The organism is Caulobacter sp. DMC95 (genome assembly GCF_056313785.1).
Genome location: NZ_JBQUZP010000001.1, coordinates 1 through 113,407, shown reverse-complemented (window position 1 = coordinate 113,407; position 113,407 = coordinate 1). Strand labels below are relative to the sequence as shown.

At 66.2% G+C, this 113,407-nt stretch carries 106 protein-coding genes and 2 pseudogenes (1 of these 108 cut by a window edge); 47 read left to right on the top strand and 61 right to left on the bottom strand.

The window, feature by feature from the left end; genetic code table 11:
* Positions 1-1,269, bottom strand: partial view of a serine hydrolase domain-containing protein gene (locus ACT53N_RS00540; RefSeq protein WP_476062072.1) — the 5' portion only. It extends 27 nt beyond the left edge of the window; the window shows 1,269 of its 1,296 coding nt (coding positions 1-1,269); the start codon lies at positions 1,267-1,269; its stop codon lies off the left edge, out of view.
* 116 nt (positions 1,270-1,385) lie between these two features.
* A complete protein-coding gene (gene rnd, locus ACT53N_RS00535) occupies positions 1,386-2,555 on the bottom strand; it encodes a ribonuclease D (protein ID WP_476062071.1) in 1,170 nt (389 codons plus the stop codon).
* Between the two features lie 125 nt (positions 2,556-2,680).
* Between rnd and purM the strand changes: the two genes are divergently transcribed.
* The 3 genes from purM (at position 2,681) to ACT53N_RS00520 (ending at position 5,122) form a co-directional block, all read left to right on the top strand.
* The gene (purM, locus tag ACT53N_RS00530; RefSeq protein WP_476062070.1) at positions 2,681-3,706 is read left to right on the top strand and encodes a phosphoribosylformylglycinamidine cyclo-ligase; all 1,026 of its coding nucleotides are present in this window, start codon (positions 2,681-2,683) and stop codon (positions 3,704-3,706) included.
* Positions 3,707-3,844: 138 nt separating this feature from the next.
* The gene (gene purN, locus ACT53N_RS00525; RefSeq protein ID WP_476062069.1) at positions 3,845-4,447 is read left to right on the top strand and encodes a phosphoribosylglycinamide formyltransferase; all 603 of its coding nucleotides are present in this window, start codon (positions 3,845-3,847) and stop codon (positions 4,445-4,447) included.
* Between the two features lie 57 nt (positions 4,448-4,504).
* The gene (locus ACT53N_RS00520) at positions 4,505-5,122 is read left to right on the top strand and encodes a DedA family protein (RefSeq protein ID WP_476062068.1); all 618 of its coding nucleotides are present in this window, start codon (positions 4,505-4,507) and stop codon (positions 5,120-5,122) included.
* Here the strand turns inward: ACT53N_RS00520 and ACT53N_RS00515 are convergent.
* Positions 5,119-5,718, bottom strand: a complete 600-nt coding sequence (locus ACT53N_RS00515) for a YoaK family protein (RefSeq protein ID WP_476062648.1) — start codon at positions 5,716-5,718, stop codon at positions 5,119-5,121. The genes ACT53N_RS00520 and ACT53N_RS00515 overlap by 4 nt on opposite strands.
* Here ACT53N_RS00515 and ACT53N_RS00510 point away from each other — a divergent pair.
* Positions 5,602-5,845 (top strand): annotated as a pseudogene (locus tag ACT53N_RS00510) (hypothetical protein). The gene ACT53N_RS00515 and the pseudogene ACT53N_RS00510 sit on opposite strands and share 117 nt — an antisense overlap.
* On the opposite strand, the gene ndk reads toward ACT53N_RS00510, so the two are convergent.
* Entirely contained in the window at positions 5,842-6,261 is a 420-nt protein-coding gene (ndk, locus tag ACT53N_RS00505; RefSeq protein ID WP_476062067.1) for a nucleoside-diphosphate kinase, read from the bottom strand. The pseudogene ACT53N_RS00510 and the gene ndk sit on opposite strands and share 4 nt — an antisense overlap.
* Positions 6,262-6,357: 96 nt before the next feature.
* Between ndk and ACT53N_RS00500 the strand changes: the two genes are divergently transcribed.
* Both ACT53N_RS00500 and ACT53N_RS00495 read left to right on the top strand, forming a co-directional pair.
* Positions 6,358-8,223, top strand: a complete 1,866-nt coding sequence (locus ACT53N_RS00500) for an ABC-F family ATP-binding cassette domain-containing protein (protein WP_476062066.1) — start codon at positions 6,358-6,360, stop codon at positions 8,221-8,223.
* Positions 8,224-8,313: 90 nt separating this feature from the next.
* Entirely contained in the window at positions 8,314-8,712 is a 399-nt protein-coding gene (locus ACT53N_RS00495; RefSeq protein ID WP_476062065.1) for a hypothetical protein, read from the top strand.
* 9 nt (positions 8,713-8,721) lie between these two features.
* Here the strand turns inward: ACT53N_RS00495 and ACT53N_RS00490 are convergent, their stop codons facing one another.
* The 5 genes from ACT53N_RS00490 to ACT53N_RS00470 all read right to left on the bottom strand — a co-directional run bounded on the left by ACT53N_RS00490 (position 8,722) and on the right by ACT53N_RS00470 (position 14,175).
* The gene (locus tag ACT53N_RS00490; RefSeq protein ID WP_476062064.1) at positions 8,722-9,108 is read right to left on the bottom strand and encodes a c-type cytochrome; all 387 of its coding nucleotides are present in this window, start codon (positions 9,106-9,108) and stop codon (positions 8,722-8,724) included.
* A 97-nt stretch (positions 9,109-9,205) separates the two neighbouring features.
* Positions 9,206-11,689 carry an MASE1 domain-containing protein gene (locus ACT53N_RS00485; RefSeq protein ID WP_476062063.1) on the bottom strand — a complete coding sequence of 828 codons (2,484 nt, stop codon included), beginning with the start codon at positions 11,687-11,689 and terminating at the stop codon, positions 9,206-9,208.
* Between the two features lie 84 nt (positions 11,690-11,773).
* Complete coding sequence (locus tag ACT53N_RS00480) at positions 11,774-12,115, bottom strand: peptidase inhibitor I78 (protein ID WP_476062062.1); 342 nt, start codon at positions 12,113-12,115, stop codon at positions 11,774-11,776.
* Complete coding sequence (locus ACT53N_RS00475) at positions 12,112-12,573, bottom strand: DNA polymerase III subunit chi (RefSeq protein ID WP_476062061.1); 462 nt, start codon at positions 12,571-12,573, stop codon at positions 12,112-12,114. Before ACT53N_RS00475 ends, ACT53N_RS00480 begins: the two co-directional genes overlap by 4 nt.
* Before the next feature lie 120 nt (positions 12,574-12,693).
* Positions 12,694-14,175 carry a leucyl aminopeptidase gene (locus tag ACT53N_RS00470; protein ID WP_476062060.1) on the bottom strand — a complete coding sequence of 494 codons (1,482 nt, stop codon included), beginning with the start codon at positions 14,173-14,175 and terminating at the stop codon, positions 12,694-12,696.
* Positions 14,176-14,401: 226 nt separating this feature from the next.
* Between ACT53N_RS00470 and lptF the strand changes: the two genes are divergently transcribed.
* From lptF to ACT53N_RS00425, 9 genes are all read left to right on the top strand, one after another.
* Positions 14,402-15,541: an LPS export ABC transporter permease LptF gene (lptF, locus tag ACT53N_RS00465; RefSeq protein ID WP_476062059.1), complete on the top strand. Its 1,140-nt coding sequence runs from the start codon at positions 14,402-14,404 to the stop codon at positions 15,539-15,541.
* Entirely contained in the window at positions 15,538-16,644 is a 1,107-nt protein-coding gene (lptG, locus tag ACT53N_RS00460) for an LPS export ABC transporter permease LptG (protein ID WP_476062058.1), read from the top strand. The genes lptF and lptG overlap by 4 nt, the downstream gene beginning before the upstream one ends.
* Entirely contained in the window at positions 16,637-19,069 is a 2,433-nt protein-coding gene (locus tag ACT53N_RS00455) for an LPS-assembly protein LptD (RefSeq protein WP_476062057.1), read from the top strand. Before lptG ends, ACT53N_RS00455 begins: the two co-directional genes overlap by 8 nt.
* 165 nt (positions 19,070-19,234) lie before the next feature.
* Positions 19,235-20,584 (top strand): peptidylprolyl isomerase, encoded by a 1,350-nt coding sequence (locus tag ACT53N_RS00450; protein WP_476062056.1) that lies wholly within the window; start codon positions 19,235-19,237, stop codon positions 20,582-20,584.
* On the top strand, positions 20,581-21,582 hold the full coding sequence (gene pdxA / locus ACT53N_RS00445) for a 4-hydroxythreonine-4-phosphate dehydrogenase PdxA (protein ID WP_476062055.1): 1,002 nt from the start codon (positions 20,581-20,583) through the stop codon (positions 21,580-21,582). Before ACT53N_RS00450 ends, pdxA begins: the two co-directional genes overlap by 4 nt.
* Positions 21,583-21,626: 44 nt before the next feature.
* A complete protein-coding gene (gene rsmA / locus ACT53N_RS00440; protein ID WP_476062054.1) occupies positions 21,627-22,457 on the top strand; it encodes a 16S rRNA (adenine(1518)-N(6)/adenine(1519)-N(6))-dimethyltransferase RsmA in 831 nt (276 codons plus the stop codon).
* A 62-nt stretch (positions 22,458-22,519) separates the two neighbouring features.
* On the top strand, positions 22,520-22,639 hold the full coding sequence (locus tag ACT53N_RS00435; protein WP_476062053.1) for a hypothetical protein: 120 nt from the start codon (positions 22,520-22,522) through the stop codon (positions 22,637-22,639).
* A 97-nt stretch (positions 22,640-22,736) separates the two neighbouring features.
* Positions 22,737-24,389, top strand: a complete 1,653-nt coding sequence (locus tag ACT53N_RS00430) for a sensor histidine kinase (protein WP_476062052.1) — start codon at positions 22,737-22,739, stop codon at positions 24,387-24,389.
* Between the two features lie 281 nt (positions 24,390-24,670).
* A complete protein-coding gene (locus ACT53N_RS00425; RefSeq protein WP_476062051.1) occupies positions 24,671-24,928 on the top strand; it encodes a GlsB/YeaQ/YmgE family stress response membrane protein in 258 nt (85 codons plus the stop codon).
* Positions 24,929-24,967: 39 nt separating this feature from the next.
* Here ACT53N_RS00425 and gmk read toward each other — a convergent pair whose 3' ends face one another.
* The 8 genes from gmk to fabD form a co-directional block, all read right to left on the bottom strand.
* Positions 24,968-25,609: a guanylate kinase gene (gmk, locus tag ACT53N_RS00420; RefSeq protein ID WP_476062050.1), complete on the bottom strand. Its 642-nt coding sequence runs from the start codon at positions 25,607-25,609 to the stop codon at positions 24,968-24,970.
* Positions 25,602-26,483: a YicC/YloC family endoribonuclease gene (locus ACT53N_RS00415; RefSeq protein WP_476062049.1), complete on the bottom strand. Its 882-nt coding sequence runs from the start codon at positions 26,481-26,483 to the stop codon at positions 25,602-25,604. Before ACT53N_RS00415 ends, gmk begins: the two co-directional genes overlap by 8 nt.
* Positions 26,484-26,486: 3 nt before the next feature.
* The gene (gene mltG / locus ACT53N_RS00410; RefSeq protein WP_476062048.1) at positions 26,487-27,587 is read right to left on the bottom strand and encodes an endolytic transglycosylase MltG; all 1,101 of its coding nucleotides are present in this window, start codon (positions 27,585-27,587) and stop codon (positions 26,487-26,489) included.
* A complete protein-coding gene (gene fabF, locus ACT53N_RS00405) occupies positions 27,584-28,864 on the bottom strand; it encodes a beta-ketoacyl-ACP synthase II (protein WP_476062047.1) in 1,281 nt (426 codons plus the stop codon). The genes mltG and fabF overlap by 4 nt, the downstream gene beginning before the upstream one ends.
* A 166-nt stretch (positions 28,865-29,030) precedes the next feature.
* Positions 29,031-29,267 (bottom strand): acyl carrier protein, encoded by a 237-nt coding sequence (locus ACT53N_RS00400; protein ID WP_004615098.1) that lies wholly within the window; start codon positions 29,265-29,267, stop codon positions 29,031-29,033.
* Between the two features lie 163 nt (positions 29,268-29,430).
* Positions 29,431-30,360: a class I SAM-dependent methyltransferase gene (locus ACT53N_RS00395; RefSeq protein ID WP_476062647.1), complete on the bottom strand. Its 930-nt coding sequence runs from the start codon at positions 30,358-30,360 to the stop codon at positions 29,431-29,433.
* 21 nt (positions 30,361-30,381) lie between these two features.
* Entirely contained in the window at positions 30,382-31,122 is a 741-nt protein-coding gene (gene fabG, locus ACT53N_RS00390; protein ID WP_476062046.1) for a 3-oxoacyl-[acyl-carrier-protein] reductase, read from the bottom strand.
* 18 nt (positions 31,123-31,140) lie between these two features.
* Positions 31,141-32,085, bottom strand: coding sequence for an ACP S-malonyltransferase (gene fabD, locus ACT53N_RS00385; RefSeq protein WP_476062045.1), 945 nt, complete (start codon positions 32,083-32,085; stop codon positions 31,141-31,143).
* 169 nt (positions 32,086-32,254) lie between these two features.
* On the opposite strand from fabD, the gene ACT53N_RS00380 reads away from it, so the two are divergent.
* The 3 genes from ACT53N_RS00380 (at position 32,255) to ACT53N_RS00370 (ending at position 34,860) form a co-directional block, all read left to right on the top strand.
* A complete protein-coding gene (locus ACT53N_RS00380) occupies positions 32,255-32,794 on the top strand; it encodes a peroxiredoxin (RefSeq protein WP_476062044.1) in 540 nt (179 codons plus the stop codon).
* A 70-nt stretch (positions 32,795-32,864) separates the two neighbouring features.
* A complete protein-coding gene (locus tag ACT53N_RS00375) occupies positions 32,865-33,977 on the top strand; it encodes a helix-turn-helix domain-containing protein (protein WP_476062043.1) in 1,113 nt (370 codons plus the stop codon).
* Between the two features lie 73 nt (positions 33,978-34,050).
* Positions 34,051-34,860, top strand: coding sequence for a sterol desaturase family protein (locus tag ACT53N_RS00370; RefSeq protein WP_476062042.1), 810 nt, complete (start codon positions 34,051-34,053; stop codon positions 34,858-34,860).
* Here the strand turns inward: ACT53N_RS00370 and ACT53N_RS00365 are convergent.
* Positions 34,835-35,494: a hypothetical protein gene (locus tag ACT53N_RS00365; protein WP_476062041.1), complete on the bottom strand. Its 660-nt coding sequence runs from the start codon at positions 35,492-35,494 to the stop codon at positions 34,835-34,837. The two genes, ACT53N_RS00370 and ACT53N_RS00365, sit on opposite strands and share 26 nt — an antisense overlap.
* 268 nt (positions 35,495-35,762) lie before the next feature.
* Here ACT53N_RS00365 and rpsF point away from each other — a divergent pair, with 268 nt between their 5' ends.
* From rpsF to ACT53N_RS00300, 13 genes are all read left to right on the top strand, one after another.
* Positions 35,763-36,137 carry a 30S ribosomal protein S6 gene (gene rpsF / locus ACT53N_RS00360; RefSeq protein WP_476062040.1) on the top strand — a complete coding sequence of 125 codons (375 nt, stop codon included), beginning with the start codon at positions 35,763-35,765 and terminating at the stop codon, positions 36,135-36,137.
* 14 nt (positions 36,138-36,151) lie between these two features.
* Positions 36,152-36,430, top strand: coding sequence for a 30S ribosomal protein S18 (gene rpsR / locus ACT53N_RS00355; RefSeq protein ID WP_004615089.1), 279 nt, complete (start codon positions 36,152-36,154; stop codon positions 36,428-36,430).
* A 13-nt stretch (positions 36,431-36,443) separates the two neighbouring features.
* Positions 36,444-37,028: a 50S ribosomal protein L9 gene (gene rplI / locus ACT53N_RS00350; RefSeq protein ID WP_476062039.1), complete on the top strand. Its 585-nt coding sequence runs from the start codon at positions 36,444-36,446 to the stop codon at positions 37,026-37,028.
* 204 nt (positions 37,029-37,232) lie between these two features.
* Positions 37,233-39,662 (top strand): TonB-dependent receptor plug domain-containing protein, encoded by a 2,430-nt coding sequence (locus ACT53N_RS00345; RefSeq protein ID WP_476062038.1) that lies wholly within the window; start codon positions 37,233-37,235, stop codon positions 39,660-39,662.
* A gap of 205 nt (positions 39,663-39,867) precedes the next feature.
* Positions 39,868-41,391: a replicative DNA helicase gene (locus tag ACT53N_RS00340; RefSeq protein WP_310210953.1), complete on the top strand. Its 1,524-nt coding sequence runs from the start codon at positions 39,868-39,870 to the stop codon at positions 41,389-41,391.
* 291 nt (positions 41,392-41,682) lie between these two features.
* Positions 41,683-42,369, top strand: coding sequence for a MarC family protein (locus ACT53N_RS00335; RefSeq protein ID WP_476062037.1), 687 nt, complete (start codon positions 41,683-41,685; stop codon positions 42,367-42,369).
* 39 nt (positions 42,370-42,408) lie between these two features.
* On the top strand, positions 42,409-43,503 hold the full coding sequence (gene alr, locus ACT53N_RS00330) for an alanine racemase (protein ID WP_476062036.1): 1,095 nt from the start codon (positions 42,409-42,411) through the stop codon (positions 43,501-43,503).
* 69 nt (positions 43,504-43,572) lie between these two features.
* Positions 43,573-44,955, top strand: coding sequence for a DNA repair protein RadA (gene radA / locus ACT53N_RS00325; RefSeq protein ID WP_476062035.1), 1,383 nt, complete (start codon positions 43,573-43,575; stop codon positions 44,953-44,955).
* Positions 44,952-45,569, top strand: a complete 618-nt coding sequence (locus ACT53N_RS00320) for a CvpA family protein (RefSeq protein WP_476062034.1) — start codon at positions 44,952-44,954, stop codon at positions 45,567-45,569. The genes radA and ACT53N_RS00320 overlap by 4 nt, the downstream gene beginning before the upstream one ends.
* Positions 45,566-47,068 (top strand): amidophosphoribosyltransferase, encoded by a 1,503-nt coding sequence (purF, locus tag ACT53N_RS00315; RefSeq protein WP_476062033.1) that lies wholly within the window; start codon positions 45,566-45,568, stop codon positions 47,066-47,068. The genes ACT53N_RS00320 and purF overlap by 4 nt, the downstream gene beginning before the upstream one ends.
* Positions 47,069-47,114: 46 nt before the next feature.
* Complete coding sequence (locus tag ACT53N_RS00310; RefSeq protein WP_476062032.1) at positions 47,115-48,101, top strand: bile acid:sodium symporter family protein; 987 nt, start codon at positions 47,115-47,117, stop codon at positions 48,099-48,101.
* Positions 48,102-48,149: 48 nt separating this feature from the next.
* Positions 48,150-48,905, top strand: a complete 756-nt coding sequence (locus ACT53N_RS00305) for an SDR family NAD(P)-dependent oxidoreductase (protein WP_476062031.1) — start codon at positions 48,150-48,152, stop codon at positions 48,903-48,905.
* A 183-nt stretch (positions 48,906-49,088) separates the two neighbouring features.
* Entirely contained in the window at positions 49,089-50,594 is a 1,506-nt protein-coding gene (locus tag ACT53N_RS00300) for a methyl-accepting chemotaxis protein (protein WP_476062030.1), read from the top strand.
* A gap of 80 nt (positions 50,595-50,674) precedes the next feature.
* Here the strand turns inward: ACT53N_RS00300 and der are convergent, their stop codons facing one another.
* The 14 genes from der to ACT53N_RS00230 form a co-directional block, all read right to left on the bottom strand.
* The gene (gene der, locus ACT53N_RS00295) at positions 50,675-52,444 is read right to left on the bottom strand and encodes a ribosome biogenesis GTPase Der (RefSeq protein ID WP_476062029.1); all 1,770 of its coding nucleotides are present in this window, start codon (positions 52,442-52,444) and stop codon (positions 50,675-50,677) included.
* Between the two features lie 126 nt (positions 52,445-52,570).
* The gene (locus ACT53N_RS00290) at positions 52,571-54,001 is read right to left on the bottom strand and encodes a PQQ-like beta-propeller repeat protein (protein WP_476062028.1); all 1,431 of its coding nucleotides are present in this window, start codon (positions 53,999-54,001) and stop codon (positions 52,571-52,573) included.
* Positions 53,998-54,750 (bottom strand): tetratricopeptide repeat protein, encoded by a 753-nt coding sequence (locus ACT53N_RS00285; RefSeq protein WP_476062646.1) that lies wholly within the window; start codon positions 54,748-54,750, stop codon positions 53,998-54,000. Before ACT53N_RS00285 ends, ACT53N_RS00290 begins: the two co-directional genes overlap by 4 nt.
* Before the next feature lie 152 nt (positions 54,751-54,902).
* Positions 54,903-55,730: a 3-methyl-2-oxobutanoate hydroxymethyltransferase gene (gene panB / locus ACT53N_RS00280; protein WP_476062645.1), complete on the bottom strand. Its 828-nt coding sequence runs from the start codon at positions 55,728-55,730 to the stop codon at positions 54,903-54,905.
* A 93-nt stretch (positions 55,731-55,823) separates the two neighbouring features.
* Entirely contained in the window at positions 55,824-56,204 is a 381-nt protein-coding gene (locus ACT53N_RS00275; protein WP_476062027.1) for a hypothetical protein, read from the bottom strand.
* Positions 56,197-56,781: an RNA polymerase sigma factor gene (locus ACT53N_RS00270; RefSeq protein WP_476062026.1), complete on the bottom strand. Its 585-nt coding sequence runs from the start codon at positions 56,779-56,781 to the stop codon at positions 56,197-56,199. Before ACT53N_RS00270 ends, ACT53N_RS00275 begins: the two co-directional genes overlap by 8 nt.
* Positions 56,782-56,803: 22 nt before the next feature.
* Positions 56,804-57,196, bottom strand: coding sequence for a DUF6249 domain-containing protein (locus ACT53N_RS00265; protein ID WP_476062025.1), 393 nt, complete (start codon positions 57,194-57,196; stop codon positions 56,804-56,806).
* A 103-nt stretch (positions 57,197-57,299) separates the two neighbouring features.
* The gene (locus ACT53N_RS00260; protein ID WP_476062024.1) at positions 57,300-57,608 is read right to left on the bottom strand and encodes a hypothetical protein; all 309 of its coding nucleotides are present in this window, start codon (positions 57,606-57,608) and stop codon (positions 57,300-57,302) included.
* Positions 57,605-58,120: an RNA polymerase sigma factor gene (locus ACT53N_RS00255; RefSeq protein WP_476062023.1), complete on the bottom strand. Its 516-nt coding sequence runs from the start codon at positions 58,118-58,120 to the stop codon at positions 57,605-57,607. The genes ACT53N_RS00260 and ACT53N_RS00255 overlap by 4 nt, the downstream gene beginning before the upstream one ends.
* A complete protein-coding gene (locus ACT53N_RS00250; RefSeq protein WP_476062022.1) occupies positions 58,120-58,530 on the bottom strand; it encodes a hypothetical protein in 411 nt (136 codons plus the stop codon). The genes ACT53N_RS00255 and ACT53N_RS00250 overlap by 1 nt, the downstream gene beginning before the upstream one ends.
* A gap of 12 nt (positions 58,531-58,542) precedes the next feature.
* Positions 58,543-58,731: a hypothetical protein gene (locus ACT53N_RS00245; protein WP_476062021.1), complete on the bottom strand. Its 189-nt coding sequence runs from the start codon at positions 58,729-58,731 to the stop codon at positions 58,543-58,545.
* Positions 58,732-58,766: 35 nt separating this feature from the next.
* Positions 58,767-59,453: an HAD family hydrolase gene (locus ACT53N_RS00240; protein WP_476062020.1), complete on the bottom strand. Its 687-nt coding sequence runs from the start codon at positions 59,451-59,453 to the stop codon at positions 58,767-58,769.
* A 106-nt stretch (positions 59,454-59,559) separates the two neighbouring features.
* Complete coding sequence (locus ACT53N_RS00235) at positions 59,560-59,907, bottom strand: ArsC family reductase (RefSeq protein WP_476062019.1); 348 nt, start codon at positions 59,905-59,907, stop codon at positions 59,560-59,562.
* 78 nt (positions 59,908-59,985) lie between these two features.
* Positions 59,986-60,564 carry a 2'-5' RNA ligase family protein gene (locus ACT53N_RS00230; RefSeq protein WP_476062018.1) on the bottom strand — a complete coding sequence of 193 codons (579 nt, stop codon included), beginning with the start codon at positions 60,562-60,564 and terminating at the stop codon, positions 59,986-59,988.
* Between the two features lie 125 nt (positions 60,565-60,689).
* Between ACT53N_RS00230 and ACT53N_RS00225 the strand changes: the two genes are divergently transcribed.
* The 4 genes from ACT53N_RS00225 (at position 60,690) to ACT53N_RS00210 (ending at position 64,467) form a co-directional block, all read left to right on the top strand.
* Positions 60,690-61,073, top strand: coding sequence for a BlaI/MecI/CopY family transcriptional regulator (locus ACT53N_RS00225; RefSeq protein ID WP_476062017.1), 384 nt, complete (start codon positions 60,690-60,692; stop codon positions 61,071-61,073).
* On the top strand, positions 61,063-62,538 hold the full coding sequence (locus ACT53N_RS00220) for a M56 family metallopeptidase (RefSeq protein ID WP_476062016.1): 1,476 nt from the start codon (positions 61,063-61,065) through the stop codon (positions 62,536-62,538). Before ACT53N_RS00225 ends, ACT53N_RS00220 begins: the two co-directional genes overlap by 11 nt.
* A 67-nt stretch (positions 62,539-62,605) precedes the next feature.
* On the top strand, positions 62,606-64,135 hold the full coding sequence (locus ACT53N_RS00215; RefSeq protein ID WP_476062015.1) for an FAD-dependent oxidoreductase: 1,530 nt from the start codon (positions 62,606-62,608) through the stop codon (positions 64,133-64,135).
* Between the two features lie 2 nt (positions 64,136-64,137).
* Complete coding sequence (locus ACT53N_RS00210; RefSeq protein ID WP_476062014.1) at positions 64,138-64,467, top strand: hypothetical protein; 330 nt, start codon at positions 64,138-64,140, stop codon at positions 64,465-64,467.
* 41 nt (positions 64,468-64,508) lie between these two features.
* On the opposite strand, the gene ACT53N_RS00205 is transcribed toward ACT53N_RS00210, so the two are convergent.
* Entirely contained in the window at positions 64,509-64,961 is a 453-nt protein-coding gene (locus tag ACT53N_RS00205; RefSeq protein WP_476062013.1) for a DUF2147 domain-containing protein, read from the bottom strand.
* A gap of 314 nt (positions 64,962-65,275) precedes the next feature.
* Here ACT53N_RS00205 and ACT53N_RS00200 point away from each other — a divergent pair, with 314 nt between their 5' ends.
* The 4 genes from ACT53N_RS00200 to ACT53N_RS00185 are packed head-to-tail and all read left to right on the top strand — an operon-like array spanning position 65,276 to position 71,244.
* Positions 65,276-68,704, top strand: a complete 3,429-nt coding sequence (locus tag ACT53N_RS00200) for a response regulator (protein WP_476062012.1) — start codon at positions 65,276-65,278, stop codon at positions 68,702-68,704.
* Between the two features lie 4 nt (positions 68,705-68,708).
* Positions 68,709-69,533, top strand: a complete 825-nt coding sequence (locus tag ACT53N_RS00195; protein WP_476062011.1) for a CheR family methyltransferase — start codon at positions 68,709-68,711, stop codon at positions 69,531-69,533.
* Complete coding sequence (locus ACT53N_RS00190; protein ID WP_476062010.1) at positions 69,530-70,105, top strand: chemotaxis protein CheB; 576 nt, start codon at positions 69,530-69,532, stop codon at positions 70,103-70,105. Before ACT53N_RS00195 ends, ACT53N_RS00190 begins: the two co-directional genes overlap by 4 nt.
* Complete coding sequence (locus ACT53N_RS00185) at positions 70,102-71,244, top strand: hybrid sensor histidine kinase/response regulator (protein WP_476062009.1); 1,143 nt, start codon at positions 70,102-70,104, stop codon at positions 71,242-71,244. The genes ACT53N_RS00190 and ACT53N_RS00185 overlap by 4 nt, the downstream gene beginning before the upstream one ends.
* Positions 71,245-71,329: 85 nt before the next feature.
* Here ACT53N_RS00185 and lacC read toward each other — a convergent pair whose 3' ends face one another.
* Both lacC and ACT53N_RS00175 read right to left on the bottom strand, forming a co-directional pair.
* On the bottom strand, positions 71,330-71,878 hold the full coding sequence (lacC, locus tag ACT53N_RS00180) for a lactose 3-dehydrogenase subunit gamma LacC (RefSeq protein ID WP_476062008.1): 549 nt from the start codon (positions 71,876-71,878) through the stop codon (positions 71,330-71,332).
* The gene (locus ACT53N_RS00175) at positions 71,878-73,617 is read right to left on the bottom strand and encodes a GMC oxidoreductase (protein ID WP_476062007.1); all 1,740 of its coding nucleotides are present in this window, start codon (positions 73,615-73,617) and stop codon (positions 71,878-71,880) included. The genes lacC and ACT53N_RS00175 overlap by 1 nt, the downstream gene beginning before the upstream one ends.
* A gap of 167 nt (positions 73,618-73,784) precedes the next feature.
* Between ACT53N_RS00175 and ACT53N_RS00170 the strand changes: the two genes are divergently transcribed.
* On the top strand, positions 73,785-74,612 hold the full coding sequence (locus ACT53N_RS00170) for a 3-keto-disaccharide hydrolase (protein WP_476062006.1): 828 nt from the start codon (positions 73,785-73,787) through the stop codon (positions 74,610-74,612).
* 3 nt (positions 74,613-74,615) lie between these two features.
* Here ACT53N_RS00170 and ACT53N_RS00165 read toward each other — a convergent pair whose 3' ends face one another.
* Genes ACT53N_RS00165 through ACT53N_RS00145 form a run of 5 tightly spaced genes read right to left on the bottom strand, consistent with a single transcriptional unit; the run spans position 74,616 to position 79,419 of the window.
* Positions 74,616-74,978, bottom strand: coding sequence for a c-type cytochrome (locus ACT53N_RS00165; RefSeq protein WP_476062005.1), 363 nt, complete (start codon positions 74,976-74,978; stop codon positions 74,616-74,618).
* 27 nt (positions 74,979-75,005) lie between these two features.
* Entirely contained in the window at positions 75,006-76,061 is a 1,056-nt protein-coding gene (locus ACT53N_RS00160) for a sugar phosphate isomerase/epimerase family protein (protein WP_476062004.1), read from the bottom strand.
* On the bottom strand, positions 76,061-77,191 hold the full coding sequence (locus tag ACT53N_RS00155) for a Gfo/Idh/MocA family protein (protein WP_476062003.1): 1,131 nt from the start codon (positions 77,189-77,191) through the stop codon (positions 76,061-76,063). Before ACT53N_RS00155 ends, ACT53N_RS00160 begins: the two co-directional genes overlap by 1 nt.
* Positions 77,191-78,177 carry a sugar phosphate isomerase/epimerase family protein gene (locus ACT53N_RS00150; RefSeq protein ID WP_476062002.1) on the bottom strand — a complete coding sequence of 329 codons (987 nt, stop codon included), beginning with the start codon at positions 78,175-78,177 and terminating at the stop codon, positions 77,191-77,193. Before ACT53N_RS00150 ends, ACT53N_RS00155 begins: the two co-directional genes overlap by 1 nt.
* Positions 78,178-79,419 carry an MFS transporter gene (locus tag ACT53N_RS00145; RefSeq protein ID WP_476062001.1) on the bottom strand — a complete coding sequence of 414 codons (1,242 nt, stop codon included), beginning with the start codon at positions 79,417-79,419 and terminating at the stop codon, positions 78,178-78,180. It lies immediately after the preceding gene.
* 232 nt (positions 79,420-79,651) lie between these two features.
* On the opposite strand from ACT53N_RS00145, the gene ACT53N_RS00140 reads away from it, so the two are divergent.
* Entirely contained in the window at positions 79,652-80,659 is a 1,008-nt protein-coding gene (locus tag ACT53N_RS00140) for a LacI family DNA-binding transcriptional regulator (protein ID WP_476062000.1), read from the top strand.
* 97 nt (positions 80,660-80,756) lie between these two features.
* Here ACT53N_RS00140 and ACT53N_RS00135 read toward each other — a convergent pair whose 3' ends face one another.
* The 8 genes from ACT53N_RS00135 to ACT53N_RS00100 all read right to left on the bottom strand — a co-directional run bounded on the left by ACT53N_RS00135 (position 80,757) and on the right by ACT53N_RS00100 (position 89,343).
* Positions 80,757-81,542: a 3-keto-disaccharide hydrolase gene (locus ACT53N_RS00135; RefSeq protein ID WP_476061999.1), complete on the bottom strand. Its 786-nt coding sequence runs from the start codon at positions 81,540-81,542 to the stop codon at positions 80,757-80,759.
* Between the two features lie 125 nt (positions 81,543-81,667).
* Entirely contained in the window at positions 81,668-83,227 is a 1,560-nt protein-coding gene (gene guaA, locus ACT53N_RS00130) for a glutamine-hydrolyzing GMP synthase (RefSeq protein ID WP_476061998.1), read from the bottom strand.
* A gap of 30 nt (positions 83,228-83,257) precedes the next feature.
* Entirely contained in the window at positions 83,258-84,535 is a 1,278-nt protein-coding gene (locus tag ACT53N_RS00125) for an RsmB/NOP family class I SAM-dependent RNA methyltransferase (protein WP_476061997.1), read from the bottom strand.
* Positions 84,535-84,930 carry an MAPEG family protein gene (locus ACT53N_RS00120; protein ID WP_476061996.1) on the bottom strand — a complete coding sequence of 132 codons (396 nt, stop codon included), beginning with the start codon at positions 84,928-84,930 and terminating at the stop codon, positions 84,535-84,537. The genes ACT53N_RS00125 and ACT53N_RS00120 overlap by 1 nt, the downstream gene beginning before the upstream one ends.
* Before the next feature lie 3 nt (positions 84,931-84,933).
* A complete protein-coding gene (gene guaB / locus ACT53N_RS00115) occupies positions 84,934-86,397 on the bottom strand; it encodes an IMP dehydrogenase (protein ID WP_476061995.1) in 1,464 nt (487 codons plus the stop codon).
* A gap of 92 nt (positions 86,398-86,489) precedes the next feature.
* Complete coding sequence (locus tag ACT53N_RS00110) at positions 86,490-87,533, bottom strand: potassium channel family protein (RefSeq protein WP_476061994.1); 1,044 nt, start codon at positions 87,531-87,533, stop codon at positions 86,490-86,492.
* On the bottom strand, positions 87,530-88,240 hold the full coding sequence (locus tag ACT53N_RS00105; protein WP_476061993.1) for an RlmE family RNA methyltransferase: 711 nt from the start codon (positions 88,238-88,240) through the stop codon (positions 87,530-87,532). The genes ACT53N_RS00110 and ACT53N_RS00105 overlap by 4 nt, the downstream gene beginning before the upstream one ends.
* Positions 88,237-89,343 (bottom strand): Ppx/GppA phosphatase family protein, encoded by a 1,107-nt coding sequence (locus ACT53N_RS00100; protein ID WP_476061992.1) that lies wholly within the window; start codon positions 89,341-89,343, stop codon positions 88,237-88,239. The genes ACT53N_RS00105 and ACT53N_RS00100 overlap by 4 nt, the downstream gene beginning before the upstream one ends.
* Positions 89,344-89,504: 161 nt before the next feature.
* Between ACT53N_RS00100 and hspQ the strand changes: the two genes are divergently transcribed.
* Both hspQ and phhA read left to right on the top strand, forming a co-directional pair.
* Positions 89,505-89,834, top strand: coding sequence for a heat shock protein HspQ (gene hspQ / locus ACT53N_RS00095; RefSeq protein ID WP_010919487.1), 330 nt, complete (start codon positions 89,505-89,507; stop codon positions 89,832-89,834).
* Positions 89,835-89,970: 136 nt separating this feature from the next.
* On the top strand, positions 89,971-90,855 hold the full coding sequence (gene phhA / locus ACT53N_RS00090; RefSeq protein WP_476061991.1) for a phenylalanine 4-monooxygenase: 885 nt from the start codon (positions 89,971-89,973) through the stop codon (positions 90,853-90,855).
* Here phhA and ACT53N_RS00085 read toward each other — a convergent pair.
* On the bottom strand, positions 90,810-92,030 hold the full coding sequence (locus tag ACT53N_RS00085; RefSeq protein ID WP_476061990.1) for an acyltransferase family protein: 1,221 nt from the start codon (positions 92,028-92,030) through the stop codon (positions 90,810-90,812). The genes phhA and ACT53N_RS00085 overlap by 46 nt on opposite strands.
* A gap of 15 nt (positions 92,031-92,045) precedes the next feature.
* On the opposite strand from ACT53N_RS00085, the gene ACT53N_RS00080 reads away from it, so the two are divergent.
* Positions 92,046-92,969, top strand: a complete 924-nt coding sequence (locus tag ACT53N_RS00080) for a LytTR family DNA-binding domain-containing protein (RefSeq protein ID WP_476061989.1) — start codon at positions 92,046-92,048, stop codon at positions 92,967-92,969.
* Here ACT53N_RS00080 and ACT53N_RS00075 read toward each other — a convergent pair.
* The 7 genes from ACT53N_RS00075 to ACT53N_RS00045 form a co-directional block, all read right to left on the bottom strand.
* Positions 92,960-93,472 carry an N-acetyltransferase family protein gene (locus ACT53N_RS00075; protein ID WP_476061988.1) on the bottom strand — a complete coding sequence of 171 codons (513 nt, stop codon included), beginning with the start codon at positions 93,470-93,472 and terminating at the stop codon, positions 92,960-92,962. The genes ACT53N_RS00080 and ACT53N_RS00075 overlap by 10 nt on opposite strands.
* Positions 93,469-94,809 (bottom strand): N-succinylarginine dihydrolase, encoded by a 1,341-nt coding sequence (astB, locus tag ACT53N_RS00070; RefSeq protein WP_476061987.1) that lies wholly within the window; start codon positions 94,807-94,809, stop codon positions 93,469-93,471. The genes ACT53N_RS00075 and astB overlap by 4 nt, the downstream gene beginning before the upstream one ends.
* On the bottom strand, positions 94,806-96,263 hold the full coding sequence (gene astD, locus ACT53N_RS00065; RefSeq protein ID WP_476061986.1) for a succinylglutamate-semialdehyde dehydrogenase: 1,458 nt from the start codon (positions 96,261-96,263) through the stop codon (positions 94,806-94,808). The genes astB and astD overlap by 4 nt, the downstream gene beginning before the upstream one ends.
* Positions 96,260-97,264 carry an arginine N-succinyltransferase gene (locus tag ACT53N_RS00060; RefSeq protein ID WP_476061985.1) on the bottom strand — a complete coding sequence of 335 codons (1,005 nt, stop codon included), beginning with the start codon at positions 97,262-97,264 and terminating at the stop codon, positions 96,260-96,262. Before ACT53N_RS00060 ends, astD begins: the two co-directional genes overlap by 4 nt.
* Positions 97,265-98,509, bottom strand: coding sequence for a hydrolase (locus ACT53N_RS00055; RefSeq protein WP_476061984.1), 1,245 nt, complete (start codon positions 98,507-98,509; stop codon positions 97,265-97,267).
* A 101-nt stretch (positions 98,510-98,610) separates the two neighbouring features.
* Positions 98,611-102,714 carry a translocation/assembly module TamB domain-containing protein gene (locus ACT53N_RS00050; RefSeq protein ID WP_476062644.1) on the bottom strand — a complete coding sequence of 1,368 codons (4,104 nt, stop codon included), beginning with the start codon at positions 102,712-102,714 and terminating at the stop codon, positions 98,611-98,613.
* A 77-nt stretch (positions 102,715-102,791) separates the two neighbouring features.
* Entirely contained in the window at positions 102,792-104,576 is a 1,785-nt protein-coding gene (locus ACT53N_RS00045; protein ID WP_476061983.1) for an autotransporter assembly complex protein TamA, read from the bottom strand.
* Between the two features lie 254 nt (positions 104,577-104,830).
* Between ACT53N_RS00045 and ACT53N_RS00040 the strand changes: the two are divergent.
* The 3 genes and pseudogenes from ACT53N_RS00040 (at position 104,831) to ACT53N_RS00030 (ending at position 108,284) form a co-directional block, all read left to right on the top strand.
* A pseudogene (locus tag ACT53N_RS00040) lies at positions 104,831-106,351 on the top strand (circularly permuted type 2 ATP-grasp protein).
* Entirely contained in the window at positions 106,348-107,295 is a 948-nt protein-coding gene (locus ACT53N_RS00035) for an alpha-E domain-containing protein (protein ID WP_476061982.1), read from the top strand. The pseudogene ACT53N_RS00040 and the gene ACT53N_RS00035 overlap by 4 nt, the downstream one beginning before the upstream one ends.
* Positions 107,296-107,306: 11 nt before the next feature.
* Positions 107,307-108,284 (top strand): transglutaminase family protein, encoded by a 978-nt coding sequence (locus tag ACT53N_RS00030; RefSeq protein WP_476061981.1) that lies wholly within the window; start codon positions 107,307-107,309, stop codon positions 108,282-108,284.
* Between the two features lie 3 nt (positions 108,285-108,287).
* Here the strand turns inward: ACT53N_RS00030 and ACT53N_RS00025 are convergent, their stop codons facing one another.
* The 5 genes from ACT53N_RS00025 to ACT53N_RS00005 form a co-directional block, all read right to left on the bottom strand.
* On the bottom strand, positions 108,288-108,644 hold the full coding sequence (locus ACT53N_RS00025; protein WP_476061980.1) for a PilZ domain-containing protein: 357 nt from the start codon (positions 108,642-108,644) through the stop codon (positions 108,288-108,290).
* A gap of 106 nt (positions 108,645-108,750) precedes the next feature.
* Complete coding sequence (locus tag ACT53N_RS00020) at positions 108,751-109,770, bottom strand: sulfate/molybdate ABC transporter ATP-binding protein (RefSeq protein ID WP_476061979.1); 1,020 nt, start codon at positions 109,768-109,770, stop codon at positions 108,751-108,753.
* Positions 109,771-109,786: 16 nt separating this feature from the next.
* On the bottom strand, positions 109,787-110,644 hold the full coding sequence (gene cysW / locus ACT53N_RS00015) for a sulfate ABC transporter permease subunit CysW (RefSeq protein ID WP_476061978.1): 858 nt from the start codon (positions 110,642-110,644) through the stop codon (positions 109,787-109,789).
* Positions 110,644-111,516, bottom strand: a complete 873-nt coding sequence (gene cysT, locus ACT53N_RS00010; protein ID WP_476061977.1) for a sulfate ABC transporter permease subunit CysT — start codon at positions 111,514-111,516, stop codon at positions 110,644-110,646. The genes cysW and cysT overlap by 1 nt, the downstream gene beginning before the upstream one ends.
* 188 nt (positions 111,517-111,704) lie before the next feature.
* Complete coding sequence (locus ACT53N_RS00005) at positions 111,705-113,303, bottom strand: O-linked N-acetylglucosamine transferase, SPINDLY family protein (protein ID WP_476062643.1); 1,599 nt, start codon at positions 113,301-113,303, stop codon at positions 111,705-111,707.
* Between the last annotated feature and the right edge of the window lie 104 nt (positions 113,304-113,407).

Below are 113,407 nucleotides of genomic sequence, written 5' to 3'. Positions count from 1 at the left end.
GACGGGATCGCCCCGATCCAGCTCAAGGAAATCGGTGAACGGCAGCCCGTAGACGCGGTCAAAGAACTCGGCCTGATAGCGGAACGGCAGGTTGGCGTCGCTGTTCCAGAGCATGACGATGCCGGTCCGGGTCGCCGGTTCGAACATCATCGTCGAGCGATACCCCGCCACGCCGCCGCTATGCCCCACAAGGTCGTGGCCGCGATAGGTGAAGCTGCGCATGCCCAGGCCGTAGCCCGGCCCTTTCAGTTCGCGCGCGATGTTGAGCCGCCCATAGGGCCGGCCCGTTCCCACACGAGAACGCTGCACCTCGCCCAAGACGCCGGCCGACAGCACATCAGGACGCAATCCCATCTGCGCCTGCATCCAGATCGCGAGATCCACGATCGTGGAGTTCACGCCGGCGGCGGCGGGGACATGATAGTAGGCGTCGGAAAACGGCAACGCGCGACCGTGCCGCGACGGCTTGGCCCAGTGGGCGGACGACTTCAGGCCGCCCTCCCCGAACGTCGCATTCTTCATCCCGAGCGGCTCGAACAGGCGACGCTTGACCGCCTCGGCGTAGTCCAGACCGGTGCGGGCGTGGATGACCTCGGTGATCGTGTCGTAGGCGATGTTCTGATAGGTGTGACAGGTCCCCGGCGGGCAGACTGGCTTCAAGCTCGCGAACGAGCCGCGAATGACAGTGGGATCCTCGCCGTCCTCCAGCCTCCCATCATAAGCGTTGCGTCCCAAGCCGGTGCGCTGGGCGAGCAGTTGCTCCAGCGTCAAGCCGACTTGCGCGTCGCCGGGCAGCTTCAGGCTGGTGTTGAAGACGGACAGCGGGTCCTGCAGCGATAGCGCGCCGTCAGCCGCCAATCGGGCGGTCAGGGTTCCCGCGACCGTCTTGGACAGCGAAGCCCAGCGGAACACGGTCTTGGCGTCGACGCGCTCGGTATTGTCGGCGGCGGTGTAGCCATAGCCATGGACGAAGGCCAGCCGACCATCTTCGACGATGGCCACGGCCAAACCTTGCATCGAGCGATCCGTCATCATCGCTCTCAAGCGCGCATCGACGGCCCGATAGTCGATCCGGCCGCGCCAGTCGGCTGGGTCCTCCGGGATCGGCGCGACGACGCTGGAAAGCTGCGGCGGCAGGATGGCGGGCGCGGCGCGCTTTAGAAAAGGCAGAGCGATCAGACCCGCAAGCACCAGGGCCCCTACGCCGGCGGCAAGCCATTTCAGGCGGCGACGCCGCTCCCAGTCGCTCTGTTCGCCGGTGTCCAACACGCGTCTACTCTTGAAACTAGAAAGGGACCGGATCGCGGCATGGCGCGCGATCCGGTCCCTTCTAGGCAGACTCGCTGGCCGACCCAACCAGGGGGCCGGTCACGGCTTGGGGAGAACTATTCGCTCTTGGGGGCGCGGCGCACCTCGACCACCCGCACGCGGGCGCCGTCCAGCACCAGCGCCAGCTCGCCCCGCTTGATCTTCAGGGCGTCGGAGCCGAACGCCTCGCGGCGCCAGCCCGCCAGCGCCGGGGTCGCGGCGTTGTCGTCGGCGGCGATCTTTTCGAGATCCGAGACCGTGGCGATCAGCTTGGAGGCTACGCCGGCTTCCTCGGCGCGCGCCTTGAGCAACACCTTCAGAAGCTCGACCACAGCGCCAGCGTTCTGGGGCGGGGGCGGGCCTAGCTTGTCGACGACGGGCGCATAGCCCTCGGGATCGGCCAGCGCGTCCTTGATGGCGGCCAGGAGATCGGGGCCGAACTTGCTGCCGCCAAAGCCCTTGGGCACGCCGCGCAGGTTGTTGAGGGCTTCCAGGCTGCTGGGCGCCTGCGTGGCCAACTCGTCGATGGCCTCGTCCTTCAAGATCCGGCCGCGCGGTTGATCGCGGTTCTGGGCGGTGCGTTCGCGCCAGGCGGCGACGGCCTTGAACACCGCAAGGTACTTCGCGGCGGTCTTGCGCGGACGCAGGCGACGCCAGGCTTTCTCCGGGTCCACGTCATAGGCGGCCGGATCGGAGATGGCGGTCATCTCTTCCTCGACCCAGGCCAGGCGCCCCGAGGTCTCCAGGCGCTCGCGAAGAATGGGGAACAGTTTGGCCAGGTGCGTGACGTCGGCCAGCGCGTAGCTGGTCTGAGCCTCGGTCAGCGGACGTCGCGCCCAGTCGGTGAAGCGGCTGGACTTGTCGATCTCGATCCGCAGCATCTGACGCACCAGGGCGTCATAGGCGATCTGCTCGCCGAAGCCCGCCGCCATGCCGGCGACCTGGGTGTCGAACAGAGGCTTGGGCATCGCCTTCAGATTGTTGAAGATCTCTACGTCCTGGCGGGCGGCGTGGAACACCTTGAGGATGCGTTCGTCACGCATCACGGTCAGCAACGGCTCCAGATCGATACCATCGGCCAGCGGGTCGATGACGGCTTCCTGGGTGAGGGACGCGACCTGGATCAGGCACAGCTTGGGCCAGTAGGTCGTCTCGCGCATGAACTCGGTGTCCACGGCGACGAAAGGCTCGCCCGCAAGGCCATTACAGAACGCCGCCAACTCGGCGGTGGTGGTGATCAGCTTCATCCGCTGCTAATAGCCTCGCGCACCCCCGAGTCTGCAAGCGTCAAGACGCGCCAAGCGTGGCCGGGAAGCAAATTTTCCGCGAGTTCGGACGGCGTCGTCGCCTTCCGACAGACCAGAGCGAGCGAATGAGCGATCTGCCGAACGGCCTGACCTACGCCCAGGCGGGTGTCGATATCGATGCGGGCAACGCCCTGGTGGACGCCATCAAGCCGCTGGCCAAGGCGACGCGCCGCCCCGGCGCGGAAGCCAGCCTAGGCGGTTTTGGCGCGTTGTTCGACCTGAAGGCCGCCGGCTACGACGACCCGCTGCTGGTCACCACGACCGACGGCGTCGGCACCAAGCTGCGGATCGCCATCGACACCGGCATGCACGCCACGGTCGGCATCGACCTGGTGGCCATGTGCGTCAACGATCTCCTGGCGCAGGGCGCCGAGCCGCTGATGTTCCTGGACTACTTCGCCACCGGCAAGCTGGACGTCGAGACCGCCAAGAGCGTCGTGGCCGGCATCGCCGAAGGCTGCAAGATCTCGGGCTCGGCCCTGGTGGGCGGCGAAACCGCCGAAATGCCGGGCATGTACGCGGACGGCGAGTACGACCTGGCCGGCTTCTCGGTCGGCGCGGTCAATCGTGACGGGGTGCTGCCCAAGCTGGATCAGCAGCGCGCCGGCGACATCATCATCGGCCTTGGCTCATCGGGTCCGCACTCGAACGGCTACTCCCTCGTGCGTCGCGTCGTCGAGCGCTCGGGCCTGGCCTGGGACGCGCCCTGCCCGTTTGAGACCGGCAAGACCCTGGCCGAGGCCCTGATGGCCCCGACCCGCATCTATGTGAAGTCGCTGCTGCCGCTTCTGAAGTCGGGCCGGATCAAGGGCGGCGCCCACATCACCGGCGGCGGCCTGATCGAGAACCCACCGCGCGCCATCGCCGAAGGCCTGGCCGCCGAATTCGACTGGAACAGCTGGGCCATGCCGCCGGTGTTCGACTGGCTGGCCAAGACCGGCGGCATCACCGAGCACGAGATGCGCCGCACGTTCAACTGTGGGGTCGGTTTCATCATCATCGTGGCGCAGGCCGACGCCGAGCCGGTGCTGGCGGCCCTGCTGAACGCCGGCGAGGACGCGTTTATCTGCGGGCAGCTGGTGAAGGCGTAGAGCCCCCTCCGTCGTGGCGCTCCGCGCCACGCCACCTCCCCCGTTCCACGGGTGAGGAAGACAACTACAATCCTGCTCCCCCGCGTGCGGGGGAGCTGTCAGCGGGCGAGCCGCCCGATGACTGAGGGGGCGCGATAGATGACCCAACGCACCAAAGTCGCCGTGCTGATCTCCGGACGAGGCTCCAATATGGAGGCCCTGGTTAGCGCCGCCCAGGCGCCCGGCTGCCCGTTCGAGATCGCTCTGGTCCTCGCCAACAAGCCCGACGCCAAGGGCCTCGAGATCGCCGCTGCGGCGGGTGTCGAAGCGCTGTGCGTCGATCAGAAGCCGTTCGGAAAAGACCGCGAGGCCCACGAGCGCGCCATCGACGCGGCCCTGCGCGAGCGCGGGATCGAGGTCGTAGCCTTGGCCGGCTACATGCGAATCCTCACGCCGTTCCTAGTCGACGCCTGGGAAGGCCGGATGCTGAACATCCACCCGTCCCTGCTGCCCGCCTATCCGGGTCTGGACACCCACGCCCGCGCGATTGCGGCGGGCGAGGTCGAGGCCGGTTGCACGGTCCACCTGGTCACGGCCGGCGTCGACGAAGGTCCGATCCTGGGCCAGGCGCGCGTGCCGATCCTGTCCGGCGACGACGAGGCCGCCCTGGCCGCGCGCGTGCTGACGCAGGAACACCGCCTCTACGCCGAGACGCTGGCGACGTTCTGTCGCGGTCTTTCAGCGGGAAAACCCCAAGATTGACGCGCGTTTACGACGCTGGGTCAGAGAATCGTCACAGTCGGTAACGATACTGTGGTCATGGACGCCTTCCTGACTCAGACCTTCGCCCTGGCGGCCGACAACAGCGTGTTGGCGGGATTGGTGCTGTTCGTGCTGACCCTGCTGGAAGCGCTGCTGGTGGTGGGTGTTCTGATCCCCATCGTCGGCGTCATGCTGGCCGCCGGCGCGCTGGTGGCCCAAGGCGTGATGCATCCCGTCGAGGCGGTGCTGTGGTGCAGCGCCGGCGCGGCGGTAGGCGACGCCCTCTCCTACCTGCTCGGACACCGCCTGGGCGGACGTCACGGGGCTCGTATGCTGTTCTCGGGCCGTCGTCGCCTGTTCGCACGCGCCAAGCTGCTGGCCCGTCGCCACGGCGCGGTGGCGATCATCGCCGCCCGCTACCTTGGCCCCGTCCGCCCGATGATCCCGATCCTGGCCGGCATGAGCCGCGCCCGCCCCTGGCGCTTCCACATCGCCAGCGCCCTGACCGCGCCGATCTGGGTCGTGTCGCTGATGGCCCCGGGCTACCTGGCCGTCGTCAATCTGCAGCGCCTGGATCTTGATCCCGGCGTGGCCGGTCCTCTGGCCGTCGCGGCGCTGATCGTGGTCGCCACCGGCTGGATGGCCCTGCGCCGTCCCCGCGCGGTTCTGGCCTAGACCGCTCTGTAGCGACGCTCCGCCCAGAGCGCGCCGCCGAGCACGATCAAGACGGCTAGCCACAAGGCCGCAGGGCCGATCGTCAGATAGCTCAACGCGCCAAGCGCCCCGCCCGCCGCGAGGCCGGTCCACAACAGCGCGTAACGCCACCAGTCGTTCGGCTCTCCGCCCACCAGCGCGCCCGCGATCCGCTGCCCCGCCTTGACCAGGGCTCCTGTCATGTAGGTCAGGCCGACCGCGACGTCGCCGTTGCGCTGAAAGACGGCGTTCTCCGCGCCCATCGCCATCGCCACCGCCGCGACGCCGACCCGGTCATGGCCAAGGGCCAACAGGATCGCGCCGGCCGCCAGCAGCACGGCCTCCAGCACCAGCACGGGCGAGCGCCGCGTCTCGCCCAGCGCTCGGGCTGTGAGCGCGCCCAACACTACGCCCGCGACAAAGGCCGCCACCAGCCCGACGACCGTCAGCGCCGCCGTCCAGTGCGCCGTCGCCAGCGCCACGCCGAGGCGCGTGGAGTTGCCGCTCATGAACGAGACGAAGAAGCCGCCCAGCTTCAGAAAGCCGATCGCGTCGACATAGCCGGCCACGCCCGACAGAGTCACCGCCAGCGCCACCTCGCCGCGTCCGTAGTGCTGCACGTCCCGACTCCCGCGCAAAAGAAAACGGCCGGATCGTCACCGATCCGACCGCTTCTGGTCATCCAAAAAAGTCGACGGAGATTAGCCGACGATTTCTTCTTCCGTGAAGAACTGGGCGATTTCGATGCCAGCGTTCTCCAGGCTGTCCGAACCGTGGACCGAGTTTTCACCGATCGACAGGGCGAACTGCTTGCGGATGGTGCCTTCGTCGGCGTTTTCCGGGTTCGTGGCGCCCATCACTTCGCGGTACTTGGCCACGGCGTTGTCGCCTTGCAGGACCTGGACGACGACCGGCTCGGCGGTCATCTGGGCCACGAGTTCGCCGTAGAACGGACGCTCGGCGTGGACTTCGTAGAACTTCTTGGCTTGGGCTTCGGTCAGCTTCACGCGACGCTGAGCGACGATGCGCAGGCCGGCGGCCTCGATCACCGCGTTGATGGCGCCGGTCAGGTTACGACGGGTGGCGTCCGGCTTGATGATCGAGAAGGTGCGTTCGGTCACGGTAGTGATCTCACAGAAAAGTTGTGAATTGGGAGGTTGCGGGCTTATAGCCGTGCGCCCCGCCCCCGCCAACCCCACCGCGTAAGCTTCACAAAAATGCTGCAGATCAACGACCTGACCTTCAACGCGTGGGGTCGGCGCTTTTTCGACAAGGCGACCGTCAGCCTGCCGCCGGGGGCCAAGGTCGGCCTGATCGGGCGCAATGGCGTTGGCAAGTCGACGCTGTTCAAGCTGATCCTGGGCCAGTTGCACGCGGGCGATGACGAAATCAGCCTGCCGAAAAGCGCCCGGATCGGCTCGGTCGACCAGGAACACCCGGCCACGCCGGTCAGCCTGCTGGAGACCGTTCTGGAGGCCGATGTCGAGCGTCACACGCTGATGACACGGCTGGAGACCGCCGATCCCGAGGAGATGGGCGAGATCTGGGCCCGGCTGATCGAGATCGACTCCGACTCCGCCCCGGCCCGCGCCTCGGAAATCCTTGTTGGCCTGGGCTTCACCCAGGACGACCTGCGCCGACCGATGAGCGAGTTCTCGGGCGGCTGGCGCATGCGCGTCGCGCTCGCCGCGGCCCTGTTCGCCGAGCCGGATATGCTGCTGCTGGACGAACCGACCAACTATCTCGATCTGGAAGGCGCGCTCTGGCTGGAGGCCCGCCTTCAGAAGTATCCGCACACGGCGTTGATCGTCAGCCACGACCGCGAGCTCTTGAACAACAGCTGCACCCACATGCTGCACCTGGCCGGCGGCAAGCTGGAGCTCTACACCGGCGGCTACGACGACTTCGAAAAGCGCCGCGCCGAGAAAGCCCGCCTGCAACTGTCGGCCAAGGCCAAGCAGGACGCCGAGCGCGCCCACCTCCAGGCCTTCGTCGACCGCTTCAAGGCCAAGGCCTCCAAGGCAGCCCAGGCCCAGTCGCGGATGAAGCGCCTGGCCAAGATGGAGCCGGTGGCCACCACGATCGAGGAGCGCGTCGCGCCCTTCACCCTGCCTTCGCCGCCCAAGCCCCTGCCCCCGCCGCTGATCCGGCTGGAGAAGGCCAGTGTCGGCTATGAGGCAGGCCGCCCGATCCTGAAGAACCTGAACCTGCGCATGGACCTGGACGACCGCATCGGTCTTCTGGGTGTGAACGGGGCAGGCAAGTCGACCTTCGCCAAGATGATCGCTGGCGCCCTGGGCGTGCAGGCCGGCGAGTTCCATCGCGACAAGAAGATGAAGGTCGGCTGGTTCCACCAACACCAGATCGAGGCGATGGATCCCAACGACACGCCGCTGGAGATCATCCGCCGGGCCATGCCCGAGGCCTCGGAAAGCTCGCGCCGCTCCAAGCTGGCCCAGTTTGGCCTGGGCTTCGAGAAGCAGGAGACCAAGGTCGAGAGCCTGTCGGGCGGCGAGCGCGCGCGCCTGCTGCTGAATCTCGTGGCGATGGACGCGCCGCACATGTTGATCCTGGACGAGCCGACCAACCACCTGGACATCGACAGCCGTCGAGCCTTGCTGGACGCTCTGAACGACTACATGGGCGCGGTGATCCTGATCACCCACGACCGCTCGCTGATGGAGCTGGTCGCCGACCGCCTGTGGCTGGCGGCCGACGGGACGGTCAAGCCGTTCGACGGCGACATGGACGACTACGCCAAGTTCGTGTTGGAACGCGCCAAGCTGGCGGTGAAGCCGACCCAGGTGGCTCGCGAGCCGGAAAAGCCTGTCGCCGCCACTCCGAAGAAAGCCGCAATCGAGCCGCTGCGCCGCAAGGTCGAGGCCGCAGAGCAGGTGATGACCCGGCGCACGCGAGATCTCGCCGAGCTGGAAGCCCAGCTTGGTGACCCGGATCTCTACGTGAAGAACCCCGGCAAGGTCGCCGAACTGACCAAGCGCCGCGACAACGCCCAGGCCAAGCTCAGCGAGGCCGAGGAGGCCTGGATGACGCTGGCCGAGGAACTGGCCGAAGCCGAGGGTTAAGACCCCTTCTGGGCCGAACGGCAGGGTGAACGGCCGCTAAACCATGTCGTTTAGCGCTTCCCGAACGCCTGTCGGCGCATCCTGCGGCCTATGAGCACAGGTCATCCCCGCAACCATGTCGTGGCCAACCCCGAGGGGTTGTCGTCGCACGTCGTGCTGGAGGCGTTCGCCGAATGGGTGAACACCCGCATTGGCGAGGCCTTGCGGGTCGAGATGGATCTGGCCTTCCGCGATCGCCCGTTCGATATCGAGGTGGGCCGCTCGCCCGCCCTGGTCGGATGGGAGCACAAGTTCATCCAACCCGGCGCGCCCGCGCCACGCGGCAAGATGTGGACGGTCTATCGTCTGCACGATCAGAAGGACCGTCCGGTCCACCTGCCGCAATCCGGTGATCTGGTCGAAGACCTGACGCCCTTGCTTGGTGAGCTTGGCTATCTGGGCGTGTTCGAGGACGGCGTCGCTCAGTTTCCCGGCGTGGGCAAGCGCTGAGCGAACCGCTCAGCGACGGCGGTGATCGTCGTGCGGCTTGTCGTAAAGCGTGCGTAGATAGGCCGTGACGTCGGCGATCTGGATGGCCGTCATCGCCTTGGCGGGCATGGCATAGTGGCCCACCGATGCGATCGCCTCTAGCTCCCAGTCCAACCGATAGTCCGCGTACTTCTTGGCGACTTCGCCGAACGGCGGCGCGTCTGAACGCGGGCTGACGCCGTCCGCAGTAACAGCGTGACAGCTCGCGCATTGCTTGTCCGCGAAGGCCGCGCCCCTGGCCGGCGAGCCCGGGATGGCGTCATCGTCGACCCCGTTGGTTCGCGAGGACTGGGCCGATGACATCGCTGGCGCCGCCAGGGCCGCCATCGCCAGAGCGGTTATCAGTAGGTTTCGCATGTCGGTCACTCCCGTCGCTTTGACGATGCCTCCTCACCACGACGCCACCAACTCCGGACGACCGCGTAAGCTCAGAGTCGCCCCCCAGCCTGTTCTCTCAGGCCGTTATCGGCGCGGGAGGCTCCAAGGCCTGGGCCAGCGTCGAGAGAAGCGACATCACGGTCAGCGGCTTGGGGGTGGCTCCATCGAAAACCGGGTCCAGAGGTCCGGCGCGCACATCCGCTGAAAAGGCGATGATCGGCGCCTTGGCGCTGGGGCCGCGCTCCGCGCGGATCCGCAGCGCCGCCGCCACGCCGTCGAGGCGCGGCATTCGCAGGTCCATCAGGATGGCGTCATAGGACTCCGCGCGCGCGGCGGCGACGCCGTCTTCGCCGTCGATTGCTTCCGCCACCTCGACGCCGACAGCCTCGAGCACCGAGCGGACCAGTTCCCGATTACCGGCGTTGTCGTCGACGACCAGCACACGACGCCCTGGCGGCGGCATCGGAAATTCCAGGGCGTCTTCATCGCCTTCGGCGGCCGGCGTCGCCACAATCGCAGCGGGGATTTCAAACCAGAAGCGCGCGCCCTGCCCCAGGCTGCTGGCCACGCCAATCTCGCCGCCCATCAGCTCCACCAGCCCGCGCGAGATGGCCAGGCCCAGACCGGCGCCGCCATGCTCGCGATTCAGCGCCGCGTCGATCTGCGCGAAGCGGGTGAAGATCAGAGCCTGATCAGCCTCCCCGACCCCTGGGCCAGTGTCGATCACGCTCATGCGCAAGCGGCCCTTGTCGTTGTCGTAGGCCGCCTCAAGTACCACTTCGCCGACCTCAGTGAATTTCACGGCGTTGCCGAGGAGGTTCAGCAGCACCTGGCGAACGCGCTCGGGATCAAGGATCACGCGCTCAGGCGTGGCTTCAACCTCCACGGATCGCAGCGTCAGCTGCTTCTCCCGGGCGGAGGGTGTCAGGATCTCCAGAACATCGGCGACCAGATCAGCGATCGCGACGGGGCGCGGCTGAAGGGCGATGCGCCCCTGTTCAAGGCGGGAGAAGTCCAGGATGTCGTTGATCGTCGTCAGCAGAGTCTGACCGCCCGTGGCGATACGGTCGACATAACGCCGCGACCGCGCGCCTAGGTCGGGCTCCTCGGCCAATAGGTTTGCGAACCCGATAACCGCTGTCAGCGGCGTTCGCAGCTCATGACTCATATTGGCCAGGAACTCGCCCTTCACAGCGGCGGCGGCCTCGGCCTCGGCGCGCGCGGCCCGCAGGTCCATCTCCAACGTCTTGCGCGCGGTGATGTCACGGATGATGTCGGTCACGCTGACCGGTTGGCCGGTCTGCGCGTCACAAGCCAGGGTCGGCCGCGATTCCAGCCAGAGCATTGCGCCGTCCTTGCGAAAGGCGCGGTACTCGACGGTAACGCTCATCACCTCGCCGCGGCCGCTGGCCTCGCGCTGCGCCTTGACGAGATCCGCGATCCGTGGGGCGTCCTCCGGGTGGAGCACCTTCGTATAGGCCCATCCCAGGAGCTCCTCGGCGTCGTATCCAAGGATCGTGCGCGTCGCCGGCGACATGTAGGTCATCCGCCCGTCGAGGTCGCTGTGGGCGATAATATCGAGCGCGTTCTCGGCGAGAAGCCGGTAGCGAGCCTCGCTCAACTCGGCGTCGGCGCGCGCCGTGATCAGCTTGGCTATGATCTCACGGCGTTGCCGCTGGAGCGCCGCCGCCGGCAGGCTGACGAAGGTTGAGACCGCCAAGAACAACTGCAGCACCGACGACTGATCATAGCCGCCGCTGTCGATGAGGTTGATCGGTCCCCGTCCGGCCAGCGTCAGCACCAAGGCGATCGCAGCCACCAGCACCGAACAGAGCGCCGCGCCGAACACTTCCTGGCGCCAGGCGGCGATCAGCATCATCGGCGGCACCAGGAACAGCAGCGGATAGCGGGTCTGGGCGAAGACGATCAGCGTCATCGCGCAACAGGCGACGATCGACAGCACGCCATCACGGGTCAGCGGCTTTTCCCGGAGATAGTGCCTAGCCTTGAGGAACACCAAGACCGCCGGGCCAACGCAGAGCATGCCCAGGATATCGTTCAGAGCCCAGGCGATGACGTTGTGCAGCAGCGCTCCGCCCCGCAAGGCCGTGTGGATCGAGGCTGCGATCGGGCCGACAATCAGCGGCGCGAGCCCACCGGCCAAAAGGACGAAGGCGAGCATATGACGCGGGCGTCCCAGGTCGATCGCGTCGCCGACCGCCCTGCGGACGAGGAACGCCGCCAGCACCGCCTGCGAGACGTTCATGGTCACCAGGATCACATTGACCAAGGGGCTATCGCCAGCGTGCGCGCCGGCGGTCAGCGCGCCAATGACTCCGCCCAGGATGACGGCTGGCCAGCGGCGCGACGGCGAGGACAGCAGGAAGGCGGCGAGGAAGCCGTTGGACAGCCAGATCGGCGTCACGTGATCGTAGGCGCGCGGCACCTCGACGCAAAGATAGGCGAGAAAAGCAAAGCCGACTGCGGCGACCAGACCGGCCAAGGCCGCTCCGCCCAGATCACCCCGTGATCCCGTCTCCAACGTCGGTTTGACGACCATGATTTGAACCAGCCTTTGAAAGGGCTGATTCTGTTATTTCATGCGCTTTGCCGACACGCCACAAAAGCTTGGCCGGCATCGGGTTTAGCCGCACTTCACTTGCTGGACGATACCGTTATCAGCGTTGAACAGGATGTTCAGGCGGTCGGCGCGATAGTCCATGGTCACCGGGCATGTCGTGCACGCCACCCGCCAACGGGACGGATCGACGGGCGCCGGAAGGCTGGTGCGCGGCTTGCCAATGAACTGCTGAGCGTCCTTCAGACCGCACTCGTCCTTGGGCTCGCCCTGTGGAGGCGGGGTTGGAATGGCGATGGCGGGCGGCGCAGTGGGCGTCGTGGGCGGTGGCGGCGGCGCGGGTTCGGGCGCGCTGGAGCACCCCGCAAGGACCATCACGGAGATGAACACCCATGCTGCTCGTCTCATGCCTGCTTCTCCCAACCGCGCTCGGCGCCCTGGCGCCAGTACGACACCGGATGCCCGGCCTTCTTGAACGTCGACCACCGTCCGCGCGCCTGCGCCAAAGCCTGATCGTCTCGGCCGTCGAACAGCAGAATGCAGCGCGAAATCCCTGAAAGATCTCCAGGTTCGGCCCCGTCGATGAGAAACAGCGCATCGCCGCCATTGGGGTTCCCCTCGGCGGCGGTGAGAAGCACGGGCTGACGCTCGGCCATCGGCTCGCTGGCCAGGCCGTGAGGCAGGAAGCTGTCCTCGCGCCAGGTCCAGAGGTGCTGGTCCAGCGCTTCGATCCGACGCGGATCACCGCCGCGCACCAGCGCCTTCCAGCCGCGCCCCAGCGTCTTCTCCAGAAGCTCGGGCAGCACCGCCTCGAGCGGCGAGCGCTCCAGGTGGTAGAACCAGACCTCGCAGGGGTTAGCGGTCATCGAGATTCCCTGTCATCCCGGGCGAGCGTAGCGAAGACCCGGGACCGCGACAAACGCGGCGCATGCGGCGGTCCCGGCTCGGCGCGCTGCGCGCTGGGCCGGGATGACAGCCTGATCGGATCACCCTTCGTAGGCGTCGGCGACGAGGCGGTTGAGGAGGCGCACGCCAAAGCCCACGGCGCCATCCGGCACGGTGGGATCGGCCGATGGCTTCTTCCAGGCCACCGAAGCGATATCGAGGTGAGCCCACGGCACGCCGTTGACGAAGCGCTGCAGGAACAGGCCCGCCGTGATCGAACCGGCGGGGCGCCCGCCGATGTTCTTCATGTCGGCGATCGGGCTTTCGATCTGCTTTTCGTACGCCGCCGGCAGCGGCAGGCGCCACAGGGCCTCGCGCTCGGCCTTGCCCGCGCTGAGAAGCTTCTCGGACAAGCCGTCGTTATTGCTGAACAAACCCGCGTAGTCATGACCCAGCGAAATGATGATCGCCCCGGTCAGGGTCGCTAGGTCGATCATGAACTGCGGCTTGAAGCGTTCCTGCGTGTACCAGAGCGCGTCGGCCAGCACGAGGCGGCCTTCGGCGTCGGTGTTGATGACCTCGATGGTCTGACCCGACATCGAGGTGACCACGTCGCCCGGACGCTGGGCGTTGCCGTCGGGCATGTTCTCCACGAGGCCCAGCACGCCGATGGCGTTGACCTTGGCCTTGCGACCGGCCAGGGCGTGCATGACGCCGGCCACGGCGGCCGCGCCGCCCATGTCCCACTTCATGTCTTCCATACCGTCGGCCGGCTTGATCGAGATGCCGCCGGTGTCGAAGCAGACGCCCTTGCCGACAAAGGCGATCGGCTGCGCCGCCTTATCGGCCGCGCCCATCCATTTCATGATGACGAGCTGGCTTTCGCGGACGCTGCCTTGGCCCACGCCCAGCAGGCTGCCCATGCCCAGCTTGGCCATCTCGGCCTCGCCCAGGATTTCGACCTCGAGGCCGAGGCTCTCCAGGCCCTTGGCGCGGGCGGCGAACTCTTCGGGGTGCAGGATATTGGCCGGCTCGGAGACGAGGTCGCGGCTGAACACGATGGCGTCCGCCAGGGCAGCCAACGGCTCATAGGCCTTCTGCGCCTTCACCGGATCAGCGGCGGCGATCTTGATCACCTGGACCGACGGCTTCTTTTCGGCCTTTTCGGTGGTGCGGTACTTGTCGAAGCGGTAGGCCGCCAGGCGCGCGCCGAACGCCGCGCGGGCGGCGGTCTCGGCGTCGGCGCCGAGCTTGAGCACCAGCTCGACGACGCCCGAGGTCTTCACGGCCTGGAAGGCCGACGCGGCGGCCAGTTCGACAGCCTCAGGCTCAACCGCGCCAGATCCGTCGACGCCGATTAGAACGACACGCGCGGCTTCCAGTCCGTTCGGCGCGACGATGTCGAGCGTTTGGCCCTTGGCGCCGGTGAAACGACCGCCAGCGATGGCTCGGGCCAGGGCGCCGCCCGTGGCTTCGTTGGCCGCGCGGGCCTCCGGCGACAGGGCCGCGCCTTCGTGAGCCAGGACCGCGAGGGCGGCGGTGGCGCCAGCCTGGGTGTCGACGGAAACGAACTCGATACGCATGCCGCGCTCCTGCAATTTGGGCGACGGTAAGCGGCGCGTCGGACCGCGCGCCGGCTCACCTCATCAAGGCGGCATAGTCCAATGCCGCGCCTTAGAAAAGGCTCCGTTCGGCGCCACCCGGGACAGCCAAGCAAGGTCCCCGGTTGTGCTGGCGTTAAGCCCCCGTGTAGAACGGCGCATCTTCGGGGTTCGTCCCACGAATCCATCCGCCCCGATCCCCGTTTTCATGCGCCTCATCGAACGCTATCTCTTCCGGCAGTTGCTAGGCCCGACGCTTCTGGCGACCGCGGCGCTGGTGGCGCTCGCCTTGCTGGCGCGGAGCCTGTCGGAGTTCGACGTTCTGGTGGAGCAGCGGCAGAGCGCCGTGGTCTTCCTGAAGATCATCCTGCTGGCCCTGCCCCAGCTCCTGGGCATCATGATGCCGCTGGCGCTGTTCGTGGCCGCCTTGGTGGCGCTGAACCGGCTGCACACCGAACAGGAAATCGTCGTCTGCTTCGCCGGCGGCATGAGTCGCTGGCGCGTCATCTCGCCGGCGATCCGCCTCTCGATCATCGCGGCGCTGATCTCTCTGGTCTCAGGCCTGTGGCTGCAGCCCTGGAGCGCACGCCAGATCCGCGAGACGGCTTTCGAGATCAAGACCGACGTCGCCTCGACGCTGGTTCAGCCAGGACAGTTCACCGAACCTGGCCCGGGCCTGACCGTCTACGCCCAGTCGATCGACCGCGACAACAAGATCCAGAACTTGTTCATCCACCAGGAGCTGCCCAACGGCGCGGCGTCGACCTATTCGTCTCGCGAGGCCGAGATCGCCACCCGCAAGGGCGAGCCGGTGCTGATCATGCGCCATGGCAGCAACCAACAGTTCTCCCGCGAAGGCGTGCTGCAGTACACCTCGTTCGACGAGTACACCTTCGACCTCTCCAGCCTGTTCAACAGCGACGAGCTGCTCCACTACAAGATCGCCGACCGCTATCCGCACGAGCTGTTCTTCCCGGACCTGACCCAGGAGTGGGAGCAGCGCAACAAGGAAAAGCTGCTGGCCGAGGGTCACTCCCGCTTCGCCGGACCGCTCTACAACATCGCCCTGATGAGCATGGCGCTAGCCGCCGTGCTGGGCGGTTCGTTCAGCCGCATGGGCTATGGCAAGCGAATCGCCGCCGTCGGCGCTGCGGCCGCCATTGTCCGCATTGTCGGCTTCGGCGTGCAGGCCGCGTGCGAGGACGATCCCTGGCTGAACGTGCTGCAGTACGTCGTACCGATAGCCGCCATGGCCTGGGCGATGTCGCAGATCTTCCGCCAGAAGGTCTCGCCCCGGCGCAAGGCCAAGCCTGCGGCCGCCGAACCCGCCCTTTCGGGAGCTGCGTGATGCTGACGATGGGCATGCTGGAACGCTATGTGCTCAAGCGGACCATGGGCGCGCTGGTCGGCGCCCTGGCGGTGCTGGGCGCGATGGTGATGCTGATCGCCTTCGTCGACATCGCCCGCAACGTGGGCACGCGCGCTGACGCCAGCTTCCTGCGGCTCCTCTATCTGACCATCCTGCAGGCTCCGGCCACCATCCTGGTGCTGGCGCCCTTCGTGTTCCTGTTCGGCACCATGTGGGCGTTCGTCGAGCTGAACCGCCGCAGCGAGCTGATCGCCATGCGCGCGGCGGGGATCTCGGCCTGGCGTTTCATCATGCCGGCGGCTGCGTCGTCGTTCGTCATCGGGCTGCTGACGATCACCCTGCTCAACCCGCTCACCACGGCGATGACGGCCAAGTTCGAGACCGAACGCGACCGCACGATGAACGGCTATCTCAAGGAAGCGCCCAAGGGCACATGGCTGCGCCAAGGCGACGACAAGAGCCAGATCGTGATCCGCGCCCGCGCCCGCGAACTTGTCGATGGCTCCGTGCGCCTGCGCGGCGTGTCGCTCTTCGTCTACACGCTCAACGCCAAGGGCGTGATGGACTTCACTCGCCGGATCGAGGCGAACGAAGCCCGCCTTGAGCCGGGATTCTGGCGCTTGAGCGGCGTACGCGAAGCCACGCCGGGCGCGGGCGCCATCCGCTCCGATAGCCTCTCGATCCCGTCCAACCTGGACGATCGCACGGCGTCGGAACGTTTCAACACCCCGCAGGCCGTGGCGCTCTGGCGCTTGCCGGCCACCATCCAGCGCACCGAAGACGCGGGCTTCTCAGCAGCGCCCTTTAAGCTGCGCCTGCAGCAGGATCTGGCGACGCCCCTGCTCTTCGCGGCCATGTCGGTCCTGGCGGCGGCCTTTTCCCTGCGCCTGATGCGACTGGGCGGACTGGCCATGCTGGCCGGCTCGGGCGTCGCGTTGGGCTTTGGGTTCTTTTTCTTCAACGAGCTGTGCAGCACATTGGGCAAGGCCGACGTTCTGGCCCCGTTCATCGCTGCCTGGACCCCGCCGACCATCGCGCTTTTGGTGGGCTTCACGTTGCTTTGCTATACGGAAGATGGGTGAGTCATTGTTTCCAGGGTCGTCCATGACTGAAACGCGCTCCAGCGTCCCGTCCACGGGCCGCGCGCTGCTGATGAGCGGCGCGGCTTGGCTGGCGCTGGCCTGCGCCGGCGCGGCCCAGGCCCAGCAGAGCCTCGCGACCATCCCTGCGACGCCCGTCGTGAAGGCCGCGCCCTCTGACGGACTTGGCGACGAGGGCTACTATCTGGAATCAGACCTGCTGATCCGGGACGACAAGAACCAGATCATGACGGCCGAGGGCTCGGTCGAAGCCCGCTATCAGGGCCGCACCCTGCGCGCCGACAAGGTGATCTACAACAGCAAGACCGGGGCGATCACGGCGGACGGAAACGTCCAACTGATCAACCCAGACGGCACCGCCGAGTTCGCAGACCATCTCGAGCTCGACAGGGACATGAAGGCGGGCTTCGCGCGCAACTTCGCGGCCCGGCTTGACCAGAACATGAAGGTCGCCGCCGCCAGCGCCGTACGCCGCAACGAGAATATTCAGGAACTGAACAAGGCGATCTATACGCCCTGCGAAGTCTGCGCCGAAAAGCCGACCCCGACCTGGTCGGTCGCCGCCGACAAGATCGTCCAGGACAAGCCAAGGCAGCTTATCTACTACAAGAATGCGGTCATCCGGATGTGGGGCGCGCCGGTTCTCTACCTGCCCCTGTTCTGGCACCCCGATCCGCAGGCCAAGCGCAGCTCTGGCTTCCTGGCCCCGAAGCTCGACTTCTCCAAGGGCCGCGGCGTTTCGTACAACCAGCCCTACTATCACGTGATCTCGCCGTCGTCGGACGTGATCCTGGCTCCGCAGATCAACAGCCAGGTCAACCCGTTCCTGAATGTGAGCTACCGCAAGCGCTTCTATTCGGGGACGCTGGAGGCGCGCGGCGGCTTCACCTACGACAAGGAATTCGACATCAAGGGCGATCGCTTCGGCGAGGAGACCTTCCGAAGCTACATCCTGGCGAACGGCAAGTTCGACATCGACCAGCACTGGAAATGGGGCTTCTCGGCCGAGCGGGTTTCGGACGCGCTGCTGTTCGACAAGTACAAGGTCAACGACGTCTACCAGCAGCGCGGCCTGTTCACGAGCGACGACCATCGACTGGTGTCGCAGCTTTACGCGACGCGTCAGGCGCAAAGGTCGTGGTTCTCGGTCTCGGCGGTGTCCGTGCAGGGGCTGCGTGTCGTGGGCGTCAACGCCGCCACCAACTCTGCGAACGCCTTCGAGAACAGCGGCGCCTTTCCGCTGATCGGCCCGCTGGTCGAGGCCCGCTGGGAACCGGAAAGCCCTGTGCTGGGCGGCCGTCTGCGTCTGCAGGGTTCCGGCGTGATGCTGAACCGGTCAGAGTCTCAGTTCGGTGAAGCGCCCTACTTTCTCGGCGCCTACAAGGGCCAGAACGGCGTCGACTCCAGCCGGGCCAGCGTGAAGGCTGACTGGCGCGCCAGCAACATTATCGGACCGGGCCTGAAGGTCTCACCGTTCGTTCAGGCGCGCGGCGATGCGTATTCGATCAAGACCTTCGTTACGCCCGCCGCCCGAGGGCTCGGCGACGACGCAAAGGAAACCTACACCCGCGCCCTGGGCGTCGGTGGCGTCGACTTCAGCCTGCCGTTCTACAAGCCGCTGACCAACGGCGGCAGCGTGGTGCTTGAACCTCTGGCCCAGGTCGCGGTCGGTTCAGAAAGCTCGCGCGTGCCCGTGGTCGTCGCCCGCGACGGGACCAAGCGCTACCTCTACAATGAGGACAGCGCGACTCTCGAGTTCGACGAGACCAACCTGTTCCAGGCGAACAAGTCGCCAGGCTTTGACCTCTACGAAGGCGGCCAGCGGCTGAACGTCGGCGGTCGTGCGACCTATGCTCGCCCCGATGGTCGTGGCGGCAGCATCCTGGTCGGCCGAAGCTTCCGTTCAGAGTTCGATCCCCTTCTGCCGACCCGCACGGGTCTGCAGAGCAAGTCTTCGGACTGGATCGTCGCGGCCACCGTAACGCCCGTTCCGGGTATCAACGCCTTCGTCCGGACCCGCCTCGATTCGGAAACGCGCGAGATCCACCGCGTTGAAACCGGCGTCGACGCCTTCACCAAGCGCGGCAGTGGTTCGGTCCGGTACCTGAAGGACGAACTGGACGCGAACGGCAATCGTCAGGAAAACTTCGAAGCCCGCGGCGAGCTCAAGCTGACCAGCCGCTTCTCCCTCACCGCGTTCGGGCAACGCGACATGGTGCAGGACGTTTGGCGTCGCCGCGACCTGGGCGTGGCCTATCAGGACGACTGCATCCGCATCGACGTGATCTACCAGCAGGAAGACCGCTACGCCTCGACGGCCAGCGGTCTGAGGCTGCAACCGGATCGTACGATCGTGTTCCGCCTAACCCTCGCCACATTGGGTGATACAGGGTACAGCAGCAATTAATTGACCGCGCTTGGGGGGCGTGCGGGCGAACCCGCAGGCCAGACGAGCGCGTCTATCGGGGGCGGTGGCCGAAAGGAACGCCAGTTGGGCGACCGCCGCCGTCGAGACTGTGATAAACGACCGCGCTCCGAGAGGGGCGGCTGGGCTAGAGGAACGACACTATCCATGCGGTCTGCGCGTAGCGTGACGACTTTCGCGGCCGGCGCCGCGTCCATTCTCGCCCTGACCGTGGCGAGCCTCGGCGCGCCCGCCATGGCCCGGCAGCAGACGGCCCCTGAGGCTGCTGCGCCGGCAGTGCAAGCGCCCGCGGCGCCTCAACCGCTGTCCGAAAGCGTTGCGGCCGTCGTCAATGACGACATCATCTCGAGCTACGACCTGATGCAGCGCATGCGCCTGCTGATGGCGACATCGGGCATGCAGCCGACTCAGGAGAACCTTCCGCAGATCGAGCAGGAGGCCCTGCGCTCCCTGATCGACGAACGCCTGCAGATGCAGGAGCTCAAGCGGGTCGAGAAGCAACAGAAAATCACGATCATCTCGACCGACAAGGAAGTCGAAGAGCAGATCGGCGATATCGCTCAGTCCAACCGGCTGCAGCCGGAACAGCTGAAGCAGCAATTGGTGGCCCAGGGCATCGGCCTGGACACCTGGCGCGCGCAGCTGCGGGCCGAATCCAGCTGGCAGTCGTGGATCCAGGGCCGGTACGGCTCGCGCCTTCGCATCGGCGAAGACCAGATCAAGGCCTATCAGCGACGCCTCGCGGACGCGGCGGCCAAGCCGCAGTACCAGATCAGCGAGGTGTTCCTCGACGCGGCCCGGGTCGGCGGCATGGAGGTCGCTGTCAACGGCGCGACCCAGCTGATCAATCAAATGCAACAAGGCGCACCGTTCGCGGCCGTCGCCCGCCAGTTTTCGGGCTCAGCTACCGCCGCCAACGGGGGTGAGGTGGGCTGGGTCAGCCAAGGCGAAATGCCGCCCGAGGTCGACGCTGCGCTGGAGCAGCTGCGCCCAGGCCAGCTGTCCCGCCCGATCCAGGTCCGGGATGGCGTGTACATCATTTATCTCCGCGACAAGCGCGCTGGATCGAAGACTGCGATCGTCGACCTCAAGCAGGTCGCCGCGCCGCTGGCGGCGGACGCGACCCAGGCCCAGATCGACGCCGCAACCAAGCTGCTGACCGACCTGAAGCCCAAGATCACCAGCTGCCAGACGCTGGAAGCCACGGCCGGCAAGGTCGATGGCCTGGTCGCCGGCGATCTCGGCGAGGCGGAGATCACCGACCTCGCGCCAGCCTTCCAGGAAGCGGCCAACAAGTTGGAGATGGGTCAGGTCTCAGATCCGATCCGCACCGATGCGGGCCTTCACCTGATCGCCGTCTGCGGCAAGCGCCAGGGCGGGGCCAACGCCCCGACGCACGACCAGATCGAGAACCGCCTGCGCGGCCAGCAGCTCGCTCTGATCGCCAAGCGCTATCTTCGCGACCTGCGCAACCAGGCCACCATCGAAACCCGGTGACGGCGCGTCCCCTCGCCATCAGCGCCGGCGACCCGGCCGGCGTCGGCGCGGAGATCATCGCCAAGGCGTGGCGCGCGCTGCGCAACGAGGGCCCTGCCTTTGTCGTCATCGGCGACGCTCAGTTGTTGGCGTCAGCCGGCGGCGGCGTGAAGGTCCGCACCGTCACACGGCCGCAAGAAGCCGCCCAGGCGTTCGCCGACGCCCTGCCCGTTATCGACATACCCCTGCTTTCGGCGGTCGTGTCCGGTCGTCCCTCGCCCAGCCACGCCCCACAGATTATCCGCTGGATCGAGACGGGCGTTGGTCTGGCGCTCTCTGGAACGATCAGCGGCCTCGTCACCGCGCCGATCGCCAAGGCTCCTCTCTACGAGGCGGGCTTCCCGTTTCCCGGTCACACCGAGTTCCTGGCGGAGCTGACCGCTGCGGCCACGATGGACGGCGCGCGCGGGCCGGTGATGATGCTGGCGGCCGGCGACCTGCGCGCCACCCTGGTGACGATCCACACCGCGCTTGGGAAGGTTCCCTCGGCGCTGACCACTGATGCTATCGTCAACGCCGGCCTCGTAACCGCTCAGGCGCTGCGCCGAGATTTCGCAATCGCCGCGCCGCGATTGGCGGTGGCGGCTCTCAACCCGCATGCGGGCGAAGGCGGCGCCTTGGGCCGCGAGGAAATTGACGTCATCGAACCTGCGGTGCGGACGCTGCGGGACCTCGGTGTCGACGCGTCGGGCCCCTCCCCGGCCGACACCCTGTTCCATCCAGAGGCGCGGGCGCGCTACGACGGCGTGCTGTGCATGTATCACGACCAGGCGCTGATCCCGGTGAAGATGCTGGACTTCTGGGGCGGCGTGAACGTCACGCTAGGCCTGCCCATCGTGCGAACCTCGCCTGACCATGGCACCGGGTTCGACATCGCTGGACGCGGGATCGCCCGTCCCGATAGCCTGATCGCCGCCATTAAGCTGGCGGCCGACATCGCCGCCCGTCGCGGCGCCTAGAACGGCCTGCTTATCCGTCGGATAGACAGGTGGAGAGATACGAGATGAGCCTGGCTGATCTGCCGCCTCTGCGCGAAGCCCTGGAACGTCATGACCTGATGGCGCGCAAGAGCTTCGGCCAGCACTTCCTGCTGGACCTGAACGTGACCCGCAAGATCGCCCGCCTGGCCCAGATCGGCGAGGGCGACACTGTCGTCGAGGTTGGTCCGGGTCCCGGCGGCCTGACCCGCGCCCTGCTGGAAACCGGCGCGCGCGTCGTGGCGATCGAGAAGGACAGCCGGTTCTTGCCCCTCCTGGCCGAGGTGGCCGAGGTCGCTGACAGGCGCCTGGAGCTTGTCGAAGGCGACGCCCTCAAGGTCGACGCCGCGCAAGCGGCGGGTGGGCCGGCGCACGTAGTCTCGAACCTGCCGTACAATGTCGGCACCCAGTTGTTGATCAACTGGCTGACGGGTCCGTTCCGCCCACTGTCGATGACCTTGATGTTCCAGAAGGAAGTCGCCGACCGCATCGTCGCCCAGCCGGACGATGACGCCTATGGGCGCCTCGCCGTCATCGCCCAGACGCTCTGCGAGGCCAGGACCGTGATGGACCTGCCCGCCAAGGCCTTCACCCCGCCGCCCAAGGTGGCCTCGGCCGTCGTGCGCCTCGTTCCCAAGACCAACCCGCCGCCGGCCGACGTCGTAGCGGCGCTGGAACGCGTGACCGCCGCCGCCTTTGGCCAGAGGCGTAAGATGCTCCGCTCCAGCCTGAAGGCCCTGGGCGGCGCAGAGCTCTGCGAGCGCGCGGGCGTGAGCCCGGATGCGCGGGCCGAAGTGATCGACCTGACGGGGTTCCTCGATCTCGCAAGGGCGACATTGAGCGCCCCGGCGGGCTAGCCCTTCAGCTCCGGTTCATCCACGGCGCCGCTTGATGCTTCCGGCAAGCCGAGGAGAACGCCGTGGCCGTCCGCCTGATCCTGATCTGCACCCTGCTGTCGCTGGCCGCGTTGTCGGTGATGGCTGAGGGCCACCGTCCCGCCTCGATGACGGCGCGGGCGCCCGTCGTGACGGCTGGCTAAGGGTCCGACGAAGCCAGAACCCTGGCGAACGACGGTCTCCTATTGACGCAGCCCCCTTGGCCCGCCAGCTTCGCGCAGTTTTTTGAGCGGGGCGGACGTGACCACCAACAGCGCGACAAGGGCGCCTTCCACGGTCACGCGGCGGCTGTTGTTCATGGCCCTGACCTTGGCCGCCCCCGCCATCCTGCTGATGACCGCCTTGGTGGCGATGCAGTACACCGAGGGACAACGACGCTTCGCCACCCAGTTGGTGACCACGACACGCGCGCTGTCGTTGGCGACCGACCGGCAAATTGGCCAAGGCCAGAGCGTGCTGCAGGGCCTGGCGGTTTCTCCGGCCCTCTCGCAAGGCGACCTCGCCACCTTCGAGAAGCAGGCGCGCGAAGCGGTCGAGGGCCGCGACGGCTGGGTGGTTCTGATGAGTCAGGACCGGCAGTGGCTCAACACACGGATGCCGCCCGGCGCCCCGACGCCCTACGCGCCGATCTCCGACGAAACCTGGCGCGAAATGACGACCGGGAAGTCGAACGTCAGCAACCTGATCCCGCGCGCCAACACCACCCCCATCGTCGGCGTGAACGTGCCTGTCCTGGTGAAGGGCCGGATCTTCGTCCTGGGCTACATGCAACATCCGGCCGTCTTCCAGGCCCTCGTGACCGGTCAGGGCTTGCCCGACACCTGGACCGCCAGCATTGTCGATCGCAACGCCGCCCTGCTGGCCCGGTCCCGAGACCAGGACAAGCTGATCGGGCGCCACGCCAGCCCCGACATGCGCGCGGCTATGGCGCGCGCGCAAGACGGCGTGGTCAACACCCACACGCTGGACGGCGTGGAGACCCTGTCCGCCTTCAGTCGCTCGCCGACCTATGGGTGGACCTTCATCGTCGGCGTGCCGCGCGATGAGCTGGATCGAACCATCCTGGGCTCTCTGGGTCCGGCAATGCTGGGCTCGGCTTTGATGATCGCCCTCGGCGTGATGGCGGCGCTCGCATTCGCGCGCCCGATCTCGCGCGACGTGCGCGGCCTGGTCGCCGAGGCCGAGGCCCTGGCCGCCGGCGCGCCCCTCGCCCCCGCGCCCTCGCACCTGCAAGAGATCGCCGAGGTCCGCGGATCTCTGCGCGCGGCGGCGCAGATCCTGCAGCATCGCGACGAAGAAGCCCAGAAGGCCGCCGAGCGTCAGCAGTTGATGATCAACGAGCTGAACCATCGGGTGAAGAACACTCTGGTCGTCGTCCAATCGCTGGCGCGGCACAGCCTCAAGGAAGGCGGCCAGGAAGGCCTGGCGCAGTTCAATGAGCGCCTGTTGGCCTTGGCGGGCGCGCACGATCTCCTGACCCGCCGTAGTTGGGAGGGCGCCGACCTCGGCGAGCTCGTGGTCGAGGCGCTGCAACCCTACGCGAGCCAGGTCGCCGTCGATGGCCCCACCATGCCGCTGGCGCCGAACGCGGCGGTCGCGCTGGCCATGATCTTCCACGAGTTGGCGACCAACGCGTCGAAGTACGGCGCGTTGTCGACCGAGGCGGGCAAGGTCGAGGTTTCCTGGACGGGCGAAGGCCGCACCCGGCTGACGCTCACCTGGCGGGAACGCGGCGGGCCGCCGACACAGAAGCCCACCCGAAGCGGCTTCGGCTCTCGTCTCATCGCATCCAGCCTACGCGGCGACCTTTCGGGATCGGCGCAGTTCGACTACGCCCCCGAGGGCCTGACCTGCGTCTTCACGATCCAGACCCCGCCTCGCCCCTCCGCCTGAGGCGGACGCCGCAGACCGATCGTCGCAGCGCCCCGATGTCGCCTTGGCTTGGACATGGAGCGTCGGCAATAGCTCCAGGGACGTAGGAGTGAGATGCGATGACCCTGCAATTCCTGATCGGCGCGGCGCTGGGCTCAGGCCTGTTCATCGCGCTCGGCCGTCCGCCGGCCGAAAAACTGATCGCCTATGTTCAGGATCGCCTTCGCGGCGGGAACTAACGGCGCCGCTGAGCTCTTGATTGGGCAAGGTCGCGCAGGGCGGCCGCTCGAGGAGTTCCTACGATGTCTATTCTCGCCTGGCTGCTTCTGGGCCTGATCGCCGGCTTCATCGCCAGCAAGCTCGTCAACCGCACCGGCAGCGGCGTGCTGCTGGATATCGTCCTTGGCATCGTCGGCGCGTTCGTCGGCGGCTGGCTGTTCAACCAGTTCGGCAACGCCGGGGTTTCGGGTTTCAACCTCTACAGCCTTCTGGTCGCCACCGTCGGGGCCGTGGTGATCCTGGCGATCTACCACCTGATCTTCGGCCGCCGCGCGGTCTAAGCGGCGTCGCAGGCGGCGGGTCGCGGCCCGTCGCCGGCCTCAGATCTCTTCCTTCAGAAGATCGCCGACCAGATCGCCGATCCACGGGTTACGCGCCCGTTTCAGGCGTTCGGCGTGATAGATGTGGGCAAGATCGGCGTAGGCGCGATCAAAGTCGTCATTCAGGATCACGTAGTCGAACTGCTCCCAGGCGGCGACCTCATCCTTGGCGCGCGACAGCCGGCGGTGGATCACCTCTTCGCTGTCCTGGCTGCGCGTGTGCAGGCGGCGGCTCATCTCCGCCAGAGAGGGCGGCAGGATATAGACCAGCACGCTGTCCGGGCCTGCCTGCTTGTGCACCTTCATCGCGCCCTGGAAGTCGATGTCGAACAGCACGCTTTCGCCACGGCTGAGCGCGTCCATGATCGGCGCCTTGGGGCTGCCATAGAAGTTCCCGTAGACCTCTGCCCACTCCAGGAAAGCGTCCTCGGCCAGCATGCCCTGGAACTTCTCGCGCGAGACGAAGTGATAGTCACGGCCGTCGTGCTCGCCCGGACGCGGCTCACGCGTCGTCGCACTGATCGACAGGTGCAGGTCGCCGTGGTCGGAGACGAGGCGGCGGGTCAGAGAGGTCTTGCCGACGCCCGACGGGGCGACGACCATCAGCAGAAGACCCCGGTGCGGGTGATGGGACTTATTCAACGTTCTGGACCTGCTCGCGGAACTGCTCAATGACGGCCTTCAGCTCAAGACCGATCGCGGTCAGGCTGGTCAGGGCCGATTTCGAGCAAAGGGTATTGGATTCGCGCATGAATTCCTGAGACAGGAAATCCAGCCGCCGGCCTGAGGCTCCTTCACTGGCCAACAGTCCGCGCGCTGCGGCGATATGGCTGGCGAGACGGTCTAGCTCTTCGCGGACGTCAGCCTTGACCGCCTGGGCCGCGGCCTCCTGGACGATGCGCTCCTCGCTGGCGGCTTCGCCCACAAGCTCGGCCATGCGCCGGGCGAAGCGTTCCTTGATGACTGTGGGCTGCCCCGCAGCTTCGGACTCGGCCTGAGCCGTCAACTGTTCAATTCGCGCGACAAGGCCGCCGAGCACCGGCTCCAGCGCCGAACCCTCCTCAAGGCGCGCACCTTTCAGGCTATCCAAAGCCTGAGCGATCGACGCGGCCATGGCGGCCTCAATGACCGCGCGCGTTTCAGCGTCGTCCTCGTCCTCTCGCGCCTCGATCACACCCTTCAGGGATAGCAGTCCGTCCAGGGTCGGCTTGGCCACCATGCCCGTGGCCACATAGGGCCCTCCGGCGGTCAGATAGCGCTCCAGCGTCTGAATGTTCACGCGCGTCTCGCCCGAGACCTCGGCGCGCTTGGTCTGAACATTGACCGTCAGTTGGCCGCGCTGAAACCGGGCCTGAGCGCCGTCGCGCGCGACGCGTTCCAGGGTTTCGAACCCGGGCGGGCCGCGAAAGCGGGTGTCGAGATTGCGTCCGTTGACGCTGCGGGCCTCGACGGCCCACGACCAAGCCTCATGCGCGCCCTCAACGCGGGCGAAGCCCGTCATGCCGGACAGCGGCACGCCTTAGCCCCCCGCCAGCGGCGCAGCGGCCGGCTTGGCCGGGGCTTGGCCCGCCCGCTGGCGTTCGATCTGACGCCACTTGGCGACGTTGGCGTTGTGCTCTTCCAGCGTCGAGGCGAACACATGGCCGCCGGTGCCGTCGGCCACAAAGTACAGGTCGCCGGTCTTGGGCGGGTTCATCACCGCCGCCAGGGCCGCGCGGCCGGGATTGGCGATCGGCGTCGGCGGCAGGCCATCGATCAGATAGGTGTTGTACGGCGTCAGACGACGTAGCTCCGAGAGGAAGATGCCCCGCCCCAGGGGACGTCCCCGCGAAATACCGTAGATGATCGTCGGGTCCGAACCCAGACGCATGCCGGTCCGCAGGCGGTTGACGAACACGGCGGCGACGCGCGGCCGTTCCTCCGCTAGGCCTGTCTCCTTCTCAACGATCGAGGCCAGGGTGACGGCCTCTTCCTTGGTCTGGAAGGGCAGATTCGGCGCGCGGTTGGCCCACAGCGCGTTCAGCACCGCGTCGCGGTCGTCCATCATGCGCTGCAGGACGGCCGCGCGATCCTCGCCGCGTTGGACCTCATAGGTCTCGGGCAGGATAGCGCCTTCAGGCGGGGTCGCGGCGCTGCCGGTCAGCACGGTCGACTTGTTGAGGATGTCCATGACCATGTCCGAGGTCAGGCCCTCGGGGACGGTGATCCAATGGCGAACGATGCGACCCCGGCGGACGGCGTCCAGGACCTGGGCCATCGAGGCGCGGCTCTTGAACTCGTACTCGCCGGCCTTCAGCGTTCGCGCCGCGCCAGTGATCTTGGCCGCCGTCATGAACAATGACGAGGAGCGGATGACCCCGCCCCGCTCGAGGCTGGAGGCGATCTCGGGCAGGCTGGCGCCCTTGCGCAGCACGACAGTGGTCTTGTCGCCATCCTTCGCGGCCGGGCCCGCGCCCTGGTAGACCCAGAGAGCGCCCAGCAAGGCGACCATGCCGACCACAGCCAGGGTGGCGACGGCCCCGAGCAGGGCCCTCATCATGCGACGGCCGGCGGTGGCCGTCTCACGGCGGGAGCCCGCTCCCTTGGGAGCCCGGGCGCGGGGCGGCGACTTTTTGCTCACGAGACCTTCTTGAACACGACGGAGGCGTTGGTGCCGCCGAAGCCGAAGCTGTTGGACACGGCCACGTCGATCTTCATCGGCACGGCCTTGTGCGGAGCCAGGTTCATGGCGACATCCACGTCCGGATTGTCGAGATTGATGGTCGGCGGGGCGATCTGATCACGGATGGCCAGGATCGCGAACGCGGCCTCGATGGCGCCGGCGGCGCCCAGGAGGTGGCCGGTCATCGACTTGGTCGAGGACATGACGACGTTCTTGGCGTGGTCGCCGAGGAACTTCTCTACGGCCTTGGCCTCGATGCCATCGGCCATGGTCGAGGTGCCGTGGGCGTTGACGTAGTTGATATCCGAAGGGTTCAGCCCGGCGTCACGGACGGCGGCGGCCAGGGCGCGCGCGCCGCCCTCGCCGTCTTCCGACGGAGCGGTGATGTGGTAGGCGTCGCCCGACAGGCCGTAGCCCACGACTTCGGCGTAGATCTTGGCGCCGCGCGCCTTGGCGTGTTCGTACTCTTCCAGCACCAACACGCCCGCGCCCTCGCCCATGACGAAGCCGTCGCGATCCTTGTCGTAGGGACGCGAGGCCTTCTCGGGCGTGTCGTTGAAGGCGGTGGCCACGGCGCGGCAGGCTTGGAAGCCGGCGATGCCGACCTTGCAGACGGCTGCTTCCGCGCCACCGGCGATCATCACGTCGGCGTCGCCGTACTTGATCAGGCGCGCAGCGTCGCCGATCGCGTGAGCGCCGGTGGCGCAGGCGGTGACCACGGCGTGGTTCGGCCCCTTGAAGCCGTACTTGATCGAGACCTGGCCTGAGATGAGGTTGATCAGGGCCGAGGAGATGAAGAACGGGCTGATGCGACGCGGGCCCTTGGCTTCCAGTTCCAGCGCGGTGTCGGCGATGCTCGACAGGCCGCCGATGCCCGAACCCAGGATGACGCCCGTGCGCCACTTGTCTTCGTCGGTTTCCGGAACCCAGCCCGAATCCTTGATGGCTTCATCGGCGGCGGCGACGCCGTACAGGATGAAGTCGTCGACGCGCTTCTGGTCGCGCGGGCTCATGGTCTGGTCGGGATCGAACGAACCCTCGACTTCCGGGCCGCCACCGCCGCGACCATCGACGCGCGGCACTTCACAGGCGACCTGGCAGGAGTAGTCGGCGGGATCGAACGCGCTGATGCGGTTCGCGCCGGACTTACCGGCGAGGATGTTCTTCCAGGTGATATCGACACCCTGGCCGAGCGGGGTCAGCAGGCCGATACCCGTGACGACAACTCTACGCATGGCTCACTCCCAACCTTCGATGCGGGACGCTGGATGTGGGAAAGACCCCCGCTCCGCGCCACCGCGAATCTTGGCCTCAAACGAAAACCGCCGCGCGCACGATGGCAAGAGCCCGTGCGGCGCGGCGGAAATACTCCGGTTCGCGAACAAGGCGAACCCGAAGACCTTAGGCGGTCTTTTCCGTGATGAACTTCACGGCGTCGCCGACCGTCTGGATGTGCTCGGCGGCGTCGTCCGGGATTTCGATGTCGAACTCTTCTTCGAACGCCATCACCAGCTCAACGTTGTCGAGGCTGTCGGCGCCTAGGTCATCGATGAAGGAAGCCTTCTCGGTGACCTTCTCGGGATCGGCATCCAGGTGTTCGATGACGATCTTACGCACGCGCTCGAGAATGTCGGACATTCTGTTCAGTCCCTCTTGATCAAATTCAGAAGCCGCAGCCCCCTCCCAGGGAGATCACCACAGCTCATCGGGCCACCGCCTATCACGTTCTTTTTCGGGTGACCAGCGGCGCCGATCTCCCGCGAAGCGCTCTGGCGACGGGGGGCTTCAACGGTCGATAAGTTCAGACTCGTTGAAACACGTAGTTGATGTATTCACCATCTCGCTCGCTATCGACAACCCTGAAACCAGTTCGTTCCGCCAAAATATCCGGGGATCGGCCCAGCAGAAAAACGGAATGAAACCGGGTGAAGGCGAAGCAGTAGTCATAGCAAGGCGAAGCGTGCGCCATCTTGGCGCCGGGTTTTAACAGAGCGTGGAAGGCCCGAAACTGGGCGACGGGGTCGCGGAAATGCTCGATAACATTGTTCGAGAAAATCCCGTCAAAGTCTCCTGTTAAGCCATCCCAGACCTGGGCCCCGCTCTCGACGATGGCTCCGGCAGCATTAGGCTCATGGGCGACGATGTCCCAGCCCTCGCCCTTCAGCGTCTCCAGGGTGCGATTCCACCCGCCGCCAGCGCCCCAGTCGAGATAACGCCCGGCAGGATCGGCGTTGAGCGACCGAAAGGCGCGCAGTTCGTTGGCGGTGGAGTCGCCCTCGGCGTATCGGGAATAGAGGACCTGATAGTCCTTGCCGACGAACGCCTCGTCGAGGTCCAGATACTTCTGCGGCCCGAAGACGCAGTCGCAGCCCGGACAGACGTAGCGCTCCAGTCGACCGCCGCCGAAGTAGCAGCGGTCTTCGCGAATCTCGAAACCGTCGCGACCGGATGTGTGGCCGCAGACGACGCAGGTCAGCGGCCGATGCTTCAGGATCGGCTCATAGGCCGCATCAAGCGCTGTCCAGAACGCCTCGGTGAAATAGCGTTCGGTCAGGGCGACCTGGGCTTCCAGCTTTTCAAGACGCGCTGCAAGAGCGTCGGCCTCGGCCCGGGCGGCGGCCTCGCGCTCCGCCGCCAGGGCGAGCGCCATGTCGGCCGCCTGGGACGCCCCCGCGCGCCCAAACCAGGACAATCCAGCCACCATGACGACACCTTCCCAAAGCTTCGCCAGAGCGGCTGGAGCGCAAAGTCCCTAGATCATCGCCATGCCGCCGTTGACGTGCAAGGTCTGGCCGGTGACGTAGCCGGCCTGATCGCTGGCCAGGTAGACGCAGGCGGCGGCGATGTCGGCGCCCTCGCCCAGCTTGCCGGCCGGGATTGTCGACAGGATGCCGGCCTTCTGCTGTTCGTTAAGGGCGTCGGTCATCGGGCTGGCGATGAAGCCCGGCGCCACGCAGTTGACGGTCACGCCGCGGCTGGCCAGCTCCTGGGCCAAGGCCTTGGAGAAGCCGATCATGCCGGCCTTGGAGGCGGCGTAGTTGGTCTGGCCCGGATTGCCCGTGACGCCCACCACCGAGGTGATGCCGATGATGCGGCCGGTGCGGCGCTTCATCATGCCCTTGGCGGCGGCGCGCGCCAGGCGAAAGTAGCCTTCCAAGTTCACCTTGATCACGGTTTCCCAGTCCTCGTCCTTCATACGGACGATCAGACCGTCGCGAGTGACGCCAGCATTGGCGATCACGATGTCGAGCGGCGCGCCGGCGGCTTCCTCGGCCTTGGCCACGAGGCCGTCGACCTGTTCGGCGTCGGAGAGATTGGCCACGACGGTCGAGGCCCGATCGCCCAGCTGCGCCTTCAGCTCGGCCAGGGCCGATTCCCGCGTGCCGGAGAGCACGACATGCGCGCCCTGGGCGTGCAGGGCGCGGGCGATGGCGCCGCCGATGCCGCCCGTGGCGCCGGTGACGAGCGCGGTCTTGCCGTTGAGATCAAACATGCTCGAACTTCCTTGGGCTTAGAGCGACTTAGCGAACGCTTCGAGGTCCGCCGGCGTGTTGAGGGGGACGGCTTCGGCGTCAGGGGCGATGCGTTTGGCCATGCCCGACAGCACCTTGCCCGCGCCGGCTTCGGCGAAACGGGTGACGCCGCCTTCGGTGGCCATCCAGGTCATGCTCTCGCGCCAGCGGACGCGGCCTGTGACCTGCTCGACCAGCAGCTTGCGGATCATGTCGGGATCATGGATCGGCGCGGCGGTGACATTGGCCACCAGCGGCGCGCGTGGCGCGACGATGGTCGCTGCGGCCAGGGCGGTCGCCATCTCGTCGGCGGCCGGTTGCATCAGCGGGCAGTGGAAGGGCGCCGAGACGTTCAGCGGAATAGCCCGTGCGCCAAGCTCCTTGGCCTTTTCAATGGCCTTGTCGACGGCGGCCTTGGCGCCCGAGATCACGACGTTGCCGTTGTTGTTGTCGTTGGCCACGACACAGACGCCGACCTCCGAGCCCGCCGCGGCGGCCGCTTCGGCCAGGGCCAGATCCGTCTTCGGGCCGATCAGCGAGGCCATGGCGCCCTCGCCCACCGGCACGGCGCGCTGCATCGCCTGACCGCGCAGCTTCAGGAGACGCGCAGTGTCCGCCAGGCTGATGGCGCCGGCGGCGGCCAGGGCCGAGTATTCGCCGAGTGAGTGGCCGGCCACGAAGGCGGCCTTGTCGATCCCGACGCCGAATTCCTTCTCCAGCGTGCGGGTCACCGCCAGGCTGACCGCCATCAGGGCCGGCTGGGCGTTCTCGGTCAGGGTTAGGTCGCCTTCAGGACCTTCCTTCATCAAGGCGAACAGCTTCTGGCCCAGCGCGTCGTCGACTTCCTGGAAGACTTCGCGCGCGGCGGCGAAGGCCTCGGCGAGGTCGGCGCCCATGCCGACCGACTGGCTGCCCTGACCCGGGAAAATGAAGGCGATGCTCATCGAAGCCCGCTCCGTTTCTAAAGAGATTCAAGGCCGGGAGGGTTAGGGTAAAGCCGGCGGGCGGGCAAGTGCGACGCCGTGTGCCGCGCAAGGCTTGCAATCACCGCGACCACGTCCAAAGTGCCGGTGCGTCCGTACCAGAGGCGCCCATAGATCTTGGAGTCGCGCCATGAAATCCGTTCTCGCCGGCGTCGCTGCGGCCGCTCTGGCCTTCGCCGTCGCTTCCCCCGCCCTGGCCGCCCTGAAGGCTGGCGACAAGGCCCCCGACTTCAGCGCCAAGGGCGCCCTGGCCGGCAAGGACTTTGACTTCAACCTCGCCAAGGCTCTGAAGAAGGGCCCGGTGGTGCTCTACTTCTTCCCGGCCGCCTACACCGCTGGCTGCACGGCCGAGGCGCGCGAGTTCGCTGAAGCGACTCCGGAATTCGAAAAGCTGGGCGCCACGGTGATCGGCATGACGGCCGGCAATGTCGACCGCCTCAAGGACTTCTCCAAGGAGCACTGTCGCGACAAGTTCGCGGTCGCCGCCGCCGACAAGGCGCTGATCAAGGCCTATGACGTCGCCCTGGCGGTGAAGCCCGACTGGTCGAACCGCACCTCGTACGTAATCGCACCCGACGGCAAGATCCTGCTCAGCCACACCGACGGCAACTTCATGGGTCACGTCCAACAGACCATGGGCGCGGTGAAGGCCTACAAGGCCAAGAAGTAAGCGAGCGTTTTTGGATTCCGACCAGCGCGCGCGGGTTGAGCCCCGCGCGCGCCGGCGGTCATGATCGGCCATGACCGATCTCGCGCAAATCGAACTGGCCGTGCGCGGCCTCGCCGTCGGCGCCTTCGCCGCCACCGGCGTTTCGCTCGCCGCCAGCCGGAAGATGACTCCGGTTCGATGGCTGGGCGTCCTGCTCATGGCCTGCGCGATCTCCCATGTGATCGACAGCCACTTCTTCTACGCCGAGGGGCGGCACTTCAGCGTCGTCACCTGGGCGCTCTCGGCCTGGACGGCCGCTGTCTTCTGGCTGTTCTGTTCCGTCCTCTTCGAAGATGAACCGAAAATCCCGACTTGGCGCTTTGCCATCCCCGCGTTCGTGATCGTTCAGTGGGCGGCAGGCGCGTTCCTGCCCCCATCGTCGGCGAGAGCCGCCGTCTGGTGGAGTTTCGCGGCCGTCTCGGTCGCCTTGCATAGCCACATCCTACTGATGGCTTGGCGGGGTTGGCGGATCGACCTTGTCGAACGTCGCCGCCACCTCCGCGCGCCGATCGCCGCTGCGGCCACGGCCTATATGTTCGTTCAAACGCTATGTGACTTTGGCTTTGGCCAGGGCCCGGTCCTACCCAGCCTGATCCAGGCTTTAGGGGCGGCCGCCCTTGGGGTCGGCTCAGCCCTAGCGTTGCTACGCGCTGAGCCTGTCCTCGTTCAGGCCTCGACCGCTGCAGGCCAGGCGCCGGCTTCAAAGATCGCCGAAGCCCTCGACCTCACCCCCGCCGACCGTCTGGTCCTGGCCCGCCTCGACAAGGCGATGAACGACAACGAGGTCTGGCGCGGCGAAGACCTGTCGATCGGAACCCTGGCGGCCCTGGTCGGCGCGCCAGAACACCGCTTGCGCAAGCTGATCAACGGTACGCTGGGCCATCGGAACTTCGCCGACTATGTCAATGGCCGGCGGATCGAGGCTGCCAAGGTCGCCTTGGCCGATCCCGAGCAGGCGCTCAAGTCGGTTTCCACCATCGCCTACGATTTGGGCTTCGCGTCCCTGGGCCCCTTCAACCGCGCCTTCCGCGCCGCCACGGGTGTCACGCCGACCGTCTGGCGACAGCAAACGACTCCCAACATCCCCCACCTTCGGCTGGTCGAAACCAGCGAACGTGCGCCGAAAGCTGGCAAGTCCGCCTGAATTCAAGGGCGGCGAGACGGACGAGGATCACTCGAACCTTCCTGTCAGGGCATCGCAACCCTCGGAGCGTTTCATGCTCGACACTCTTCTCCCCTTCGCCCGCAATTGGCTGGTCGGCATGCAGGTGGACGTCACGCGCTACGTGATCTTTTCGGCCGGCGTCTGGCTGACCTTGTGGGTCGTGCTGGCCGCGCCCCTGGCTGGCCGCAAGATCCGCGACAGCCGCCCGCCCTCGCGACAGTTGCTGGTCGAGTTCGCGGTCTCCATCCGTTCGATTGCGATCTTTTCGACGATCGGCCTACTGACGTTTGGCCTGTTCCGAGAGGGTTTGCTGCCCGGCCCCTATATCGCCAAGAGCTGGGGTCCGGTCTGGTTCTGGATCAGCCTCGCCCTAATGATCATCGCTCACGACGCCTGGTTCTATTGGACGCACCGGCTGATCCACGACCGCCGCCTGTTCCGCCGTTTCCATCGGCGGCACCATCGCTCAAACAATCCCTCGCCCTTCACGGCGTATAGCTTCGATCTTGGCGAGGCGGCGATCAACGGCCTGTTCGTGCCGCTATGGATGATCCTGGTCCCGACCCCGTGGCCGGTGCTCGGCCTCTTCATGCTGCACCAGATTGTCCGCAACACGATCGGCCACTCCGGCTACGAGCTCTTCCCCGCGCGCAAGGACGGTCGGCCGCTGGTCCCGTGGCTGACGACCGTGACCCACCACGACCTGCATCACGCTCAGGCGGGCTGGAACTACGGTCTCTATTTCACTTGGTGGGACAAGCTGATGGGCACCGAGCACCCGGAGTATCTGCAACGGTTCGCGGCGGTCACGTCGCGGAGAGACAAGGCCCTGGCGGCTACCAGCTCGCCTTCACCAGCTTGACCATGGCGCGGGCGTCCTGAAGCCGCCAGGCCTCCCGCTCATTGCTGACGCCGCGCAAGCTGACGGTGAACTCGGCCGGCAGGTCGAACGGGCGGGTGAGGCTGAGATCGATGCCTTCGTCACCCATGGTCCCGCCTCCGAAGGCGATAGAGCCCACGGGTTTGCCGTCCAAGGTCAGCGACGAGCGGATGTTCGCGCGCGCCACGGGCGCCAAGCCAGGTGCGGCGACAGGTTGGCTGGCGTCCATGTCCATGGACAGGCGGATATAGTTGGCGCGTGGCAGCAGACCGAAGCCGAACAGTTTCGACATGGACGAGCGCAGGCGCGCTTCATTCTCGTTCCACGAGGCGCCCACCGCCAGCGAGCGCTGCCCCACCCGCTCATCGTCGGGCTTCTGGGTCAGATTCAGGTCGAAATCGTAGGTCGGGTTTTCTGGCATGCCCGACGACTTGACTGTCAGGGCGACCTTTTCCTTGTCGGTGGAGAGATCCAGCGGCAACGCCGCATAGTAGCCGGCGAAACGGCCGTCCTTGGCCGAAACCGACATGGCGGGCTTTTGGATGATCTCGGCGTGCGCGACACCGGCGGCCGAAACCGCCGCGAGCGCGATCCAAAGACGAGCACCGATCCCCATGCACGCCAGCTAGCATACTTGACCTTGAGCTTGGAAGCCTTCCCGGCCATTTGTAAGACAGTTCGCGTGAACGCCTGTTTTGCCCGCAAACCCAGCGCCGACTTGCGTTTCGGGCCTGTGTCCTGTAATAGCGCGCGCTCTCACGGAAGGCGGTCTTGCACGCACCCATCGGGGACCGAGGTTCGCCTCGCTCGGCTTGCAGGATCCATCGTGGTCGACGGACTTCCGTCGTCGTCCGCGCCGCCTTCCACAACGGAAGAAGGAAAACATGGCGTTCTACGAACACGTGGTCATCGCGCGGCAAGACATCTCGCCGCAACAGGCCGAAGCTCTGAACGAGCAACTCAAAGCCCTCATCGAAGAGAATGGCGGTCACATCGCCAAGATCGAGTACTGGGGCCTGCGTAACCTCACCTACCGCATCAAGAAGAACCGCAAGGGCCACTATTCCCTGCTCGCGATCGACGCCCCGGCGCCGGCCGTGAAGGAAATGGAGCGCCAGCTGCTGATCAATGAAGACGTTCTGCGCTTCATGACGATCCGCGTCGAAGAGCTGGACCTGGAACTGTCGCCGGTTCTCGCCCGTCGTGACCGTGGCGATCGCCCGGAACGTCCGCGCGAAGACTTCGCGGCTCAGGCGTAAGGGAGAGATAGATCATGACCGATACGACTGCTCCCGAAGCCGGCGCTCCGGCCGCCGCCGCTGGCGGCGCTCGCCGCCCGTTCTTCCGTCGCCGCAAGGTTTGCCCGTTCTCGGGCGCCAACGCGCCGAAGATCGACTACAAGGACGTGAAGCTGCTGCAGCGTTACGTCTCGGAACGCGGCAAGATCGTGCCGTCGCGCATCACCGCGGTGTCGGCCAAGAAGCAACGCGAACTGGCCAAGGCCATCAAGCGCGCCCGCTTCCTGGCTCTGCTCCCCTACGTCGTGAAGTAAGGGAGACGCCACGATGAAAGTCATTCTGCTCGAACGCGTTGAAGGCACCGGCGTCCTCGGCGACGAAGTCACCGTCAAGGACGGCTTCGCCCGGAACTACCTGCTGCCCCGCGGCAAGGCCCTGCGCGCCACCAAGGCGAACCTGGCCCACTTCGAAGCGCAACGCGCTGAGATCGAAGCCCGCAACGTGAAGAACCGCGAAGCGGCCGCCAAGAACGGCGAAGCGCTGGACGGCACGCAATACGTCCTGATCCGTCAAGCCGGCGAAAGCGGCCAGCTGTACGGTTCGGTCGCCGGTCGCGACGTGGCTGACGCCATCCGCGCCGAAGGCGGCAAGGTCGACCGCTCGATGGTCGTCCTGGACAAGCCGATCAAGACGCTCGGCGTTCACGAAGTGAAGGTGAAGCTGCACGCTGAAGTGACCATCACGGTCACGCTCAACATCGCGCGCAGCCAGGACGAAGCCGATCGTCAAGCGCGCGGCGAGAATGTTATCGCCTCGCAGTTCGAAGAAGATCGCGCCGCCGAAGCCGAAGCCGCCCAAGACATGGCGGAAGGCGGCGCCGGCTCGTTCGAAGGCGACCACTACGAAGCCTAATCCCGTCCGGGATCGGAGCTTGGTTACGAGAAACGGCGTGGAGCAATCCACGCCGTTTTTTTCTGCGCCCGATATGAGAATGCTTAGGGCCCGGGCGCCTTGTGTCGAATTTATGAACGACCCATGTTCTCGACGCGGGGCGATTAGACCTCGCCAGCGCGGACGGCCACGCCGTCACGCGCCTGATCACGAGAGGGGTAATCGATGCGCTACAAGACCTTGCTACTCGCCGCGGCCTCGCTGGCCAGCGTCGCGACCATGGCCAACGCCCAGACGGCCAATGATGCGGACCAGACTTCCGTTGAAGAGCTTGTTGTCACCGGCACCCGCACGGCGGGTCGATCGCGGCTCGACACTCTCGCCCCCGTCGATGTGGTGAACGAGAAGGCGCTGACACGCACGGGCACGACGGAACTGGCTCAGTCGCTGTCGACGCTGGCGCCGTCGATCAACTTCCCCCGTCCGGCTATTACCGACGGCACCGACCACATCCGCCCGGCGACGCTGCGCGGCCTGGCGCCCGACCAGACCCTGGTGCTCGTCAACGGAGCGCGCCGCCACTCGTCGGCCCTGGTCAATGTGAATGGCTCGATCGGACGCGGCTCGGCTGCTGTCGACCTGAACGCCATCCCCACCATCGCGCTCGACCGCGTTGAAGTCCTGCGTGACGGCGCCTCGGCGCAATATGGCTCGGACGCCATCGCCGGCGTCATCAACCTGCGCCTGCGCGAAGCCCGTTCGGGCGGCGGCGCGACGATCACCTACGGCGGCTACAACACGCTGGTCCAAACCGCCCGCAACACCGACGGACGCCGCGAACGCGACGGCGAGACCGTGACCGTGCAAGCCTGGCAGGGTCTGCCGCTGGGCGCTGACGGCTTCCTGACCGTGTCGGCCGAATACCGCGACCGCAACCCCACCAGCCGCGGCGACATCGACACGCGCGTGACGCCTGCTCGCGTGACCTCGCGCTTCGGCGACGCCGAGGTGAAGGACAAGACCGTCTACCTGAACGCCGGTTTGCCGGTGGGTTCGGGCTGGGAAGCCTATGGGTGGGCTGGCTATCAGACCCGCGAAGGCGGCAGCGCGGCCTTCCCACGCATCGTCGGCGACGCGCGCCAGACGCCGGTCGCCTCGATCTATCCGAACGGCTATCTGCCGATCATCGCCACCGACATCGAAGACTCGACGGCCGCCTTCGGCCTGAAGGGCGATCTGGGTGGCTTCAAGGTCGATCTGAACGTCGTCTACGGCAAGAACAAGATCGACTACCGCACCGAGAGCTCGGCCAACGCCTCCTATGGCGCGGCCAGCCAGACCAGCTTCAAGTCGGGCGGCATGACCTACGATCAGACCGTGGTCGGCCTGGACGTCTCGCGCGGCGTGGATATCGGCGCCTACGAGCCGCTCAACATCGCCTTCGGCGCTGAGGCGCGCTGGGAAGGCTATTCGATCCGCGCGGGCGAGCCGACCTCATACAATCGCGGCCCGATCACCACGGCCGCCGCCGGCGCTCAAGGCTTCCCGGGCTTCCAGCCGTCGAACGTCCTGTCGCGCGACCGCGACAACATTGGCCTCTATCTCGATCTGGAATCGCGCCTGACCGAGCGCTTCACCGCCTCGGCCGCGATCCGCTACGAGGACTACTCGGACTTCGGGTCGACCACGACGGGCAAGCTGGCCGCGCGCTATGAACTGTCCGACGGCTTCGCCATCCGTGGCGCGGCCTCGACCGGCTTCCGGGCCCCGGCTCTGCAGCAGCAGTTCTTCACGACCACCTCGACGAACTTCATCATCGTCAATGGCGTCTCGACGCCGGTGGAAGTGGGCACCTTCCCGGCCACCAGCGCCGTGGCCAAGGTGCTGGGCGCCAAGCCGCTAGAAGCTGAGAAGTCGGACAACCTCTCGGCGGGTCTCGTCTTCCACCGCGGTCCGTTCGAGCTGACGGTCGACGCCTATCAGATCAAGATCGACAACCGGATCGTGCTCTCGGAAAACATCCAGGGCGCAGCCACCGGCTCGGCCACGGCGGTCGCGATCTACAACCTGCTGGCCCCGTTCAACGTGACGGCGGCGCGCTTCTTCCTCAACGGCGTCGACACTAAGACCAAGGGCGTCGACGTGGTGGCGCGCTACCGGATCGACGATGACCAGGCCGGTCGCTTCGACCTGACGGCGGCCGCCAACTTCAACAAGACCGACGTCACCAAGCTGCCGACGACCAATACGATCTCGTCGCTGCCCGTTCCCCCCAGCCTGTTCGCCCGCGCCAACGTGCTGACCTTCGAGGAAGGCACGCCCAAGCGGAAGATCACCCTGGCCGGCGACTGGAGCCGCGAGGCCTGGGGCGCGACCCTGAAGACCACCTTCTACGGCTCGGTCCTGTCGCCCAACAACGATCCCACGGGCGCGTTCGACGTGCGCACCGGCGCAAAGGCCGTCGTCGACCTGGAAGGCCGCTACGCGATCAACGAACGGCTCAACCTGGCCATCGGGGCCAACAACCTGTTCGACGAGTACCCGAACCGCACGCCGGCGAACATCAACACGACCAACGCGACGGCCTTCACCGGCTTCTCGCCGTTCGGCTTCAACGGTCGCTTCTTCTACGGCCGGGTCAGCGTCAGCTGGTAGGCCGCAGGGGTCTTTCGACCTCACCAAGGTGGGCGCGGAGAGCGATCTCCGCGCCCTTTCTTTTGGCTCCGACGTCAGAAACGGACGCCCCGGCCGGTGGGCGCTCTTGCACGTCTGGCCCCTCAAAACATACACAGAACATCCCCGTTCATCTTGGGACGCCAAGCAACTGGCCCGCGCGTCTCAAGACGCGTCGCGTTAACTTATGCCGATGTCTCTCGTCCCTGCGCTCGACCTTGTTCTCCCCGGCCTTCCCGAGCCCACGATCAACGTGGCGCCGCACAACATGGAGGCCGAACAGGCGCTGCTGGGCATCCTGCTCTACGACAACGCCGCCTACGAACGCCTGAGCGACAATCTTCAGGCCCGCTGCTTCTACGAGCCGTTCCACCAGCGCCTGTTCCAGGCGATCGAGACCCACGTCCGCAAGGGTCAACTGGCCGAGCCGATCCTGCTGGCCGACGAGTTCAAGAAGGATCCCGCGTTCGAAGAACTAGGCGGTCTGCGCTATCTGGCCGACCTCGTCGACCGCGCCCCGCCGGCGGCCAATGTCGGCGACTACGCCCGGGTGATCTTCGACCTGTCGCTGCGGCGCGAACTGATCCGCATCGGCGGCGACATCGCCACGGCGGCCCAGGGCGGCAACGACGAGAAGCGCAACGCTCGCGACCAGATCGAGGCCGCCGAACAGAGCCTCTACAGCCTCGCCGAAAGCGGCGCGGCCTCCTCGGGCTTCGTCTCGTTCGGCGACGCCCTACGCGGCGCGGTCGAGATGACCGCCGAGGCCTACAGCCGCGACGGCGGCATGTCGGGCGTCTCGACCGACCTGATGGACCTCGACCAGAAGATCGGCGGTCTGCACCCGTCCGACCTGATCATCCTCGCCGGTCGCCCCTCGATGGGTAAGACCGCGCTGGCGACCAATATCGCCTTCAACATCGCCAAGAAGTACGCCTACGAGATCCAGCCCGACGGCACGAAGAAGACCGTCCAGGGCGGCGTGGTGGCCTTCTACTCGCTGGAAATGAGCGCCGAGCAGCTGGCCCTGCGTATGCTGGCCGACGCCTCGGGCGTGTCGGGCGACCGCCTGCGCAAGGGCGAGATCGACGCCAGCGAGTTCGGGCGCGTGCGCGACGCGGCCATGGAGCTGCAGAACGCGCCGCTCTATATCGACGCCACCGGTGGTATCTCGATCGCCAAGCTGACCGCCCGGGCCCGCCGCCTGAAGCGTCAGGTGGGCCTGGATCTGATCGTGGTCGACTACCTGCAGCTGGTGACCGGCTCGGACCTCGGCGCCAACGCCAACCGCGTACAGGAAGTCTCGCAGATCACCATGGGTCTCAAAGCCCTTGCCAAGGAGCTCAGCGTTCCGGTCATCGCGCTGTCGCAGCTGTCGCGTCAGGTCGAACAGCGCGACGACAAGCGGCCCCAACTCTCCGACCTTCGCGAATCCGGCTCGATCGAGCAGGACGCCGACATGGTCTGGTTCGTGTATCGCGAGGCCTACTATGTGGGCCGCGCTGAACCGCGCGAAGGCACGCCCGAGCACCTGACCTGGCAGGAAGAAATGGACCGGCTCCAGGGCTTGGCCGAAGTGATCATCGCCAAGCAGCGTCACGGCCCCATCGGCACCGTGCGCCTGTCGTTCAACAGCGACACGACGCGTTTCGGCAACCTGGCCCGCGACCACTACTTCGCCCAGGCGCGGAACATTCCGTCGGACGAGTAAGCGACGGCTTTGGGTGGATGGTCGAAGTTCCTCCCCCGCAGCGCGGGGGAGGTGGCCCAGAGGGCCGGAGGGGGCTAGCACTGCCTATGTCCAGCTCGCCCCCTCAGTCGCTCCGCGACAGCTCCCCCGCAGCGCGGGGGAGCATCTTGAACGTCCACAACGAAAGCCGTCCTAACCTGCGACAGCTTCCCGCCAGCGTCCAACAGGGCACAGAAACATCAGCCCAAAGGGGTTTGACGCGCCCGACGGCCTCGGGCCACGGTTGAGAGCCTCCAAGCCCCGACGAGTCGCATGGACTTCAGCCCCCTGCCCACCTCCAGCCTGATCGGCGCCTTCCTGCTGGCGTTCCCGGCGCTGTTCTCGATCGTCAATCCGGTCGGGGCGGCGCTGATCTTTGACCAAGCCATGGGCGGTCGCTCGCGTCCCGAACGGTTGAAGCTGGCGCGCGCCATCGGCTTCTACGCCTTCCTGGTGCTGCTGGGCTCGCTGCTGCTGGGCGGCTATATCCTGAACTTCTTCGGCGTGAGCATCGGCGCACTCCGGGTCGCGGGCGGCCTCGTCGTGGCGATCCGCGCCTGGGGACTGTTGATGGACCCCGAGGAGAACGAGGACCGCAAGGCCAACCAGACTGAGCCGGCCCAGAGCCACCACGACGTCGCCTTCTTCCCGCTGACCATGCCGTTCACCACCGGCCCTGGGTCGATTTCGGTGGCCATCGCCCTTTCCTCCCAGCGACCGACCGAAGGCGACGCGGTGGCGCCGTTCTTCATCGGCGCGAGTCTTGCCGCCGCGCTGGTCGCGATCCTGGTCTGGCTTTGCTACAGCGCCTCGGGCCAGGTGATGCGCCTGCTGGGTCCCTCGGGCGCTCGGGTGCTGTCGCGGCTGGTGGCGTTCCTGCTGCTCTGCATCGGCGTGCAGATCATCGCCTCGGGCGCGGAGAACCTGGTAGCCAAGTTCCTGCTCGCGCACCCGGGTTAAGCCGTTGAACCCAAGAGCCGTGTCGGCTAGGCCCAAGCCGTGACCGACGCCCACGACACCCGCATCACCATCGACCTCGACGCTCTGGCGCACAATTATGCCGCCTTGCGCGCGCGCGCTGGCGAAGCCGAGGTGGCGCCGGCGGTGAAAGCCGACGCCTATGGCCTGGGCGCTGCTCCGGTGGTTGATCGGCTCTGGGCGGAGGGCGCACGCAGCTTCTATGTCGCGCGCCTGGCCGAAGGCGTGGCCTTGCGAGAGGTCCTGGGCGATCGCGAGGCCAGGATCTTCGTGCTCGACGGCGCGACGCCCGGGTCGGGTGACACCCTGCAGGGCGCCCGGTTGATCCCCGTGCTCAACAGCCTGCCCCAGGTCGAAGCCTGGAACGTCCAGGCGCGCTCGGGGCGGCTCTCCGCGGCGCTTCACGTCGATACCGGCATGAACCGGCTGGGCCTGCGCTGCGAGGAACTGAAGGTGCTGCTCGGCTCCTTCGACCGCCTCAAGCGGTTGGATGTGGAGCTGATGATCAGCCATCTCGCCTGCGCCGACGAGCCTGCCCACCCGCAGAACGCCAAGCAACTCGAGCGCTTCCAGGAAGCCACCGCCATGCTACCCGGCGTCAAGCGCAGCCTGGCGAACTCCGGCGGACTGTTCCTCGGCGCAGCCTATCGCTTCGATCAGGCGCGCCCCGGCGTCAGCCTCTACGGCGGCGGTCCGGAAGGGCGCCCGCACCCCGAGATCCGAGCTGTGGTCACCGTCGAGGCGCCGATCCTTCAGGTCCGCGTCGTCCCGCGCGGCGAAAGCATCGGCTATGGCGCAGGTTGGACCGCCGCCGATAACACCCGCGTCGCCATCATCGCGGCGGGCTACGCCGACGGCGTGCCGCGCGCTGCGTTCCCGCGCGGCGAGGTCTGGTTCGATGGCGCTCGGCGGCCGATGCTGGGACGGGTGTCCATGGATCTCATTGCGGTGGACGTCACCGACTGCGACGCAGCTCGTCCCGGCGCGATGGTCGAGCTGTTTGGTCGCAATCTACCAGTGGACGACGCCGCCGAGGCCGCAGGGACCTCCGCCTATGAGCGCCTCACCAGACTTTCCCTGCGCGGCGCGCGCCGATACGTCGGCGCAGCCCGCTAGACCACGTCCGTCTTTGGCGCAGCACGTCCCCACCCTGTAGTCTCCCGCATTCGAGAATCAGGAGACCCCATGGCCCGCGACGGCGCCGTCTACGCCTGCCAGTCCTGTGGCGCGGTCCAGACCAAGTGGTCCGGTCAGTGCCCCGCCTGCCAGAGCTGGAACACTTTGGTCGAGGAAGTCGGGGCCAGGCCGCCCGGCGCCCTGTCAACGACCAAGGCGACCCGCGTGCGCGGCTTGCAGTTCACCGGTCTGGAAAGCGAGACGGCGCCCCCTCCCCGCATTCTGACGGGCGTCGACGAGTTCGACCGCGTGTGCGGCGGCGGCGTCGTCCCCGGCTCGGCCCTGCTGATCGGCGGCGATCCAGGCGTCGGCAAGTCCACCCTGCTGCTGCAGGTCTGCGCCAGCGCCGCCGCGCGCGGCGTGTCCTGCGCCTATATCTCCGGCGAAGAGGCCGTGGAGCAGATCCGGGGCCGCGCCGACCGCATGGGCCTGGCCAAGGCCAATGTCAGCCTGGCGGCCGAGACCGCGCTGCGCGACATCCTCGATGGCCTCAAGCGCGACAGCTTCGACCTTGTGGTCATCGACTCGATCCAGACGCTGTGGAGCGACGCCCACGAGGCCGGGCCCGGCACCGTCACTCAGGTCCGCGCCTGCGCCACCGAGCTGGTGCGCCTAGCCAAGAAGAAGGGCGTGGCGATCCTGCTGGTGGGTCACGTCACCAAGGACGGCCAGATCGCCGGCCCCCGCGTGGTCGAGCACCTCGTCGACGCCGTGCTCTCGTTCGAGGGCGAGCGCGGCTATCCGTTCCGCATCCTGCGCGGGGCCAAGAACCGTTTCGGCGCCACCGACGAGATCGGCGTGTTCGAGATGGGCGATGTGGGCCTGCGCGAGGTGAAGAACCCATCCGCCCTGTTCCTCAACGAGGGCGGCGAGCGCGCGGCCGGAGCGGCGGTGTTCGCCGGCATCGAAGGCTCGCGGCCCGTGCTGGTCGAATTCCAGGCCCTGGTCGCCCCATCGGCCTATGGAACACCCCGCCGCGCGGTCGTCGGCTGGGACTCCGGACGCCTCGCCATGGTGCTCGCCGTACTCGAGGCCCGATGCGGCCTTGGTTTTGGCGACAAGGACGTCTATCTGAACGTCGCCGGCGGCCTGCGCATCACCGAACCGGCGGCGGATCTCGCGGCGGCGGCGGCCCTAGCCTCTTCCGCCCTGGACGTCGCCCTGCCCCAGGACTGCGTCGTGTTCGGCGAACTCAGTCTGTCGGGCGAAGTCCGCCCGGTCAGTCGGATGGAGACCCGTTTGAAGGAAGCCGCGAAACTGGGGTTTGGCCGCGCGCTCGGCCCGCTGGCCGGTCTGCCGGAAGGCGGCGGCGCCCTGCCCGTGGCCGGCGTGGCGCGCCTGACTGACGCCGTCCGCCGGATCGGCGACGAGATCTGGACCAGCCTGACGTGACGCCGTTCGACATCATCGCGGGCCTGCTGCTGCTGGTTTCCGGCGTCACCGGTTGGGTGCGCGGCGCCTCGCGCGAGCTGACCTCGGCGCTGTCCTTCATCTTCGCCGCCGCCATCGCCCTGTTTGGCCTGCGCGTCACAGGCCCTCTGTTTCGCGAGATGATGGATCCCGACTGGGCGGCGACCGCCACGGCGGTCCTGGTCGTCTTCGTGATCGTCTTCTTGATCGTGCGCCTGATCGGCGGGCGGATCACCGCCAGCCTGCACGACACCTCGGCCGGCGTTCTCGACCAGGCGGTCGGCGCCAGCTTCGGCCTGATCCGCGCTCTGGTGATCCTCGGCGTCTTCAATCTTTTGCTGAACCTGGCGACGCCGCCCGACCGCATGCCGCGCTGGGTCGAGGACTCGATTTTCTATCCGCTGTCGGAAGTCAGCGGGACTGTGCTGAAAGTCTTCGCTCCCAAGGGCAAGGCGCTGGCCGGCAAGATCGCTCCGGCGATCAAGGACGCCGTCAAGGACGGCGGCGACAATACGTCCGGCGAGAAATCGTCGGGAAAAGGCTATGATGAAAACCAGCGTCGGAACCTCGACGACCTGGTGGAGAAATCGCGATGACCTTCCTGGGCCAGTCGACCGACCGCTATTCGTCCACGCCCTGGCGTGACCCAGAGGACGACACCCTCCGTCTGGAATGCGGGGTCTTCGGTGTGTTCGGCGTGCGCGACGCCGCCGCCATCGCAGCCCTGGGCTTGCACGCCCTGCAGCACCGCGGCCAGGAAGCCTGCGGCATCGCCGCCTTTGACGGCGCCCGCTTCCACACCGAGCGCCACATGGGCCATGTCGGCGACGCGTTCACTGGCGCCGATCTCGTCCAACGCCTGCCGGGCGCCCTGGCCATCGGCCACACCCGCTATTCGACGGCCGGCGGCGCGGGCATCCGCAACGTCCAACCGATGTTCGCCGATCTGGAAACCGGCGGCGTCGCGATCGCCCACAACGGCAACCTGACCAATTTCCTGACGCTGCGCGAGCGCCTGGTGCAGGAAGGCGCGATTTTCCAATCGACCTCAGACAGCGAGGTGATCCTTCATCTGATCGCCCGCTCGCGGAAGGCCAAGATCGTCGACCGTTTTGTCGACGCGGTCAGTCAGATCGAGGGCGGATACGCCCTTGTGGCGATCACCAACAAGAAGATGATCGGCATGCGCGACCCGTTGGGCATCCGCCCGCTGGTGCTGGGCGACCTGGACGGCAAGCCTGTCCTGGCTTCTGAGACCTGCGCCCTCGACATGATCGGCGCCCGCTTCGTGCGCGACATCGAGCACGGCGAGATGGTGGTGATCGAGGAGACCGGCATCACCTCGACCAAGCCGTTCCAGACCGCGCCCGCCCGCCCCTGCGTGTTCGAGTACGTCTACTTCGCGCGCCCGGACAGCGTCGTGAACGGCCGCTCGGTCTATGGCGTGCGCAAGCGCATGGGTATGAACCTGGCCAAGGAAACCGGCGTCGACGCCGACGTCGTGGTGCCGGTGCCCGACAGCGGCGTGCCCGCCGCGCTCGGCTACGCCCAGCAGAGCGGCCTGCCGTTCGAGATGGGCATCATCCGCAACCACTATGTGGGCCGCACCTTCATCCAGCCGACCCAGGGCGTGCGCGAACTGGGCGTGCGCATGAAGCACAGCCCCAACCGCGCCATCCTGGCCGGCAAGCGCGTGGTTCTGATCGACGACTCGATCGTGCGCGGCACCACCTCGCTGAAGATCGTCCGCATGGTCCGTGAGGCCGGCGCCAAGGAAGTCCACCTCCGCTCGGCCAGCCCGCCGATCAAGTGGCCGGACTTCTACGGCATCGACATGCCTGAGCGCGAGCAACTGCTGGCGGCCAACAAGTCGCTGGATGAGATGGCCAAGTTCCTTGAGGTCGACTCCCTGGGCTTCCTGTCCGTGGACGGGCTCTACGACGCCCTGGAAGCCGGTCCGCGCGATCCGGCGACCCCGCAGTTCACCGATCACTACTTCACCGGTGACTATCCGACCCGCCTGACGGATCGCGAGATCGCTGAGGGCCGCAACGAAACCAACGACAAGCAGCTTTCGCTGCTGGTCAGCGCGTGACATATCCCTCGTCCCGTCGGGAGCTGGCGGGACGAGGATTTTGTCCATGGGTTTCAAGAGTCTGCTCGATAAGCTGAAGATCGAGCCCTACGTCATCGCCCTGTTCGGCATGGTCGTTCTGGCCTCGGTGCTACCCGTGCGCGGCGCGGCGGCGGAAGGCCTGTCGGTCATCGTCAAGCTGGCGATCGCCCTGCTGTTCTTCCTGCACGGCGCCAAGCTGTCGCGCGAGGCGGTCGTCGCCGGCGTCACTCACTGGCGCCTGCATCTGACGATTTTGGCGTTCACCTTCGTGATGTTCCCCGTGCTGGGCCTTGTCGCCAGCAAGCTTGGGGTTTTGTCCTCGACCCTGGCGGCCGGCATGCTGTTCCTGTGCTGCCTGCCCTCGACAGTGCAGTCGTCGATCGCCTTCACCTCGATCGCTCGCGGGAACGTGGCTGCCGCGGTCTGCGCGGCGTCGGCCTCGAACCTCTTCGGCATCTTCATCACGCCGGTGCTGGTCAGCGTTCTGATGCACACCCAAGGCGGCGCCGCTGGCGGTTGGGAGTCGATCAAGGACATCATCATCCAGCTCCTCCTGCCCTTTATCATTGGCCAGTTGGCGCGACCGCTGGTCGCCAAATGGGTCGAAAAGCACAAGCAACTCGTCGGCTACGTGGACCGGGGCTCGATCCTGTTGGTGGTCTACGCGGCCTTCAGCGAGGCGGTCGTCGGCGGCATTTGGAGCAAGGTCTCGGCCGTGGAGATGATCGTCCTGCTGATCGCCTGCTGCGTTCTGCTGGCGATTGTCCTGGCGGCGACGACCTATGGCGCGCGGGCGCTCGGCTTCTCGAAGGAGGACGAGATCACCATCATGTTCTGCGGCTCCAAGAAGAGCATGGCCACCGGCGTGCCCATGGCCGGCATCTTGTTCCCAGGCCCGACGGCCGGGATCATCGTGCTGCCGCTGATGATCTTTCACCAGATCCAGCTGATGGCCTGCTCGGTGATCGCCCAGCACTACGCCAAGCGACCGCCTGAGATCGCAGAAGCTTAAGGGCTTCCGCCAGTTTTAGTTTCCGCCTCCCTGCTCTAGAACGCGCCCATGACTTCCGACTCCTCCAAGCCGCTGGCCGGCCGCATCGCTCTTGTCACCGGCGCCACGCGCGGCATCGGCGAGGCCGTCGCCCTCGGCTTGGCCAAGGTCGGCGCGCACGTGATCGCCGTGGGGCGCACCCAGGGCGCTCTGGAGGCGCTGGATGACGCCATCCTGCAGGCGACGGGCGAGCGGGCCACCCTCGTGCCCCTGGACCTGCGCGAGCCCGACGGCCTGGACCATCTGGGCGCGGCCATCCACAAGCGCTGGGGCAAGCTCGACATCCTGATCGGCGCGGCGGGCGTGCTGGGCCCGCTGACGCCGGTCAGCCACCTAGAGCCCAAGGGCTGGGACATGATCGTGTCGACCAACCTGACGGCCAACTGGCGCCTGATCCGCGCCATGGACCCGCTGCTGCGCGCCTCGGACGCCGGACGCGCCCTGTTCTTCTCCAGCAGCGTCGCCAAGACCCGGCCCGCCTTCTGGGGCGCCTATGCCGCCACGAAGGCGGCGCTGGAGGCGATCGTCGACGTCTATGCCGACGAGATGGAGAACACCACGGTGCGCGCCTTCTGCGTCGATCCCGGCGCCATGCGCACCAAGATGCGGTCGGCCGCCTTCCCGGGCGAGAACCCCGCGACCGTACCCGCGCCCGAGACGATCGCGCCCTTCATCGTCGATCTGCTCCGCACCGATCGCGAGGCGCCCAAGGGTGTGGTTCGCTTCAAGGAACGTGGCCAGGAATCGCCGTCGATCGACGCCTGACACCGATTCGTCGGCGTCCATTCGCGTGTCCGCCAGGGTTGTCCTGCCTTCCTGGACTTCCACCCTGGATGGCGTTCGGAGAACTCCGTTCCAGGATAATGCGCCCAGAACAGACGCATTAGCGGCTCATTAACCATGCGCGGCGAGTGGTTACGCTCCAAGTAGCAAACACCGAGACCTCGCATGGCTCTGTTCTCCATCGGCCGCGAAGCCGGCGACCAAGCCAGCCGCATTTGCGAGCTGGAAGGCGTCGTCGCCGCTATCCAGCGTTCGCAGGCCGTGATCGAGTTCAACCTCGACGGCTCAATCATCACCGCGAACGACAATTTCCTGCGAACGGTGGGCTATGGGCTGGGCGAGATTCAGGGGCGGGCGCATAGCCTTTTCGTTGGCTCCGACTACGCCGCCAGCGCCGACTACCGGAATTTCTGGCGTCGCCTGAACGCCGGCGAGTTCCTCGCCGGGAAGTTCAAGCGCGTTGGCAAGGGCGGCCGTGAGATCTGGATCCAGGCCTCGTACAACCCAGTGTTCGACTGGCACGGCAAGCTGACCAAAATCATCAAGTTCGCTACGGACATCACTGAGATCGAGACCGAACGGCTGGAAAGCGAGCGTGAGCGAGACTTCATCCGCCAAGAGCAGGACGAGGTCGTCTCTGCGCTCGCCGCCAGCCTTCAGCGTCTGGCGCAAGGCGACCTAACGGCTCGGATAGATGCGCACTTCGATGAGCGTTACGCCCGACTAAAGGCGGATTTCAACGCCGCCATCGACAGCCTCAGACAGGCCATGGGCGCAATCGCCGAGGCCGCCCATGGCATGGAGAGCGGCGCGGCCGAGATCGCCAGCGCCTCAAACGACCTGTCAAAGCGAACGGAACAACAGGCCGCCAGCCTCGAGGAGACCGCCGCAGCGCTTGATGAGATCACCGCGACGGTCAAGCGTAGCGCCGACGGCGCCAAACAGGCGTCGGCCGCCGCCTCCTCGGCAAGCCGCGAGGCCGATCGGTCCGGTGAAGTCGTCCGCGAGGCCGTCTCGGCGATGGGCGAGATCGAGAAATCCTCGGGCCAGATCACCCAGATCATCGGGGTGATCGACGAAATCGCCTTCCAGACCAACCTGCTGGCCCTGAACGCCGGCGTCGAGGCCGCCCGGGCCGGCGACGCGGGTCGCGGCTTCGCGGTCGTCGCCCAGGAGGTGCGGGGCCTGGCCCAGCGTTCCGCAGAAGCCGCCAAGGAAATCAAGCAACTCATCGCCAGCAGCACAGCCCAGGTCGAACGCGGGGTCCGCCTGGTGGGCGACACCGGCCAGGCGCTGACCGACATCGTGGCCAAGGTCGGCGAGATCGACACCCTTATCCGAGAGATCGCTGAATCCTCACAGGAGCAGGCGACGGGTCTCAACCAGGTCAACGCCGCCGTGAACCAGATGGATCAGGTCACGCAGCAGAACGCCGCGATGGTGGAACAGGCCACCACTTCTGCCGCCCAGCTACGCGGCGAGGCCCAGGACTTGGCGCGACAGGTCTCGCGCTTCCAGACAGGCGCGAGCTACGCGGCGAGGCGCCCGGAAGCCCCCGCGCCAAGAGCGGCCCCGGCCGTCGCCGCTCCGCGCGCCAAGCTTCAGACCTATGCACGCCCCGGCTCGGCGGCTGTCGCGGTCGCGCCATCCAGCGATTGGGAAGAATTCTAAGTCCCGTGGGGGGACGGACCCGTGTTGTCGGGTTCGACATGGCCGCCGCTGACCAGCGGCGGCCATGTTCATTTCAGAGCTTAGCGTCCCTTGGGACGTCCAGGCCCAGTATTGCCACGCACCGTCCGCGCCCCCGCTGTGGGACGCTTCGGCCCAGCCGCCTTGCCACCGGCCGCCTTGGCGCCGACCTTGTAGCTGGGCGTGGTGGACACCTTCTTCTGGGCGCGGGGGCCCTTGGCCTTCACCGACTTAACCGCCGCCTTGCCGGGCTCCGACGCGGTTGCGACCTCGCTCGGCGCGGCCTTGGCCACGGCGGGCCCCTTCTTCTTCACCGGCTTCACCGCAGCCTTGCCCGGATCGGGCAGGCCCGCTGCTTCAGCAGCCTTGGCGGCGGCCTCGGCGGCCAGACGCTTGGACTTCTTGACCGTGTTGCGCGAGGCCCGGATGCGCTCTTCTTCCCGCTCACGGCGCTCGAACTCGCGCTTGCCACGACCGCTATGGCCCTTGGCTTCGCCATCCGCATAGGGGTTCGCGCCAGACTTGATGGTGATCCGCAGCGGCACGCCCGGGAGGTCGAAGCTCTCGCGCAGGCTGTTGACCAGATAGCGACGATAGTGATCCGGCATCTGGTCGGCGCGGCTGGAGAACAGCACGAACGTCGGCGGACGGGCCTTGGTCTGGGCCATGTACTTCGGCTTCACGCGGCGACCACTGACGGCCGGCGGCGGGTGCCGCTGCATGGCCATCTGCAGCCAGTCGTTCAGGTCGCGCGTCTTGACCTTGGTCGACCAGTCCTTGTGGGTCTTGATCACGGCTGGCATCAGGTGACCGATGCCCTTGCCCGTCTCGCCCGACAGCGCCACGACCGGCGCGCCGCGTAGCTGCGGCAACATGCGCTCGGCATGCTCACGGAAGGCGGCGAGATGAGCGGCCTGATCCTCGATCAGGTCCCACTTGGCCAGCACGAACACTACGGCCCGCCCTTCCCGTTCGGCAAGGTCAGCGATCTGAAGATCCTGAATCTCGAACGGATGGGTGGCGTCCATCACCAGAAGCACCACCTCGGCGAAGGTGATGGCGCGGATGGTGTCGGCGGTCGACAGCTTCTCCAGCTTGTCCTGAACCTTCGCCTTGCGACGCAGCCCAGCCGTGTCGACCAGGCGAATCTTGCGACCGTCCCACTCCCAGTCGACCGAGATTGAATCGCGGGTGATGCCGGCTTCAGGACCCGTCAGTAGGCGATCTTCGCCCAGAAGACGGTTCACAAGGGTCGACTTGCCGGCGTTCGGACGGCCGATGATCGCGATGCGGATGGGTTTGCTGTCGTCGTCCTCGTCGCCATCCTCAAGTTCGGCTTGGGGCTCGAACGCCAGCAGGGCGGCGTAGAGCTCGGCCATGCCTTCGCCGTGCTCGCCCGAGATCGGGATCGGCTCGCCAAGGCCCAGGCGGAACGCCTCGCCCGCGCCAGCCTCACCGGCCTTGCCTTCGGCCTTGTTGGCCGCGACGATGACCGGCTTGTCGCGCTTGCGCAGGATGGCCGCGAACACCTCGTCCAGCGCCGTCACGCCCTCGCGGCTGTCGAACACGAACAGCGAGACGTCCGCCTCTTCGATCGCGGCTTCGGTCTGGGCGCGCATCCGCGCCTCCAGGCTAGAGTCGTCGACGTCCTCGAAGCCGGCGGTGTCGATCAGTTCAAGCTCAAGATCCCCCAGGTTCCCGGAGGCGTAGCGGCGGTCGCGCGTGACGCCCGGCTGGTCGTCGACGATCGCCAGCTTCTTGCCGGCGAGGCGGTTGAACAGCGTGGACTTGCCCACATTGGGCCGGCCGACGATGGCGAGTTTCAAAGGCATAAGGCGTCCAGTAGTCGATTTTCGCCCCTATCGCAAAAGGGAGCCGAAAAAGCGAAGGCCCGGGCCGGCTTTCGCCGACCCGGGCTTCAAGGATTTGGGCCTCTGCTCCCAGCAGGGACCAGGAGGTTAGCGGATGGCGACGAGCTCGGCGTCGTCGGTGACCAGATAGATCATGTCACCCACCGCGATCGGGTTCAGCAGGACCGGCGAGCCAATCTTCAGCGTCTTTTCCTTGGCGCCGGTCTTTGCGTTCAAGGCGACAGCCTCACCTTCGCTCGACACCGTGATCAGGCGGCCGTTCGCCAGAATCGGGGTCGACCATAGACGCGGCTTCTTGGCGCGTTTTTTCTTCTGCTTCTTCGAGAGATTGGCCGAGTCATTCAGGTCCTGGATCCAGTAGACCGAACCGTTCTCGCGCGACACGCAGATCACCTGGCCCGCCTTGTCGACGACATAAACGACGTCACCGGCGGCCCAGGGCGTGGTGATGGCGGTGACAGGCAGGCTCCAGCGCGCCTGGCCCGAACGCAGGTCAGTCGCGGCGAAGACGCCCGAATGGCTGACGGCGAAGACGTCGCCCTTGTAGATGACCGGGCGCCCCGGGATGTCGCGGATCTCCGACAGGGCGTTGGTGCGGCTGGCGCGGCTGAGCGCTTCGCTCCACAGGTCGTTGCCGTTGGCGGCGCGCAAGGCGATCAGTTCACCCGATGCGAAGCCCGAGACCACCGTGTCGCCGCTGACGGCGGGCGTCGAGGCCGCGAGAATGCGCGCCGGCTCGGTGAGCGCCTGATAGGTCCAGCCCGGCACGCCGGTCTCGGACGCGAAGGTCAGAAGTTCGTTGTCGGTCGACACCACGAAAACGCGACCGTCGACTACGGTGGGCGCGGCGTGGATCGGCGTCGAGGTCGGTTGCGTCCAGCCTATGGCGCCGGTCGCAGCGTCGATCTGGGCGACCGAGCGGAAACCCGAGGCGACATAGAGCTTGTTGTCAGGACCCAGGGCGACCCCGCCACCAAAGCCAAGACGGTCGTTCTTCTTGGGGAGGAGACCCAGGAACCCGCCCTTGATCGCTGGACCGGCGGCCGGACGAAGGTCCTTGCGCCAAACGATGTCGCCGGAACGTGCGTCCATTGCGACCACGTCGGCCTCGCCGTCCATCACGAAGATGCGGTCACTCGACGCCACCGGCGGCGCGGTGACATGGAACTTGGCGCCGCCCTTCTTGCCGAAGCCCTTCTTCCAGGCCACCTGGAACGCCTTGCCGGCGTCGACGTGCTCGATCGACTGCTCCGGATTGCCTCCGGGCAGGCGCCACTCGGTCTGCACCACCGGATCGGGCAGGAAGAAGTCGGCGCCCTTAAGCGACTCGTTGGCCTCGACCTTCTGGTCAAAGGCGATGATCGAAATCCGCTGGCCCTGGCTGGCGGTGCTCTTGTTCTTCTCGCTCTTGTCGAACGGATTGAGCTTGGAGACGGTCGAGCAGCCGCTGACCGTCACGGCCGCCGTCATCAGCGCGACCAGCGCGACGGAACGCTTGGAGTTCATTTTGAGGCTCATTGGGCGGCGTTCGGGGCGGCGGCGGGCGGCAGTTGCATCATCGGAGGCGCTGCCGGCAGCGCGGCCGCAGCCTTGACGGCCGCGGCCAGATCCTTGGCCGAGCCGGAGTCGATGAGTTGCATGGCGGCCTGAGCGCGTTGGCGCACCGCCTCAGAGGTGTTGGCGTCGAGCGAGTTGGCCAGAATCACGAACTCCGACCGCGCGCCGGCCAGGTCGCCGGCCTGCAGCTTGGCGAAGGCCAGCGCCTCCTTGGCGTACACACGGTATGGGCTCTTTTCCCCCGCCAAAGGCGTCAACCTCGTCTCGATGTCCTTGTAGGAAGCGGTGTCCATCAAGGCGAAGGCGGATTTGAGGCGGGCCAGGTCGCCGATCATCGGCCCCGGCGCGACCTTGGCGGCCTCATCGAAATAGGCGACGGCTTCCTTGGTCTTGTTCTCTTCGAGCCGGATCGCGCCCATCTGCATCAGGGCCAGGGCCTTGTAGCCCTTGGCGTTGGTGTCGGCGACGCCCTTGAACCCGTCGAACGCCTTGGCGGGCCCTTGGCTCTGCGCGGTCTGCAGCGCGGCCTGATAGGCCTGAGAGGCTTTGTCGGTCTGACCCGTCTGGTAGCCGGTCCATCCCCAGTAGCCCCCGACGCCGATCACCACCACCGCGGTCGCCGCCGCCACCCAAGGCAGCGACTTCATGGCTAGCGTGCGATAACGCTCCGCCCGAAGCTGTTCTTCGACTTCGTCAAAAACATCGACCACGAAACGAGGCTCCGAAAACAGGCGCTGACCCATAGGCGCTCCCCGCCGATGCGAAGAACCCCTTCGGGTTTAGGACAGAATGTGGCGGACGAAGGGCCGTCCGCTGAGGCGGCGAACCTATAGCGTGCCGCGCGCGGTCGCAACGCGCCGTTTTATGGCTTCTTGGCGTAGTAGGTTTCAGACGGCCCCGGGAAGCTGCGATCGCGAACGTCACTGGCGTATTGCGCCGCGGCGCGTTCGATCTGGTTCTTCAGATCGGCGTAGCGGCGCACGAACTTCGGCGTCCAGTCGAACAGGCCCAGCATGTCGTCGACGACCAGCACCTGGCCGTCGCAACCGGCCGAGGCGCCGATACCGATCGTCGGGACGGAGACCGACTCGGTCACCTCGCGCGCGAGGCTCTCAGCGACGCCCTCGACCACGATGACGAAGGCGCCGGCCTCGGCCGTCAGCCGGGCCTCCTCCAGCACCTTGGCGCGTCCCGCGTCGTCCTTGCCCTTGGCCTTGAAGCCGCCTTCCAGCAGCACCGCCTGGGGGCGCAGGCCCACATGGCCCATGACCGGCACGCCCCGCTGGGTCAGGTAGGCGATGGTCTCGGGCACGGTCGGGCCGCTCTCGACCTTCACCGCCTGGGCGCCCGTCTCCTTCATGATCCGGACAGCGTTCGCGTAGGCCTCCTCATGCGAGGCCTCATACGAGCCGAACGGCATGTCCACGACGACCATGGCCTTGCGCGATCCCCGCATCACGGCCTGACCGTGCAGGATCATCATTTCCATGGTGACGCCGACGGTGTTGGGCAGACCATGGACGACCATGCCGACGGAGTCGCCCACCAGCAGGACGTCGCAAGCATCGTCCAGCGCAGCAGCGACCGGCGCGGTGTAGGCGGTCAGGCACACAATGGGCACGCCGCCCTTGCGGGCGGCGATATCGGGGGCGGCCAGACGGCGAACCGTCTCTTCACGATGGGCGGACAGGGCGAACCCTCCCTAAGACGCTTTTTGGGCGCCGTTTGTGGGCGAGATCGCGCCGCACCGCAATATGAACAGCGATAATGCGGCGAGAACCCCTCAGAAATCCTCGACCACGCGTGTGACAGCGAAGGCCAGGGCGACCACCGCCAACCCTGCGGCGAGCCAGACTGCTTCAGCGCTGGACGGCGTGCTCAGCAGCGAGGTGAGCTTCGCCCATCCGCCATTGATCTCGGTCTCCAGACCGTGGCTCCCCTCACGGGAAAGCTGCGCCAGTTCGTTGGTGAAGCGGCTGCCGAAGATCTGGAAGGCGCCGATCAGGCCCGCGCCCGTTCCCGCGACGGCGATGAACATCCGCCGCATCGCCCAGCCTCGGTCCAACTTGGCCATGACTTCCGCATTGAACAGCGCCGCGTCCGGAAACGACGGCGCCTGAGCGAACATGCGGGTCAATTGCGCTTCGAAATCGGGTTCAGCCATGAGCTTCCCTCCTCGCGCCCTCATCCGGTCGGGCGAGTTTCGCCCGAAGTTTGTCCAAACCACGTTTGACATGGGATTTCACCGTGCCGATCGGGATATTCAAGGCCTCCGCCGCTTCGCCATGGGACCAGTCGGCCCCGTAGCAGAGCGAAACGCACAAGCGCTCACCCCGTGACAGACCCTTGAGCGCCTCGTCGAGATCGATACGGCTGGCGGCGTCGCCGGACGCATCCTTCACGGAAATCTCTTCAAGCGGCTCGATATTGTCCGAGAAAATCAGACGCGCCTCACGCTTGACGCGCTTCAGATAAAGCCGCGCGGCGATCTTCTTGATCCAGGCCCCGAAAGTCCCATCACCTCGGAACTCGGCGACCTGCTCAAAGCCCGCCATGAACGCGTCCTGCGCCAAGTCGTCGGCGGTGGCGGAGTCGGCGCCCATGCGTCGCAGCAGCCCTCGGACGGCCGAGCCATGCCGCCGCACCAGTTCCCCATAGGCCAGCCGATCGCCACCCGCCGCCTGTGCGGCGAGCTCGACGTCGTGTCCTGTTGGCGGGCGTTCCATGCCCATTGAAATCAAGCCCCTCCCAAGGCCTCGGGCGCTAGACCCGCTGTTCCTTGTTCGGATTGAAGAAGCTCAGAACAATAAACGCCACGCCGATCACGGCGGGAATGCAGGCGATGCCGAAGCCGTCGAAATCCATGTCGCCTTCAAGGAAATCGCCGAAGTAGGTGGCGAGACCGACGCCGACGCCGATCGCCAGCCAGATCACACCCGTCCGCAGATCGCGCAGTCGGGTGGGCGGCATCTTCACGTTACGGGTCATGGCCTCGATCACCTCGGGCGGGACCGGCTGGCCTTTCTCGATGGCGAGACGAAGCGTCGCCTGCATCTCCATCCGCTCCTTGCTCTTCAGGTACAGCGGCACGCAGACGACGGCGCAGATCATGGCGAAGAGCGCGACCGGGACGATAATTTCGGGACCCATTCTCAAATCCTCCAGTTCGGTGGACGACGCCCCCGCGCCGCCTTCACTGGTAAGAGGCGCTCACGCTCTCGTTTGGAGGCGCCGTTCGCCATGAAACTTTCGTAAGGCGCTAGCCGGCGGCGAAACCCATGCGCCGTCGGACCGAGGAGCTGCTGACAAGGAGCGTGACCGCCACCAAAGCCAACGCCGCTGCGGCAGGGGCCAGACCCGGCGCCAGCGCGCCGACCAGCACGTTCAGCGCTGGTGCACAGGCCCAGGCGATCAAGCCGACCACCGCCGAGCCGCCACTGGCGACGGCGATGCGCTGGAGAAAGACGCGGCGTTCGATCTTCTGCATCACCACCGCGGTGAACAGACCCGCGCGGCTTGTCGCAGGCTGCTCTCCCAGGAAAAGCGAGAGCTGATCATCAGGGGTCATCGAGAGTCTCCCAAAACCGCCAGCAGCCGTTCGCGCCCACGGGTAACATGCGACTTCACGGTGCCCAAAGGAATGCCCAAAGCGTCGGAAACCTCTGCGTGCGACCAAGCCTGCCCCAGACAAAGGGCTACGCAAGCGCGCTGGTCGTCCGGCAAGGTCGCCAGCGCCGCCTCCAACGCCAGGCGATCTTCGGCGGCGACGTCAGCAGCGGCTTCCAGGTCCTGCTCGCCGCGCCAGGCCTCGTCCCGAGCGGCGGCGCGTTGCGCGCCCCGCCGGTGCGACAAGGCCTTCTTCCAGGCGACGCCATAGAGCCAAGCCCGAAAGCCCGCATCATCGCGGAGCTTGGGCAGATGGCTCCACGCGGCCACGAAGGCTTCCTGGGCGATGTCGTCGGCGTCAATCCAGCCGCTCTTTCGCAGAAAGCCCCGTAGCGGCTTCTCGTGGATGGCCACCAGCCTGGCGAAGGCGACCTGGGACCCCGCGCGCGCCTGCCTGACGAGCGCGGCGTCCATCAATCACGCCGCCGCTTGCCGACGAACAACACCTGCACCAGGGAGGCCGCGCTCAAAGCGGCCATCACGAAAGCCACGATCGTGAACGCTTCGCCCGCGCCGTAGATGTCCGCGAAGGCCGCGTAGGAGAAGCCCGCGCAAAGCATGCCGAACAGCACCACTTGGTACCAACCGTCGTATCGACCGTCACCTCGGCTTCGCTCGGCGTGATCATCGGCGTCGAAGTTCTGGCGCTTGCTCAGGCGACTCAGAAGCTCCGGCGGCGGCTCTCGTCCTGAAGCCGCATAGGCCTTGATCAGATCCAGAGTTTCACGGTTCGAGCGATAGGACAGCCAACTCTGGAAGGCGCTGTAGATGAAGAAGCCGATCGGAAAGAGCAGCCACCAATAGCGGTTGAACAGATCAAACATCATCTTCGCTCCCTATCGGTTCAACTGGCTCAGGAGCACGGCCGGCGGCTCGAGCCCCTTCTCCGCGAACGCACGCAGGGTCTTGGTCAGCTCAAGGCGCGCGCGCCAATCCAGCCACATGCGGAAGGCGCCCATCGCACCAAACGCCAACGGAAACAGAAGCCACCAGAACGCTTGGAACAGGTCGGCCATGGAAGTCATTCCCTCTTGGGCGCGATCATTCGCGCTTTCGAAGGTTAGTCGCCGCCGACCGCCGCCTTGGATGCGCCGACATACGAAATAATTTCGGACATCGAGTTGAACGAAACGGTCGGGCCATGTTGCGCCAGGATCGAGGGCTTGGCGTAGCCCCAGCCGACGGCGCCACAATCAAGGCCGACCGCTCGCGCGGCCTCGATGTCGCGGGTCTCGTCGCCGATGCAGATGATCTTGTCGCGGGCCACGCCCTGTCGCGTGACCTGCTTGAACTTCCGCGCCTTGCCGAACAGCGACGCGCCGCAGGCGTAGAGGCTGATCAGATTACCGAGCTCTTCGCCCAGGACACGGCGGATCACCGCCTCGCTGTTGGAGCTGACCACCGCGATCTTGACCCCGGCCGCATGCAGGGCGCGCAACATCTTCTCGGTCTCGGGGAACAACGGAATCGTATGAGCGTCGGCGGCCATCAGTTTCTTGCCGGCGCGCGCGATCAGCGGAAGCTTCCAGGGCGATACGCCGAGATAGCGGATCACCTCGCGCGTGCTGCGACCACGCAGCATCTCGATCTCGTCGTCGGTGACAGTCTTGAAGCCATAACGCCGCGCCATCGGATTGACGGCGCGCATCATCCACGCGGCGCTATCGGCCAGCGTGCCGTCAAAGTCGAAGATGACCAGCTCGTATCGCGAGACGGCGTTCTTCCCCACGCGCGAAATGCCCTCCAAGAGCCCGCGTCCGGCGAGCCTAGCCCTCACTGATAGACCGATCCGGCCTTGGATGTCGTCTTAAACTTCGCTCAGCAGGCGATAGCGCCGCGCCGAGGCGCTTGGATCAGCCGAAAGCGGCCGCGTAGAGATCGGGCTTGAACCCCACCAGCCGGCGCTCACCAAGATCGAGGATGGGTCGTTTGATCATCGAGGGCTGGGCGAGCATCAGCGCGACAGCCTTGCCGGCGTCGAGATCCTGCCGGTCCGCCTCGGGCAGCTTGCGGAACGTCGTTCCCGCGCGGTTGAGCACGATCTCCCAACCCAGCTCCGCGACCCAGGCGTCCAGACGGGGCTGGTCGATCCCTGCGGCCTTGTAGTCGTGGAAGACATAAGGCTGACCATTGTCGTCCAGCCATTTACGGGCCTTGGCGACGGTGTCGCAGTTCTTGATGCCGTACATCGTGATGGTCATCGTGGACTTCCTGGCGCGCCGAATCGAGAGGTGCGTCCTTCCTGCCACCGAACCCGTTCAGCGCAACAGGCCGATCCGTCAGCTCAGGGGCCATTCCCGAAGGACGATGTGCTGGGTCTGGCCGAGCTTGCTCTGCACAAGCGCGAAACGATCGATCGTCCAGGTGATCGGCGTGACCGCCTGCTCGGGGACGATTTGCCCGTCGTAGAGCAAGGTGATGTGCGGCGTGAAGCTCCGGTCAGGACGCAGCGCCGCCGCGGCCATCTTCTCGCCCAGCGTCTTCTGGAAGCCGATCAGGGCGCTCACCCCCTCCCTGCCCTGCAGCGTGAACGGGTTGTTGCCCGGACGATTGGCGAAGCTGAGGGCGCGGTCGAAGACCACCTCGAACGGAGCGCTGGCCACGGCCCCACCCGCCAGGACGCCCTTGCTGACGATGTCGTTAGGTAGGCCGACATAGTCGCCCAGATGGTGGAGGGTGATGTGCAGGCGGTTGGTTTGAACCAGCGCGCCGCCGAGATTCAGAGCGGACTTCAGGCGCGCGGCTTCCTGCGCGATGCGCTCTGCCGTCGATGGGTCCGGATAAAGCAGGAACATCAATCGGTCGGTCGGCGTCGGCGGATCAAAGCCCGGCAGGCCAAGCTGAAGCGTATCTGGCATGCGCAACTCCTCTGACGACGAAGGCCTAAGCCGGTTCGCGCACGGCTCCAACGGTTCATTACATTTCGTTTACGCGCGTAATCGATCACTTGACGGGAACGTTTACATGCGTAATCGTCCGAAGCATGGACACGACATCACACCGCATCAGCGCCGCCGAGAGCGAAGTCATGAAGGTGCTTTGGGCCGACAGCCCCAAGCCGGCCGAAGAGGTTCTGGCCATCTTGGCCAAAGACCACGGCTGGGCGGAAGGCACGGTGAAGACCTTGCTGAACCGGCTTCTCAAGAAGGGCGCCATCGCCGCCGACAAGGATGGCCGACGCTTTTTGTATCGCCCGCTGATTGGTCGCGAGGACTATGTGGACTCCGAGAGCCAGGGCCTTCTGGATCGCCTGTTCGACGGTCGTCTCGCGCCGCTGGTGAGCCATTTCTCGAAGCGCGAGAAGCTCAATCCCGAAGACGTCGCCGAACTCCGCCGCCTCTTGGAGAAGATCGACGATGGTCGCTGACATCCTGCTCTTCCTCGGCAAGGCCAATATCGCTCTGGCGGCGGCCGTGCTGCTGGTGCTGGTCCTGCGTCGACCCGTCCGAAAGGCCTTCGGCGCCGGAAACGCCTATGCGCTGTGGCTGATCGCACCGCTCTCGATCCTGGCGCTGCTGATCCCGGCCCGAACCATCGTGCTGCCCGCGCCCTACGTCGCCACCCCCATGGCCGTGATTGCGGCCCCAGCATCGCCGCAGCCTGGGCCTGCCGCGCCAGCGGCGCCAACGCAGACGGCGTCCACGCCCCTGGTCCCGCTCGGCGAAATCGCGCTGGGTCTCTGGCTGGTCGTGGCGTTCGGCGGCGTAGTCCTGCAGGTCGAACGGCAGCGTCGCTTTGTACGTTCACTGGGCGCGCTGACCCTGACCGGGGATGATCGCCTGGTGCGCTCTGATCGCCCCGGGGTCGGTCCTGCCGTCATCGGCGCTCTGACGCCGTGCGTCGTCTTGCCAGCGGATTTCGACAAGCAATACACGCCCGAGGAACAGGCGCTGATCCTGGCGCACGAACGTAACCACCTCGCCGTTGGCGACGCCCAGATCAATGCGATCGTCACCGCCCTGCAGTGCCTGTTCTGGTTCAACCCCTTCGTTCACCTCGGCGCCGCAGCGCTTCGCATCGACCAGGAGATCGCCTGCGATGCGGCCGTGCTGGCCCGTCACCCCAAGACCCGCCGCGCCTATGGCGAGGCCATGCTGAAGACCCAGCTGGCCGCCTGCGCGCCTCCGCTGGGCTGCCACTGGCCAGCCTCGGCCAACAAGCAACTGAAGGAGCGCTTCACCATGCTCACCCATCATCACGCCGACCGCCGCCGCCACCTCGCCGGAGCCGTGGCCGTGGGCGTCCTTGGCCTCTCGACCGCCGCCGCAGCCTGGGCCGCACAGCCCGCCCAGACCGTGCAGCAAACGCCCGAGGAGGCCCGTCGCGCCGTAGCTCGGCATCTGGGACGCCCGCTGTATGACGCGGTCGACCGGAAAGACCTGCGCAGCATCCGTGAGCTGATCGCGCTGGGCGCCAACCCCAACTACATCGCCCGCGGCGATGGCTCGCCGCTGATCGAGGCCTCGCGCAGCGGCCAGGCCGACGTCGTCCGCGCCCTGCTGGCCGCCGGCGCTGATCCCAACCTCGCCGTTCGCGGCGACGGCAATCCGCTGATCCAGGCCTCGTTGGCCGGTCGCCTCGATATCGTGCAGGCCTTGGTCGAGCGCGGCGCGGACGTCGAGTCCTTCGTCCCCGGCGACGAGACCCCGCTGATCGGCGCCGCCCGCCGGGGCGACCTCGCGGTGGTGAAGTACCTCGTCGAGCACGGCGCTGACGTGAACCGCGCGGTCGTGGCCAATCCCGGTGAGATGCGGTCCCCGCTGGGCATGGCCCGCAAGAACGGCCATGTCGCCGTGGTCAGCTACCTGAAGAGCCGGGGCGCTCGCGACTAGATCGCGAGGCGCGGCGCTCGCCGCGCGCGCGCCTTTTTTCATCTCGAAAATCAGCGAGTTTTCAACGATGGCGATCATCGACGCCCGAACCTTGCCTGACGCCAGCGCCCTTGAAGCCGATCTTGTGATCATCGGCGGTGGCCTGGCCGGCATCACCCTGGCCAAGGAACTGGCCGGAGGCCCCTTGAAAGTGGTCATCCTGGAAAGCGGCGGCCACGAAATGGAGCCCGAGACCCAGGCCCTCTACGCCGGCGCCTGCGTGCAGAAGGCTGACGGTAACAAGGATCGCCCCCTCCACGAGTACCCGGTGCAGTCGCGGATCCGGGCGCTCGGCGGCTCAGGCCACGTCTGGGGCGGCAAGTGCGGTCCGCTGGATCCGGCGGACTTCGCCGAACGCGTCTGGATCCCCTACAGCGGCTGGCCGGTCAGCCGCGAGGCGATGCAGCCCTACTACGACCGCGCCTGCGATCTGCTGGAGATCGATCGCTTCCCCCTGGAACGTCCCAACGCGGCGGATCCGAACCTCCAGCCCCTGGCGCTTGACCCCGAAGACGGGTTCTTTCCGGCGCCCCGCGTCCATGCCCGCATCTCGGGACGGGCGGACAAGCCGGCCTTCGACCGCTTCCGGACCCAGTTCGCCGAGGCGCCCAATATCGACGTCTACCTCTACGCCAATGTGATCCGCATTCGCCACAAGCGGAACACGATCACGGGCCTCGACATCGCCTGCCTCGATGGCAAGCGGCACACAGCCAAGGCAGGACGCTACGTGCTGGCCACCGGTGGAATCGAGAACGTCCGGCTGCTACTGGCGTCAGACAATCTCGGCAACAGCCACGATCTCGTGGGTCGTTTCTTCCAGGGCCATCTTACCTACTCGAACGACAGCGACTCCCAACGGGAAGGTTCGGCTTTCGCCGCATCGCGCGCCGAACCGCTGGATCTGTATGCTCCCGCCCAACGTTACGGGCCGCACTGCGTGATCGGCGCGGGGCTTGCGGCCCAGAAGCGCATGAAGACCGGCAATTTCACCGCTACGCTCTTCCGCGCGAACTTTTCGAACGCAGACGCCAAGATCGCCGCCGACACCCAGACGATCAGCAAGACCAGCGCCCGGCTAGACAAGGGAGACGCCAGATCCAACCTGCTCGGCTTCTTCGCCATGACCGAGCATTTTCCAAATCCCGACAGTCGCATCACCCTGGACCCCGACCAGAAGGACGCTCTGGGCATGCCTCGCGTCCGCCTCGACTGGGTTCACGGGCCCAAGGACTATGCAGACCTTGAAAAGACAATCGACGGACTCGCCAACGCCCTAGGCGCCTCCGGCGAGGGCCGGTTGTGCTGGTCGCTCCGACGCGATGAACTGTTGGCCTCGTCGAACGCCTCGCGCCACCACATGGGGACCACGAGGATGCACGACAATCCCACGAAGGGCGTGGTCGACGCCAACGGTCGACTGCACGAGGCGGACAACCTCTATGTTGCCGGCAGCTCGGTTTTCCCGACCTCAGGGATCATTAATCCCACCCTCACCATCCTGGCCTTGACCATGCGACTGGCCGATCACCTCAAATCCGAAAAGAAGGCCGCCTGACCATGAGCACGCGTCGCGATCTTCTGGCTGCGTTGGTCTCCCTGGCCGCCACACCGTCTTTCGCCAAATCTGTTCCGGCCGCCTCCATCGCTGGCCTCGACGCCGAGGCCATCCGTCGCATCGGAGAGGCTTGGCGCAAAATCCATCCAGGCGTTAGCGCGAAGACCCTCGCGGCCCAGCTGTTTCCCAAAGGGCGGGGCGCAGAAGCCCTACCCCGGCTACGCTCGGCAGCGACGGCGGATTTCCGCGCCGGCGCGGTGTTCGACTATCGCGGTTGGCGACTATCGAACACTGAAGGCGCCCTCTTCGCCCTGCTCTCCCTGGAGGCCTGATCTGGGCAGCTCAGCGCCCGCCGGACCGCGCCAGGGTCAGCCTAGAGCGTGCGTCCGGTGACGCCGGCGGTTTCGACACGGGTCCAGACCTGGGACTTGCAAAGGAAGTTGGGCAACAGGCAGCCTTTGGCGCGCAATGACGAGCGGTCCAACAGCCGCACCTGGCCTGAGAACGTCATACTCAGGTCCGGGACGAAGACCTTGCCCTTCCACTCGTTGGCGCCAGACGAGGAGAAGTCGCGCAGCAACTGCATGCCCACCAGGCCCTGGTTGCTGCCCTTCTTGACGTCGGCCTGAGCCTCGGCGTTCGCCCAGACCACATAGCCGCAGGTCTCCAGCCCGCAAGACTTGATCTCGATATGAACGCTGCCCTTGGGGTTGCGCCATACGCCGAACAGGTCGCCGGATCGCGCCGTCGCATCCGCAGCCAGCACGGGTGACGCCACACCCACAGCAGCGGCGGCGATCAACGCCAAGCTCAACTTCCTGATCATCGCGGTCCTTCCTGGGGTCACCGATCCTGCTCTGCGTGAAGCTAGCCGCTGAGGGGATAGAGGAGAAGCCAGGAGAATTGCGGCGCAATCGCGGCGCGGCCGCTCCCGCAGAAAGTCGCCCAAAAGACGGAACCTTCACCTTTGAGCGGCGTTCGAGAGCCACGCGTCGTGGCGCGTAGGGGGCGTTTTGTCTGTTCTGCCGCAATTCTTAGCGCTTGAGGAACCCGGTCTCATGAGCTCGGCCTTCCCATCGCGACCAAACAGCGACAGACCCGCACGTCTCCTCCTGATCCCTTTGCCTGCTTGGTTCTAGAATGTCGCTCAATAAACAGCGTTCCGCTACGCCTTCAGTTTCGCGGACCGAGCTATGGACGGCCCTGGGGCTGGCCGTCGTGCTGGCCTTCTTCGTGACCAGCGGGATCATCGCCTACCGCAACGTCGAAATGCTTCGCGGCAACAGCCAGAGGATCTGGCACACGCACGACGTCATGATGGCGCTCAATGAGTTGATGGCGTTGACCCAGGACGCCGAGACGGGGCAGCGCGGCTTTCTGCTGACAGGCAAGAGCGACTATCTGAAGCCCTACGAGATCGCGGCGTCCGAGAGCGCCTCCCGCATTGAGACCGTGCGCGATCTCACGCGCGACAACCCAGCCCAGCAATCGAATATCAAGACGCTGGAACGCCAGATCACCGCGAAGTTCGAGGAGCTTGAGGAGACCGTCCGGCTGCGCCGTGATGGCAGCCAGGCCGAGGCCCTCGCGGTGGTCGACACCGATCGCGGCAAGATCGAGATGGACGCCATTCGACGTCAGATCGAGGCCATGCGGACTGAGGAGGATCGCCAGCGCGACCTTCGCCTTTCGGAAATGGAGGTCGCCTACCGCACGGCGCTGCTGAGCGGCGTACTTTCGAGCCTTTTGGGCGCTGTCCTGACCTTGATGGTGTTCTATCTCATCCGCCGCGCCAATCGCGCGCAGGCGCGGGAAGAATGGCTGCAGGCAGGCCAGGTCGGCCTTTCTGAAGCGATGAGGGGCGACAAGACGGTCGAGGCGCTCTCCGATAGCATCCTGAGCTATCTGGCGCGCTATGTCGGCTTCCAGGCTGGCGTGATCTTCAAGGGCGAGAACGGGCGGTTCCACCGCACAGCGAGTCTCGGCGTAGCGGCGGACTCCGACACGCCGACCCGCTTCAATCTGAAGGAAGGCCTGCTCGGCAAGGTCGCCGCCGAGGGTGACGCGGTCATTATTCGTGACGTGCCCGAAGGTTACATGACCATCGGCTCGGGCTTGGGACACGACAAGCCTCGCCATCTCGTCGTTGTGCCGACACACGCCGATGATGTGGTCAACGCGGTCATCGAGCTGGGCTTCCTGCATCCGGTGGACGATCAGGTCCTGGAACTGCTGCGCCAGGCGGCGCCCTCGATCGGCATCACCCTGCGTTCAGCACGCTATCGGTCTGAGCTCCAGAACGCGCTCGAGGAAACCCAGCGCCAGGCCGAAGAGCTCCAGGTCCAGAGTGAAGAGCTCCGCGTCTCCAACGAGGAGCTCGAAGAACAGGGGCGCGCCCTCAAGGAATCCCAGATCCGTCTTGAGCAGCAACAGGCGGAGCTGGAACAGACCAACAGCCAACTCGAGGAGCAGGCCCAGACGCTGGAGACCCAGCGCGACGAGCTTGAACGGACCAGCGCGGCCGTGGCGCTGAAGGCCCGGGAACTGGAACAGGCTAGCCAGTACAAGTCTGACTTCCTGGCGAACATGTCCCACGAGCTGCGCACGCCGCTCAATTCCCTGCTCATTCTGTCGAAGCTGCTCAGCGACAATCCGCAAGGCAACCTGACCCCTGAACAGGTCAAGTTCGCCCAGACCATCGCCTCGTCCGGCAACGACCTGCTGACCCTGATCAATGACATCCTCGACCTGTCGAAGATCGAGGCGGGCCATGTGGAGGTGCGTCCCGAGCCGCTGCCGCTGCAGCGCCTGACGGACGACCTGCGTCAGCTCTTCCAGCCCGTGGCGTCAGAGCGGAACCTCGACTTCGACATCGACATCGCCGGCGATTGTCCGGCCAGCATCGAGACAGATCGCCAACGCCTGGAACAGGTGCTGAAGAACCTGCTGTCGAACGCCTTCAAGTTCACCGAGAAGGGCGGCGTGCGCCTGGAGGTCGGCCTTTCGGGCGGGCGCGATATCGCCTTCACGGTCATCGACACGGGGATCGGTGTCTCGCGCGAACAGCAGGACGCGATCTTCGAGGCGTTCCGCCAGGCCGACGGGACCATAAGCCGTAAGTACGGCGGCACGGGCCTGGGGCTTTCGATCTCTCGCGAACTGGCTCGCCTTCTCGGCGGCGCGATCACGCTGCGAAGCCAGCCCGGCGAAGGCAGCGCCTTCACCGTCACGATCCCGCTCGCCTACGACCCGGCGCGCGTCGCGCCCAGGGACCAACCGCTCGCCGCAAAGCCAGTCTCGCCGCTGCCGCGCCCCAAGGCCGCCCGCGCGCCAGTCGTTCGAGCGGCGGTCGATGACGATCGTGATCAACTGACGGGCGGTCGCCGGGTCCTGCTAGTCATTGAGGACGATGACAAGTTCGCCGGCATCGTCCGCGATCTGTCGCGCGAGCTGGGCTTCCAGTGCCTGGTCGCCGGCACCGCCGAAGAAGCCCTGAAGCTTGCCCGTCGCTTCAAGCCCAGCGCCGTGGTGTTGGACGTCGGCCTGCCCGACGAGTCGGGCCTGATGGTGCTGGACCGCCTGAAGCGCGATGACGCCACGCGCCACATCCCGATCCACGTCGTCTCGGCCGCTGACTATAGTCAGACGGCGCTTTCGCTCGGCGCGATCGGCTACCTGATCAAGCCGGTGAAGCGCGAAGCCCTCGCCGAGGTGCTGAAGTCGCTGGAGGCCAAACTGTCCAGCACCGTCCGTCGCGTGCTGATCGTCGAGGACGACTCGGTCCAGCGCGAGGCGGTAGGAAAACTGCTGTCGTCGGGCGACGTCGAAACCGTAGGCGTCGGCACCGCCGCTGAATGTCTCGAGTTGCTTCGCGAGCAGACCTTCGACTGCATGGTCTTGGACCTTTCCCTGCCTGACGCCTCCGGCTTCTCGCTGCTGGAGACCCTCAGCCAGGACGACAATCACGCCTTCCCGCCCGTCATCGTCTACACCGGGCATGACCTGTCGGCCGACGATGAACAGCGCCTGCGCCGCTACTCCAGCTCGATCATCATCAAGGGAGCCAAGTCGCCCGAGCGGTTGCTGGACGAGGTCTCATTGTTCCTGCACCAAGTGGTTTCGGAGCTGCCCGCCGAGCAACAGAAGATGATCCAGAAGGCGCGCCATCGCGACGCGGTTCTGGAAGGGCGTCGCGTGCTGATCGTCGAGGACGATATCCGCAACGTCTACTCGCTGACCAATGTGCTGGAGCCCCGCGGCGCTGTCGTCGAGATCGCGCGCAACGGCCAGGAGGCGATCGACGCGCTCAATCGCTCGGCCGAGGATCCAGCGCGGGCGATCGATCTCGTCTTGATGGACGTGATGATGCCGGTGATGGACGGGCTGACGGCGGCGCGCCAGATCCGCCTCGACGCGCGCTGGTCCAAGCTCCCGATCCTGATGCTGACCGCCAAGGCCATGCCTGACGATCAAGAGCGGTGTATCGCAGCCGGCGCCAGCGACTACATGGCCAAGCCGATCGACGTCGACAAACTGCTGTCGTTGGTTCGCGTCTGGATGCCGAGGTAGCCCCGTGTCCGACGCCATCGAGGACATTGAGGTCCAACTCCTGCTGGAAGCGCTCTTCCAGCGCTACCATTATGACTTTCGGCACTACGCACGGGCGTCGATCAAACGGCGGCTGACCCAGGCCCGCGCCCAGCTTGGCGTCCCGACGATCTCGGCGCTGCAGGATCGTGTGCTGCACGACCCCTCGATGCTGCCGCGCCTGCTCGACTTTCTCACCGTCCAGGTGAGCGAGATGTTCCGCGATCCGTCCTACTTCAAGGCGCTACGCGAGAAGGTGCTGCCGCATCTCAGCACCTACCCCTCGCTCAAGGTCTGGATCGCAGGCTGCAGCAACGGCGAAGAGGTCTATTCCCTGGCCATCCTCTTCAAGGAGGAAGGACTCTACGACCGCACGATCTTCTACGCGACGGATATCAACCCCGAAGCGCTCGCGGCCGCGGAGGCTGGTGTCTATGCGGTAGACCGCATTCGCAAGTTCACCGAGAACCACCAAAGGTCGGGCGGCAAGTCCTCGTTGTCCGAACACTACACCGCCGCCTATGGCCGGGCGGTGTTCGACAAAAGCCTGCGCAGTCGGGTCGTGTTTTCGGACCACAGCTTGGTGACCGACGCGGTGTTCGCCGAGATGCATCTGATCTCGTGCCGAAACGTGATGATCTATTTCGACCGTCCCTTGCAGGACCGCGCCATCGGCCTGTTCCGCGACTCGCTGACGCGAAAGGGGTTCCTGGGCCTGGGTTCCAAGGAAAGCCTCCGCTTTTCCACCCACGCTCCGGCGTTCGCCGACTTCGTTCCGGAGGACAAGATCTATCAAAGGCGCGACCCATGACCGGCGAGCGCCCCCAAGCGATCCTGATCGGTGCGTCGGCCGGCGCCGTTCAAACCTTGCTGGCGATCCTGCCCGCCCTGCCCCCCAGCTTTCCGCTGCCGGTGCTTGTAGTGGTCCACATCCCACCGGATCGCGACAACATGCTGGTGCCGCTCCTGCAGTCCAAGTGCCGGATCACCGTGAAAGAAGCCGAGGACAAGGAGCCCATCGAGGGCGGCGTCGTCTACTTCGCGCCATCGGACTATCACATGCTGGTCGAGACCGATCGCAGCCTGGCGCTTTCGACCGACGAGCCGTTGAACTATTCGCGCCCGTCCATCGACGTGCTGTTCGAGTCCGCCGCGGACGCCTATGGCCCGGTTTTGGTCGGCGTCATCCTCACCGGCGCAAACCATGACGGCGCGGCGGGGCTTCGCGCCGTGCAGGCGGCGGGCGGCGTGGCGATTGTCCAGGATCGCGCCGAGGCCTACGCCACCGCCATGCCGGACGCCGCGCTGCAGGCCTGCCCATCGGCGCATGTCATGACCATCGACGCCATCACGACCTATCTGACGAGTTTGGGGACCGCATGACCAACGCGGACAAGCCGATCAACTTCCTTCTGGTCGATGACCTCGAGGAGAACCTGCAGGCCCTGGAGGCCTTGCTTCAGCGTGAAGGCCTCACCTGCCTCAAGGCGCGAAGCGGCGAGGAGGCGCTTGAGCTTCTGCTGACCCATGATGTCGCCCTGGCGCTCCTGGATGTCCAGATGCCGGGCATGAACGGCTTCGAACTGGCCGAGTTCATGCGCGGCAGCGAGCGGGCCCGTCATATCCCGATCATCTTCGTCACCGCCGGGGCTGCGGATAGCCAGCGTCGCTTCCGGGGATACGAGGCCGGGGCGGTGGACTTTATCCAGAAGCCCATTGAGACGGATGTTCTGCGCAGCAAGGCCAACGTCTTTTTCGACCTTCACCAGCAGCGCCGCCAGATCGAGGCTCAGCGCGACGAGCTGGAAGCCGCCGCCCAAGCGCTGCGTCGGGCCGATCGGCACAAGGACAGCTTCCTGGCGGTCCTGGCGCACGAGCTACGCAACCCCGTCGCCGCGCTCAGCGGTGGCCTGCATCTGCTGAACAAGGACATTCCACCCGAACGCGCCCAGGATATCCGGGGTCGTATGGAGCGGATGCTGGATCACCTGAGCCACCTGGTCGACGACCTGCTGGACGTCTCTCGCGTGAGCCAGGGGAAGATCGCGCTCAAGAAGCAGCGGATCGAACTGGGTGACGTGCTGCAATCGGCGATCGAGGCCAGCCAGCATACCATCGAGGCTGCCCGGCATCAGTTTGTCATCGAAACGCCGGAGACTCCGGTCTGGCTCGAGGCCGACCACACGCGCCTCGCCCAGATCGTGGCCAACCTGCTCAACAACGCCGCCAAGTACACCCCGCCAGGCGGCGTCGTCACGCTCGCCGCAGCTGTTGAGGGGCGCACGGTGACGATCAAGGTTTCGGACACGGGGATCGGCATTCCCGAGGAGATGCAGTCGAAGATCTTCGAGATCTTCGCCCAGGTTGAGGACCACCTCGGCAAGTCACAGGGCGGGCTCGGCATCGGCCTGGCCTTGGTCCGGCAGCTTGTGGCGCTGCACGGCGGCGCCATCACCGTCGACAGCGACGGCGAAGGGCTGGGCAGCACCTTCACGGTCCGGCTGCCCATTCTGAGCGGTTAATCTTGCGGCCTAGAGCCCTTCCTAAATGTTTGATTTTAGAGCCTGTTTATCTGGTTTAGATGGTTCCATCTAAACCAGACAGGCTCTAGCGGGTCGCCCAGGCCCTGCCGATCTGCGCCAACGGCACGCAACCGTTGTAAGCGCCGGGAACGGGATCGTATTTCAGCGCCATCGTCGCGCCGGGCTCCGAGGTGAAGTAGCCCACGGTGACGAAGTCCTCGAGCAGAGGGAAGAAGTGACCGCTGGTCGAGTTGGCGGTCTCGCGATCATAGACGTTGAGGATGGCGACCTGCTGCTCGGGCGCCAGCGCCACGAAGAGCTTGCCGTGCGCAGCCTTGGCGTCGGCGTCCATGCGGGCGAAACCGCCCTTCAGCTGTTCGACCTGCCACGCCTCGCAATAGCTGGCCATGGCGCGATCAATGAACTGCGGCACGCCGGCCTCGCGCGCACCTGGGGTGTCGGTGGCGGGAATGATCAGCTCAGCGACCACGTCGAGGATCTGGGCCTGATCGGGGGTCAGCGCCGTCGGCGTCCAGCTCAGGGCGGTGGTGGCCGCAGCGCTCCCAGCCCATCCGGTGGCGGCGGCGCCGACCGTGAGGGCAAGGCCGCGAAGGGTGTCGCGTCGGTTCAGCATTACAGCTCTCCCCGTTTGCGGGCGCGCACCGCGTGGTCGGCGGCGCGGGCCGTCAGGGCCATGTAGGTCAGGGACGGGTTCACGCACGATGCAGACGTCATCGCCGCCCCGTCGGTGACATAGACGTTCTTGCACTCGTGAACCTGATTGTGCGCGTTCAACACGGACGTCTTGGGATCGCGGCCCATGCGAGCTGTCCCCATCTCGTGAATGCCCAGGCCCGGCGCGAAGCCGTTATCGTGACCGCGCACATTCTTGAAGCCGGCGGCCTCGAGCATTTCGGCCGCCGCTGACTGCATGTCGCGGCGCATGGCCATCTCGTTGTCCCGCATGGTGACGTTCATGGTCAGGGTCGGCAGGCCGAACTTGTCCTTCACATCGCGGTTCAGCGTGATGCGGTTGTCGGCATACGGGAGCATTTCGCCAAACCCGCCCAGGCCCATCGTCCATGGCCCCGGCTGGCTGAGTTCGGCCTTTCGGGCCGCGCCGAACCCGCGTCCCCCCTTGCCGCGATCACGCTCCCAGGTCGCGCGTCCTGCGCCGCCTTGGTAGCCGAAGCCGCGCAGATAGTCCGAGCGCTTGGTGGCGTCGTCGCCCAGATTGCGGAAGCGCGGCACATAGATGCCATTCGGTCGACGCCCCGAGAAATACATCTCAGCGAACTCCGGCGCCTCACCCGAAGCCCCAACGCCCAGATGGTGGTCCATGACGTTGCGACCCAACTGATCGCTGGCGTTGCCGAAGCCGTTCGGGAACCGTGAACTCGTCGAGTTCATCATGATCCACGCCGAGTTCAGCGCCGACGCGCACAGGAAGATCACGTCGGCGTGGAATTCCTCATCCTTCAGCGTTTCGGCGTCGAGGATCCGAACGCCGCTGGCCCGCCCCTTGCGCTCGTCATAGACGAGCTCCGTGACGATCGAGTTTGGACGGATCACCAGATTGCCGGTGCGTTCGGCCGCGATCAGCCCGCCGGAGTTGGAGCTGTAGTAGCCGCCGAACGGGCAGCCCCGGATGCACAGGTTGCGGTACTGGCACTTGGTGCGCCCCAGCGAAAGCTGCTCCTCGGTCGGATCGGTCAGGTGGGCCGTACGCCCGATGGTGACCCGTCGTTCGGGGAAGCGAGCCTCGGAACGCGCCTTGAACGCCTTCTCGACGCAGTTCAGCTCCATCGGCGGCTGGTAATGACCATCCGGGAAATGGGGCAAACCCTCGGCCTGACCGGAGACGCCGATAAAGCGCTCGACGTGCTCGTACCAGGGCGCAAGGTCCTCGTAGCGGATCGGCCAGTCGACCGCGATCCCTTCACGGGCATTGGCCTCGAAGTCGATCGGACTGTGACGATAGCTCTGACGTCCCCAGGTCAGCGAGCGCCCGCCCACGTGATAGCCCCGGATCCAGTCGAAGCGGTTCTCCTCGGTGTAGGGATGCTCGTCATCCCGCACGAAGAAATGCTGGGTGGTCTCCGTCATCGTATAGCCGGTGCGCCGCTGCACCTTGTAGTGCGCGGCGAGCTCCGCCTGTGGCAGCTGGCCCTGCGGGTATTTGGTCTGCCAAGGATCAAGCGTGGCGGTCGGATAGTCCTCAAGGTGACGGACCATTCGGCCCCGTTCGAGCACCAGGACCTTCAATCCCTTCTCGGTCAGCTCCTTGGCCGCAATGCCGCCCGTAATGCCGCTGCCCACCACGATGGCGTCGTATGTATTCTTCCGACGCGCGCGGCCGTTCAGGTTGGCCATGTTCGCTCCCTTCGCGGCCGCTCGCGGGTCCACGTCGAGATGCTTACGCAACACGACCTCCTACCCCGGCGCCCCTTCATTCTTGCCTGGAGGCTTCCATGAAATGGGTTACATTGCAACAAAGCTCGGCGTTTCGACTGAGCTGATGCGATACGGGGAAACGCACCATGATCTGGATGAAGTCGTCACGGCGACGGACGCGCCTCGGGCTCGCATCGGTGCTCGCACTCTGCATCGCGGGCGTATCGCACGCTGAAGAGGTCCGCGCCGGACAGTGGCGCTCGCTTTTCGACGGCAAGACGCTGAACGGCTGGACCCCGAAGATCGCCAGGCGTCCGGCCGGCGAGAACTATCGCCAGACCTTTGTCGCCGACCAGGGCGTCATCCGGGTTTCCTATGCGGGTTACGACAAGTTCGACAACCAGTTCGGACACCTGTTCTACAACACCCCGTTCAACGCATACCGCCTGCGGTTCTCGTACCGCTTTCTGACCGAAGGCTTGCCGCTCGACACCCCAGGCTGGGCGCGCGGCAACAGCGGGATCATGTTCCACAGCCAGACCGCGGAGAGCATGACGGTAGACCAGCCGTTCCCTGTTTCGATCGAGTTCCAGCTTCTGGGCAAGGACGGCGACAAACCAAGGCCGACCGGCGCGGTCTGCACGCCGGGCATCACGATCACGATTGACGGGACCAAGGTCAAAGAGCACTGCACGCCGCCCGCCAACGCCCCGACCATCGCCAACGGAACCTGGGTTCAAGCCGAGCTTGAGGTGCTGCCCAACGGCGAGATCACTCAGAAGATCAACGGCGTCGTTGTGCATCGCTACGCCGGCGCCGCGCTCGACCCGGACGACACCGTCGCGGGCGGAGCCAAACCCTACATTCTTGCGCGGGGCGCTCAGCCGGTGACCGGCGGCTATATCTCTCTGCAAAGCGAGGGCGCGCCGATCGAGTTCAAGGACATCGAAATCCAGGAACTGACGCCGCGCTGAGATCTATTTCTTGACGCTGGCCAGATAGGCGAGCACGGCCGCGCGTTCGGCGTCGTTGGGCGCGCCCAGCAGCATCTTGGTGCCGGGTACGGTCTTAGCCGGAGCCTTCACATAGGCGTCCAGCTTGTCCGGGGTCCAGATGACGCCCGAGCCCTTCATGGCCGCGCTGTAGGCGTAGCCCGGCACGCTGGCGGCCTTGCGACCGACCACGCCCGCCAGAGGCGGTCCCATCTTGCCCGGGGCGGCTTGCAGCGCATGACACATGCCACAGCGTTGTTCGAACAGCTGTTGTCCCGACGGCGCGGCGACCGCGCTGGACGCCAGACCGGCGATCATCGCCGCCAGGGTAAGCCGAACCTTCATCAAGCAACTCCGTCAGAACACACGCTTAGACTATAGGCCAAGAAGTCTTCGATTACGTCCAGCGTCCGACCCCGCGCTGGCGAAATCGTCGAACGCCTTGTCCGTCACCCGAATGATATGATCCCGGATGAACGGCGCGCCCTCTGCGGCGCCCTGTTCAGGATGCTTGAGCGCGCACTCCCATTCCAGGACCGCCCAGCCGTCATAGTCGTACTGCGCCAGCTTTGAAAAGATCGCCTTGAAGTCGACCTGACCATCGCCCAACGAGCGGAACCGACCCGGCCGGTCAACCCAGCCCTGGTAGCCGCCATAGACGCCCGAGCGCGCGGACGGCCGGAACTCGGCGTCCTTGACGTGGAACGCCTTGATGCGCTCGTGGTAGCGATCGATGTAGGCCAGATAGTCCAGTTGCTGCAGCACGAAGTGGCTGGGATCGTACAGGATATTGGCGCGCGGGTGTCCGCCGACCTCGTCGAGGAAGCGCTCGAACGTCGCCCCGTCATGCAGGTCTTCGCCCGGATGGATCTCGTAGGCCGCGTCGACACCGTTCTCCTCGAAGACGTCCAGGATCGGCTTCCAGCGACGCCCCAGCTCGGCGAACGCCTCCTCGATCAGGCCCGCTGGCCGCTGGGGCCACGGATAGAGATAGGGCCAAGCCAGAGAGCCTGAGAAGGTCGCATGCGCCTTAAGGCCCAGCCGCCGACTGGCGATCGCCGCAGCCTTCACCTGCTCGACCGCCCAGGCCTGCCGTTCCTGTGGCTTTCCGCGCAGCTCCGGCGGCGCGAAGCCGTCGAACAGTTCGTCATAGGCCGGATGAACAGCGACGAGTTGACCTTGCAGGTGCGTCGACAGCTCGGTGATCTCCAGGCCGTACTCGGCCAGCATCCCGGCGATGTCATCGCAATAGATCTGGCTCTCGGCGGCCAGGGCCAGATCGAAGAACGAGTCCGCCCCGCCGGTCGGCATCTGCACCCCGACATAGCCGAGGCTGGAGACCCAGGCCGCCATGGTCTCGAGCTTGTCGAACGGAGGCTTGTCGCCGATGAACTGGGCCAGGAAGATGGCCGGCCCCTTGGGCGTCTTCATCAGCCCTCTCCTTCTAGCGAGACCCAGCCCGCATCGTCGCGGCTGGCCGCAACAGCGCGCTCGACAAAGGCCATGCCGCGCAGGCCCTCGGTAATGTCCGGTACGAGTCCGCCATCACGACCTTCGATCGCGTCGGCGAAATCGCGGTAGATCGTGGCGAAGGCCTCGATGAAACCCTCGGGATGCCCGGTCGGCAGCCGCGTCACCGCCCGAGCCGCAGAGCCGAGGTAGCCAGAGCCGGCGTGCAGCACATGGCTAGGGCCCTCCAGCCAATCCAGCGTCAGCACATTGGGATCCTCGTGCGACCAGGTCAGGCCGCCCTTCTCGCCATAGACGCTGATCGTCAGGCCGTTGCGGGCGCCGGCCGAGATCTGCGAGGCGATCAGCACGCCGCGCGCCCCGCCCTCGAACCGCAGCAAGACGTTGCAGTCGTCATCGAGGCCGCGTCCCGCAACCACAGTGGCGACGTCAGCGCACAGCCGCGCCACGCGCCGTCCCGTGATGAACTCGGCGATGTTGAACGCGTGGACGCCGATGTCGCCGATGCAGCCGCCCACGCCCGACTGTTTGGGATCGGCGCGCCAGCTGGCCTGCTTGTTGGCGCTGTCGCGCTCCAGCGGCGTCGACAGCCAGCCTTGCGAGTACTCGACGACAACCTTGCGCACCGCGCCTAGATCGCCACGCGCGACGATCTCGCGGGCCTCCCGCACCATCGGATAGCCGGTGTAGGTATAGGTCAGGCCGTAGTGCTTGCCGCTGGCCGCCACGATGTCGGCCAGGGCCTGCGCCTCGGCAAGGTTCAGGGTCGCGGGCTTGTCGCTGATCACGTGCAGCCCAGCTTTCAGGGCGGCGGCAGAGACCTCGAAATGCAGATGGTTTGGCGTCACCACCGAAACCAGCTGCACGCCGTCGGGGCGCGCCCGCTCGGCCGCGAACATCGTGTGGTGGTCTGGATAGACGCGGTCGGGCGCGACGCCCCACGCGGCCGCCGCCTGGGCGCTCTTGGTGGGATCGCGACTGAACACGCCCGCCACCAGCCGGATGCGCCCATCCAGCTCCGCCGCCATCCGATGCACCGGCCCGATGAACGAGCCGGGACCGCCGCCGACCATGGCCATCCGCAGCGCCATCAGGCGACGACCTTGGCGAGGTAGTCAAAGCTGATCTTGGCCGACTCCAGGCGCGTGTAGGCGAAAGGCGGCTCCTGCTCGTAGTAGAAGCCCCGGATTCCGGCGTCATAGGCCGCCGGCAGCAGCCGTTTCCAGTCGATCATGCCCGAGCCAACCTCGGTCGGGTCCTGGCGCAGCTCGAAATTCGGCTTTGTGCTCGGCTTGACGTCCTTCACGTGCATCTGGGTGAAGCGTCCAGGATAGGCCTTGAGCAACGCGAACGGATCCTGGCCCGCCGCCGTCACCCAGCCGGCGTCCAGCTCGAACGTCACCAGCGCCGGATCCGTGCCCTTCAGCAGGATGTCCATGCCGGTGGTCTCGCCACCCTTGGCGTCCTTCAGCGGCGCGAACTCGAAGTTGTGATTATGGTAGCCGGCGAGAATGCCCGCCTTCTTCAGGATCGCGGCCTTCTCGTTGAGGAAGTCGGCGTTCCATTTCCATTCGTCGGCGGTCATCTGGACGCCGGCCTGGCGGAGATCGGCCGACCCCATGCGCTCGGGAATGTAGAAGATCGGCATGATCGCCGACTTCACGCCGATCACGTGCAGCTCGTCCGCAAGCTTCGCGAGATCGCCACTGAAGCCGTTGGGGCCTTTCGGGGAGATATGAGCGCTGGGGCAGACAAGGCCATGCTTGTCGAAGGTCGCCCGCAGCTCGGCGGGCGTGCGGCCCAGATAGCCGGCGAGCTCGACCGTCCTGAAGCCGATCTTCGCCACGGTCGCCAGTTGCGCGTCGAGCTCTTTGGCCAGGTCCGGACCCAGGCTGTAGAGCTGGATGCCCACCGGCTGCTTGCGACGCTGGAAGAACGGAACTTCACTCGCAGTCGCCGTCCCGGCGAAACCTGCGCCCAGCGCGGCGACGCCGGCGGCGAGCATGCCGCGACGGGATAGGCCCTGGCTCTGACTATCGAAGGCGGTCATGCGCATGGGGATCACCTTTCCTGACATCTAGGCTTGCGCCGGGCTGGCGGCGGACGAAGCGGAATCCGCCTCCGAAACAGGTCCCCGCGTGGGAGGACGGAAGAACAGCCCCAGCAGGCAGACCGCCGCCAAAGCCATACCGGTGGGAACGAGGAACAGGGTGGTGTAGTCCACCGCGCCGTCGGTCGTGAGGCGGCCGACCAGTTCGGGGAAGATGAAGCTGGCGGCCACATTGCCCACGCCCAGGATCAGCAGGTTGAACAGGCCCTGCGCGCTGGAGCGCACGTCCTTGGGGAACACGGCGTCGACGAAGATGTACACCGTGGCGAAGAAGAAGGCGTAGCAGACGCCGTGCAGCAGCTGCACCGCCACGATCACCGGAACGCTGTCGGCGAAATAGGCGAACACCGCAAAACGCGCCGCATGCCCCAGCACGCCGACGATCATGGTGACCTTCCAGCCCAGCTTGGCGAGCACCCGGCCCAGCACCAGCATGGTGACGATCTCGGCCACTTGGCCCAGGCTCAACACGACCATGCTGAGATTGCCGGCGATCCCGACCCGATTGGTCAGGAAGGCGTCGGCCATCACGAAGTAGCCGTTGTGAATGACGGAATCGATGAAGGTGACGATGAACAGCACGAGCACAAACGGAACGCTCAGCAGCTTGACCGCGCGACGCCAGGCCAGCTTGTCGACGGCGTCATCAGCCTTGCGCGGCGGGGTGTGCGGCAGGGTCAGGGCGTAGCCAGCGAAGACAAACGAGACGATCGCCGCCACCAGGAAGATCCAGCGGACCTGCTCCACCGTCGCCTGGGCGCCCAGCAGGAACACGAAGGGCCAGCTGACCAGCACCCAGCCGACGGTGCCGCCCATCCGTACGCCGCCGAAGCCGGCCGCCGGGTCGCGCAGGTTGGCGAAGGCGATCGAATTGGTCACCGACAGCGTCGGCACATAGACGAGGCTGAAGACGAGATAACAGGCGAAGAACGGCCAGAAGGTCGTTGAAAACGCCGTGCCCAGCAGCGCGACGCCGCCAATCAGATGGCTGACCGCCAAAAACCGCTCCGCAGAGAAGTTCCGGTCCGCGAACTGGTTCGAGAAGAAGATGCCCACCAGGGCCGCAACGCCCCAGGCGCTGCCAACCAGGGACTGCTGCCACGGCGCGAAGCCCAACATGCCCATGTACGGGAAGATCTTGGGCGCCCAGGCGCCCCAGATCGCCAGTTGCAGCACCATCATTACGAACAGACGGAAACTCGTCCCCATGCCTTCGTCCTCCCCGACCCTTGGGCGGCCAACTCTTGTCCGTCGGGACGCGCGCCGCTCCAATGTAATCGAATTCATCGATAACAGGGGTCTTCCGAACCGGCAACCATCCCTCGGGTCCGCCTAGAGCGTGACGCTGAAAGTGGGAGCCGGTTTCGGCAGGAGTCACGCTCGAAGCTCCGGGGGCGGCGACGCCTTGCCAAGCTTTCAGCGACCCGCCAGTGTCCGCCCGATGGCCACCATTCAAGATGTCGCCCGCGAAGCCGGAGTCTCGACCGCGACCGTGTCGCGGGTCTTCAGCGCGCCCGACCTGGTGCTCGAGCCTACGCGCCAGAAGGTCATGGAGGCCGTCCACCGCCTGGGCTACGAGCCAAACTTCGCGGCCAAGAGCCTGCGCACCCTGAGAACCGAGAAGATCCTGGTCACGGTACCGGACATCTCCAACCCGTTCTTCTCCCAGGTGATCCGCGGCGTCGAGGAAGCTGCGCTGGCGGCCGGGTACTCGGTTCTCTTGGGCGACACACGCCACGAGGAGGCGCGCGAGGAGCAATACGCCCTTATGTTCCGGCGCAAGGAGGCTGACGGCCTGATCTTCCTGGGCCATCGCCTTCCGGACATCCTGGCGGAAATGCTCGCCGCCAAGGGCCCTCGCACACCGATCGTCAACGGTTGTGAGTTCAGGCCGGGCCTAGCCGTCTCAAGCGCCCATATCGACAACGAGCGCGCCGCTGCCGAGGTGATGGACCACCTTTATGGCCTCGGCCATGTCCGCGTGGGCGTAATCACGGGTCCGCTGGCCAGCCCGATCAGCAGCGACCGTCTGTCAGGCGTACTATCCGCCGCCCAGCGCCACGGACGCGCCAGCGCGCTGCGGATGGCCATCGGCGACTTCTCGATCGAGTCCGGCGCACGCCAGGCTGCGGAGTTGCTGGACGAGCCTGGCCGACCAACAGCGATCTTCTGCTTCAGCGATGAGATGGCCATGGGCGCGATGGAAGCGATCCGTCAGCGCGGCCTGGATTGCCCGAGAGACATCTCGCTGGTCGGCTTCGACGACATCCGTTTCGCTGAATACCTGCACCCAAAGCTGACCACGGTGCGTCAGCCCAAGGAGCAGATCGGTCATGAAGTCGTGCGACTGCTGCTCGACATCCTCGCCGGACGATCCACCGCCTTGCAGAACATCACCCTGCCCCACCAGCTGCTGATCAGGGACAGCACCGCCGCACCACTCAGCTAGAGCTCACGGCCTGTCTTCATCAGTCCATGAGCTCTAATCTTCTGTTTTGGCGCATTTTTCTTCACGCGAACCGGAACCACTTCGCTCGAAAAATGCTCTAGCGCGGCGCGAGCTCTCGCACCCAGATATTGCGGAAGCTGATCGGAATGCTGGGGTCGCCATGCGCCTGCAGCTTGATCGGCGACGGACCGTGCGCCTTGTAGGCAGGCTTGCCGATATAGACGGTCTCGCCTGCGAGCATCGCGTTGTCCTGCACCAGCACGCCGTTGTGCAGCACCGTCACCGAGGCGGGTTTGCTCAGCGCGCCATCGGCGCCGAACACGGGCGCGCGCCAGATGATGTCGTAGGTCTGCCACTCGCCTGGCTTGCGAGTGGCGTTGGCGAGCGGCGGATGCTGCTTGTAGACCGAGCCGGCCTGACCGTTGACGTAGGTGGCGCTCTGGTAGCTGTCGAGGATCTGCACCTCATAGCCCTCGTCCCGCGGCCCGGTGGACGCCAAGAACACACCGCTGTTGCCGCGTCCTTGGCCAGAGCCCGCGATATCGGCGGGAATGCGCCATTCAAGGTGCAGCTGATAGTCGTGGAAGGTCCGCTTGGTCTCGATGTTGCCCCGCGTCTTGTCGACGGTGATGACCCCGTCCGCGACGAGCCAGCCCGCCGGAGATTTGTCGGCGGCGGTCACCCACGCGTCGAGATTGCGGCCATCGAACAGGATGACAGCGTCCGACGGCGCGCCGCCGGGCTGCGAGGCTGGGGTCACGACGACGGGCGTCGGCTTCCAGACTTCCGTGTCTTCCGGACGCGTCTGGGCGGACGCGCACGTGGCCAAGAGCCATGACCCCACCGCGCAAACGGTCAAAACCTGAATCTGCTTCGCCGTCATCCGCTGCGCCCCCTCACGCCGGTTTTGCTCGACCGGCAGGGCTGCAAGATTGACCAGCCAGGGCGTTGCCGCAAGCGGCGCGGGCGCATTGGCCGCCAGCGCCGCTCCCAGTCACGCCCCCTCGCCTATTCCCACTCGATCGTGCCGGGCGGCTTGCTGGTCACGTCATAGACGACGCGGTTCACGCCCCGGACCTCGTTGATGATGCGCGTGGCGGTCTTGCCCAGCACCGCCCACGGGAACTCGAAGAAATCGGCGGTCATTCCGTCGGTCGAGGTGACGGCGCGCAGGGCCAGGACGTTCTCGTAGGTGCGCGCATCGCCCATCACGCCGACGGTCTTCACGGGCAGCAGCACAGCGAAGGCCTGCCAGATCTGGTCGTAGAGGCCAGCGTTGCGGATCTCTTCCAGATAGATGGCGTCGGCGTCCTGCAGGACCTTGACCTTTTCGGGCGTGATTTCGCCGGGAATGCGGATGGCCAGACCGGGACCGGGGAACGGATGGCGGCCGACGAAGGCAGGAGCCAGACCCAGCTCGACGCCCAAGGCGCGGACCTCGTCCTTGAAGAGTTCGCGCAGCGGCTCGACCAGCTTCAGCTTCATGTAGTCCGGCAGGCCGCCCACATTGTGGTGGCTCTTGATCACCGCCGAGGGGCCGCCGCGCGCCGAGACGCTCTCGACAACGTCGGGATAGAGCGTGCCCTGAGCCAGGAACTCCGCGCCATCGATCTTGGCGGCTTCCTTGTCGAAGACGTCGATGAACAGGCGGCCGATGGTCTTGCGCTTGGTCTCCGGATCGCTGACGCCCGCCAGCTCACCCAGGAACAGGTCGCCGGCGTCCACATGGACCAGCGGGATATTGTAGTGGTCGCGGAACAGGGTCACGACCTGGTCAGCTTCGTTCTTGCGCAACAGGCCGGTGTCGACGAACACGCAGGTCAGCTGGTCGCCGATCGCCTCGTGGATCAGAACGGCGGCCACCGAGCTGTCTACGCCGCCCGACAGGCCGCAGATCACCTTGCCCGTGCCGACCTGGTCGCGGATCTTCTGGACCATCTCCTGGCGGAAGGCCGCCATGGTCCAGTCGCCCTTCAACCCCGCCAAGGCCAGGAAGTTCTTGTAGATCTGGGTTCCATTGACCGTGTGATACACCTCGGGGTGGAACTGGACGGCGTAGATCTTCTTGTCATCGTTGGCGATGGCGGCGAACGGCGCACCGGTCGAGGTGGCGATCACCTCAAACCCGTCCGGAATGGCGACGACCCGGTCGCCATGGCTCATCCACACCGTCTCGACCTCACCGACGCCGGCAAGGCCGGCGAACAGCGGGCTTTGCTTGCCGATGGTCAGCTCGGCGCGGCCAAACTCGCCCGCATGGCCGCCCTCGACCTTGCCGCCCAGCACATCGCACAAAAGCTGCTGACCGTAGCAGATCGCCAGCATCGGCAGGCCCAGGTCGAACAGCTTGCGGCCGATGCGGGGGCTGTCCTCTTCCAGCACGCTGGCCGGACCGCCCGACAGGATGATGGCGCTGGGCTGGTAGTCGTCGACCAGGGCCTCGGCCTTGTCGAACGGATGGATCTCGCAATAGACGCCGGCCTCACGCACCCGGCGCGCGATCAGCTGGGTCACCTGGCTGCCGAAGTCGACGATCAGGACGCGCTGGTGGTTCGTTTCGGTGGTCATCGGCAAATCTCCAGCGGTCGGGCGTTCGGGTCAGGGCGTATAGGAGGCGCGTTGCAGCACGGCGGCGAAGAAGCCGTCGGTGCCCGCACGATGGGGCGTCAGACGCAGATAGCCTTCGGGGGTCACATGGGTGACGCCGTCCAGTGCGATCGGCTTGACGGTGAATTCGGGATGGCGCTCGAGGAAGCCGGCGACGCGGTCCTCATTTTCCTCGGTGAGCAGCGAGCAGGTCACATAGATCATCCGTCCACCGGCCTTCACGAAGGCGGCGGCGTCTTTCAGCACGCTGTCCTGCTCGATCTGGCGCTTGGCCAGCTGATCGGGCGACAAACGCCACTTGGCGTCCGGGTGCCGGCGCCAGGTGCCTGCGCCGGTGCAAGGGGCGTCGACGAAGACGACGTCGATTTTGCCTTCAAGACCCTTCAGGGGCGTGGCCTCGATCGGCGAGCGGATCTGCAGGTTGCGCACCCCTGCCCGCTGACCGCGACGGATGGTGTCAGCCAGGCGCCGTGCGTCGCTGTCATGAGCAAAGATCTGGCCGCTGTTGCCCATGGCTGCGGCGAGCGCGAGCGTCTTGCCACCGCCCCCGGCGCAGAAGTCGAGAACCTGCTTGCCCTTCACCTCGCCCGCCACGGCGGCGGCGATCTGGGAGCCCAGGTCCTGCACCTCGAACCAGCCCTTGGAGAAGGCAGGCACCGCCTCAACCGACGGCGTGCGGTCCGCGGCGGCGGGCGCGGGAATGCGGAAGGCGGTCGGCAGCACGCCGGCCGGCGCCGCGTCGATCAGGGCCAGGGCCTTGGCGCAGCGCTCGACATCGGTCTTCAGCGTATTGACGCGCAGGTCGACGGGCGCGCGTTCCGACAGCGCCCGCATCTCGGCCGCCTGGTCACCGCCCAGAGCGCGCGCCAGATGCGGCTCAAGCCAGTCGGGATAGTCGCCGGCCACGGGCGCCGGCGCGCCTTCGAGGGACGCCGGCTCAGCCAGACGCTGGCGCTCGGCGTCCGTCAGCGCGCCAAAGCCGTGCTCCTCAGCAGCTGCTTCCGCGATCCGTTCGACCGGCCATTTCCAAACGAACGCCAGCACACCCAGCATGACGCCGCGTGCGCTGGCGTCAGCCATCATCCAGCCGAGCGAGCGCTTGCGGCGCAGGGCGTCCAGCACGAGGCCCGAGACGAACGCCCGGTCCTTGGAGCCAGCGTAGCGCGCGGTCTCACCCCAGCGCTTCAGCGCCATCTTCACCGGAAAATGCCGCGCCTCGATCTCGGTAAGAACCTCGATCGCCGCTGAAACCCGTCCGCCGTCTCGCATCAGACCACCAGGGCCGCGAGCAGCATCAGGATCCCGACCATCGACGCCAGCCAGACCAGGCTGCGGACGTAGGGCACGCCGAAAGCATAGAGCGGCACATAGGCCGCACGCGCGGCGACATAGAGCGCCGCGCCATAGACCGTCAGATCACCCAGGCGACCGCCCAGGTAGTCGATGATCACCAAGGCCACGAAGAACGGAAACGTCTCGCGGAAGTTTGCGAAGGCCCGCGTGAGCCGACCGGCCATGCCGGTCAGCTCGACCTTTTCGTCGCGGGGACCGACATTCCACTTCAAGCCGCGCTGCGGCTGGGCGGCGGCCGACGCCCAGAGCAGGTTGAGGATCCCAATGATGACCGCCACGGCGATCATCTGCAGCTCGAAGGCCATCCGCATCGGTTAGACCGCGCTCGGATAGTTGGGCGCCTCGCGGGTGATCATCACGTCGTGGACGTGGCTCTCCCGCAGGCCCGCACCGGTGATCCGAACGAAGCGGGCGCGCTGCTGCAGTTCTGGGATCGTCGGCGCGCCGAGATAGCCCATCGCCGCGCGCAGGCCACCGACCAGCTGGTGCAGCACTGGCGAGATCGGTCCCTTGAAGGGCGTCTGGCCTTCGATGCCTTCCGGCACCAGCTTGAAGTTGTCGGTGACTTCCTTCTGGAAGTAACGGTCAGCCGAGCCGCGGGCCATGGCGCCCACCGAGCCCATGCCGCGATAGCTCTTGTACGACCGCCCCTGGTATAGGAACACCTCGCCCGGCGCCTCTTCGGTGCCGGCGAACATCGAGCCCATCATGGCGGTCGAGGCCCCGGCGGCGATGGCCTTGGCCAGGTCGCCCGAGTACTTGATGCCGCCGTCGGCGATGACGGGGGTGTTGCTATCCTTGGCGGCGCGAACGGCCTCCATGATCGCGGTCAGCTGCGGCACGCCCACGCCCGCGACGATGCGGGTGGTGCAGATCGAGCCCGGGCCGATGCCGACCTTCACGGCGTCGGCGCCAGCGTCGATCAACGCGCGCGCGGCGTCGTAGGTGGCGATGTTGCCGGCGACGATCTGGACGCGGTTGGCTTCGCGCTTAAGGCGGGTCACCGCAGCGGCGACCTGGCTGGAGTGGCCATGCGCCGTATCGATCACGACCACGTCGACGCCGGCGTCAACCAGCGCCATCGAGCGCTCGAAGCCCGCATCGCCAACGGTCGAGGCCGCGCCGACCAGCAGGCGGCCCTTGTCGTCCTTGGCGGCCAGCGGGTGGGCTTGGGCCTTTTCGATGTCCTTCACGGTGATCAGGCCGACAGCGCGGTAGGCGTCATCGACGACGATCAGGCGCTCGATCTTGTGCTTGCGCAGCAGCTCGCGGGCCTCGCGGTGATCCACCCCTTCCGAGACGGTGATCAGGCCCTCTCGGGTCATCAGCTGCGAGGCCGGGACGTTGGCGTCGCCTTCGAACCGCATGTCGCGATTGGTCAGGATGCCGACCAGCTTGCCCGAGCCGCGCTCCACCACCGGGAAGCCCGAGATCTTGCGACGCGCCTTGATCTCGCGGATCTCGGCCAGGGTGGTGTCCGGATGGATGGTCAGCGGGTTGATGACCATGCCGCTTTCGTAGCGCTTGACCTCGCGGACCTGGTCGGCCTGCTCCTCGTTGGTGAGGTTGCGGTGCAGAACGCCCATACCGCCAGCCTGGGCCATGGCGATGGCCAGCCGGCTTTCGGTCACCGTGTCCATGGCGGCGGACACAAGCGGAATGTTCAGACTGATTTCACGCGTGAACCGGGTCTCGGTCGTCACCTGGGTGGGCATGACGTCGGACGCTGCGGGTTCGAGCAAAACGTCGTCGAAGGTGAGCCCTTCGCGAATCTCCATCGGAGTCTCCATTTTGCGGCGCGGATATAGCCGCGAGGTCGACCGTTGTCGACCCGCCACGTCGCCGATTTGGAGAGGAATCTTCCCCGGCGTCAGTCGGCGATGGCGTCCAGGCCCAGCCGGCCCAGCTTGGACAGCACCGCAACGCCGTCGCCAGCGCTGATCACCTCGTCGCCCTTGGGCTTTTCGATCAGTTCGCCGCTGGCGCGCTCAATGCGGACAACCAGCACGCCGCCGCGCCGCTCGAACTCGCCGACCGTGACCCGGCGCGCGGCGAAGGAGGCCGGCGCGGTGACGAGACCAAGGTCCAACCCCAGTTGCGCCAAGGCCTCGCTCTGCTGGGCGGCCGGCGCGCGGGCTTCTTTCAGGAAGCCGGCTAGGCGCGGATAAAGGATCATCTCGGCGATGCGCTCGGCGCCAATATGGGCCGGCATCACCACCTTGTCCGCGCCGGCCTGCACGAGCTTTCGCTCAGTCGTGGGTCGCTCGCCCCGCGCGATAATCTCGATTTTCGGATTGAGACTACGCGCTGACAGGGTGATGAAGACGTTGGCGGCGTCGTCCGGAAGCACAGTGGCCAGCACCTTGGCTCGCTCGACATGCATCGCGCGCAACACGTCCTCGTCGGTGGCGTCGGCGTGCCGGCAGAGATAGCCAAGCTCCCTCGCCTCCTGGCACCGCGCCTCGTCGCGCTCGACCACGACAAAGCGCTCCCCGGCGGCGGACAGCTCATTGGCCAGCATCAGGCCAATGCGCCCAAAGCCGCAGATGACGATGTGCCCGTCGAGTTTTTCGATGTCCCGTTCCACGCGCTTTCCGAAGAAGTGTTCCAACTGAGACTGGGTCAGCGCCTGAACCAGCGCGCCGGTGACGACGATGACGCCGGTGCACCCGAACACCATCGTGCCCATGGTGACCGCGTGCAAGTAGTCGTTGTCGACGGGGCGAACCTCACCGTAGCCGACGGTGAAAATGGTCAGCGTGACCATGTAGAGCGCGTCGTCGAACGACCAGCCCGCGCGCATGTAGGCCAGGATCGCCACGCCCGCGACGGCGAGCACGAAGGCGATCGCGAAAGCCAGGTTGCGGAAGGGCCGCGCGATCAGCCCGCCGATCACGCGCTCCCCTCGCCTCACCGCCCCTTGAACCCCGTCGCGACCAGGAAGACCTCGGAGCTGTCCTGCCGGCTGGCCTTGGGCTTGAAATGCTGGACCCTGTCAAAGTGGCGCTTGAGCTTGCCGATGATCTCGGCCGTCTCGCCGCCCTGGAACGCCTTGGCGACGAACGCGCCACCGGGCTTCAAGACATCGATGGCGAACTCCGCTGCGATCTCGATCAGGCCGATGATCCGCAGGTGGTCCGTTTCGCGGTGGCCAACCGTGTTCGGCGCCATGTCGGACATGACGAGGTCAGGCTCGCCGCCCAGCAGCTCCAGAAGCTTCTCGGGCGCGCCGTCCGCGGTGAAGTCCATCTCCAGCAGGTGCGCCGGCGCCACAGGATCGACGGGCAACAGGTCGATCCCCGCCAGGGTGGTCACGCCGCGCTCGACGGCGATCTGCAGCCAGCCGCCCGGCGCGCAGCCCAGGTCGATGACCCTCGCACCCTTGCGGAAGAAGTGGAACTTGTCGTCGATCTCGCTGATCTTGAACGCCGCGCGGCTGCGATAGCCCAACGCACGGGCCTTGGCCGAGAATGGGTCGTTGATCTGCCGCTCGAGCCAGGCCTGCTGGCTAGGCGTGCGGCCATAGGCGGTCTTCAGGCGCGCGGGTTTGCCCCGTCCGCCCTCGTTGCCGCCGGCCGGCGGTTTGACCATGCGCTTGCGGGGCGGTTCTTCGTCACTCATGCGGCTTCGGACTTCTTGGGGGCGCCGCCGCGACGACGCCGACGGGGGCGCCGCTGCTGATCGGACATCAGGGACAACAACAGCCCCTCTCTAAGCCCTCGATCGGCCACACGCACGCGCGAACATGGCCAGAGCTCCTGCACGGCCTGTAGGATCGCCGCCCCCGCCAGCACCAGATCGGCGCGGTCGGCCCCGATGCAAGGCTCGGCCGCTCGCTCGGCTGAGGTCAATCCCAGCAGACGATCGGCCGCCGCGTCGCAATCGGTCCGGTTCATCCAGAGGCCGTCGACGACGTTTCGGTCGTAGCGCGGCAGGCCCAGATGCAGGCCCGCCAGACTTGTGATCGCCCCGGACGTCCCGACCAGATGCGCTCGGCCTTCCGCGAAGACCTTCCGCATCGGCTCGGCGTGCGGGAACGTTTCGATCCGCGCCTTCACATCGTCGACCATGGCGCGGAACCAGACGGGATTGGCCTGCCGCCCCTCCGGGAAACGCTCGGCCAGGGTCACCACGCCCACAGGGATCGACAGCCAGGCCTTGATGGGCAGTTTCCAGGCCGCGAACTGGCGGGGCTTGGCGTCCAGGCCTCCCCCCTTGAGGTCAACCCAAGACAATTCCGTCGAGCCGCCGCCAACATCGACAACCAGCGCCGCGTCCTGCTGACGATCGAAAAGGCTCATGCAGCCCGCGACCGACAGCTGCGCTTCCTCGCGCGGGCTGATGATCTGCAGTTTGAGGCCGGTTTCCTCGTGGACCCTTCGTACAAAGTCGGGGCCGTTCGTCGCGCCCCGGCACGCCTGGGTCGCCACCGCCTTCACGCGGATCGCCTTGCGGCGGCGGATCTTCTCGGCGCAAACCTTCAACGCGGCCAAAGACCGCTCCATGGCTGCGTCCGAGAGCTGGCCGCTCTGAGATAGCCCCTCGCCTAGGCGTACGATGCGGGAATAGGCCTCGACCACGCGAAATCCGCGCGGGCTGGGCGTGGCCACCAGAAGGCGGCAGTTGTTGGTCCCCAGATCGAGCGCCGCATAGCACGACGTCTCCTCCGGCGACCGCCGGCGCCGCCCACTCGGCGCGCCGGGCGCGCGCGGCGCCTCCGACATGGTCCTAACCACCTGTCTCGCAGGCGTCGCGAACAATTGCGACGCCTCACTTCGAGTCGACCATAGCATGCGACTCGCCCGCCGGAAGGCGCCGCCTTGCCATCCGCGTTCCGACATTTACGTTCAGGAATCAGTCAGGTGCGGCTGTTATTCTGTGCGGCATGAATTCTCGTCTCGCCAAATTCGCGATCGGACAGGTCGTCAGGCACCGGATCTTCCCCTTCCGCGGGGTGGTGTTCGACGTTGATCCGGTTTTCGCCAACACCGAGGAGTGGTGGCAGTCGATTCCGGAAGACATCCGGCCGACAAAAGACCAGCCGTTCTACCATCTGCTGGCCGAGAATGAGGACAACAGCTACGTCGCCTACGTGTCCGAGCAGAACCTGTTGCCCGACGACAGCGGCGAGCCGATCGGCCACCCGCAGACGGCGGTGATCTTCGAGTCGTTCGATCACGGGCTTTACAAGTTGCGGCCGCGAATTTCTCACTGAGCCCAGTTGGGGCCGCTGGCGCGGCTGGCATCCCCTTGCGAGCTTCCCCGTTTGAGAACAACGTTTCTCCGCCGATCCTGACATTTGGCGAAAATTCCGAACAGCAATTGCCAAATCCGGGGCGTAGCGTCATCGCATGAGCGGAGATGGCCTGAGCAACGGACCGCCCCCTGGCGCGCGTCCTGACTGGACGATCGACCAAGGCTGGGAAACCTACACCCAGGCTGAACACGACGTCTGGATCACCCTGTACGAGCGGCAGACCGACATGCTGCACGGCCGCGCGTGCGACGCGTTCCTGCGCGGACTGGACGCGTTGGACCTGCACCGCTCGGGTATTCCGGACTTCGCCCGCATCAATGAAGAACTCAAACGCCTGACCGGCTGGACCGTGGTGGCCGTGCCTGGCCTGGTGCCCGACGACGTCTTCTTCGATCACCTCGCCAATCGGCGCTTTCCGGCCGGCCAGTTCATTCGCAAACCGCATGAGCTGGACTATCTGCAAGAGCCCGACATCTTCCATGACGTGTTTGGCCACGTGCCAATGCTCACGGACCCGGTCTTCGCCGACTACATGCAGGCCTATGGCGAGGGCGGCCGCCGCGCGCTCAGCCTGGGTCGCCTGGCCAATCTCGCCCGCCTCTACTGGTACACGGTCGAGTTTGGCCTGATGAACACGCCGGCCGGTCTTCGGATCTATGGCGCTGGGATCGTGTCGTCGCGGACAGAGTCGATCTTCGCCCTCGATGACCCTTCCCCCAACCGCATCGGCTTCGACCTTGAGCGAGTAATGCGCACGCTCTACCGGATTGACGACTTCCAGCAGGTCTATTTCGTGATCGACTCGATCCAGACCTTGCAGGAGGTGACCTTGCGCGACTTCGCCGCGATCTATGAGCGGATGGCCAAGGTCACCGACATCGGCGTCGCCGAGATTATTCCCGGCGACACCGTTCTGACGCGCGGAACCCAGGCCTACGCCAAGGCGGGCGGTCGGCTGGCTGGCGCTGCGGCGGGCTGACGCTTCAGTCCGAACAGGGCTCTGACGCCCGGGATGCGCCGTACGATCTCGTAGGTCGCAAAGCACCCGGCGAAGGTCGCCGCCACCAGGATCGCGCCCTCCAGAGCTTGCGGCAGGCCCAGCTTGGCGAGGTTGTGCGCCACGACGACGATCAGGGTCTGGTGCACGATGTAGAAGGGAAAGACACCCAGCGTCAGATAGCGCAACACCGGCCCGCCCTTGTCCGACAGATGCTTGGCCCCAAAGCCCAGGATGGCGGCGATCGCGCACCATTGGTCAGTGGCGTAGACGCAACGCATGACGATCCGAAGGGCCTCGGGCGGGTTGGCGTCATCGGCGCGATAGATCCAGGCATAGCTCGCCCAACCGGCCCAACAGACGACCGCGAGCACCAGCGCGATCCATCGGCTGCTGATGAGCCGCGCCTTCAGACCCTCTGATTTGGCTATGCCGAAACCCAGCAGGAAGGCCGAGAACGAGACGGCGTGATTGTACCAGTCCTCGACGAGATCATGCGTGATCTCGAAGTGCGGCAACAGAAGGATCCGCGTCAGGGCCAGAAAGACGATAGGCCAGATCAGCAGGCCAGCGCCCTTGAGCAACCGCTCCAGGCCGCTTTGCATTCGATCGCCCAGCTTGGGCGCGACAAGCAGCATCAGGGCCAAGATCAACGAATAGACCAGCAGATAGGCCACGAACCACATATGGTTCCAGGTCGGGGTGATCAGGCACTCTCCCTGATCGCACCAGGCGCCAGATGCGGTCGCGTATTTCCGCCAGAACACGCCATAGCTATCGACCGCGACCGGCGCGCCGGGGTTGGCGGCGACGTGCTCGACGATCTCGTAGTAGCTCTGAGGCGGGACGATCACGAACATGGCGAAGATCAGCGGCGGTAGCAGCCGCGCGATCCGGGACATGGTCAGTCGCCCAACAGAGGTTCGGTCAGCCATAAACCGCGTCGCTGCGCCAGAAACCAGGAACAGCAGCGTGAGCCGCCAGGGATTGGTCAGCTGCATGATGGGTTCAAGCGCCTCGACCGGATGCGGCGTCTTCACATGCCAATCCCAGGGCACGTAGAACATTCCGGTGTGGTAGAGGATCAGCAAGAAGAACGCGCCGACCCGAATCCAGTCGAGGTCATAGCGTCGATCGAGCGCAGGGGCGTTTGTCATGAGAAGGCGTCCGACATGAAGGGCGATGCCAGCGACCTGCCGCGCACGCCCGTTGCAGGCCAAGCCTCAGGGGACCAGCGGACGCTCCCGGGGATGTCCGGCATTTCGCTCGGGATCAACGGCCATGTTTTCGGGATCACCGGCGAGGAGCGTCAGTGGCTGCTGCGCGCCTGGCTTCTCGGCGTCTGCCTGATCGGCTGCATCTGCTTCGTCAATATTTTGACGATCGGGCACGATACGCCGGATCTCGGCTTGGTTCGGCCGACCATTTGGGAAGTCAGCAGCGCGCTCGTCACGACCGTGATCTTCGCGATCCCTGCGGGGATGGCCTTCTGGAGCCACCGCAAGCGCCCCCGCTGGTGGATCGCCCTGCCCGCCCATCTCGTCGCGCTCCTGGCCTATTCGGCTCTGCACGTCGCGGGGTTCCTCGTCCTGCGCGAATGGGCGCATGCCGCCCTTCTGAACGAGACGTACAACTACGGCCCGCTCCAGACCGAGTTCCCCTACGAGTTCCGCAAGGACTTCCTCGCCTACTTGCTGGCTTGGGGGATCTTTTGGCTGGCCCTGCAGCGGAGCGAGCAAAGGCCCGCCCCGGCGGCGACCCCGCCTGCCCCCAAGTTCGACATCCACGACGGCGCAAGGCTGATCCGAGTTGCGGTAGACCAAATCATCGCCGTCCGCTCGGCCGGGAACTATGTCGAGTTCATACTCTCGGACGATCGGCGGCCCCTGATGCGATCCTCGCTGGCGGCGGTGCAAGACACGCTGGCCGGGCACGGCTTCGTTCGCAGCCACAAGTCCTGGCTCGTCAACAAGGCGCTGGTCACCGGGCTGAGGCCAGAGGGCTCGGGCGACTACACGGTGGAGCTGGGCCGGCTGGAAGCGCCGCTGTCCCGACGTTTTCCTGAGACGTTGGCGACCTTACGCGCTCAAGCCTGATCGACTCGACGCAACAAAAGCCCCATCAGAATGTCGTCCTCAAAACGGCCGTCGGGCAGCCGCCCGCGCGCGACCTGACGCCCCTCATGACGGAAGCCCAGCCGCTCGTAGAGCCGTACCGCGCCCGGATTGCCGGCGCCGGCGGCCAGCTCGATCCGCACGATTTCAGGCTCAGCGGATCGCGCCCAGGCGATCAAGGCCTCGAACAGCTTGGTTCCGACGCCCCGGCCTTGCTGGTCAGGATGGACCGCGACCGTAAGGCCACCCAGCACATGGGCGAACAGCGCGATCGTCTCGCGCTTGGCATGGATCTCGCCGCAGACGACGCCGTCCTCATTGACGGCGACGAGACAGATGTCGGCAGCGATCGCTGCTTCGGCGAATGCCGGCGTGACCTCCTCGGGCGAACGGGCCAAGGCGCCGGGCGTCACGGCCGCAGCGCGATGTACGGCCACGATGGCGTCGCGATCCGCAAGCGTGGCGCGCCTTACGGTGATGCTCATGCCGTCCTCTGGAAGGGGTAGAAGTCCCCGCCCAGTCCCAAAATCTGGGTCAGTTCGTCAAGCGCCTCACGGCTCTCGGTTAGAAGCTCGGGGTCGGCCAGGTCGGCCGGCGAAAGACGGTCGCGATATCGGCGCGAGACCCAGTCGGCCAGCGTGTCCTGCAGCGCGGGGGTAAAGCGCTGCGCTGTGTTCGTCGCCGCCAACTCGGCCTCGGTCAGGACGACGCGCAGACGCAAGCAGGCGGGTCCGCCGCCGTTGCGCATGCTCTGACGGACGTCGACGTACTCGACCCGCCCGATAGGCCCATTCGAGGCCGCAAGCCCTTCGGCCACGGCATAGGCGCGCGGGTTGTCACGCGTCTCGACCGGCGCCAGCAGCACAAGCCGATCCTCGCCGGGGACCACCAGAAGCTGGGAGTTGAACAGATAGCTGGCGACGAGGTCGGCCATAGGCAGGTCGGCTTCGGTCACCTCGACGAAGGCCGGCTCGAACAAGCCCTCCGCCGCGGCCCGCACCTCGCGTTCCATCGCGGTACGATCCTCGAAGGCGCGTTCGTGGAAGAACAGGCACTCGCGGGTCCCCACGCAGACAACGTCATTGTGGAACGCGCCGCCTTCGATCGCCGCCTTGCCCTGCTGCGGAAAGATCGCACGAGCGGCGCCATGCCGACGCTGAACCGCCTCGAAGGCCTCCTTGGTCTGGCGCGCGGGGAAGCGGCCATCCCAATGGCTCCAGGCCTCGCGCCCCCAGACGAAGAGATTGACCCCCGGCGCGCCGTGGTCGGCGCAGAGGCGGACGTGGTTGGCCGCGCCCTCGTCAGCGAAATGGGGTTGGGCGGGGAGCGGGTCGTGAACGGCGAACCGAGCTTCGTCCGGGAAAAGTCTTCGAAGCGAACGCGCGGTCTGCGGCCCTTCCAGACTGCGATGCAGGTTGGTCAGCAGGTTGGCGGGCGTGAAATGGACCCGTCCATCGGCGGCGTCGGCGCTCGGGGTGACCGTGGCGGCGTTAGCGGCCCACATCGGCGAGGCCGAACAAGCCGCCGCCGCCAAGGCCGGCGCGTCCTTCCACGCCGAGGCGATAACCTGCTCCTCAGAACCCGAAAAGCCGAGCTGTTTCAAAAGGTCTATGGCCGGCCGTTCATGCGGCGGCAGCACGAACTGCGGCAGCCCCAGATCCGCGAGCCGCCGCATCTTGGAGAGTCCCTCCAGCGCAGCGCCACGCGGATTGGACGCCTCGCCGGCGTTGCGCGTGCTGGCGAGATTGCCGGGCGACAGACCGACATACGAATGGGTGGGCCCGACTAACCCGTCACAGTTCGCTTCGAGCGCAAAGGTCATGCCTTCAAGCCCTTGATATCCTTAAACGTATCAACAACGCCAGACGCCTCGAAACTCGCGACAGGATAGGCGCAGTAGTCAGCGGCGTAGTAGGCGCTGGGCCGATGGTTGCCCGACGCGCCCAGCCCGCCGAAGGGCATCGAACCGGCGGCCCCGGTCGTGGGTCGGTTCCAGTTCACCACGCCGGCGCGAATGCGGTCGAGGAACTTGTCCCAAAGCGCTGATTCATTGGAGATAAGACCAGCGGAAAGGCCATAGCGGGTCGCGTTGGCGGCGACCAAGGCCTCGTCGAAGCTGGCGACCCTCCGGACTTGCAACAGGGGCGCAAACAGCTCCTCGTCAGGCGTTTCAGCGCCCGTGACATCGACGATCCCGGGCTTGAGGAACGCCTCGCCGAGACCCGCCATACCGTCCAGCGGCAGAATTGCGTCCCCCGGCATGGCGGCCGCAATATCCCGCGCCGCGCGCGCGGCGCGGGCGGAGATCAGCGGGCCCATGAACGGCTCGCTGGCGCCGTTCCAAGCGCCGATCGTCAGGCGATCGACCAATGCCGCCGTCGCCTCGATCACCGCCCGGCCCGAGGCGTCGTCCGGCACGATCAGCCGGCGCGCGCACGAGCAGCGCTGCCCTGTCGTGATGAACGCCGATTGGACGACCAGAGCCGCGACGGCCTCCGGCGCGTCGTCGGCGTTCCAGACCACCAGCGGATTATTGCCGCCGAGCTCCAGGGCCAGGATCACGTCCGGTCGATCAGCGAAGTAGCGGCGGAAGTAGGCGCCGGCTGCGGCCGAGCCGGTGAACAGCAGGCCATCGATCTCTTGGGCGATCAGAGCCTGACCGGTCTCGCGCCCGCCTTGGACGAGATTGACAACGCCCGCTGGCACGCCGGCGGCTTCCAGAGCCTCGACCAGCAACTTGCCCGCCAGCGGCGTTTCTTCCGACGGCTTGAACACCACCGTATCGCCCGCCAGCAAGGCGGGTACGATGTGGCCGTTGGGCAAGTGGCCAGGGAAGTTGAACGGACCAAGCACAGCCATCACGCCGTGGGCGCGGTGGCGCAACACCGCGCGACCGAACGGCATCGCGTTCTCGGTGACGCCGGTGCGTTCGTCATAGGCGCGGATCGACAGATCGACCTTGCCCGCCATCGAGGCGAGCTCGGCCTTGGTCTCCCAAAGCGCCTTACCGGTCTCGCGACTCAAGGCTTCGGCATAGGCCGCCGTGCGCTCAACCAGGATGTCCTTGTAGCGGCGAAGGATGGCGATCCGCTCATCACGCGGACGATCGGACCAAGCCGGGAACGCCTTGCGAGCCGCAGCGACCGCATCGGCGACATCGGCGCCGGAAGCCGTCGCGCCACGCCAGACCACATCGCCCGTCGCCGGATCGATCGACTCCAGAGTTGCGCCCTGGCCGGAACGCCACTTGCCGTCGATGAACAGTTCGCCGCTCATGCCTTCACCCGCACAATCTCACCCTCGCCCACGCCCAAGGCGTCCATAGCCTCACGCCCCAGGATCGCCGTATCGCCGTCGATCAGCACCGGCGCGCGCACCGCTCGGAACCGGGCCACTTCGCCGGTCGAGATCAGGGCCTCTTCGCCAAAGGCGTCTTCACCCGCCTTGATCCGTAAACGCCGCGAGTCACGCACAGTCCGGATGTCATCGCGCGGACAGGCCACGGTCGGCCCTGCGTCGAACAGATCCACAAGCCCCTGATAGCGGAAACCCTCGCGCTCCAGCATCGCCCGTGCGGCCTCGCCGTCCCGGTGGACGCGGCCGATCACGTCGCGCGCCTCCTCGGGCAACAGCTCGGTGTAAATCGGGTGACGCGGCGCCAGGTCGAGGATGAACTGGCCATCGGTCGAGGCGCTCATCAGGTCGGCCTGGTCAAAGTCGAGACGGAAGAACTTGTGCGAGACGTGCTCCCAGAAGGGGCAGCGACCGTCCTCGTCAAACCAGCCGCGCAGCTCGGCCAAGACCATCTCGGCGAAGCGCTGCGGCTCGATGCCGATCAGCATGTAGCGCGACTGGGCCAGCAGCCGCCCCGCCCCGCCCTTCCGCTTTTCGGGACGCAGGAACAGCGAGCCGACCTCAGACCAGCCGGCGCATTCATTCACCAGCACCAGCGCCTTGTGATCGAAGCGCATCTCCAAGGTTGGTGAAGACTGGGCCAGCGTCACCACGCGGAACGAGAAGAAGGGCCGCTTCAACCCAACGCCCGCCTTCACGCCGGCGACGCCCTCAACGCTCCCGGACTCCAAGTCTTCCAGCATCAGGGTGTACCAGGCCTCAGGCGGCGCGACGCCCGCCTTGAAGCTGGCCTCGGACAGCGAGAGCCGCGATCGAAGCGTGGCCTCGTCTTCGGGCAGGCTGGTGAAGCCTCGACCCGACAGCACGGCCAGCTCCATCAAGGCTTCGAAATCGGCGGAACCGGCGGGACGGACGACGAGCATTCACGCATTCTCCATGGCCGCGCGGATCGCTCTGGCGTCGATCTCCCCGCTGGCCAACTTCATCAGGATGGTCGCCGAGAGCTGGGCGCGCTCGGCGAAGCTTTCGGGCCAAGCATGCTCGGCCTCGCTATGGATATCGCCGCCGCGCACCCCCAGGGTGTCGACGTTGGGCAGGCCGGACGCGAACAGGTTGTTGCCTTCGCAGACGCCACCCGACGGCTTCCAGGTGATGTCCTGCCCCAGCAACGCGCCCGCTTCCTTCACCGCCCCGAACAACTTCTGCTGGGCGGCGTTGAAAGGCTTGGCGCCACGCGTGATCAGGCCATGCAAATGCGCATGAAGCTCAGGGTCGACTTCGCTCACGATCCGCGCGACCTCAGCCTGGAACCAGGCGGCGGCGTCAGCCTCCGGGAAGCGAACGTTGAACCGCACCACCGCGACATCGGGCACCATGTTCAGAGGCGCGCCGCCGTCGATCCGCGACACGTTCACCGTAAGTCCGTCGCGCAAGCCATTCAAAGCGTGAAGCTTCTCGGCCACGCGCGCCGCCCCGATCACGGCGTTTCGGCCCGCTGCGAAATCGCGGCCGGCGTGCGCCGCGCGCCCGTGAATGACGATGTGGAAGTTTCCCGACCCCTTGCGCGCGGCGGCTAGCGCGCCGTCAGCAAGGGCCGGCTCGTAGGTGAGACCCACATGCCCCAGGCGCGCGAACTCGGACAGAACGGGCCCTGACGCGATCGAACCGATCTCTTCGTCCGGCGACAGCAGAACCCGATAGCCCACATTGCCAGCCAGCGGATGCGCCTCGAAGGCCTCAAGGGCCGCTAGCATCACCGAGATGCCGCCCTTCATGTCGGCGATGCCTGGTCCATGCAGCGCGCCGTCGGGACGGGTGCGGACGACTTGAAAGGGGCTGCTCTGTGGATAAACGGTGTCGTAGTGCCCGGTGAGGATGACCTGGACCGGCGCCTCGGGCCGGACAATCACGGCGACGGAGGGTGGGTGCTGGAACTCCACCTCGCGGCCGTTAGCGTCGATCTCACGAGACGCCGCCAACGGGATCTCGACCGGCGCGGCCGGCAGGCTTGCGGCGGCGTCGAGCAGAATCTGCCTCTGACGCTCCAGCCCCTCAAGGTTCCGGCTTCCCGAGTTTACGGAGCACCAGTCAACCGCACGGTCGACGATACGCCCGCCGTCCTGCGCGATCCGGTCCAGGACGCCACGATCTTCCGACGTGAGATGCATGAAAGGCTGTTCCTCCCTCAGTCAAGATAACCAAGGGCCGTGGGCAAATCGTGCTCACCTCGAACGAGGTAACCGGGGGCCCACGCAACAGCCTTGCGCGCTTAATAGTCCTTTCGCCAGCGAACGGAAAGCTTTGCGTCGTTCTGGCCGCCAATACGGGAGACCAGGGACAGCGTCCGGCGAATCCGCCACTCGACCTGAGCCGCAGGACCTTCACGGCCGCCGCCGATGATTTCAACATAGACATCGTCGGTGACGTACTTGCCGCCCGCCACCGTCATGCCGGTCGCGCCCTCGGCGAAAGCCAGTCGATCCAGGCGCGCGAAACTCCGCAGATTACCGATCACGTCGAACCCGCCGCCGCCGGCCAGCGCCGCGAGCGCCGAAGCCAGTTGCGCCGCCTCGATCGGCGAAAGCTGGGCGGCTGAAGCGCCGAACAGGACCTGGCTAAGCACCTCATCACTGGGTAGTTCGGGCTTCGAGGTCAGGGTGATCTCCGGCTTGGCCGCCGTGCCCAGGATACGCACGACCGCCGTCAGCGCCGTATCCTCCCGGGTCGCGGACAGGTCCAGCCGCACCTGATCGAGCTGGGTGGAGAGATAGACGACGCCATCGTCGTCGAACTCGAACCGCTTGCCCGCGAAGTCGTACTCACCCCGCACCATCCGCGCGACGCCGCTTAGCTGCGGAGCCAGCGATGTGCCGCCGACATGAGCGTCGAGGGAAAGTTCGACGTCGAGACCCCGACCGCGCACGAAGATGCGACGCGGCGCCTTGAGATCGAGATCCAGGATCATGCCGCCCGTCGTGGCGCGTCGCTGCAGCCCCTGATCCAGATCTCCGGGGCGATTGCGTTCGACGACGTCCATGGCCACAACGCCCGCCGGAGTCTTGGTCTGGGCCGAAACGTCCGCGCGATCCAAGGTCACGGCCCCGGTCAGCTTGATCTTGCCGTCCGCCGAGCGGTTGACGCTGGCCTGCCCGGTCGCCACCGCCGAGGCCAGATCGTTGTCGATCAGCCGGAAGCTCTTCATGTCGAGCTTGAAGTTGCCTTCACCGCCGCGCGCCAGACTGATGCGGCCGGCGCCCGAGATCGAACCACCCTGTCCGTCCTCGCCAATCGCCTGGCTGACGTCGATGGCGTTGTCCGCCAGGGCTGACCGGAGCGTCACATTGCGCAACCGCAGCCCAGATTGACCATCGTCGAAACCGCCGCCGTCGAGCGTGGCCTGACCGATGAGGCGCGGGTCGCCAAGCGTGCCGCCCAGGCTGGCCTGCAGGTTGATACGCCCTGACAGGGAGCGTTCAGGACCAAGCAGCAGGTCCCACAGCGGCTTGATTTCCCCCTGGGCGGAGAAGCGCCCCTGGACGCCCCTGCGCCTGTTGACGGCCAGTCGAAGCGGCTTGGCCGACGCCTCCACCGGCAACACGAGGTTGGCTTCAGCCTTCAGACCCTGGCGGTTGTCGCTGTCGGCGATGATGGTGAGCTGGCTGTCGCTGAGGCGGCCCTGAATCTTGGCGTCCAGCGACTGATCGATCTTGGCGCCCCGCTCGCGCGCATGGGAAAGCCGCATCGCGAAATCGCCCGTGAGGACATCGCCCTGACCTTGCAGGTTGAAAGCCCCGTCGATGTCCCCATCCAGATCGGGATCGAAGGCGGTCAGGGTGACGCCGGCCAGCTCGGCCTTCAGCATCGTTGCGGCGCCGCCGAGATCCGCGTCGATATCGGCTCGTCCCTTGTCGACAGCCAATCGAAGGCGGGCCTGGGTGGGTCCGTCACCAAAACGGATACGCGCGGCCTCGCGGGTCTTGAGCTCGGTTCGGCCCACGCGTCCCGACGCGTTCAGGGTCAAGTCGTAGATCTTCCCTGCCTGCGCCAGATCGCCTGAGCCGTTGAGCCGCCACAGCCCTCCGGGCGCTTCGCCCCGGGCGTCGATCGACAACGGCAGGCGCGACAGCGGGCCATCAGCCTTGATGCGCGCAGTCCGTACTTTCCACGACCCGCTGACCACGTCTTCGGCGACCAGATCCAGGGTAGCGCTTGGCGAACCGCCGCCCGGCGCATCCACCAGCCGCGCCGCGCCCTTGACCGTTCCCTGCGGAAGGAAGGCCCCCTGACTTAGGGCGACTCTAAGGTCCGCTGTCGCGGGCAGCCCGTCGCGCAAGGAGACCGCGCCCTGCGCCTTGGCCCCGCCCGCGTCGATGTCAACGTCGCTGAGCTCAATGCCGCCGGGGGAGAAGCGGAAGGCCGCTCGTCCCCGCGCCGGACCATATTGGCTGTCAGCCTGTATGGCGGCCGCGCCGTCCGCCCCCTTGGCGTCGCGCGCGAACGTCAGCGTCAAGCGCGCTTTCGAAAGCGGCAACCGAGGCAGATCGATGGAGTCGAACAAGGCGTTGAGCTCGGCGCGCGGCGCCCGCAGAGTGCCTCCGACCCGCCCATCGCCGATCGCCTTGCCCGCGACCTCGACGGGTCCTGCGCGGAACGGCCCCGTCGCCGTCCAGTCCAGTCCGAAGTCCAGAGACAGCCCCTGCCCCAGCTTGCCCGAGGTGGTCAGCGCGGCGTTGGCCCCGTCCAGCTTGGCCTCCGCGACGGTCAGGACGCCGGCGTTCCAGCTGGCCTTGCCCGAAAGGCGCGGCGTCACGCCCAGCAGGCGATCGATCTCGGCATAGCCCGTGCCGAAGTTGGCGGCCTTGCCGTCGACCGTGAAGCTCCAGGGCCTGCCGGCGAAGCTGGACGCCGACCATTTGGCTTTGACCGCGCCTTTCGCGCCCGGACGGACGGGCGACAGGCTTGCGACCCTCATCTCGCCATCGAACGACAGGCCGCCCAACAGCCCCCGCCCACCTTTGCCGGTGACGATCAGGTTCGGGGCGTCGATCCGCGCCGCCTTGATCAGGAACCGCCCGCCCTTGACCCGCCCGCCTTCAAAGGTCGCCTTCGGGCTGGACCCCAGCACAGCCAGCAAACCTGTCCCGCCGCCTCCGGAGCTGGTCGCCTGCGCCTCGATGGCGAGGTCGCCTTTGGACCAGCTGACCTTAGCAGGTCCGGCGGCGCGTCTGAGGCGATAGCCCAGCAACTCCAGATCGCTGACATCCGTCCGGCCTTCGACGACGAAACCGCCATCAATCAACCGGAACACGCCTTGGGCCTCGCCGCGACCCATCTTGGGGATGGTCACGATCCGATTGAGGGCGCCTACCCGAGCGTTGAACGCGATCCCGTCTGGGCCCGTGCGCCGTTTGCTCAAATCGGCCAAGCCCTCGCCACGCAGGACCAGGTTTTGTGAGTTGAGGCTGATTTTCAAAGCCGACAAGCCATCAGCCGTGGCCTTGCGCCCCTCGACGGCGAAGTCCGCGCTCGGGCCGAACATGCGCGCAAGACGCTCGGTCAGCCGGGAGGCCTCGAGATCGAGACGGCCGCGCGCCGAGCCGCCCTGTTCGTTCCAGGCGCCGCGCGCCTCGAGCGGGGTCTCCTGCCCCGACCGCGCCACGATGTCGAACGCCGCCCGACTTGTCGTGCCCTCCGCCTTGGCCTTGAGGTCAAAGGTCCTGTCGGCCGGCAGGCCGAGCGCCCCGGCGATGGCGCCGCCATTGGCCTCTGTCGCGTCCGCCAGCAGGCGTAGCGACCTTGATCGTCCAAGATCGAAATCCAGATCAAGCCGATCGCCGATGTGAAGGCGAGAGGTGGCCGCGATCGTACCCTTCTGTCCGCCCAACCGCGCCATCTCGTAGGCGCCGCTCACATCAAAATCACCCTCCGCGCCGCTGAAGGCGGGACGCGTCAACAGACGAAACTTGAAAGCATCCAGGTCGACCGAAACGGGCGCGGCGCTGGATTTTCCCTTTGGCCCCATCGTGGGTCGCCGCAGAACGATCACGTCGCGCGCCGTGATCTGCTCGGCATGAAAACGTCGCCCGAAGAGCTCCGTCGCGCGCCAAGAGACCTGCAGGTCATGAGCCTCGAGCCAGATCCCCTTCTCGTCCGCGATCGTCAGACGACGAACGCCGAAGTCCTTCCAGATATCGCCGGACAGCCCCTCGATTTGCAGCTTGCCGATCCGGCCGAGCTTGAGCCCTGAGGCGCGCGCCTCCAGGAACATGCGTCCCTGCGGCGTGATGGGCGCGAGCCGCAGCCCTCCGGCCATGACCAACAGCAATGCGGCCAGAACGCCGACCGCGACCAGCGCCAAGCCGCGCCAGCCGATCTTCTTGGCGACCTTCGTCGCAGCCTCGCTCGCCTGGGAAACCGTGTCGGCGAGATCGGGTTTGTCCTGATCGCCGCTCAAAAGCTTTGCCCAATGCTGAGATAGACCTGAAATTTCGGATCGCCCTTGCGCCGCCCGAGCGGCGCGGCGATGTCGGCGCGGATCGGCCCAAAGCCGAGGTCATAACGAACGCCTAAGCCCGCGCCCGCGCGGAAGTCCTCACGTCTGGGCGTCTTGTCCGTGCCGATGGCGCCCGCGTCGATGAAGGCGACGCCGCTCCAGCGATCGGTGATCTTCTGGCGAACTTCAAACGACGTCTCGATCAGCGAGACGCCGCCCTGCGGGGTGTTGTCTGACAGGCGCGGGCCGATCGCTTGGTACGCGTAGCCTCGCACCGAACCGCCACCGCCCGAGAAAAAGCGCCGTGAAGCGGGGACATCGAGAATACCGCCACCCAAGATCGCGCCCAGCTTCGCGCGCGCGGCGAGGACGGTGCTGTCCTCCTTGCCGAACGGCAGATAGGCGGACCCTTGGCTGGCGAGTTTCAGGTAGGGCGTCGTAGTGTCGCCCGCGACGTAGGTCGGTTCAGCGCGCGCCTCCAGGCGCCAGCCCCGCTTAGGGTCAAGGATGTCGTCCGAGAAGTCCCAGGCGTAGGCCATGAGCCCGGCCAAAGTGGCAAGGTTCAGTTTGCGTCCGGCGATGGAGCCGTTGCGGTTCACCTGTTCCTTTGTCTGTGACAGGTCGAACGACACCCCGAAGGTGCGATAGGCCGTGGTTTGGCGACGGCGAGTGAGATCGACCCCCACCGTGGCCCCGGTCTCGTTGTAAGCGTCGGTGTCGTTGCGGAAGACCGAGCTGTTCAGCTTCAGGGTCTGCTGCGGCCGTCGCCAATGCGGCAGGGACAGCTCGGCGCCAAGACGCTGCTCCAGCTTGGCGAAGCGCAGCGCGTAGGTGGTGGTGTCGGCGCGTTTCTGGCGATTGTAGCGGATCCATCGCGCGTCAACGCCAGCGCCTTCACTGGTCGAGTAACCGGCGCCAAGTTCGATCGTGCGGGCCTGGCGGTCGGAGAGCGTGACCACCACGGGTCGATAGCCATCGGCCGTCGCCTTGTCTGCGCCCGCGAGAGACACTGAAATCGAGTCGTAGACGGCGGTGTCGCGTAACCGACGCTCGAGTTCGGCGACGTCCTCGGGATCGTACACATCACCGGCCACCCAAGGCGCGAGACGGCCGACCCAAGCCGGGTTGGTGCGCCCCTTGGTCACGACCTCCACACCATTCAGCCGGACCAGTTCACCCGCCGCGATCTTGAAGGTCGGACGCACCGTGTGGTCGGCGTGATCCACCACAACCTCGCGCGGCTCAGCCGAGACATCGGCGTAACCAAGCTTGGCGACTTGGGCGACGATGCGTCCCTCCGCGCCGACGACATCAGCGGAGCGCCCAGGTTCGCCCTCGGTCAGCCGCATGGCTGCGGCGGCGCGCTGGCGCACGCCCTCATCCGGCGGGGCGCCTGACCAATCGATGCGGGGATCAGCCAGCAGAAAGGCTGGACCCGGCGTGACCTTCACAATGGCGCGCGGAGGGTCGCCCTCCGTCACATCGGGCTCGACCGTGTAGGCGTAGTAGCCTTCCGCACGCAAAACGGCGATCGCGTCTTCACCCGCTTGGCGGGCCCGACGGCGGGCCTCCGAGCGGCTACGCGGCGGTTGTTTGGACTCGGACAGGGCGCGCTGGATGGCTTCGCGAAGCGCCCGATCGTCAACGCCCTGAATCTGGGCCATCGGCTCGTCGGCCCACGCGACCGAGGCCGAAAGCCAGGTCACCGTCGCCAAAGCCAGGGAAGTCCGCCCAAGCACCAAATCACGTTCCCCGCGCGAAGCGCCCCCTTCCCTGCTGTAGTCGCGGCCCGGTCCCGTGTCACGTTCGGAAATGCCGCAGATGGTTGTCGGCGGCGCTTCTCAAAGCGGCCGAATGGCGCCCAAATGATAGGCAGTCGTGCGCAATCGCTTGGCGGATGTCGAATCCGGGAAGCGGGGCTGCGTGAAGGCCCTAGAGTCGAGGCGGCGCATTCCTTTGGGGCCGCGCCCAAGATCGAAGACAAGCGGATAGAAGCGTGGCGGCGAAGACCAAGACCCTAGCGGACACCCCGACCCTGCCGATGACGGAGGCCGCCTACCTGCCAGGTGTCGCCTACGACGAGATGTTCACGCCGGAAGGTGAGGTTCGCGAGCACTACGACCCGCTGCACGGCAGGATGTCCACGCTGGGCGCCGAGGAGCTTGCGGCGCGGCAACGCACCTTGGAGCGCTCGTTCCTTCTCCAGGGGATCACCTTCACGGTCTACGGCGCCGAGAACACGACTGAACGGATCATCCCGACGGACCTGTTTCCCCGGATCATTCCCGCCGCCGAATGGGCGCGGATCGAAACCGGACTGACCCAGAGACTGAGGGCCCTGAACCTTTTCCTGGCAGACATCTACGGCGACCAACAGATCCTGATGGACGGTGTGGTCCCGCGCGAACTCGTGCTCGGCGCCCCGTCGTACCGCCGCGAGATGCAGCACCTCTATGTGCCGCACAAGGCTTACGCCAATGTCTGCGGCAGCGACCTGATCCGCTGCCAGGACGGCCAGTTCGCCGTACTTGAAGACAACCTCCGCGTCCCATCAGGCGTCTCCTATATGCTGGCGAACCGGGACGCGGCCAAGCGGACCTTCCCCGGAACCTATCGCGCCGCAGGCGTGCGCCCGGTCGAGCGCTATCCCGACCTCTTGCTGTCGACCATGAAGAGCATGGCGGCGGACTGGCGCGCCGACCCGCAGGTCGTAGTGCTGACGCCCGGCGTCTACAACAGCGCGTATTACGAGCACGCCTATCTCGCGCGCCTGATGGGCGTGCCCCTCGTGGAGGGGCGCGACCTCGTGGTGCACGAGAACATGGTCTACATGCGCACCACTACGGGCCTGCGCCGCATCGACGTGATCTATCGTCGCGTGGACGATGACTTCATCGACCCGCTCACGTTCCGGCGCGACAGCTCGCTGGGCGCCGCTGGCCTGTTCAACGCCTATCGCGCCGGCAATGTCGTGATCTGCAATGCGCCCGGCACCGGCGTCGCCGACGACAAGGCGGTCTACGCCTATGTCCCAGACATCATCCGGTACTATCTCGGCGAAGACGCCATCCTGCCCAACATCGAGACCTTCCTCTGCCGGGAGCCGCGCCAGCTCAGCCACGTGCTGGCCAATCTCGACAAGCTGGTGGTCAAGGCCGTCGGCGCTTCGGGCGGCTACGGCATGCTCGTCGGCCCCCACGCCAGCCAGAAGGAGCGCGACGACTTCGCGCTGGCGATCAAGGCCGATCCCGAGAACTACATCGCCCAGCCGACGATTCAGCTCTCGACCGCGCCGTGCCTGGTGGACGGCCGCATCGAGCCGCGCCACGTCGATCTGCGCCCCTTCATCCTTTCGGGCGAGAAGACCATCGTCACGCCCGGCGCGCTCACCCGCGTCGCGCTCAAGCGCGGCTCGCTGGTGGTCAATTCCAGCTAGGGCGGCGGCTCGAAGGACACCTGGGTTCTCGCCGACGACGGTCCCTCCAATGGCGCCAGCGCCGGGAGCGCCCGCCCATGATGCTCGCCCGTGTCGCCGACAGCCTCTACTGGCTGGGCCGCTATATCGAACGGGCCGAGCACCTGTCGCGCCTGTCCACCGTGATGCTCAACGCCACGCTCGATCAGACCGACGCCGGCGCTCAAGCGGTCTGGATCGCCTTGGCCGCTGTCGGCGAACCCGGCGACGGCGCTGGCGTGGGCTCATTCGAGGCGGCCCAGGCTCTGGTTCTGGATCGCAGCGATCCCAACTCGGTCGTCTCATCCCTCGCGCGGGCCCGCGAGAATGCGCGTCAGGTCCGTGATCAGATCACGACCGAAACCTGGGAACGGTTGAACCTGCTGTACCTCAAGGTCACCGACCCGAACGTCACCAAGGATTTCGCCGCCGGCTCCGACATCTTCCTGCACGACGTGATCGCCGATCTGCACCTGTTCAAGGGCGCAGCGGACACCACCATGAGCCACGGCGAAAGCTGGCGGTTCATGATGCTGGGCATCTACATGGAGCGCGCCCAGTTGGTGTCGCGCCTCCTGGAAGTCTGTTTCGCCGAGTCGCCCACGCACGGGCGCCTAGGCGACCATGTCGCCCTGGTCAGCGTGCTGCGCATGGCCTGCGCGCTGGAGCCCTATCTTCGTGTCTACACCGCCGAAATCGAACCTCGCCACATCCTGGAGTTCCTGGTCTTCGACGAGGACTTTCCGCGATCGATCCGGTTCGCGACAGCGCAGATCGAACAGCATCTCAGCGCCATGGCCCGCAGCGTCTCAGCCAATGAGCGCGCGGGTCCCGAGCGTCTGGCGGGCCGGCTGAAGGCGCGACTGCAGTTCGCCGATGTCGATGAGTTGGAAGCCGTCGGCGCCGGTCCGCTGCTGACCACCGTGGTCAACGAGTGCGCTCGAATCCACGAGGCCATCTACGAGACGTTCGTGGCCTATCCCCTTGAAACGCGTCTGCCCGCTTAGGATCCAGGATCGTGCTGCTCGAAATTCGACACGTCACCCAGTACCACTACGAGCGCCCCGTCCGGGAAAGCCTGATGGAGCTGTGGATGCAGCCCCAGAAGACCGCCCGGCAGCGTCTGGTCAGTTTCGAGCTGGACCTGAACCCGGCGGCGCAGGTGTTCTCCTACGCCGACAGCTTCGGCAATGCGGTCTATCACTTCGACGTGCCGCAGCCGCACGACAACCTGACCATCATCGCCCGCTCGGCCGTCGAGACGGAGTCGCCCGGTGAGCGCCCCAACCACCTGGACATGGGCGAATGGGACCGGCTTCGCAGCGAGTTCGTCCGCGGCGAGTGCTTCGACTTTCTGCGACCGCACGGCTTCGTGAGGACGACCGAGGCGCTGCAGACCTTCATCAACGAACACGATCTCGACGCCCTCAAGCGTCGCGATCCCCTGACCGCCGTGCGCACCCTCTCAGAGACGATCTACAGCGCGTTCGAATATCAGCCCGGCGTCACCGACGCCGACAGCCCGATCGATCTGACGCTGAGCGCCGGGCGCGGCGTCTGCCAGGACTTTGCGCACATCATGCTGGCTGTTTGTCGAGGCTGGGGCGTGCCGGCCCGCTATGTCTCGGGCTATCTGTTCACGGATCGCGAAGCGGGAGACCGTTCGGATCCGGACGCCACCCACGCCTGGGTCGAGGTGTTCCTCCCCAGCCTGCGCTGGGTCGGCTTTGACCCAACCAACAACATGATGGCCGGCGAACGACACGTGGCGGTGGCGGTGGGGCGCGACTACGCCGACGTCACGCCCTCGCGCGGGGTCTACAAGGGCGACGCCGAAAGCCAGCTTGCCGTCGGTGTCTCGGTGCGCCGCGCGCGCGCCGCCTTGGCCGAGCCGGAATTCCTGCGGATGGCCCGCCCCGCCTTTGCAGGCGGACGCCGCCGGCCCGACACAGCCCTGCGCGAGGAACTGCACCAGCAGCAACAGCAACAGCAGTAAAGGCTACTCGCCCCCTTCGGCGGGGAGGCTGGCCAAGAACCGCCGTGCGATCTCGAGCGCGCCTGCGGCGCCGCCCGCCCTCGGCCCGATACGTTGGGTGGCCATGAACTGAACGCCGACCTCAGTGCCCGAGCGCCAGACGACATTCGCCAGATGCACTCGCCGGCCGCCAGCGTCGACGAAAACGAAGGTGTCGGGCGGCGGGATGATGCCCGCGATGGACAGGCGACCGCCCTTCTCGGCGACGTCGAGCAGCGAGCCCTTCCATGACCGGGGATCGTCGACGATGTAGATTTTCCGCGCCGCCGGCATCCGGGGATGCGCGCGCCGCTCAGCGCCCGAAGCCTCGACCATGACCATCCGCTTCTCAAACCCCGCCGAGTCGTTCTCGGAAACAGCGTAGCCTTCGCGGGCCTTCCCGCGAACGTTGCACGCCGACTATCAGGGCGACTTAGCGGATTTATGCTTAAGCGGCGTAAACGTGAGCATGGCGCGCGATGATTTTCACGACGCCAGTGAAACGCGCGGCGTCAGCGCGCGAGGCGCTGATCTCGATCCGCTTACCATCGGACATCGTGGCCGTGACGGCGGTAAGAGCGCCCTGGACATGCGCCCGCTCGACGCGGACCTCAAATCCGGTCTCGTCGAGGGCGAAATCATGAGGGCGCACAAAAGCCGTCGCCGCGCCGTCGCGAACGCCGGCGCTTGGCGCGGTCAGCGCGCCGGCGGAGAAGCGCCCGCCGCTGACCTGGCCATCAAAACGGTTCGCCTCGCCGACAAATCCGCAAACAAAGGCCGTCTCCGGCGCGTCGTGGACCTGGCTCGGCGTCCCGATCTGCTCGATGCGGCCCTGATTCAGGATCGCCACGCGATCGGCCAACTCCAGAGCCTCCTCCTGGTCGTGGGTCACGAAGATCGTCGTCACGCCCGTGGCGTCGTGAACCCGACGGAGCTCACGCCGCAGCGACTTGCGCACCGTGGCGTCGAGCGCACCGAAGGGCTCGTCCAGAAGCAGCACGCTGGGCTGCACGGCCAAAGCCCGCGACAAGGCCACGCGCTGACGCTGTCCGCCTGACAGCTGGGACGGATAGCGACCACCCAGGCCATCGAGCTCGACCAGCTTCAGCAGATCCTCGACCCGGCGCTCGATCTCGGCCTTGGACGGCTTGTCCTTGCCCTTCCGGACGTCCAGGCCAAAAGCAATGTTCTTGGCGACCGTCATGTGCTTGAACAGCGCATACTGCTGAAACACAAAGCCTACCCGGCGGGCCGCCGCCGAGGCGTGCGTGACGTCCTGGCCATCGAACAGCACCTGCCCCGCATCCGGGAACTCCAGGCCGGCGATGGTGCGCAGGAGCGTGGTCTTCCCTGACCCTGAGGGACCCAGCAGAGCCAACAGTTCGCCATCGGCGATCTCAAGGTCCACCTTGTTCAGGGCTGGATAACGCCCGAACTGCTTTTCGACGGAGCGGATGGAAATGGTCATGGGGTCCGTTATCCGTTCAGTGTCCGCTGCGGCCGCGCACGCCTGGCTGGGCGATCTCGAGCGCTGTCTTGAGCACCAGCGTCACCACGGCCAGGAGGCAAAGCAGCGCCGCTACGGCGAAGGCGCCGACGAAGTCGTACTCGTTGTAGAGGATCTCGACATGCAGCGGCATGGTGTTGGTCAGGCCGCGAATATGGCCGCTAACCACCGACACCGCGCCAAATTCGCCCATAGCGCGGGCGTTGCACAACAAAACGCCGTAGAGCAGACCCCAGCGCACGTTCGGCGCGGTCACCCGCCAGAAGGTGTAGAGCCCGCTCGCGCCCATGGATACGGCCGCCTCCTCCTCGCTGACGCCCTGCTCCTGCATTAGCGGGATCAGTTCACGCGCCACGAAGGGAAAGGTGACAAACACCGTCGCTAGAAGGATGCCGGGTACGGCGAAAATGATCTTGATGTCGTTATCGACAAGCCACTCGCCAAACCATCCCTGCAAGCCGAAGATCAGGACATAGATCAAACCCGCCACGACCGGCGACACCGAGAATGGCAGGTCGATCAGGGTGATCAACAAGGCCTTGCCTCGGAACTCGTGCTTGGCGATCGCCCAGGCCGCGCAGAGACCGAAGACCGCGTTGAACGGCACAGCGATCGCCGCCGTGAGCAGGGTGAGCTTCACCGCGGCCAGCGCATCGGGCTCACTGACCGCCAGAATCGCTGCGTCCAGCCCCTTGCGGAGCGCTTCTGCGAAGACCGCCACCAACGGCAGGATCAGTACGAGGGCCAGGAAGGCCAGCACCGTTCCGATGAGCAGGAACTTGGCCCATAGCGGATCGTCCGTCGCGCTCCGCGCTTTCGGATTGGCGGCTCCCATCAGTCGAACCTCCGCGCCCAGGCCTGGATGACGTTGATGACCAGAAGCATCAGGAACGAGACAGTCAGCATCACCACCGCGATGGTCGCCGCTCGCGCATACTCGAACTGCTCCAGCTGAATGATGATCAGCAGCGGCGCGATCTCCGAGCGATAGGGCATGTTGCCGGCGATGAAGATCACTGAACCGTACTCGCCAACCCCACGCGCAAAGGCCATCGCGAAGCCCGTCAGCCACGCAGGGGCCAAGGCCGGCGCGATCACGCGAGCAATCGTCTGGACACGGTTGGCGCCCAGGCTCGCGGCGGCCTCCTCCACATCTGCGGCGGCGTCCCGTAGAACCGGCTCAATCGTGCGCACCACGAAAGGCAGGCCGATAAAGGTCAGGGCGATCACGACGCCGACCGGATTGTACGCCGCCTTGATTCCGAGCGGCGTCAGGAACTGCCCGACCCATCCGGTCGGCGCGTAAAGCGTCGCCAAGGCGATGCCAGCGACAGCGGTCGGCAACGCGAACGGCAGGTCCACCAGAGCGTTCACCAGCGTCTTGAACGGAAACTCATAGCGCACCAGCACCCAGGCCGTGAGAACGCCGAACACGCCGTTGATCGCCGCAGCGACGAACGCAGCGCCGAAGCTCAGCTTGTAGGCGGCGACCGACCGTTCAGAGGTCGCGACCGCCCAGAACTCCGCCGGTGATTGCTGGGCGGCTTTCAGGATCACCGCGCTCAAGGGGATGAGGACAATCAGGGACAGGACCGTCAACGTCACGCCCATGGTCAAGCCAAAGCCCGGGATTGCGGATCGTTTTCGGAAGAGCGGCTTTCGCGGGCCCTTTGCTGGCGGCCGCTGCTCGGCGGTGTCGGCGGTCATCGTCTGATCGTCGTCCAGGGTCCAGGTTCGCCGAAAGGGCGCCACGAAAGGAAGCCAAAGCGTTCCAAAACGGCCCGCTCTGCACAAAAAGATAAAGCGGCTTAAAACTCTACCTGAACAATAGGGCAAACGAGAAAAGCCCCGAGCTCGTCACAGAAAATCTGTCCGCTGGCAGCAGTGCGATGGCTCTACAGCGACTGCAGCATGGCGACAAATCCCGGCGCGAAACGCTTGGCGTCAAAAAGCGCACTGCTGGCGACGTGATCTCGCAACCCCCGGCGCAACGCGGCTAGCGCCTCTACATCCCGCGCCTTTTCGACCGCGATCGTCTTGTAGTCTTCAGTGTCTGAAGCAACCCAATCCTGCAAGCCGCTACTATGAGCGAAACTCGCGCCGGCGCGCGCCAGGAAACGGTCACCGAGAAGCGTTACGGTTGGGACCCCCATCCATAGCGCATCACAGGTTGTCGTCCCTCCCGGAAAGGGGAACGGGTCAAGCGCTATGTCGATGTCTGCGAAACTGGCCAGATAGGTCGCATGGTCCGTCCCTGGTCGAAGAACAAGCTGTTCTTGCACGCCGTACTCAGCGAACTGCTTTCGTATATCAGCAGCGACATTCGCATCGGCGAGCGGGCTGTTCTGCAGGATAAGCCGAGCGCCCGGGAGCTCTGCCAAAATCGCACTCCAGCAGGCGATGACGGATCGGTTCAGCTTACTGAGTTTGTTGTAACATCTAAAGGTCACCTTACCGGCTGAAACAGCAGGTGGCGGTGTCACGGACGGTGCGGTTTCAGGCGGTGTGTAGCAAAGATAGCTGGTGGGAAGCGTGATCAGTCGCTCAGTGAACCAAGCCTGCATCTCCGGTGGCGCGACGATCGCATCGCCGACGAAGTAGTCGATATCATTCAGACCTGTCGTCGCAGAGTAGCCAAGCCAACTGATCTGGACCGGCGCAGCCCGGAGCACAAACACGCCAAGACGATTGTGCTCGGTATGGCCGGCAAGATCGACGAGGATATCGATGCTATCCGCCTGGATCATCTGGGCCGCTTCATGATCGGTTAGCGCACCGATTGGCTTCCACTCTATGCAGGCCGCGCGAAGACGCATGCTAACGTCATCCGCCGCCGCGACGGTGGGGTATGCGAAGAAGTCGATCTCCTCGCGCGCTTGCTCCAAAACGCTCGCCAAAAAGTATCCGACGGGATGCCTTCTGAGATCCCCGGAAACCAGACCAACGCGCAAGCGCGACCTTGGCGTTCGACGCGCAGGCTTTAGCCCCATTCCGAGCTTTCGACGAAGCGCAGCCTCGAAACGCGCTCCACACGCCAGAATGTCCGCAGCGCTCCAATCAGGCAAATAGTTGCTCAACATCATCAGGGCGCCGTGCGCGCGAGGCAGATCAGGCGAAAGATCAGCAGCGCGTCTTAGTAGAGGCTCCGCCTCGACCGCGCGTCCCGAGTTTGCGCGACAAATCGCCAGGTTGATCAACGTATCCACATGATTAGGGTCAGTGTCTAATACACGAGAAAAGATCGCCTGAGCTTCATACAGACTCCCAGCGTCTGACAGCATGCACCCAACACTGTTTAACAACGCAGGGTTTCGGCCACCGCCATCATAGGCGTCGCGATGATCCTGCCGCCCGCGTTCAACATCACCCTGGGCTAGTCGAGCGGAACCACGGTTGGTCAGGATGTCCGGATCACCGGGATTATGTGCAAGCGCTCGGGTCAAGACCTGCTCAGCCTCGGCTGCTCGCCCGCACGATAGTAGCACCGCACCCAGATTGGACGCCGCATGCGCGTTGCCCGGTGACGTGACCCCCTGAAACTCCTCCAGGAATAATTAGAGTCCGCCCCCAGGAAAGGGACGGACGAATGAAGCGATCA

Excerpts from the sequence above, each read along its gene's own strand:
- lacC (WP_476062008.1), bottom strand. The coding sequence starts at position 71,878 with ATGCTGAACCGACGCGACACCCTTCGCGGCCTTGCCCTCACGGTCGGC.
- ACT53N_RS00335 (WP_476062037.1), top strand. The coding sequence starts at position 41,683 with ATGGACTTCAGCCCCCTGCCCACCTCCAGCCTGATCGGCGCCTTCCTG.
- guaB (WP_476061995.1), bottom strand. The coding sequence starts at position 86,397 with ATGGAGATTCGCGAAGGGCTCACCTTCGACGACGTTTTGCTCGAACCC.
- purM (WP_476062070.1), top strand. The coding sequence starts at position 2,681 with ATGAGCGATCTGCCGAACGGCCTGACCTACGCCCAGGCGGGTGTCGAT.
- ACT53N_RS00345 (WP_476062038.1), top strand. The coding sequence starts at position 37,233 with ATGCGCTACAAGACCTTGCTACTCGCCGCGGCCTCGCTGGCCAGCGTC.
- ACT53N_RS00080 (WP_476061989.1), top strand. The coding sequence starts at position 92,046 with ATGAAGGGCGATGCCAGCGACCTGCCGCGCACGCCCGTTGCAGGCCAA.
- ACT53N_RS00245 (WP_476062021.1), bottom strand. The coding sequence starts at position 58,731 with ATGACTTCCATGGCCGACCTGTTCCAAGCGTTCTGGTGGCTTCTGTTT.
- ACT53N_RS00220 (WP_476062016.1), top strand. The coding sequence starts at position 61,063 with ATGGTCGCTGACATCCTGCTCTTCCTCGGCAAGGCCAATATCGCTCTG.
- cysT (WP_476061977.1), bottom strand. The coding sequence starts at position 111,516 with ATGACCGCCGACACCGCCGAGCAGCGGCCGCCAGCAAAGGGCCCGCGA.
- ACT53N_RS00255 (WP_476062023.1), bottom strand. The coding sequence starts at position 58,120 with ATGGACGCCGCGCTCGTCAGGCAGGCGCGCGCGGGGTCCCAGGTCGCC.
- ACT53N_RS00520 (WP_476062068.1), top strand. The coding sequence starts at position 4,505 with ATGGACGCCTTCCTGACTCAGACCTTCGCCCTGGCGGCCGACAACAGC.
- ACT53N_RS00055 (WP_476061984.1), bottom strand. The coding sequence starts at position 98,509 with ATGCATCTCACGTCGGAAGATCGTGGCGTCCTGGACCGGATCGCGCAG.
- ACT53N_RS00235 (WP_476062019.1), bottom strand. The coding sequence starts at position 59,907 with ATGACCATCACGATGTACGGCATCAAGAACTGCGACACCGTCGCCAAG.
- ACT53N_RS00215 (WP_476062015.1), top strand. The coding sequence starts at position 62,606 with ATGGCGATCATCGACGCCCGAACCTTGCCTGACGCCAGCGCCCTTGAA.
- cysW (WP_476061978.1), bottom strand. The coding sequence starts at position 110,644 with ATGGGAGCCGCCAATCCGAAAGCGCGGAGCGCGACGGACGATCCGCTA.
- rpsR (WP_004615089.1), top strand. The coding sequence starts at position 36,152 with ATGACCGATACGACTGCTCCCGAAGCCGGCGCTCCGGCCGCCGCCGCT.
- ACT53N_RS00160 (WP_476062004.1), bottom strand. The coding sequence starts at position 76,061 with ATGAAGACGCCCAAGGGGCCGGCCATCTTCCTGGCCCAGTTCATCGGC.
- ACT53N_RS00305 (WP_476062031.1), top strand. The coding sequence starts at position 48,150 with ATGACTTCCGACTCCTCCAAGCCGCTGGCCGGCCGCATCGCTCTTGTC.
- ACT53N_RS00085 (WP_476061990.1), bottom strand. The coding sequence starts at position 92,030 with ATGACAAACGCCCCTGCGCTCGATCGACGCTATGACCTCGACTGGATT.
- ACT53N_RS00035 (WP_476061982.1), top strand. The coding sequence starts at position 106,348 with ATGATGCTCGCCCGTGTCGCCGACAGCCTCTACTGGCTGGGCCGCTAT.
- fabG (WP_476062046.1), bottom strand. The coding sequence starts at position 31,122 with ATGTTTGATCTCAACGGCAAGACCGCGCTCGTCACCGGCGCCACGGGC.
- ACT53N_RS00100 (WP_476061992.1), bottom strand. The coding sequence starts at position 89,343 with ATGTCGGAGGCGCCGCGCGCGCCCGGCGCGCCGAGTGGGCGGCGCCGG.
- ACT53N_RS00250 (WP_476062022.1), bottom strand. The coding sequence starts at position 58,530 with ATGTTTGATCTGTTCAACCGCTATTGGTGGCTGCTCTTTCCGATCGGC.
- ACT53N_RS00230 (WP_476062018.1), bottom strand. The coding sequence starts at position 60,564 with ATGCCAGATACGCTTCAGCTTGGCCTGCCGGGCTTTGATCCGCCGACG.
- ACT53N_RS00365 (WP_476062041.1), bottom strand. The coding sequence starts at position 35,494 with ATGGGGATCGGTGCTCGTCTTTGGATCGCGCTCGCGGCGGTTTCGGCC.
- ACT53N_RS00025 (WP_476061980.1), bottom strand. The coding sequence starts at position 108,644 with ATGGTCATGGTCGAGGCTTCGGGCGCTGAGCGGCGCGCGCATCCCCGG.
- ACT53N_RS00020 (WP_476061979.1), bottom strand. The coding sequence starts at position 109,770 with ATGACCATTTCCATCCGCTCCGTCGAAAAGCAGTTCGGGCGTTATCCA.
- ACT53N_RS00140 (WP_476062000.1), top strand. The coding sequence starts at position 79,652 with ATGGCCACCATTCAAGATGTCGCCCGCGAAGCCGGAGTCTCGACCGCG.
- lptF (WP_476062059.1), top strand. The coding sequence starts at position 14,402 with ATGCGCCTCATCGAACGCTATCTCTTCCGGCAGTTGCTAGGCCCGACG.
- ACT53N_RS00185 (WP_476062009.1), top strand. The coding sequence starts at position 70,102 with ATGACCAACGCGGACAAGCCGATCAACTTCCTTCTGGTCGATGACCTC.
- ACT53N_RS00135 (WP_476061999.1), bottom strand. The coding sequence starts at position 81,542 with ATGACGGCGAAGCAGATTCAGGTTTTGACCGTTTGCGCGGTGGGGTCA.
- ACT53N_RS00075 (WP_476061988.1), bottom strand. The coding sequence starts at position 93,472 with ATGAGCATCACCGTAAGGCGCGCCACGCTTGCGGATCGCGACGCCATC.
- ACT53N_RS00150 (WP_476062002.1), bottom strand. The coding sequence starts at position 78,177 with ATGTCAGGAAAGGTGATCCCCATGCGCATGACCGCCTTCGATAGTCAG.
- radA (WP_476062035.1), top strand. The coding sequence starts at position 43,573 with ATGGCCCGCGACGGCGCCGTCTACGCCTGCCAGTCCTGTGGCGCGGTC.
- purN (WP_476062069.1), top strand. The coding sequence starts at position 3,845 with ATGACCCAACGCACCAAAGTCGCCGTGCTGATCTCCGGACGAGGCTCC.
- ACT53N_RS00260 (WP_476062024.1), bottom strand. The coding sequence starts at position 57,608 with ATGACCCCTGATGATCAGCTCTCGCTTTTCCTGGGAGAGCAGCCTGCG.
- ACT53N_RS00455 (WP_476062057.1), top strand. The coding sequence starts at position 16,637 with ATGGGTGAGTCATTGTTTCCAGGGTCGTCCATGACTGAAACGCGCTCC.
- ACT53N_RS00210 (WP_476062014.1), top strand. The coding sequence starts at position 64,138 with ATGAGCACGCGTCGCGATCTTCTGGCTGCGTTGGTCTCCCTGGCCGCC.
- purF (WP_476062033.1), top strand. The coding sequence starts at position 45,566 with ATGACCTTCCTGGGCCAGTCGACCGACCGCTATTCGTCCACGCCCTGG.
- hspQ (WP_010919487.1), top strand. The coding sequence starts at position 89,505 with ATGAATTCTCGTCTCGCCAAATTCGCGATCGGACAGGTCGTCAGGCAC.
- ACT53N_RS00225 (WP_476062017.1), top strand. The coding sequence starts at position 60,690 with ATGGACACGACATCACACCGCATCAGCGCCGCCGAGAGCGAAGTCATG.
- ACT53N_RS00480 (WP_476062062.1), bottom strand. The coding sequence starts at position 12,115 with ATGAGACGAGCAGCATGGGTGTTCATCTCCGTGATGGTCCTTGCGGGG.
- ACT53N_RS00375 (WP_476062043.1), top strand. The coding sequence starts at position 32,865 with ATGACCGATCTCGCGCAAATCGAACTGGCCGTGCGCGGCCTCGCCGTC.
- astD (WP_476061986.1), bottom strand. The coding sequence starts at position 96,263 with ATGAGCGGCGAACTGTTCATCGACGGCAAGTGGCGTTCCGGCCAGGGC.
- ACT53N_RS00060 (WP_476061985.1), bottom strand. The coding sequence starts at position 97,264 with ATGCTCGTCGTCCGTCCCGCCGGTTCCGCCGATTTCGAAGCCTTGATG.
- rnd (WP_476062071.1), bottom strand. The coding sequence starts at position 2,555 with ATGAAGCTGATCACCACCACCGCCGAGTTGGCGGCGTTCTGTAATGGC.
- ACT53N_RS00290 (WP_476062028.1), bottom strand. The coding sequence starts at position 54,001 with ATGAGCCTCAAAATGAACTCCAAGCGTTCCGTCGCGCTGGTCGCGCTG.
- ACT53N_RS00380 (WP_476062044.1), top strand. The coding sequence starts at position 32,255 with ATGAAATCCGTTCTCGCCGGCGTCGCTGCGGCCGCTCTGGCCTTCGCC.
- ACT53N_RS00300 (WP_476062030.1), top strand. The coding sequence starts at position 49,089 with ATGGCTCTGTTCTCCATCGGCCGCGAAGCCGGCGACCAAGCCAGCCGC.
- ACT53N_RS00400 (WP_004615098.1), bottom strand. The coding sequence starts at position 29,267 with ATGTCCGACATTCTCGAGCGCGTGCGTAAGATCGTCATCGAACACCTG.
- ACT53N_RS00205 (WP_476062013.1), bottom strand. The coding sequence starts at position 64,961 with ATGATCAGGAAGTTGAGCTTGGCGTTGATCGCCGCCGCTGCTGTGGGT.
- ACT53N_RS00450 (WP_476062056.1), top strand. The coding sequence starts at position 19,235 with ATGCGGTCTGCGCGTAGCGTGACGACTTTCGCGGCCGGCGCCGCGTCC.
- ACT53N_RS00475 (WP_476062061.1), bottom strand. The coding sequence starts at position 12,573 with ATGACCGCTAACCCCTGCGAGGTCTGGTTCTACCACCTGGAGCGCTCG.
- rsmA (WP_476062054.1), top strand. The coding sequence starts at position 21,627 with ATGAGCCTGGCTGATCTGCCGCCTCTGCGCGAAGCCCTGGAACGTCAT.
- ACT53N_RS00105 (WP_476061993.1), bottom strand. The coding sequence starts at position 88,240 with ATGAGTGACGAAGAACCGCCCCGCAAGCGCATGGTCAAACCGCCGGCC.
- ACT53N_RS00425 (WP_476062051.1), top strand. The coding sequence starts at position 24,671 with ATGTCTATTCTCGCCTGGCTGCTTCTGGGCCTGATCGCCGGCTTCATC.
- rpsF (WP_476062040.1), top strand. The coding sequence starts at position 35,763 with ATGGCGTTCTACGAACACGTGGTCATCGCGCGGCAAGACATCTCGCCG.
- ACT53N_RS00200 (WP_476062012.1), top strand. The coding sequence starts at position 65,276 with ATGTCGCTCAATAAACAGCGTTCCGCTACGCCTTCAGTTTCGCGGACC.
- ACT53N_RS00490 (WP_476062064.1), bottom strand. The coding sequence starts at position 9,108 with ATGCGAAACCTACTGATAACCGCTCTGGCGATGGCGGCCCTGGCGGCG.
- der (WP_476062029.1), bottom strand. The coding sequence starts at position 52,444 with ATGCCTTTGAAACTCGCCATCGTCGGCCGGCCCAATGTGGGCAAGTCC.
- fabF (WP_476062047.1), bottom strand. The coding sequence starts at position 28,864 with ATGCGTAGAGTTGTCGTCACGGGTATCGGCCTGCTGACCCCGCTCGGC.
- ACT53N_RS00175 (WP_476062007.1), bottom strand. The coding sequence starts at position 73,617 with ATGGCCAACCTGAACGGCCGCGCGCGTCGGAAGAATACATACGACGCC.
- phhA (WP_476061991.1), top strand. The coding sequence starts at position 89,971 with ATGAGCGGAGATGGCCTGAGCAACGGACCGCCCCCTGGCGCGCGTCCT.
- astB (WP_476061987.1), bottom strand. The coding sequence starts at position 94,809 with ATGACCTTTGCGCTCGAAGCGAACTGTGACGGGTTAGTCGGGCCCACC.
- ACT53N_RS00190 (WP_476062010.1), top strand. The coding sequence starts at position 69,530 with ATGACCGGCGAGCGCCCCCAAGCGATCCTGATCGGTGCGTCGGCCGGC.
- ACT53N_RS00275 (WP_476062027.1), bottom strand. The coding sequence starts at position 56,204 with ATGGCTGAACCCGATTTCGAAGCGCAATTGACCCGCATGTTCGCTCAG.
- ACT53N_RS00495 (WP_476062065.1), top strand. The coding sequence starts at position 8,314 with ATGAGCACAGGTCATCCCCGCAACCATGTCGTGGCCAACCCCGAGGGG.
- ACT53N_RS00125 (WP_476061997.1), bottom strand. The coding sequence starts at position 84,535 with ATGCGAGACGGCGGACGGGTTTCAGCGGCGATCGAGGTTCTTACCGAG.
- ACT53N_RS00340 (WP_310210953.1), top strand. The coding sequence starts at position 39,868 with ATGCCGATGTCTCTCGTCCCTGCGCTCGACCTTGTTCTCCCCGGCCTT.
- ACT53N_RS00485 (WP_476062063.1), bottom strand. The coding sequence starts at position 11,689 with ATGGTCGTCAAACCGACGTTGGAGACGGGATCACGGGGTGATCTGGGC.
- ACT53N_RS00170 (WP_476062006.1), top strand. The coding sequence starts at position 73,785 with ATGATCTGGATGAAGTCGTCACGGCGACGGACGCGCCTCGGGCTCGCA.
- ACT53N_RS00370 (WP_476062042.1), top strand. The coding sequence starts at position 34,051 with ATGCTCGACACTCTTCTCCCCTTCGCCCGCAATTGGCTGGTCGGCATG.
- ACT53N_RS00155 (WP_476062003.1), bottom strand. The coding sequence starts at position 77,191 with ATGGCGCTGCGGATGGCCATGGTCGGCGGCGGTCCCGGCTCGTTCATC.
- ACT53N_RS00500 (WP_476062066.1), top strand. The coding sequence starts at position 6,358 with ATGCTGCAGATCAACGACCTGACCTTCAACGCGTGGGGTCGGCGCTTT.
- ACT53N_RS00470 (WP_476062060.1), bottom strand. The coding sequence starts at position 14,175 with ATGCGTATCGAGTTCGTTTCCGTCGACACCCAGGCTGGCGCCACCGCC.
- fabD (WP_476062045.1), bottom strand. The coding sequence starts at position 32,085 with ATGAGCATCGCCTTCATTTTCCCGGGTCAGGGCAGCCAGTCGGTCGGC.
- guaA (WP_476061998.1), bottom strand. The coding sequence starts at position 83,227 with ATGACCACCGAAACGAACCACCAGCGCGTCCTGATCGTCGACTTCGGC.
- ACT53N_RS00120 (WP_476061996.1), bottom strand. The coding sequence starts at position 84,930 with ATGCGGATGGCCTTCGAGCTGCAGATGATCGCCGTGGCGGTCATCATT.
- rplI (WP_476062039.1), top strand. The coding sequence starts at position 36,444 with ATGAAAGTCATTCTGCTCGAACGCGTTGAAGGCACCGGCGTCCTCGGC.
- ACT53N_RS00310 (WP_476062032.1), top strand. The coding sequence starts at position 47,115 with ATGGGTTTCAAGAGTCTGCTCGATAAGCTGAAGATCGAGCCCTACGTC.
- ACT53N_RS00145 (WP_476062001.1), bottom strand. The coding sequence starts at position 79,419 with ATGGGGACGAGTTTCCGTCTGTTCGTAATGATGGTGCTGCAACTGGCG.